Source organism: Arthrobacter sp. SRS-W-1-2016 (assembly GCF_002009585.1).
Lineage (GTDB): Bacteria > Actinomycetota > Actinomycetes > Actinomycetales > Micrococcaceae > Arthrobacter > Arthrobacter bambusae_A.
In genome coordinates, this window is record NZ_MTPV01000071.1 from 1 (window position 1) to 92,788 (window position 92,788).

The window sequence follows — 92,788 nt, forward strand, 5'->3', positions numbered from 1 at the left end:
ACGATCAGGCAGCTGGGAAGTCAACCCGCTAAGGATGTGTGAGGTCTCTTCTCCTGCAGCCACGTCCAACCTCTCTTTTGGCGCATTCATCGTCGCCTCAGGTCCGGCAGGGTAACTGCCTGTCATGAACGCGGCGTGTGCGACATATCGGTTACAACAGCCCGGTCATGTGCGCCGGGCAGGTTCTCTTGAGCTTGAGCTGCGCTATTCGCGGCGGGCGGTTGCCCTGCAGCCAAAGTCTTCAATGGCCACTGTAGCTTTGTACGAGCCGCGATGCGTAGCCGCGCGGTCGTGAAGGCGTTGTATGTCACACTCAAGCTGTTACATCGTAGGCAGTTGTAGCTGCAGCCATGGCTACAGCGCCGATCGTCGCCATGGCTTTAGCTGTGGCCGGGGCGCGGATTATGGTGGAACGCGGGACAATGGCTTGAAGCACACGCCCAAAGGGTGTTGGCTTGTAGTAATCGAAATCACTTCAAGAGGAGGAAACGTGAGCGAGGCCGACGCCGCCACATCGGTAAATGTGGCGGAAAGATTGGGTTTCAAAGATGGGGATCTAATTCAGGAACTCGGTTACGACGATGATGTCGATTTCGATTTGCGTGAAGACATTGAGGAACTCACAGGTTCCGAGCTGCTTGACGAAGACGATCACGAGGTAGTGGATGCGGTCATTTTCTGGTGGCGCGATGGTGATGGAGACCTTGTCGACGCACTGGTGGATTCACTGACCACCTTGGGTGAAGGTGGCGTGGTCTGGGTACTGACTCCCAAATCGGGCCGTGACAACTACGTCTCACCCTCGGATATCCAGGACGCAGCTCCCACTGCCGGTTTGCATTGCACCACCTCCGCAGGCGTCTCCAAGGACTGGAGCGCCACGCGGCTTGTAGCACGCAAGAAGAACAAGTGACCCACTCCAGGTTGAGCCCTCCCGGACTGCATCCGGGAGTTCCCGTTGTGGGTCAGGAGGCCCCGGATTTTGAGCTCGTGAACCAGTTTGGGGAGCCGGTTCGCTTGTCTGCTCTCCGCGGCCGCAACGTGGTGGTGGTCTTCTATCCGTTCGCTTTCTCCGGAATCTGCACCGGGGAGCTGTGTGAGATCCGTGACAATCTGGGTATTTTCGAACACGCCAACGCCACAGTCCTTGGAGTTTCGGTGGACAGCAAGTTCGCCTTGCGGGCGTACGCGGACAAGGAACGCTACGAGTTCGATCTCCTGGCGGACTTCTGGCCGCACGGACAAGTTGCCGAGAAGTATGGCGTGTTTGACGCCGCTACCGGAATGTCGTTGCGGGGCACATTCATCATTGATGCCGCGGGCATCGTCCGCTACGTTGTCGTCAATCCGCGCGGCCAGGCACGCGACTTAGCGGAATACCGCGAGGCATTGTCCGCGCTCGGCCAGGCCTAGCGTCGATGAGCGCCCCACGGCCCGGCGTCGGAATGACTGGCTTCGCCATACTTGCGCCGGCCCCCGCGGCTGAGTTGGATCCAGGCGAGATGGAGCTTCTCGGCCAGGCCGCCGGGATTCTCGGGGGCAAGCGGCTTGCTGTTTTGACGGGAGCCGGCCTGAGCACGGACTCCGGCATACCTGACTATCGCGGCCCAGGAGCCGCACCGCGGAATCCGATGACCTTCCAGGAGTTCATCGGAAGCCCTGTGAACCGGCGCCGTTACTGGGCGAGGAATCACCTTGGATGGTCCCACCTCCGGCACGCGGACCCGAACGCCGGGCATGCCGCCGTCGCGCTCCTTGAGCGGCGCAGGCTGCTTACGGGACTCATCACGCAGAATGTGGACCGTCTGCATGAGGATGCCGGCAGCATCAATGTGGTGGACCTGCATGGCCGCTACGATCGTGTGATCTGCCTCGACGAGGGGCACGTCTTCACCCGGCGGCTCGTGGCATCCATTCTTGAGGAAATCAATCCGGGCTTCCTCGAAGCCGCCCAGGCTTCCGGCGTCGTGGAAATGGCACCGGACGCCGATGCCTCGGTGGAGGATCCCGAACTCATTCGATCGTTCGTCGTCGCTGTCTGTCCCGTATGCGGTGGAACGCTCAAGCCCGACTTCGTCTACTTCGGTGAAAATGTGCCCAAAGATCGGGTGCAACGCGCCTATTCCATGGTGGACGAAGCCGGGGCGCTGCTGGTGGCGGGTTCTTCGTTGACCGTCATGAGCGGGCTGAGGTTCGTGCGGCACGCAGCCAAACTCGGCAAGCCGGTAGTGATCATCAATCGGGGTCCGACCCGCGGCGACGGTTTCGCGGATCTCAAAGTGGAAGCAGGAGTCAGCGGCGCGCTGGCCTGGCTTGCCGCTGAGCTTCCCGATCTGCTCCCGTCCAAGCGAGTCGATTAGTGTTCCGGGCGCTTGATCCGGTAGAGTACATGTTCGTTGGTTGAAGCGCCGAGGGTGCCGAAATCAGTGTTTTGGGTCTTTAGCTCAGCTGGTAGAGCGCCACGTTTACACCGTGGATGTCATCGGTTCGATCCCGGTAGGACCCACCAAGAAGAAGAGCCCCTGAACTGCGGAAACGCAGCTAAGGGGCTCTTTTCATTTGTTCCAGAGCCTTAGGGCCCCAATGGTTGTGGCCAGTCGTTTGCCGGTTCAGAATGGCAGCATGACAGCGTCCGGAGATGCATCGCGCGACAAGAGGCTGGCGAAAATCGGTACGGCGGTGTTTGCCGTCGCCCCGGCTACCGCCGCCGGTCTGTTGCCATGGATGGTGACCCGTTGGAGAGTGCAACAGCCCGTACCCGGCGGATTGCCGGCCCAGTGCGCAGGCGTTCTGTTGATCGGCGCCGGCGCGGCCGTGATCACCAATTCGTTTGCGCGATTCGCCCTTGAAGGAATAGGCACGCCGGCACCCTTTGCGCCGCCGAAGAACCTTGTGGTCACCGGTTTCTATAGGTTCGTGCGGAACCCCATCTACGTGGGCATCGGCGCCGCGATCACCGGACAGGGCCTCTTGCTGGGACAGCCAAGGCTGTTCGGGCTGGCGGCGCTAGGCGCAGTTCCCGTGGTGGCTTTCGTGAGGCTGTATGAGGAACCGACGCTTGCCCGCAAGTTCGGCGCCGAGTATGAGGACTACCGGGCCAACGTTCCGCGTTGGCTGCCACGGCTCACTCCTTGGCGGCAGCAGGACTAGCTTTGCGCCTGATCCCCTGCGGGGAATTGGAAAAGCTCTCCACCGCGACTATTGGGGGATGCCGCGGTGGAGAGCTCATAGATGAATATACAGAGAATTTCTGGATATGGAAAGGAAGCCATTCTCCGTCCGGCGAGTCTCATCCCGGCACCAAGCCACTATGATGGTGGTTGTTCAGTGGATTGAACAAGCGTGATTGCCGCGGATCGGAGTTCCGCTGCCCCCGGGTAGCGTTTCTGCTTGGCACGCGCCCACTCTGCGCCAGACGCACGATTGCGAAGGAGAATCATGGCCGATTCCCGCACCCCCCGTTCCGCCGAAGGATTGGGGAGCTCTTCGCCGGCGCCTGCCGTGACCCGCGCTGCCGCGGTCCTGGATGCCTTGGCGGAGGCGCCTTCGGGCAGGCTGACCCTCAGCGATCTTTCAAGGGAGCTGGGGATTCCGAAATCTTCCACGTCAAACCTGTTGATGGCCCTTGAGGAAGCCCGGCTGATAACCCGCGAAGGTGCCGAGTTTTCGCTCGGCCGGAAGCTGGTTGAACTTGGTGCCGCCTACCTGAGCCGGCTCGACGAAGTCCAGGAGTTCTACAAGTTCTGCGAACAGGCGCCAACACTCTCCGGCGAAACAGTGCGGATTGCGATGATCGACGGCGATCACATCATCTACTTGGCGCGCTACGAAGGGCACCCGGCCGTCCGGCTCACGTCGAACATCGGCGACAAAATGCCGCTTTCCCTGAGCGCCGTCGGCAAGGTCCTCCTGGCCCAGCTTCACGATCATGACATCGAAGCAATGTTCCCGGACGACGTGGAACTCCCTGTCATGACCCCGAAGTCCCTCCGGAGCGCCGCTGAGCTCAAGGCCCAGGTGGCTGCGATCCGCAAGCAGGGCTACGCCTTGGAGGACGAGGAATCCACTCTCGGCGTGGTTTGCCTTGCCGTGCCCGTCCCGACCCACGGGGCACACGGCCCAAGCCTTGGTCTCTCGGTGACAGCCCTGAAAGCCACCTTTTCCGAGGAGCAGGCTGCCCTCATGGTCAAGGAACTCAAGGAGCTCGCCCACTCGCTGGGCAACCCGATGGGCTAACCGATCTGGCCGCCCGGCCGGGGTCATAATTAAATCTGATTACACCACTTGAAACTTGTACAACGTACTGTACTCTGTTCAATATAGTGATTCACGCCATGGTGGCTGACACTATCTCGCCAGGCCAACGGGGGTCTGGGGTGTTCTTGAGGGAGTGCTTGTGACAACTCGTACTATGACAAAGCTTGCTGACACGGACGGCGCGGTAGTTGAGCCGGAACAGCTGCGAAGGGCAACTCTTGCCAGCTCCGTAGGATCCGCTCTGGAGTACTACGACTTCTACATTTACGGTCTGGCTTCGGCCCTGATCTTCGGGCCGCTGTTCTTCAAGCCCTTGGGAGACAGCGGCGCGTTGATCGCGTCGTTCGCCACCTACGGCGTCGGATTCGCGGCGCGCCCCTTCGGTGGCGTCCTCTTCGGATTCATCGGAGACCGCTTCGGCCGCAAGATGGTTCTCCTGATGACCATCGGCATGATGGGCCTCGCAAGCTTCGCAATCGGCTTGCTCCCGACGTTCGATCAAGCGGGCATGCTTGGCGCCGTCCTGCTCGTGGCGCTTCGTATCGTCCAGGGCCTCGGCGCCGGAGCCGAGCAGGCGGGCGCAACAACCCTGATCTCCGAAGTGGCTCCGGCCAAGCGCCGTGGTTACTTCGCTTCGCTGCCCTTCGTCGGAATCCAGCTCGGAACCCTCCTTGGCGCCGGTACCTTCGCGCTGATTGGCATGGCCAACAAAAGCGTGCTTGAAGGCTGGCTGTGGCGTGTTCCGTTCCTTGCCAGCTTCGTCCTGATCGTCGTGGCTCTCTTCATCCGTCTCAGGCTGAAGGAAACCCCGGTGTTCCAGGAGCTGGAGAAGCACAAGAATGTGGTGAAGAACCCCGTTGGCGAACTTCTGAGGCACTCCAAGAAGAACGTGTTGATCGGCATCGGCCTCCGCATGGGCGAAAACGGCAACTCGTCCATCTACGGAACGCTTCTCATCTCCTTCATTTCCGTCAAGGAAGGCGTCTTTCCGGGCGACAAGTTCATTGGCCCGGTCGGCCTGCTGATCGCAGCAGGATTCGCCGCCGTCATGGTGGTGACGTTCGGCGCCTTGTCGGACCGGATTGGGCGAGTGAAAGTGTACCGCTACGGAGCCCTGTTCCAGGCTGTCTTCGCTATTCCTGCTTTCTACCTCGTGACTCTTGGCAACGTCACCCTTGTGTGGGCCGTCATGGTCGTTGGTATCGCCCTCGGTGTGCAGTCCATGCTTGGCCCACAGTGCCCGCTGCTGCCGGAATTGTTCGGTTCGCAGTATCGCTTCACCGGCGTGGCTTTGAGCCGTGAACTGTCTGCCGTTCTGGCCGGCGGCTTGGTTCCCGTCTTCGGTGCCACCCTGCTTGCCGCGACGGGCAACTCCTGGGTGGTATTGGCGGTCTACTCGCTGGTGCTGGCCCTGATTTCATACGTCACCACGTTCTTCACCCCGGAAACTGCCGGCCGTGACCTCCTTTCCCTGGAGGACGCGAAGTAAGGATCACCGTACCTGACGTACGCAGCGGCGGTCCCCTCCGAAGTTCGGAAGGGGCCGCCGCTTTTTCGTGCACCGCCCCGCCAGCAAACCCACGACCCCGGCGAGCCCGCCACACACAGCAAAGCGGCCCCTCCGGAATACCGGAGGGGCCGCTTTGGCGCTGGGAAAGTCGGCGGTTTAGTAGAAGTGCACCGTGTCCACAAGGTGGGGGAGCTCCCCGCCGTCGAGGAACGTGCGCAAGTTGCTGGCGAAGCGCTCAGCGATGAGCCGGTTTTCCGCAGCGCTGAGCGCCGACGTGTGCGGGGAGACCATGACCTTCGGGTGGTTCCACAGCGGGCTGTCCTGGGGGAGCGGCTCGACGGCGAAGACGTCCAGGCAGGCGTAGGACACCTGGCCGTTGTCCAGGGCTTCGAGGAGCGCCTCTTCGTCAACCACGGTTCCACGCCCAACGTTGACGAAAACCGTGCCGCGCTTCATCGCCGAGAAGACGTCGTGGTTGAAGAGTTTCTCCGTGTAGGGCGTGCCGGGGAGCGTGTTGACGACGGCGTCGGCGCTGGCCAGGAGGCCCGGCAGGCCATCGTTGTCCGCGACCTCGTCGATTCCTTCGATCGCTTCGACGTTCCGCTTGGTTCCGCTCACCTTCATTCCAAGGGCGCGGGCGATGCGGGCGGTCTCGAGGCCGATTTCGCCGAGGCCCGTGATGACCAGCTTGGAGCCGTTCACAAGTTTGGTGGGGGTGCGCAGCTCGGGCCAGACCTTCGCAGCCTGGTCCTGGGCAAGTTCCCCGCTCCGCTTGAACCCGTTGAGGATGCCCAGGGCCGCGAATTCAGCCAGCGGAAGCGCGTGCACGCCTGCGGACGTGGTGACCTTGAACTTCTGCAGGGTCTCGCTGTCGAGGCCGGAAGCCTTCACGGCGCCACCGGCACCTGCGGCCATGGCGTGGATCCACTGCAGGTGCGGGTTGCTTTGCGCGATGCGTGCCAGGCCGGCCGGATTCTCGTTGGGGAAGCCGTAGAGGATCTGGGCCTTGTTCAACATCGACCAGTAGCGTTCCTCTTGTTCGGGGGTCCGCTTGAAGTCCGGATCGCCTGAGTGGTCGGCCGGGAAGCGTTCCGGAGGAAGCAGTTCGGGTTCGTAGAGCACCGTAATGCTCGGATCTACGGCGCGGATTCGCTCCACATGCTCAGCTTCGAGCGGGACAGCGATCGCGATGGTGAGTTCATCAGTCGTCATGGTGTTCATCATACTGAATTGAGGCTAGGATATTGAACAGTTTTTGAAAGATGAACCACAAAGAAGTGAGGTGCATGCGAAAGATGACCGCCAAGACCGCAGGTTTTGTGGGGCTAGGGCTCATGGGTTTCCCCATGGCCGCCAATCTGCTCGGCAACGGCTGGGAGGTCACTGCGTGGAACCGCTCCTCCGAAGCGCTCGCCGAATTGGAGACGCTCGGCGGAACGCGTTCGGAGTCGGTTGCCGGGCTCCGTGACCAACCCGTCATTATTTTCATGCTCCCGGATCTCTCCTACATCCAGGATGCCGCCGCGCCGCTCCTCGACTCCTGGCGCTCGGACGCACCGCTTCCCGGAACCACGATCGTCATCATGAGCAGCGTGTCCCCGACCGCCGTGCAGGAATTCGGCCGGACGGTCCGTAGCGCAAGTGCCGGGAACGCCGTCGTCGTCGATGCCCCGGTCAGCGGGGGCACCAAAGGCGCGCAGGACGGCACGCTCGCCATCATGGTCGGAGCCACCGAAGAAGACTTCAAGCGATCGCTGCCCCTCCTCCAATCCATGGGAACCACCGTCCGCCGGATGGGCAAGCTGGGCGCCGGTTCGCTCGCGAAGGCCTGTAACCAATTGATCGTCGGGACCACCACGGCGGCGCTCGCGGAAGCCGCTGAACTCGCCGAGCGCTCGGGCATGGATGCTTCTGCCCTCTTCGAGGTCCTGGCTGGCGGACTCGCCGGAAGCCGGGTCCTGGAGTTTGTCGGCCCGCGCCTCGCAGCCAAGGATTACGCGCCCACAGGTCCCGCGAAGTTCATGCACAAGGACCTCACGTTCGTCCTCCAAAGTGCTGAAGCGGCCGGCGCCGCCGTCCCGATGGCGACAGCCGGCGTCGAACTCTACCGCGAACTGATCGATCAGGGACTTGGCGACCAGGACCTCGCAGTTGTCCGCCAAGCCATCGCCAACCTCAGCGACTCTTCCCTAAGCCCTTCGAACTAAGTAAGGAAACAACCATGAGTGGACTCTTCGATCTCACCGGGCGCGTTGCGCTCGTTACAGGATCCAGCCGCGGCATCGGCAACGCGCTGGCCCGCGGATTGGCCGACGCCGGTGCCACCGTTGTCCTCAACGGCATCAACACGGAACGGCTCAAGGACGCGGAAGCCGCCATGGCGGCGGACTTCGGGCCCGGGCGCATCCACAGCTGTGCGTTCGACGTCACGAGCGACACCGAAGCAGCCCGGGGCATTGCCTGGGTCGAGGAGAACGTCGGCCCGCTCGATATCCTCGTCAACAATGCGGGAATCCAGCACCGCGTGCCGATGCTGGACCTGGATGTGAAGGACTGGGAGCGGGTCATCACCACCGACCTGACCAGCGCCTTCCTCGTAGGACGCGAAGCCGCCCGCCACATGATCCCGCGGGGCCGCGGCAAGATCATCAACATCTGCTCGGTGCAGACCGACCTGGCACGCCCCACGATCGCCCCCTATGTCGCTGCCAAGGGCGGCCTGCGCAACCTGACACGCGCCATGACGGCCGAGTGGGCGGCCTCCGGCCTTCAGATCAACGGCATCGCACCGGGCTACATCCACACCGAGATGACCCAGAACCTCGTGGACGATCCCGACTTCAACTCCTGGATCCTTGGCCGGACGCCGGCCCACCGATGGGGCACCGTGGCGGATCTCGCCGGGCCGGCGGTATGGCTTGCCTCGGAGGCGTCGAACTTCGTCAACGGCCAGACGATCTTCGTCGACGGCGGAATGACGGTGGTCGTCTAATGAGCGATTTCCAGCTTCCCCAGTCTTCACCCGCGGTGGTGGCCCACGCCGCCGGCGACCTTCGCATCGAGGACATAGCCCTCGTTGTTCCCACCCCTGACCAGGCCGTCGTCGAGATCGCCTACGGCGGCATCTGCGGCTCGGACCTGCACTACTGGCTCCATGGCGCCGCGGGGGAGTCAATCCTCAAGGCCCCGATGGTCCTCGGCCACGAAATCGTCGGCACAGTCGTCCAGCAGGCCGCCGATGGCAGCGGACCGGCCGCCGGAACCGCCGTCGCGGTGCACCCGGCGACTCCGGCCCCGGGTGCCGCCAAGTACCCGGAAGACCGGCCCAACCTCTCGCCGGGCTGCACCTACCTCGGAAGTGCCGCACGGTACCCGCACACGGACGGAGCCTTCAGCCGCTACGCCACCCTGCCCTCCCGCATGCTCCGGGCGCTTCCGGCCACGCTGGACTTGCGCACGGCGGCGCTTGTGGAGCCGGCCAGCGTTGCCTGGCACGCCGTCGCCCGCGCAGGGGACGTGGCCGGCAAGACAGCCTTGGTGATCGGAAGCGGTCCGATCGGCGCGCTGGCAGTTGCCGTCCTCAAACGCGCGGGTGCGACCCGGATCGTGGCCGTCGACATGCATGACAAGCCTCTTGAGATCGCGCGTGCGGTGGGCGCGGACGAGGTCCTCAAGGGCGACGATGCGGAGGCCATCGCCGCAGTGGAGGCCGACGTCGTCATCGAGTCCTCCGGCAGCCACTTCGGACTGGCCTCGGCCATCAAGGGTGCGGTACGCGGCGGGAAGGTGGTCATGGTCGGGTTGCTGCCCTCCGGACCGCAGCCGGTCTTCATTTCGCTGGCCATCACCCGCGAGCTCGAACTGCTCGGATCCTTCCGTTTCAACGACGAGATCGACGAGGTCATTGCGGCGCTCGCGGACGGTTCGCTCTATGTTGATCCGGTGGTCACCCACGAATTCACGCTGGACCGGGGCCTGGAGGCCTTCGAAGTGGCCAGGAACTCGGCCGAATCGGGGAAAGTCCTCCTGAACTTCCAGCCTGTGGCCTAGGTTCTCGGGCGGCGCGGACGTTCAGCCGTTAGCGCCGCTCGACTGGAACGAACACCCGTGGCTGGCCTTCCCAGCCCGGTGACAGGTCCGCGATGGTCTCCCGCATGATGTTGGAGGAGGCCTCGCGGGCCTTGTCGCCGTCTCCGTCCCGGATGCCCTGGGCAACATCCAGATGCCATTGCAGGGCCGCTTCCTTCGGATGTTCGGGCATGAGCCCGTGAACGGTCCGGCCGGTGAGGGTCTCGGTGACCTGGCCGATCAGGTTCGCGAACATTTCATTGCCGGAACCGGAGAGCACCAGGGCGTGAAAGCGGATGTCGAGGTCCAGGAAGGTGGGCATGTCGCCCGCGCGGCCCGCATCACGCATGGCCAGGGAAATGTCCAACAGCTCGCTGCGCAGGGACTCCGGAGCGTTTTCCGCGGCCAGTTCCGCGGCCACGGGCTCGACGGCGGAGCGGAGTTCGGCGAGGGAGCGCAACTGTGCGCCACGCCCTTCTCCGGCCAGCCGCCAGCGGATCACCAGCGGATCGAAGGGATTCCAGCGGTCCGCGGGGAGGACCCGGATGCCGACACGCTTGATGGTTTCCACCAGCCCCAAAGACTGCAATACCCTGACGGCTTCCCGCACCACCGAGCGTGACACCTTGAGCTCCTCCTCAAGGTGCTCAGCCAGCATGACGTGGCCGGTGGGGAGCTTACCGCCGACGATCCGGGTACCCAGATGCTCGACAGCGCGGTAGTGGAGACTGGTTGACATAGTCGTAAGCATAGTGGCGGCGGGCACTCCGCCAGCGGAAGCCCGGGCCCGGGGAACTCCCCACACCGCTGGCCAGCAACATAGACTCTTTTGTGACGCGGACGTTTCCAAAACGTGGGCTCAACTTTCCCAGACGTGGTCCGAATACGTATGGTTTATTCCAGCTACTGCCCTAGAAAGCGTTTCCTCGCTCCTAGCAGGACTCGATGCACAAGAATGAATTGGAGTTTTGATGTCAGCACACATCGGTGTCACCGGCCTCGCGGTGATGGGCGCCAATCTGGCCCGCAACCTGGCCCGCAACGGCTTCACCGTTGCCCTGCACAACCGCTCCGTCGAAAAGACCGACGCCCTGCTGGCCAAGCACGGCACGGACGGCGACTTCATCCGCACGGAAACCCTCCAGGAACTCGTGGACTCCCTCGAGAAGCCCCGCCGTGTCCTGATCATGGTGAAGGCCGGCAAGCCGGTTGACGCCGTCATCGACCAGCTCGTTCCCTTGCTGGAACCCGGTGACATCGTGATCGACGCCGGCAACTCGCACTACGAGGACACCCGCCGCCGCGAATCCGCGCTGGCCGAGAAGGACCTGCACTTCGTAGGCGTCGGCGTTTCCGGGGGCGAAGAGGGTGCCCTCAACGGCCCCTCCATCATGCCCGGCGGTTCCAAGGAGTCCTACGACGCCCTGGGCCCGCTCCTCGAAAAGATCTCCGCCAAGGTTGACGGCAAGCCGTGCTGCGCCTGGATCGGCACCGACGGTGCCGGACACTTCGTCAAGATGGTCCACAACGGCATCGAATACGCAGACATGCAGGTCATCGGCGAAGCCTTCGATCTCCTCCGCTCCGGCGCCGGCATCGAACCGGCCGAGCAGTCCAGGATCTTCACCGAATGGAACAAGGGCGAACTCGCTTCCTTCCTGATCGAAATCTCCGCAGAGGTCCTGGGCCACGTCGACGCCAAGACGGGCAAGCCGTTCGTCGACGTCGTCGTGGACGCTGCCGGCCAGAAGGGCACCGGCCGCTGGACGGTCATCTCCGCCCTCGAGCTCGGTTCCCCGGTTTCCGGAATCGCAGAGTCCGTCTTCGCACGAGCCCTCTCTTCCCAGGCGGAGCAGCGCAAGCTCGGCCAGGAGCTCCTCGCCGGCGAGGAAATCGCCGTCGAAATCCCGGAGAACTTCGTCGAGGACGTCCGGCAGGCGCTCTACGCCTCCAAGCTGGTTTCCTACGCCCAGGGCCTGGACATGCTGACCTCGGCCGCGAAGGAATACGGCTGGGACCTCAAGCTCGACGAAATCGCTTCGCTCTGGCGCGGCGGCTGCATCATCCGCGCTGAGCTGCTCAAGGAAATCACCAACGCCTACGCAGCCGAGGAGAAGCCCGCCAACCTGCTGTTCGCCCCGGCCTTCACCAAGGCGATCGCCGGCGCGCTCCCGGCATGGCGCCGCGTGGTGGCCACGGCCGTCCAGCTGGGCATCCCGGTTCCCGTGTTCTCCTCCTCGCTGGCCTACTACGACGGGCTTCGCCGCAAGCGCCTCGCTGCAGCGGTCATCCAGGGACAGCGCGACCTCTTCGGTGCGCACACCTACGGCCGCGTTGACGCCGAAGGCACCTTCCACACCCTGTGGGGCGAAGACAAGTCCGAGGTCTCGGCAGTCGACACCCACTAGCGATTGGGGCAGGCCCCACTCGGTTCACGGCTAAGGCCGGCACTTCCCCGATACTGTGGAGGCGCCGGCCTTTGCCGTAGCCAGGTCCGAAAGAAATCGCCACACGCCACACGAGGAGCAGTCCATGCCGCAACGCGTCGCATTTGTCACCGGTGCATCAACCGGGATCGGTTTCGAAGCCGCCATCAAGCTCAGCAAAGCAGGAATGGTCGTGTACGCGGGGGCGCGGCGGGTCGAAAAAATGGAGCCGCTGAAGGCCCACGGAATCAAGGTGTTGTCGCTCGACGTCACTGAGGATGCCTCGATGAAGGCCGCCGTGGACCTCGTCATGGCCGAGCAGGGACGGATCGACGTTCTGGTCAACAACGCCGGATACGGCTCCTACGGTTCCTTGGAAGAGGTGCCGCTGGACGAAGGCCGGCGCCAGTTCGAAGTCAACGTCTTCGGTCTCGCCCGGATGTCGCAGCTGGTGATCCCCGCGATGCGGGCTGCGGGGTCCGGCAGGATCATCAATGTCTCCTCGATCGGCGGCAAAATGTACGAACCCCTCGGCGCCTGGTACCACGGAACGAAGTTCGCCGTCGAGGGCATGAGCGACTCCCTGCGCCTGGAACTGAAACCCCATGGCATTGATGTGGCAATCATCGAGCCTGCCGGTACGGACACGGAATGGGGAACCATCGCGGGGGAGAGCCTGCTGACGGTTTCGGGACATGGACCATATCGCGAGCAGGCCCGGATCGTGGCGGCCGCTTTGGCATCGACATCGGGAACCGCGCTGTCAACGCACCCGCGTGTGGTGGCGGGCGCTATCCTTCACGCGGCAACGTCGCGCCGGCCCAGGACCCGATACCCGGTGGGCAGGGGAGCCTGGACCATCCTGGCCCTGCGCCGGGTGCTTCCCGACCGGGCCTTCGACAACGTCTTCTGGAACGCCTACAAGCGCTTTTCCGGCTAGATCCGGTACTCGATGTAGTACTCGGCGGGATCGACGGCGGGTTTGGTTTCGCTCTTCGCGTCGCGGTGCCGCCATGTTGCGGGAACGCCGGTGATGATCGACTCAGGCGGTGCGTCCTTGACCACGACGGCGTTGGCGCCAACGGCGCTGTCGGCGCCGATGGTGATGGGCCCAAGGACCTTCGCCCCGGCCCCGATCGTGACGCGGTCTCCGATGGTGGGGTGGCGCTTGACCTTGGCCAAGGAACGTCCACCCAGCGTCACACCGTGGTAGATCATGACGTCTTCGCCGATCTCGGCGGTCTCGCCGATGACCACCCCCATGCCGTGGTCAATGAAGAACCTGCGGCCGATGGTCGCGCCGGGGTGGATCTCGATGCCGGTCAGGAACCGGGCAAGCTGGGAAATAAGCCGTGCCGGGAACCGCAGCTCGGGGTTTTGCCACAATTTGTGCGTCAGGCGGTGGGCCCAGATGGCATGCAGGCCGGAGTAGGCAAAAAAGTTCTCAAAGGAACCTCGGGCCGCCGGGTCATGTGACCGGGCGGCCTCGAGGTCCTCCATAAGTCTTGCGAAGAAGCTCACAAAGACCTTTCTACAGGAAATGAAAGAAAGCGGTTGCGCGGGGTCCGCAATCAGCCGCGAATGTCGTCAAAAAGCACCGTGGAGATGTAACGTTCGCCGAAGTCGGGAACGATTGCCACGATGAGCTTGTCCTTGTTCTCCGGACGCTTCGCGAGCTCGAGCGCGCCCCACACGGCCGCACCGGCCGAGATGCCGCCCAGGATGCCTTCCTTGGTGCCGAGGGCACGCGCGGTGGCCACGGAGTCCTCGAGGGTTGCGTCGAGGACCTCATCGTAGACGTTGGTGTCCAGGATTTCCGGAATGAAGTTTGCGCCGAGGCCCTGGATCTTGTGGGGGCCGGCGGCGCCGCCGTTCAGGATGGGAGAGTCCTTGGGCTCAACGGCCACGATCTGGATTTCGGGCTTGCGCTCCTTCAGGACCTGCCCGACGCCGGTGATGGTGCCGCCCGTGCCGACGCCGCCGACGAAGATGTCCACTCCGCCTTCGGTGTCTGCCCAGATTTCCTCGGCCGTGGTGGCGCGGTGGATTGCCGGGTTTGCCTCGTTGGCGAACTGCTGGGCCCAGATGGAGTTCTCGGTGTTGGCGACGATCTCCTGGGCCTTCTCGACCGCGCCGCGCATGCCTTCGGAGCCCGGGGTCAGGACAATCTCGGCACCGTAGGCGCGCAGCATGACGCGGCGCTCGGTGGACATGGTTTCCGGCATGGTCAGGATGACTTTGTAACCGCGCGCCGCGCCGACCAGGGCCAGTGCGATGCCGGTGTTGCCCGACGTTCCTTCGACGATGGTGCCGCCCGGCTTCAGCGCACCGGATTTCTCGGCGGCGTCGACGATGGCGACGCCGATGCGGTCCTTGACGCTGTTGGCGGGGTTGTAGAACTCCAGCTTCACGGCAACCGTGGCGTCCAAGCCTTCGGTGAGCCTGTTCAAGCGGACCAGGGGGGTTCCGCCGATCAGCTGGGTGACGTCGTCGTAGATCCGTGCCATGTAATCATGCCTATTCTCTGAATTCGCTGAAATAGCTACTGCTGAGGTCAGCCTAACGAGCGGTGCTACACGCTGCTACGCGCGGAGCCACGAAGAGTAATATTTCCGGGCCTTGGCGAGCTTGGGGTTGATGATGACCTGGCAATAGCCCTGCTCGGGGAACTTGGCGTAATAGTCCTGGTGGATCGACTCGGCTTCGTAGAACTCCGGCAGCCTGCTCACCTCGGTCACAATCGGCTTGGACCACAGTTCCTGGTTCCGGAGGATGGCCTCTTCGAAGAGGATCTTTTCTTCCGTGGTGGTGTAGAACATCGAGGAACGGTACTGGGTTCCGACGTCGTATCCCTGGCGGTTGAGCGTGGTGGGATCGTGCAGGGCGAAGAACATGTCCAGGATGATGTCCGCCGGGATGATGTCCTCGTCGAAAGTCACGGCGACGACCTCCGCGTGGCCTGTCATCCCGGAGCAGACATCGTAATAGTCAGGGTTGCGGATGTGCCCGCCCGTGTAGCCGGAAACCACGGAACTGACGCCCTTGGTCTTCTGATAGACGGCGTCGAGGCACCAGAAGCAGCCTCCGCCAAGTACAAAAGTTTTCATGATCTCTTCAATGGCCGGGAGTCCTGGATGATTCCCGCACAACCTTACGGGACTGTGACGGCAGTGACCCGGCCGGTGGGAACAATCTCAAGCCGTCGGGCGGCCGCAAGCGCGACTTGGCCGCCGGATGCGCAAGAATGTAATGCATGGAAGCTGTGAACACCGCGGTTGCAGACACAGGATCCGGCGAAGAACCGGAGAACGGTGCGGCCGGGACGCCAGGTAGCCCAACACTCGGTCAGGTCCTCTTGGCAGTGGAGGAGCTTTGGCCGGAATCGCTTGCCGAGGAATGGGACGAGGTCGGACTGGTGGTCGGACGGCCAACCGCCACGGTCACCAAGGTCATGTTCGCCGTGGATCCGACCCTCGCCGCGATTGAAGAGGCCATTGAATGGGGAGCCGAGCTCCTCGTCGCGCACCACCCGTTACTGCTCAAAGGCGTCACCTCCGTAGCTGCCACGAGCGCCAAGGGCCTGGCGGTCCATCGGCTTATTGAATCGGGTACCGGTCTGCTGACCGTGCACACCAACGGGGACTCCGCCGTCGGAGGCGTTTCGGATGTCCTCGCCGACGCCTTCGGACTGGACAACGTGGTTCCGCTGGCGCCTGCTGCCCACGGCCTGCCGGAAGAGGGAATCGGCAGGGTCGGGGACCTGCCCGAACTCATGACCCTGGGAGATTTCGCCGCACGGGTGTTCGAGATCCTGCCCTCCGTGGCCGGAGGCGTGCGGGTCGCAGGGGACAAGGACGGGCTCGTGCGCCGCGTAGCCGTCTGCGGGGGTGCCGGCGACAGTCTCTTCGACGCCGTCCGCGCCAGCCAGGCGGACATCTACGTCACCGCCGATATGCGGCACCACCCGGCGTCCGAGGCCCGCGAAGCCGCCGTTGACGGCCGGCCGTACCTCATTGACGTATCGCATTTCGCGAGCGAGTGGCTCTGGCTTCCCGCCGCGGCCGAAGCGCTCGGCAACGTCCTCGCGGACCAGGGCCACGACGTCGAGATCCGTGTGGCAACCATCAACAGCGATCCGTGGGACTTCATTCTGACTCCCGGCTAAGCCGGGGGAGCACGCTAGGCGATAGAGTCGAGACAAGCAGGCCCAAGGCCTGGCTGGGGCTGAAGACCAACCCCGGCACGATCAAGCGGAGGTAAGCGTGGCCAAGGCAGCACCGGCGGAACAGTTGAAATTGCTCGAACTGCAGGGGTTGGACGCGAAGCTCAAATCCCTGGCGAACCGCCGCCGCACGTTGGAGACGGACCCGCGCATCACCGATTTGCAGGACGCCCTCAGCGTGGCCAACGGGGCGCTCGGGGCCGCGAAACTTGCCGTCCACGACGCCGAAGCCGAGCTCCGCAGGTCAGAGGCCGACGTCGAGCAAGTGGCCGGGCGCATTGAGCGGGACGAAGCCAGGTTGAACAGCGGCACCGGGCTCTCCAAGGACCTCGTCGCGCTGCAAAGCGATATCGCGTCACTGAACAAGCGCCGGTCGGACCTCGAGGATGTCGAGCTGGAAATCCTGGAACGCTTGGACGGACTCAGGGAGCGCCAAGCCGCGCAACAGCAGATCGTCGATGACATCCAGGGCTCGTTCTCCGGGATCCGTGCCGAGCTGGACGCCGCGATCGCCCAGATTGTTGCCGAAGAGGCCGACGTGCGCGCCCAGCGGTCCGACTTCGCCGAAGGGCTCGACGCCGGGATGGTGGCCATTTACGAAAAGACCCTCGCCAGGCGTGGCGTGGGGGCCGCCAGGCTCTTCCACGGGAAGTCCGAAGGCTCGGGAATGACCCTCAGCCCCGGCGACCTTGCCGAGGTCAAGGCTGCGGCCGAGGACGAGATCGTGTTCTGTCCCGATTCCGGCTGCATCCTGGTGCGCTCCGCCGAATGGAACTAACCGCCTGTTCCCCACCCAACTGACCGGCCCACCCGACTGACTCGCCGTTAATCCCGACTGACTCGCAGTTAATGTCGTTTTCAGGCGTCAAAACGACACTTGCTGCTAGCTAGTTGGGGAGGATGATGCTGAGGGTGTGCGGCTTGCGCGCCGTGCCTTCAGTCAACTCCGCCGTCCATTTTTCCGAGGCGGCCTTAAGTAACTGTCCGGGGGTCCCGGGTGCCTTGTCTCGACGGCTTAACAAGTGCCTGGCCAGTTCGCCGCGGGTGTGCTTGGCGAAGTGACTGACCACGGTGCGCTTTCCATGGGACTCGGAAAAGACGTTGACGGAGACCGTCTGCGCGGCGGGCGGGGCCCAAGCCGCGGCATAAGTGCTGGACCGGCAATCCACCAGCAGCTCGCCCTCCACGCGCGAGGCGAGGGCCTGCGTGAGCTGCGGCTTCCAGAACGACGCGAGGCGCCCGACGTCGGGCAGTGCCGTTCCCATGGACAAGCGGTAGGCGGGCACACGGTCGCCGAAGCCGATGGCACCCCACAGGGCGGACACTACGAGGATCGACTCGACCGCTTTGCGGCGCTGCGCCGGTGCCAGGGTCTTGTAGCCGAGCGCGTCGTAGAGAACCCCGGAATACACCTGGTGGGCCGGGGCCGCGGGTTCGTCGTGGAGCCGGGTATTGCGTTCGACGTCGTCCTTCAACGAGGCGCCCACCCCCAGGAGGGCGAGGGCGTCCTCATGCGCGCTGACCAGGCCCAGCGCGTCGAGCACTTTGGCCCGGTAGCTGTTGAGTTCGGGAAAGCTCAGGGACTCCCATTCGACGGCGGAGCCCTTCTCAGCGGGGGTCTTGCCTTCGGAGGGCGGCAGCAGGATCAGCACCAGTCGATATTAGCTGCATTAAGCGGGCCATCTGTCAGACGTGCAGCCCAGGAGGGCCTTCCGGAAATACGGAGCGCCCGACGCCGGTAGACTGGACGGCGGATGGGTTGACTAGGCGGCCGCGCGCCACGTGAGTGGCTCGAGGAACGTCCGGGCTCCACAGGGCAGGGTGGTGGGTAACGCCCACTCGGGGTAACCCGCAGGCCAGTGCCACAGAGAACAGACCGCCCGCGCCTGCTTGTGCCAGCACGGGCAGGCAGCAGGTAAGGGTGAAACGGTGGTGTAAGAGACCACCAGCTCCTTGGGTGACCAAGGAGGCTAGGTAAACCCCACCCGGAGCAAGGCCAGACAGGGCACGATCGAGGGCTGCTCGCCCGAGTGTCCGGGTAGGCCGCTGGAGGGCGTCGGCAACGGCGTTCGTAGATGGATGGTCGCCACTCCTTCGCCGGCAACGGCGCGGGAGGACAGAACCCGGCGTATCGGTCAACCCATCCCTCAGCCTTGTGTGAGTGATTTCACGCAGTCCGGCGGCCAAGGCCTCCGGTGCCAGACCTTAGAATGGACAGTGAACGTAGAAGTTCCACCGCCGGTTCTGCGTTCGCAGCCGGCGGTTTTTCTTTGCAGCGTTCGAGGTGTCCGGGCAGACCGAAGTCCCGCCGATGCCAGTGCCGCAGGATTACTCCGGGCGGCCGCCATCTACGTACGAGGACGTATGTAGCTGACCCTAGGAAGGTAGTTCTGTGAGCCAGTCATCAGATTCTTGTCTTGATACGTGGATGGGCCGCGAAGCGCTGGCCGAGGCCATGATTCCGGTGATCGGCCGGCTGTACCGTGAGAACAACGTGGTGACGAGCATCCACGGGCGCAGTTTGATCAACAAGTCGTCGATGAACATCCTGAAAGCCCACCGGTTTGCGCGGCGGATGAGCAAGGACGAACTTCGTCTCGAAGAAACCGCGCCTCTGCTGAACATCCTCGCCGAACTTGACCTCGGGGCTGCTGCGATCGACATCGCCCGCCTGAACGAGAAGTACAAGGCCGAGGCTGCGGGAACGCCCTTGGAGGACTTCCTCCGCGCCGAACTTGCCGAAGTTGTCGGGCGCCGCGGCGCGGACGACCGGACCAGCACCGACGTCGTGCTCTACGGTTTCGGCCGCATCGGCCGCCTGCTGGCCCGCCTCCTGATCGAAAAGGCCGGCGGCGGGCACGGCCTGCGGCTGCGCGCGATCGTGGTCCGCAAGGGCGCGGAGAACGACCTCGTCAAGCGTGCCAGCCTGCTGCGCCGCGACTCCGTGCACGGTTCCTTCGAAGGCACCATCCGCGTGGACGAGGCCGCCAACACGATTACGGCCAACGGTGTCCAGGTGCAGGTCATCTACTCGGACAACCCCTCCACTGTCGACTACACGGCTTATGGCATCAAGGATGCCCTGGTGGTCGATAACACGGGCCGTTGGCGCGACGCCGAGGGCCTGTCCCAGCACCTGCAGAGCAAGGGTGTGGCCCGGGTGCTGCTCACGGCTCCGGGCAAGGGCGATCTGAAGAACATCGTCCACGGCATCAACCACACCTCCATCGAGGACACGGACACGATCGTCACCGCGGCGTCCTGCACCACGAACGCCATCACGCCCGTGCTCAAAGCGCTCAACGACAAGTTCGGCGTCATCCACGGCCACGTGGAAACGGTGCACTCGTTCACGAACGACCAGAACCTGATCGACAACTTCCACAAGGGCGATCGCCGCGGCCGCTCCGCCGCCTTGAACATGGTCATCACCGAAACGGGTGCGGCCAAGGCAGTGGCGAAGGCCCTCCCGGAACTGCAGGGCAAGTTGACCGGCAACGCGATCCGCGTTCCCACCCCGGACGTGTCGATGGCCATCCTGAACCTGAACCTTGAAAAGGGAACCACGAAGGAGGAAGTCAACAACTACCTCCGCGAGATGTCCCTGCACTCGGAGCTGCGGAAGCAGATCGACTTCATCGACTCACCCGAGGTCGTCTCCACGGACTTTGTGGGCTCCCGCCGGGCAGGCATCGTCGACGGTCTGGCCACCATCGCCACCGACAAGCACCTCGTGGTCTACGTCTGGTACGACAACGAATTCGGCTACTCCTGCCAGGTAGTGCGCGTCATGGAAGAAATGGCCGGCGTGAACCCGCCGTCGTTCCCGGCACGCGGCGTCGCTGTTGACCTTGAGCCCAAGGCAACATTGGAGCCCGCCGGCGTCTGAACGGCCTTGGCCGGGTCAGGAAAGACACAGGGTATTCCCGGCTGATGCGCTGGCATCAGCCGGGAAACCTGACAAGAATGGACGGCATGGACAGCGAAAAGATTCTGGAACACGAAACAACCTTGGAACACGCCCTGGACGTCGCGCGCGCCAACCTCAAGGAAGCCCAGCGGCTGCTCGACGAAGCCAAGGCGGCACATGCAGCGGGTGATATCACTGAGGAACGCGTCATCCAGTTGGGGTCGCTTCTGGAGCTGGCGGCTGACGACCTGAAACGGGTCACCAAGGAGCAGTAAGCCGCGACTTGTCCTCCACATTGGGGATATCGACGCCGGTGCCTGCGCCCTGATCTAGTCTCAAGGGAAGTATTCCTCCCCGAAAGGACGCAATCCCTTGAGCACCACCTGGGCAGCGTATCGGCGCGCCCGCCGTCAGTCCCGGCAGGCCTGGGTGTTGGTGATACTCATCGTCGCCGGTGGACTGGCCGGCATCGGATGGTTCTTCACCAAGGGCCAGTTCGACGTTGGCGAGGACCCGGGCAACGGACCCACGGAAGCTCCCGTCTTCGATCCGGGTTGGATGAAGCCGGTGGAGGCTGTTCAGCCTGTACCCGTCGGTCCAGCCGTTGATGCCCTTGAGGCGCTTGCCGTGAAGGGGCGTGCCGCCAAGGACAACTACGACCGCAACGAGTTCGGCCAGGCGTGGCTCGACGTCGACCGGAACGGCTGCGATACCAGGAACGACATCCTGAGGCGAGATCTGACGGCAACGGAGTTCACGGCAGGCTCGAAATGCAGGATCGCTTCCGGGGAACTACGTGAGCCATATATCGGGCAGGACATCCAATTCCGCAGGGGCTCCGAAAGCAGCTCGTCGGTACAGATCGACCATGTGGTGGCTCTCGGGGACGCCTGGCAGAAAGGCGCCCAGCAGCTCACTGCCAAACAGCGCCAAAGCCTCGCCAATGACCCCCTGAACCTGGTTGCCGTCGATGGTCCCGCCAACGTGAAGAAAGGCGCGAGCGACGCCGCGAGCTGGCTTCCTGCCAACAAAGGCTTTCGCTGCCATTACGTAGCCCGGCAGATTTCCGTCAAAGCCGCCTACCGGCTCTGGGTCACCCAAGCGGAGAAGGACGCCATGAAGCGCGTCCTGGATTCGTGCCCCGGCCAGCGGACCATCAGGGCGATGTAGCCGCCTCAGGCCGCGTCAAACCTGGGTGCTCCGCGCTGGGGGAAGCGCCAGATGGCCGTGGCCAAGCTGCCAGACCCCGCCGTCGTCGATCCTTTCCAGCACCACCCGCTGAAGTGACGTCTCGCGGGGGAGCCGATCAAGGTTTTCCATGCCGCGCTGCCGGAAAGTGAAGTAGATAGCGTCGCCCGGGGCGTCTGAGCAGCGGTCCAGGGTGAATCGGCGGGCAAAAGCCGCGATGTTGCTGTGCGGCAGCTGATCGGCGAGATAGGGATCCAGCATCCAGGAGTCGCAGCTCGCCACGGAAACGGGCTTGTCCGGGAAGTATCGGTCGAAGAACTCCCTGGCGTGGCTGAAGCTCGCGTCCACGAGGGCAGGGGAGAGGCCTCCATCCTCGGGAATGTGCACGCCCAGCACCCATGAGCCCCCTGCGGGGGCGGAGCCTTCGGCGTCGGCGGAGCCTCCGACGTCTGGGAAATCCGCGTCGCCGCGGACAATGTGGAATTGCAAGCGGCCGATCCGGAAGATGTTTCCGGCCATGTGGAGGGTCAGCCACGCCCACGTGTCCAGGCCGAAGCGTGCGTGAACCCGTCGGTTGATACGGAGGTTCAGTCCCACATCCGCCAGGATCGCGGCGGAGGATTCCGGCGGGATGCCAAGGGAAAGATGATGCCGGTGGGCCACAGGTGCGAAGCGCAAGAGCGCCTCGATCCAGTCGGTTTCGCTGCCGCCATCCGCGGAGGCAGACGTGCTTGGGAAGGTACCCAGGCGGGAGTCAAGGCTTGCAAGGGCCCGTCGGGTGCCGTCTCCGGGAGGTGAAGCCAGCAGCGAGGCACACTCCTCGGCGTCCTCACCGTGGATGTCGAGAAGCCCGAACAATACGTCCTGCGCGATGCCGGCCATGGCTCAGTGCCCGAAGGGGTCCGGGTCGACACCCGGCATCCAGCTCAGGCCAGGCACGCCCCAGCCGTTCTTCTTTGCCTGCTTCATGGCTTTCTTGGCGTAGCGGTCAACCAGACGGTTCACGTAGAGCTTGCCATCAAGGTGGTCGAATTCGTGCTGCATGATCCTCGCGAACCAACCCGTGGCGACGAAATCCACCGGCTTGCCGTTGCCGTCGAAGCCTTGGACGCGGGCCCATTCGGCCCTCTGGAGGGGGTAATGCTCCCCAGGGAATGACAGGCAGCCTTCGACGTCTTCCTCGGGATCGGGAAGGGCGCCGGGGACCTTGGAGAGCGTGAGGACCGGGTTCACCAGAACGCCTTCGTCCGGAGCGTCGTCATCATTCGCGTATTTGAAGATGAAGATCCGTTTTCCGACCCCCACCTGGGGCGCGGCCAACCCTACGCCGTTGGCGGCTTCGTTCGTCTCGAACATGTCGGCAATCAAGGTGCGCAGTTCGTCGTCGAACACTTCCACTTCACTCGCCCGGCGGTGAAGCACGGGCTCGCCCCAGATGGTGACTGGCAGGACGGTCATGTCAGGTGTTCCTCTGGTTCTCGGGTCTGTAGTGGCCGACATCGGCCCGGACAAAGCAAAGGCCGCACTGGATAACCAGTACGGCCTTTGGCTGCGATCGATAAACTGCTACCGATCTCGTGAGGGTGAGCGACGGGGGTTGAACCCGCGACCTCCTGGACCACAACCAGGCGCTCTGCCAACTGAGCTACGCCCACCATGTGCCTTTTTATGCTTTCGGAATGACCCGTTGGCTGCGAAGGCAACGACAAAAACTATACCCCGTCTTGGGGAGTGGTTTTGCCACTTTTGGCCGTTTGGTTGAAAATTCCCGGAAACGTGCCGCAGATCACGTGCCTGCCGGTGTCTCCGGACCCGCTGCAATCTGCTTGGAGATCTTCTGGGCAGTTGCGGTGTCGGGGCCGGGAGCCGGAACGAACACAGCTTCGCGGTAGTAGCGCAGTTCCTCGATGGAGTCCCTGATGTCTCCGAGCGCGCGGTGGCCGCCATGTTTGGCAGGCGACTGGAAATATGCGCGCGGGAACCATCGGCGCGAGAGTTCCTTGATGGTGCTGACGTCGATGACCCGGTAGTGAAGGTGTTCGACGATGGTGGGCATGTCCCGCGCGAGGAACATCCGGTCAGTTCCGACCGAGTTGCCACCCAACGGCGCCTTCTTCGGATCCGGTACCCACTTCTCGATGTACTCCAGAACGATTGCTTCGGCTTCGGCCATGGTCTTGCCATGGGGGAGCTCGTCCAGGAGCTTCGAACGGGTGTGCATGTCGCGGACGAAGTCGTTCATCTGCTCAAGCGCGGCGTCCTCAGGCTTGATGACGACGTCCACGCCATCACCCAGGATGTTCAGCTCCGAATCGGTGACCAAGGCCGCGACCTCGATCAGGGCGTCGTTTTCCAGATCGAGACCGGTCATCTCACAGTCGATCCAGACGATGCGTTCATTTGTAATAGGCACTGGCCCAGCCTACCGTTCGGGCGCGCAGGAAGGGTGGCGGGGCGCTCCATTCCGAGCCTGCGGCGCAGTGCTGCTGGTAAACTGGGCCGTTGTCGAGCGGTTGTTGCCTGCATCGATGAGCTGGACCAATGTAGGTAGGGACTGGAATATCATGACGGCAGGCGGAACGGGCGTGGGCACCTCAGATAGCCGGGATGAAGCAAAGGAATCCGCGGCGCCGCCGGAGAAGGCCGTCGCCGGTCTCTATTCCCCGAACGCCGCGCACATCGGCATCGGAATCCCCGGCCACGTGAAGGCCTACGTGGCAATCTGGCAAGGATTCTTTGGATCCCTCATGATCTTCGTCGGTTCGATCGGCGCCGGCTGGATCGCCAACGGCTCGCCCATGTTCAGGCACCCGCTTGTCATCGCCCTGCGCACGGAGGGCTGGGGCGTGACGACCTCCACCATCCTGCTGACGGCGGGGGCCATGCTTTTGGTCAGGTCGTGGTTGAGGCTCGGGCAAAGACTCAAGGACTGGGGCCCCGGCTCGCTCAGATCCGTGGTTGTCGCCGTTGCGGCGTGGGCGGCGCCCCTGATGTTTGCCGTGCCCATCTACTCCCGCGACGTTTACGCCTACACCGGCCAAGGCAGGCTGGTGCTGGAAGGCCAGAACCCGTACACCGCGGGCATTTCCTCGCTCAGCAACTGGTTCTCGCTGGGAGCCGATCCGGCCTGGGCAGAAGCCAAGACGCCGTACGGGCCCTACTTCCTGTGGCTGGCTAGATGGGTGGTGGGCATCACCGACGCCCAACCCGATTTTTCCGTTTTGCTCTTTCGCGTTCTAGCAACCGTCGGAGTGGTGCTGTGCGTGATCTATGTCCCCAGGCTCGCCGAAATGCACGGAATCAATCCCGGCCGCGCGCTGTGGATCGCCGTGGCGAACCCGCTCTTTCTCATCAGCTTCGTGGCCAGCGCCCACAACGATGCCCTCATGGTGGGCCTGGCCGTGGCCGGAATGTACTTCGCAGCCACCGGACGCCATATCACCGGGCTTTTGTTGGTGACGGCTTCCATCGGCATCAAGCCGATCACGGTGCTCCTCTTGCCCTTCATAGGACTCATGTGGGCTGGCCCTGCCGCGAGTTGGGCCCGCAAGTTCCTGTTCTGGGGCACGACGGCGGGTATCAGCTTTGCGGTCCTGGCAGTGAGCGGCATTCCCTACAACCTTGGCTTTGGCTGGGTCTGGGCCATCCTCGATCCCACACCCGGTTACACGGGATATTCTCCCTCCGGCTTCCTGGGCCAGCAGGTCGAGATGATCGCAAATCTCCTGGGCCTGCCCGGGTCCACCATGGCGACGGGGCTCCGGACGCTCATGAAGTGGGTCGGAATCGGGCTGGTGGTGGTGTTGATGTTCCGCGGCGACTATTCACGGCTGGTGCGCCGCGCGGCCCTGGCGTTTGCCGCCGTCGTCATGCTTTCCCCGATCATCCAGCCGTGGTACATCCTGTGGTTCATCCCGCTGCTCGCGGTCACGGGAATCAGGGACGACTGGCAGATCAAATCCCTCTATGTCGCGGTCACGTTTTTCGTCGCGTTTGGAGCGCAGGACCAGATCTCGGTGCTGTCCTTCGTGGAGTTGAACGTCAAGGTATCCTCCCTGTCATTCCTGGTGGCCTTGGGATTCACTGTCTACCTGATGGTGTTGGACGTTCACACCCGCAGGCTGCTGATCCGTTCCACTCCTGCGCAACTGCTCCGCCGGCTCGAGCAGCGGCTCAGGCGCTCCGAATAGCAGTTCTTGCGCCGGACTTGCGGCCCAGTTCCACCGTCCGCTGCACTGACCACCAGAGCAGGACAACCAAGAGAACGTTCCGCGTGGTGAGCACCGCCGCCATCACCGGGTTGGCATGGATCAGCGGCGTGTAGAACAACGGGTAGATCACAAAAGTCGTCATGGCGATCCCCATGAGGAGCGCGGCGGGAACCCGCCAGCGATTCCAGTCGTGGTTCAGCCCTGCGATAACCACCGGCGCAAGCCAGATGATGAATTGCGGCGAACCCACCTTGTTGAACACGATGAACGCGGTGGTCATCATGAGGGCGCCTTCGAGGAACAGCTCTTCCGCTTCGGCGCCGCGCCGAAGGGCCCAGATCAAGAGGGCGGAGCCGGCGACGGCGGCAAGCACCAAGAGCGGCTGCATCATGAACGCCGCCACATTGGCACCCGGTCCGTACACCTCGGTGGAGTTGATGGCGACGTTGTCGGCGATTTTGGAACCGCCGAGGTTGAGCACGCTCAACCAGACCCAAGGGGTTGAGAACGTGGCTTCCAGTTGCATTCCGCGTTCGCCTTGGTTGGTCAAAAAGTCGAGGATGTGTGGGAGGCCGCCCGAAAGGTAGGTGCCCAGTGCGACGGCCGCGGTTACGGCGGCACCGCACGCGATGATCCGCAGCCTGCGGTGGCTCGCGATGATGATGGGTACCAGGACGGCGGCCGGCCAGACTTTGATCCACGTGGCGATGCTGAGGAGGATGCCCGCCGCGACGGGCCGCGTAGCGGCATACAACAGGGCGACCAAGACAATGGGTGCCGTGATGCCCTCGACCCGGGCGAAGCTGAGGTAGCCCATGAAAGCGGTGAAGAACAGCCACCACCACGCGGGAGCGATTCCCGTTGTCCTGCGCGGTCCGCGGATCAGGATGAACAAGCCGGCGGCATTGAGCGCAGTGATGATCAACGTCCACACCAGGAGGTATGGACCCGGGCCCGCGATGTTGGCCAGGAAGATCGGAATCTGGGCGAGCACCGGGTATACCCACGGGCTGATGGCTCCATGGAGATCGGCAGGGTTGTAGCCGGCCATCGCCCACTGGCGGTACTGCTCAGTGTCGCTGAACGTGTTTCCCGACAGGAAGAAACTAGCCATCCAGCCGAGGAAGTACACATGGATGGCGGCAAAACCCCACCAGACGCTGGAAGGGCGGCTGAACCAGGCGACGGCGGCAGGTGGCAGGGCGGCGTCGCGCACGCGGACCAGTCCGTCAAAGAAGCGAACGGAAATCTTAGGACTCCTTGGCAGCGGTGGCCGGTTCTTTGGCCGGGATCTTCTTGCCCAAAAGGTAAAGGCGGCGCACGGACCAGCAGAACAGGACCACCAGCAGGACGTTTCGTACCGTCAAAACCAAGGCCATCAAAGGGTTGTTGTGGCTGAGTGCGTCATAGAAGAGGGGGTAGATGAAGAACGTGGCCACAGCAATGGCGATGAGCATGGCCGCGGGAACGCGCCATTCCTTCCAGCTGTGGGCGAGTCCTACAGCGACAGCCGGCGCCAGCCACACCATGAACTGGGGCGACCCCACCTTGTTGAACACGACGAAAGCCGTGGCCATGGTCAGGGAGCCGGCCAACAACAGCTCCGTGCGGTCCGCCCCGCCGGTTCGCTTGCCGTTGTGGAGCGCCCAGAAGATCAGGGCGGCCACCAGGATTGCAGCCAGGACAAGAAGGGGCTGCATCAGGAATGACATAAGCGTGGTGCCGGGGCCATCGACCTGCATGGAGTTGATGTCCGTGTTCATGTACATCCTGGAACGGCCAATATGGAGGACCGAGAGCCACAACCAAGGAGTGGTGAAGGTAGCCTCCAACTGCATGCCACGATCGCCTTGTTGGGTGAGGAAGTTAAAGAGCCTGGGCAGTTGACCCACCGCAGCAGTGAGCGCGACCACCACGATGCTCGTGAGAATTCCCGCGGCAAGCACCCGTGTTCTCTGCTTGACCACCGTGAAAAGCGAGAGGACGACGGCGGCTGGCCAGACTTTCATCCAGGTCGCGATGCTCAGAAGGGTCGAGGCAATGAAAGGGTGCGACACTCCATATGCCAAGGCGATCAGCACAATGGGTGCAGTCAAGCCATCTACGCGGGCGAAGCCCAAGCAGCCCATGATCAAGAGGAAGACGAGCCACCACCACCCCGCCGGGATGGCGTCGCGACGCCGTCCCCATCCTGTGAGCTTCGCGATAGCCACGCCGTTGAGCAGGGTGATCATGAGCACCCACAAGAAGAAGAACGGTCCGGGACCGGCCACGCCTGCTATGGCCATCGGCAAGAGGGCGAGGACCGGGTAGACCCACGGGCTCGGTCCGCCATGGAGGTTCCCGTCCTGGAATCCGGCTGCGGTCCAGTTTCGATAGATCACCGTGTCGCTGTACGCCCCGCCGTGAAGCGAGACAATCAAGGAGAAGACGAGGAAGACCAAATGCACCACGCAGAAACCGGCCAGCAGCCCTTTGGGGGAGTTGAGCCAGGCTTGCGCCGGGGAGGGAAGAACACGGTGACGGAACCGTGTGAGCGCGCTGAAGAATGAGTCCGTGGAAATGGGAGGATCCTTGCTGGGTAGTCGGTGTCGCGGGGTGTCGCAAGCCGTAACGGCCGGAGCCGTTCCAGACAACATCGGCTCCTTGAATTTCACGCGGAACCAGTGTGGCTATGGGTCTTCGGCATCAAACCAGAGCCCCGTCCATCCTATCTCAGGCCCCTTTCGCGGGCAGACCTCCCGTCCCGTTGGCCCCGGGGAGCCACGGGCCACGATGCTACAGTTGCAATAATCCATGGCAGCATGCAGTACCACTTTGGCCGGACGCGGCAGGGAACCGGACAGGATTTTGTTTGATGGTGACGTCGAAGTTTCGTGAGCGTGAGGTGGGGAGTTCGGTGGCTCATCCAGAGGCGCTTGGCGATTCCAACGCCCCGGTACACGGCATTGTGATAGCCAAAGCGGCAAGGACGGCAATCGTCCAGGGATTCGTCGGGTCTTTGATGATGGTGGCAGGCTCGGTCGGAGTCGGCTGGCTGGCCAGTAGCAGTGCCCTCATCCGTACACCCCTCTTCATCGTGGCCCGGACGTCTCCGGTTGGTGTGATCGTATGCACCGTGATGCTCTGCCTCGGCGCGCTCCTGCTTCTGCGCTCTTGGCTGCGCATTGCCCAGCGGATCGGCGGATGGAACCCTTCCTCGCGTCCGGTGCTTCGGCGCGCGTTGTGGATGTGGGCCCTCCCGATGATTTTCAGCTTGCCGTTGTTCAGCAGGGACGCTTATGCCTACATCGGCCAAGGCCGGCTCATGGAGCAAGGCCTGAATCCCTATACCAACGGCATCTCGGCCCTGAGCAACTACTTTTCACTCGGGCCGGACAAGTTGTGGACGGAAGCACCTACCCCTTATGGTCCGTTGTGGCTCTGGATCGAACAGGGTGCCGTGTGGGTGAGCGCCAGCGTCCCCGAGCTTGCACTCATTCCGTTCCGCCTGGCTGCCCTCGCAGGGGTCATACTCCTCGCTGTCTACGTTCCCCGCTTGGCTGCGCTCCACGGAGTGAACCCGGAGCGGGCATTCTGGCTTGGAGTCCTCAACCCCGTTCTCCTGATCAACTTCATCGCCAGCGCGCACAACGACTCCTTGATGTTGGGACTGGTTGTTGCCGGACTGTACTTCGCCTCGGTCAAACGTCCCGTGCTTGGAATCTTGTTGATCACTGCCTCGATCGCCATCAAGCCGATCACTCTGATTGCGTTGCCTTTTGCCGGACTGCTGTGGGCAGGTTCCCGGGCCGGCTGGGGACGCAGGATGCTTTGTTGGACGGCCACGTTGGGTCTGTCCATGGGGCTCCTCGCCGCTGCAGGATTGGTGAACGGGCTGGGATTTGGCTGGCTGGGCGCCCTCCAGACTCCCGGCGCCGTCTGGAGTTGGTACGCGCCGGTGGGCTTGCTGGCACACCTGGCCGGACTCGTCGTCGGACTATTCGGTGGTCCGGGCGTTCCCGTGACGGATGTTATCCAGACCGCCGGAACAGCGGTTTCGGCGCTTGCGATCGTCTGGCTCGCGGTGCGGACGCCCGGGCGCGGAATCGGAATGCCCGCGCCGCTTGCCCAGGAATCCGAGTTCAATAAGACCGTGCTCCGCAGGATGGCGTGGGCCTTCGCCGCCGTCGTAGTCCTCGCGCCGGTAATCCAGCCTTGGTACATGGTGTGGCTGCTGGTGTTCTTTACGGTGACCGGAATCGCAGACGGCGCCCAGCTTCGCACGGTCTTCTATTTGACCGCCTTCTTCACCCTCATCGCGCTGACCGACCAATTGAGCGTCTTCCAATGGATCCCCATCGAGGTGGTGCGCGGGGTGGCGATCGCCATCGGGGTCTCCTTCATCGCCTATCTCGTGTTCTTTGACAAGAAAACCCACGTGCTGTTCCGCCCGCGCCGCGGGATTCTGAAGCTCAGGCTAAAACCGAAGTCCTGAACCGGATCAGCCGAGGTGTTTCATGGCCTCACGGAGGGACAACGGGCTCAGCCTGGTCCTTCGGGTTTCCACGCAGCCCCGCACCCGCTGGGGATCGGTCTTGGCGTACTCCCGCAAGGTCCAGCCGATCGCTTTCCTGATAAAGAACTCCGGCGTCCAGGTTGGCGTCCAGCGCCGTGGCGAGAAGATCCTGGTCCGTGGCGATCCCGGATGACGGCGATTCTTCGGGGTTCCATACCGCGACTTTAGGACAACCCGTGGGTTGCCGCGGACTCACCACCCGGTTGACTCGGACGACGGCGCCCATAGAGTGGGTGGAAAGAGTCCGTCCGGTGGCCGTTCCGGCCCCCTGTTCCTATGCTTGGAGGCCTCAGTGTCCATGGTGAAGACGCCAGAGGAGATTGCGCTCATGCGTGAAGCCGGGAGAGTGGTGGCGAACACTCTATCGGCGGTTCGTTCGCACGCCGGCGTCGGGGTGTCGCTCAAGGAACTGGATGATATGGCTGCCGCTTTCATGGCGGCCGCCGGGGCCACTCCCGCGTTCCTTGACTATCGTCCGCGGTGGGCGCCTACGCCCTTTTCGGGGGTCATTTGCACGAGCGTCAACGATGCTGTGGTGCACGGCATCCCGGACGGATATGTATTGCAGGACGGCGACCTCTTGAGCGTCGATTGCGGGGCGTTTGTGCAGGGATGGTGCGGGGACGCGGCAGTCAGTTTCATTGTTGGCACTCCGGATCCGGTGGACCAGGAGCTGATCGACGCCACGGACGCCGCCCTCGCCCGCGGGATCGAGGCTGCCCGGATGGGAAACAAAATGGGCGACCTTGCGTATGCCATTGGCGGGGAGGCCAAGCGCAGCGGCTACGGGATCCTTGCCGATCACGGCGGACACGGCATCGGCCGGACCATGCACGCCGAGCCGAGCGTGCCGAACATCGGTCGGCCGGGCCGCGGAGTGAAACTCGTTGAGGGCCTGGTGATCGCTATCGAGCCCATGCTGATTCTGGGCGGCAGCGACGACTACTACCACGACGACGACCAGTGGACCCTGCGCTCCGCCAACGGCCGCCGCGCGGCCCACAGCGAACACACGGTGGCCATCACGGCGGATGGCCCGCTTGTTTTGACACTGCCCTAGTTGGATCGGTACGCGGGGCCGTAGCCGGCTTCCGGGCGCCGCCTTGATGGACAAGCCAAGAGCGGCTCTGAACCACGTTTCCGCAGGTCAGAGCCGCTCTTTGGGTGCCCCGGGAGGGAATCGAACCCCCGACCAAGAGATTAGAAGGCTCCTGCTCTATCCTCTGAGCTACCGAGGCAGGCGGCGCACCAACAGCACGTGGCTGTGGCGCCATCAAGAGTTTACATCGCGGCGGCTGCCCTTGTTGTCAGCCCGGTTTCGGGCGTGACTCGTCCTCCACAAGCGGGCATCCGGTCAGGCTATCCACATACGCGAAGTGGATACTGCCGCGGATCTGCGCGGCCCGTGAAGCTGAGAGGGCCAGACAGGCAGCTCTACTCACGTTAGGACACAACCATGAACGACATCATCACTGTCCGGGGTTTCGTTGCGACGGAACCCAAAAGTTCGACGACGCCGGGTGGGACGGGAACTGCCTCGTTCCGACTGGGTACCACGGAGCGCAGGTTCGACCGTGCCAACGATGCCTGGGTGGATGGCAACACCAATTGGTTCAGCGTCCAGGCGTTCAGGCATCTCGCGGGAAACATTGGATGCAGCGTCAAGAAGGGCCAGCGGGTCATCGTGGTCGGGAAACTCAAGTTGAGGCAATGGGAACACGACGGCAAGATCTATCACGTTGCCGAAATCGTCGCGGAATCAGTGGGGCACGATCTCATGTGGGGTTCTGCGAACTTCATCCGGACCTCAAGTAACACCATCCCGCAGAACATGCCGGTGGCACCGGAGGTTGCGCCGGAGAACCCCTGGCCTTCGGCGGATGATGATGGTGAGGACGGCCCGCATGACGACGAGGACGGAAGTGCCGCAGCCGAGCGGGAAGTAGTTCTGTCGGCTGGAGAAGGCGATGCGTCGGTTCTCGTTGATACCCGCACCGGAGAACTTGTGGACGCGAGTGCCTGAAGTACCCCGGTCCTCACATGACGACGGCGCCTGAAATAGTAGATGCCACGGACCTCCGCGGTTGCCATGCGGCGCACCAGGTAGTGCGCCGCATGGCAGAATGGCCGGGTGATGAGCAGGGGAACGCCGCGAAAACCATCAGGACGCCGCCAACAGGCCGGAAGCCGAGGTTTGCTGCTTGCGGTGCCCTTGCTCGTGGCCGGGCTGGTAGCAGGCTGTGCTGCGCCTGCTCCTGTCGTGTCAGCAAGCGCGCCGGCTTCATCGCCGATCCCATCGCGTACAGCCGGCGCCACCCCCAAAGCCAGTCCCGCTATCACACCGGGCGCTGCGAGCCCGGGGGCATCGGCTTCGCTCAGTCCGGGCACTGCGGCCCTGAAGCAGACCGTGGAGTCCGTACTCAAAACCGTTGTCGCCGCAACGCCCAAACCGGCGCAGGATGAGCTGCGATCGCAACTCGTTTCGGCAGGCATCCCCGCCTCTGCCGTCGAGGTGTCCGCGAGCAAGACGCCAACGGGACTGGATGTCGACGCCATTGAGACCGCGGCCAAACTGGACAAGGACTGCGTGATCGGGGAGATCAGGGACGGCCAGGTTTCAGTGTCGGTCCTTCCCGTGTTGGCGAGCGGCAAATGCTTCGTCGGGGATTCCCACTAGCAGGGCCGAATGTGAGTTATGCCTTGCCACCCATTAGATTTAACGGCATGGCGGAATTCATTTATACGATGACCAAGGCTCGCAAGGCCGTTGGCGAAAAACTAATCCTGGACGATGTCAGCATGTCGTTCTTCCCTGGCGCGAAGATCGGCGTCGTCGGCCCGAACGGAGCCGGCAAATCCACGATCCTGAAGATCATGGCTGGTATCGACACACCGTCGAACGGCGAAGCCCGCCTCAGCCCCGGCTATTCCGTGGGCATCCTCCTGCAGGAGCCGCCCCTGAACGAGGAAAAGACCGTCCTGGGCAACGTCCAGGAAGGCGTGGGCGAGATCTACTCGAAGATCCAGCGCTTCAACGCGATCTCCGAGGAAATGGCCAACCCGGACGCCGACTACGACACCCTGCTGGAGGAAATGGGCCACCTCCAGGAAGCCATCGACGCTGCAGATGCGTGGGACATCGATTCCCAGCTCGAGCAGGCCATGGACGCGCTTCGCTGCCCGCCGGGCGATTCCGACGTGACTGTCCTGTCCGGTGGCGAGCGCCGCCGGGTAGCGCTCTGCAAGCTCCTGCTGCAGAAGCCTGACCTCCTGCTTCTTGACGAGCCCACAAACCACTTGGACGCCGAAAGCGTCCTGTGGCTGGAGCAGCACCTCTCTTCCTACCCCGGTGCCGTCCTCGCCATCACTCACGACCGCTACTTCCTGGACCACGTCGCCGAGTGGATCTGTGAAGTAGACCGAGGACGCCTTTACCCCTATGAAGGCAACTACTCCACGTACCTGGAGAAGAAGCGCGCCCGCCTCGAAATCCAGGGCAAGAAGGACGCCAAGCAGGCCAAGCGCCTCACGGAGGAACTTGAGTGGGTCCGCTCCAACGCCAAGGGCCGCCAGACCAAGTCTAAGGCGCGCCTGGCCCGGTACGAGGAAATGGCAGCTGAGGCTGACCGCACCAGGAAGCTCGACTTCGAGGAAATCCAGATCCCGCCGGGACCGCGTCTGGGCGGCCTGGTTCTGGAAGCGAAGAACCTGCAGAAGGGCTTTGATGACCGGACCCTGATCGACGGGCTTTCCTTCACGCTTCCCCGTAACGGCATCGTCGGTGTCATCGGTCCCAACGGTGTGGGCAAGACCACGCTGTTCAAGACCATCGTCGGGCTGGAACCGCTCGACGGCGGCGACCTCAAGATCGGTGACTCGGTCAAGATCTCCTACGCCGACCAGAGCCGTGGCGGCATCGACCCCAACAAGACCCTGTGGGAGGTCGTCTCGGACGGACTGGACTTCATCCAGGTCGGCCATGTTGAGATGCCGTCGCGCGCGTACGTCGCGGCTTTCGGCTTCAAGGGACCGGACCAGCAGAAGAAGGCCGGCGTGCTCTCCGGTGGTGAGCGCAACCGCCTCAACCTGGCGCTGACCCTGAAGCAGGGCGGAAACCTCCTGCTTCTTGACGAACCCACCAACGACCTCGACGTCGAAACCCTCAGCAGCCTTGAGAACGCCCTGCTCGAGTTTCCCGGCTGCGCCGTCGTGGTCTCGCACGACCGGTGGTTCCTCGACCGGGTTGCCACCCACATCCTCGCCTACGAGGGCGACGAGGAGAACCCGTCGAAGTGGTACTGGTTCGAGGGCAACTTCGAGTCCTACGAGGAGAACAAGGTGGAACGCCTCGGTCCGGACGCTGCCAAGCCCCACCGCGTCACGCACCGCAAGCTGACCCGCGACTAAAAGCGGATTGCACCGCAAAAGGCCGGCGCCCTGGATCTTCTTCCAGGGCGCCGGCCTTTGTGTTGCGCAGAATTATTGCTTCGCGGGATCTCGGCCGTCTTGCGGCGGCGTCGCGGGCAGCTACGACGGGATCCGGAGCATGCCTTCCTGTGCCACCGTGGCGACGTGCCGGCCATCCCGGCTGAAGATCTTGCCCGTGGCAAGTCCGCGGGCGCCTTGGGCGCTGGGGGACTCCTGCACGTAGAGAAGCCACTCGTCCACGCGGACCGGGCGATGCCACCACATGGCGTGGTCCAGGCTCGCGACGCTCATTCCAGGAGTCATCCAGCTCAATCCGTTCTTGCGGAGCACCGATTCCAGGATGGTGTAGTCGCTCGCGTACGCCAGGGCAGCCAGATGAAGGTTGGGATCGTCGGGCATCGGGCCGAAAGTCTTCATCCAGACGGCATTGCTGGCTACCCGGTCCTCGGGCGCTTCCACGTAGATCGCGGGATCCACGTGGCGGACATCGAAGGGCCGCTCGAAGGACATGTGGCGGGCAAACGGGTGGTCGTACTTCTGCAGAAGCTCCGCGGTGCTCGGCAGGGTTTCGGGATCCGGGATTCCGGCAGGCATCGAGGACTGGTGTTCCACGCCCCCGGCTTCTGTCTGGAAGGACGCGATCATCGACAGGATCGGTTGGCCTTCCTGGTAAGCGTGCACTCGGCGCGCGGAGAATGAGCGACCGTCACGCAGCCGTTCGACGCTGAACGTGATGGGCCGGTTGGCGTCTCCCGGACGAAGGAAATAGCCGTGCATCGAATGGACCGTCCGGTCCTCCTCCACGGTGCGCATGCCGGCCACGAGCGATTGGGCGAGCACCTGGCCGCCGAACACCCGGTGGCGCGGCTGTTTCTGCGACGGTCCAAGGAAGATGTCCTCGGCTGTCCTCGCGCCGTCGAAGTCGGCCAGGGACAACAGTTCGATGAGGGTGGATGTGGGGTCCTCAAGGGCAACCTGATGGTCCAGGCCGGCATGCGCGTCAGTCATGGTTCGACTCTAGACGCCACCCTGACCCCTCTCAACCGCGGACATGCCGGTAGAGTCGATGATGTGTCCGATGTATTGACCCAGTCCCTCCATTTCGTCGATCCCCGTGATCTGGCGGACCTCCGCACTTATGTCACGCGTGCCAAGAGCATCGACGATGGCGCCATCAGGCTGCAGGCGTCCGGGCGCGTCCTGGCGGCATATGTGTGCGTCTTGAGGCCGCGCCTCCTGGGCGAATCGACCCCCACCATTCTCGGGCTACGGACCATCGCCCTCGCCGATGACGCGCACGCGGACGTCACCGTGACGCTGTCCTCGGTCCTGGACCGCTTGGCGCGTTCCGGTGCCGACGACGTCGAGCTTCCGATCCCGCCGTCGACCGTTTCCGAATCGTGGGCGGGAGTCGGGGCTCCCCGCGGAGGCTGGGAGCCTCTGGGTTCTGTGCCCGACGCCGAGCTCAAGTCCGTAGCGAATGCGGGCATTGCCGAGGTGGCCGGGATTGTTCCGGAACAGCCCGGCGCATTGATCGTCAACAACGCCAGGGCCGCGGTGTGGGGACGGGAGATTCCGGGCCTCTACGGCGTGCCCGCTGGCGCGGCGTTCGCGGCCTTGGCGCTCGGCTTCCTTGGCGACGGGGAACACCGGCTCTTCCGCAACGGCCGCTGGTTCCGGCTCAGCGGGAGCCGGGGCCACATCCTGGCACGATCCGGATCAGGCCTGGGCTTCCAGGCCCGCTAGGCCCCTGAACCCGAGCCAATCCGGGCCCAGTTCCGGTCCAATCCCGAGCCGTTCCCCTGGCTACACGGCACCGTCCTACAAACTCAGGGCTGGTGGACTGACGGGCTGTTGACCATCGTGAGCGCAGCCCGCTCCATGTAGTCCCACAGGGTACCTTCGTGAAGCGGCGACAAGCCAAGCGAATCCACCGCCGCGCGCATGTGGAAGAGCCAGCGGTCCTTGGCTTCGGGTGTCACCTGGAACGGCATGTGCCGCATCCTCAAGCGGGGATGTCCGCGTTCCTCGCTGTAGGTGCCCGGACCGCCCCAATACTGCTCAAGGAACATGAGGAACCGTCGCTTAGCGGGGGCGAGGTCTTGTTCCGGGTACATGGGCCGGAGCAACGGATCTCCGGCGACGCCGTCGTAGAAGACATCGATGAGCTTCACGAATGTCTCGTGGCCACCGATGGCCTCGTAGAAGCTGTCCGTGTAGGCCGGCTGGCTGAAGGGATCGTTTTGCATCAGTTGCCGCCGTTCGGCCGGCTGCGGCGCTGTGGCTTCCGGCTGGCTGCCCACGTCACTCACCTGCTTTCTGCTCTTGAATCTTGAGGGATTCCTTCGGGGATTGAGGCGCGCCCGATGCCGCGGTTTCGGCAGGCGCTGTGCCTGGGGGTGCAGGCGGAACGTCCGGATCAGCTGGTTCCTCCGGCACGTAGTCGCCTTGTGAGCGGTTGCCCACCCTCAGGATTTCTCCGTTGCGCAGATACCAGATGGCGCCGTCTTCGGCCCGGAGCCGGGTGATCCGCAGGCCTACCGATTCGACGGTGCCGATCACTTCGGTGGTGACGATCACATCGCCGATCCCGAACTGGTCCTCGATGGTGATGAAGATGCCGGACAGGAAATCGCGGATGAGCTGTTGGGCGCCGAAGCCGATGGCGACACCCAAAATACCGACGCTCGTGAGTAGCGGCGCAATGTCCACGTTCAGGTATTTGAGGACGTAGATGATGACGATGACCACCACCACCACGCTCAGCACGCTGGTCAGCAAGGAGCCGATGGTGTGCGCGCGTTGGGCACGCCGTTCATGGTCGAGCGCCCGGAAGGCGGGCTGAACCCACCTGAAATGCGGTTTCTTGAAGAAACTGGTGCCCTCGGCCACCCTGCGGGTAATACGCAGGATGATGAACCGGGCCACAACCCAGAACACCAATCCGATGCCCAGCGTCACGAAGATTGACGCGTAATCGATTTTGGCTGCATCGGCCACGATGTTGTCGGTCGACGAGGCGACGTTCATGTGCGGGAATGCTCCTCACGGGATCCAATTGTTCGCCGGGCCCTTGATTGCCGGGCGCTGAACACTCTGTCCACGCTCAACCCTATCGCCGTAGCGTGGCCGGATCCGCATCGTGATTCCCGGCGGAACAGCATTCCCCTCGTCTGGTTAGCCCGCGGCCGCCGTCGTGCCCGGCTCATGAAGAACAGGAAAATTGACGCTCCGGGCGATGAAGCAGACCTGGTTGGCCTCATGGTGCAATTCGTCCACGAGGGAAATGTGGGCCGCGTCCGCGACCGTGACTTGCGGCTTCAAGGTGACGTTCTCGAACTGGCCGCTGCCATCGCGATTGAGCCTCATCATGCCTTCGGCATGGTCGACATAGTCGGTGACCACCACGCCGTGCTTGACGGCGACGTGCAGGAAAGACAGCATGTGGCACTGCGACAGGGCGGTGAGGAGCAGCTGTTCGGGGTTGTACCGGCTACGGTCGCCATGGAAGGTGGGGTCCGAGGATCCCTTCAGGACGGGCAGGCCGGGGATCTCGACGTCGTGGTCCCTGGTATAGCCGCGGTAGCTGGAAGTCCCTGTGCCCAGATTGCCGGTCCAGCGCACGGTCAGGGAGTAGTGGTGTTCGTCGAGGCTCATGCGGAAAGTCTAGCGGCGGCGCTTTCCCGGACGGCGCACGGAAAGGCCCCGGTTCCGTTGAAGCGGAACCGGGGCCTGTTGGTGACTTACCCGACCGCTTCTAGAGGTCTGCCGCGCGGGCCTTCAAAGCGCGGGCAACGCCGTCGCGGTTTTCCAGCATCATGCGCCGCAGGGCGCTGCTGTCTGCCGGCAGTTCAGCGAGGAACTTGTCCGTACGGTCAACCGTGGCTTGGGTGGTCAGCTGCGCTGGATAAAGCCCGACGACGATCTGCTGGGCCAGCGCGTGGGTGCGGTTGGCAACGATCTCGGGCACTGCCTCAAAGTACTCTTCGGCGTACGGCTCCAACAGGGAGGTGTCCAACACGCGCGTGAAGCCCGTGACGGCGGAGCTCTGAATGGCGTTGGAAAGCTCGCCCGTGACCACGATCTTCTTCCACGCTGCGGCCTTCGCCTCGGGAGTGGGAAGGGCCGCCGCTGCCAGGGCGGCGGCGTTCTGGCCATTGGCGGTGTGGTCGCGCTCCAGCTCGGCGTCGATCCGGTCCTGGCCTTGGCGCCCGCCCACCACCAGTGCGGTGAGAAGTTCCCAACGCAAGTCCTGGTCGACTGTCAGGCCATCGAGGACCGTGCCGCCGTCGAGGAGCGCCTGGACGTTGTCCAATTGCGGGTTGCTCGCCGCAAGCAGCGCGAAGGACTTCACGAATTGGAGCTGGGCGTCCGATCCTGCGGCCGCGGTGCTCGAGAGTTCCCAGAGCTTGTCCGCCGCAGCCACGGTCGCCGCATCCTTGTGCTCCGCTGCGACGTAGTAGGTGAGGGTGGTCGCCAGCTGGCGGAGCTGGGTCTGGATCACGGACGAATCGGTCTCGGATGCGATGTTCGCCAGGATCAGATCGGCGTAGCCACGGGCCGGGGTTTCGCCGTCGCGGGCCGCATCCCAGGCCGAGCCCCACACGAGGGTTCGCGGCAGGCTGCCCGCAAAGTCCTTCAGGTGGGTCTTCGCGGTGGCCAAGGAGGTGGGGTCGAGCCGCACTTTGGCGTAGGCGAGGTCGTCGTCGTTGAGCAGGACGAGATCCGGGCGTGCCATTCCGGAAAGGGAGGGGACCTCGGTCCGGGTGCCGTCGACGTCGAGCTCCTCCCTGTGGGTCCTCTCAAGTTTGCCCTCGGCGGAGAGGTTGTAGAACCCGACGGCGAGGCGGTGCGGCCGCAGTGTCGGCTGCTCCTCGATGGCCGTCTGCACGATCGCGAAAGACGTGATGGTGCCGTCGGCGTCGACCTCGAGCTCGGGGGAGAGGGTGTTGACTCCGGCAGTCTCGAGCCAGAGCTTGCCCCACTGGTCCAGGTCGCGGCCGCTGGCAGCTTCGAGTTCCTTCATGAGGTCCACGAGCTCGGTGTTCTGCCACGCATGCTTCCGGAAGTATTCGCGGACTCCGGCCATGAACTCTTCCGGTCCCACCCAGGCAACCAACTGCCTCAGCACGGAAGCTCCCTTGGCATAGGTGATGCCATCGAAGTTGACCTCGACGTCCTGGAGGTCGTTGATCTCGGCGAAAATCGGGTGCGTCGTGGGCAACTGGTCCTGCCGGTACGCCCAGGACTTCTCCACCGAGGCAAACGTGGTCCAGGCCCGGTCGAATTCGGTGTTTTCGACCGCGGCGAGGTGGGACATGTACTCGGCAAACGACTCGTTGAGCCAGAGGTCGTTCCACCAGCGCATCGTGACAAGGTCCCCGAACCACATGTGGGCCAGTTCATGCAGCACGGTGATGGCGCGGCGCTCGATCTGGGCACCGGTGACTTTTCCGCGGAAGACGTAGCCCTCGAGGATGGTCACGGCGCCGGCGTTTTCCATGGCGCCGGCATTGAACTCGGGAACGAAGAGCTGATCGTACTTCTCGAAGGGATACGGGAATCCGAACTGGGCCTCGAAGAACTCAAATCCCTGGCGGGTCAGTTCGAAGATGTTGTCGGCGTCCAGGTACTGCATGAGGGACTTGCGGGCGAACACGCCGAGCGGGATGACGCGGCCATCGGAGCTCGTGACCTTGCTGCGCACCGATTGGTACGGTCCCGCGATCAAGGCGGTGACGTAGGAGGAGATACGGGGAGTGGGGGTGAAGCTCCAGACGGAGCGCGCCCCGCCGTCGTTCCCGGGGGTGGTTTCCACGGGAACCGGAGTGGGCGAGTTGGAGATCAGGTCCCAGTGCGAGGGCGCAGTGACCGTGAACGTGAACTCTGCTTTCAGGTCCGGTTGCTCGAACACGGCGAACATGCGGCGCGAATCCGGCACCTCGAACTGTGTGTACAGATAGACCTCGTTGTCCACCGGGTCCACGAAGCGGTGCAGGCCTTCACCCGTGTTCATGTAGGGGGCGTCGGCGACTATCGTCAGTTCGTTTTCGGCGGCGAGCCCGGGCAGCTGGATGCGGACACCGTCGGACACCGCCGCGGGATCGAGATCCGTGCCGTTCAGGGTCACGCTGTGCACGGTGTCCGTGATCGCGTCGATAAAGCTCGATGAGCCCTCGACGGCGGAGAACTTCACCACCGTGGTGGAGCCGAAGACCGTGGCGCCCCTCGTCAAGTCGAGGGTGACGTCATACGAACTCACGGAGATCAATTCTGCGCGCTCTCCGGCTTCGGCGCGCGTCAGGTTCAGGCCTGGCAAGGGTTGCCTCCAAGAATGGTTTCGAGAAGCCGGTTGGTTTCAGCCAGCGCCGGCGCTGTGAAGTCATTCTTTCACTTGATTCCGGCTTGGCAAGGAAGCTCGATCACAGTGTCGCCCGCTCGGGGTAGCGTTGGAATATGGGAAAGATGCGCGACTCCTTGGACCTCCGGGCACTCCGCTTTGCGGTGGCATTTCCGCTGCTGCTCGCCGCCGCGTTCGCCGTGTGCGCACTCATGCTGCGCAACAACCTTCCGGATCCTGTCGCCATCGCGTGGAACGCCGACGGCGGAACCAGCTTTGCGCCGTTCCTGGCCTATGTCCTGGGCGGAGGAGGGATTCTGGTCGTGGCAGGCTGGCTCGTGTTCATCCAGGCCGTTCCCCTTTCCCGGCCCGTGATGATGCGCCGGGTCATGATGGGCATGGGCCTCATGGTGACCCTCTTCATCACCGCTGTGCTGGCCGCCGGACTCGTGGGGCAAACGGGCCTCGCCGACGCCCGCAGCTCGCACGTCGATCCGACCGTCCTCGCGTTGGGCTCGGGCGCGGCGTTGCCCCTCGGCGTCGTCATGATGATGGCATTCAAGCCTGATCCGCGCTGGACACCGGAAGACGACGCGGCCCTCGAGGCCGAAAGGATCCGGACGGAAGACCCCGGCTTGGCGGAGGATTCCATGTTGCTGTGGGTCCACGCCCGGAGTTCGGTGTTCGTGATGATCTGCGTGGCCACCTTGTTCCCCGCCATGTTGATCGCGATTGCGCTCCCGTGGTTGGGGGCATTGCTGGCCGTGGTCGCCGTCGTCGGGGCGTGTTTCCTGTTCGTCCGGGTGCGGGCGGACCGGGGCGGGGTGCAGGTCTTCGTCGCGGGCGTACTCAGGGTGCTCACGGTGCCTGCCGTGGATATCGCAGGCGCGGCCGCCCAGGAAGTCAGGGCCGCCGACTTCGGCGGGTGGGGACTCCGGCACCACGGAGGAGCCACGGCCATGCTCGTCAGCAGCGGTCCCGCCGTCGTCGTCCGCCAGGTCAGCGGCCGGAGGGTGGCGTTCAGCGCCGGGACCTCGGCCACTGCGGACCGGCTCGCGGGAATCCTGAACCGGGTCGCTGCGCGTGCCCAGCGCGGCGAGCAGCCTCCGGCCCCGTGAGGCCGAGGGTCCCCGGTTCGTCTTAAGAGGTGGGCCGGTGCCCGATCCTAGTAACCTAGGAACCGCATCCCTCACCGCCGCGCCCGGCTTTGCCGCGCGCGCCAGACTGAATGGACTTCCTGTGACCACACCCCGCGTCCACATCGCCACGGACCACGCCGGCATGGAGCTGAGCGCCCACCTCGTAAACCACTTGACGGCCAAGGGCTACGACGTCGTTGACCACGGACCCAAGGTGTACGACGCCCTCGATGACTACCCTTCGTTCTGCATCAACGCGGCCGCTGCCGTGGTCGCCGACCAAGAGGCGGGCGTTCACGCACTGGGCATCGTCCTGGGCGGATCCGGCAACGGCGAACAAATTGCCGCGAACAAGGTCAAGGGTGTCCGGGCCGCGCTCGCCTGGAACCTCTCCACGGCGAAGCTGGCCCGAGAGCACAACGACGCCAACGTCGTCGCCGTGGGCGGCCGCCAGCACACGGTCGCGGAAGCCACCGAACTAATCGAGGCCTTCCTCGAAGAACCGTTCAGCAACGACGAACGCCACGTGCGCCGCATCGGAAAGATCGCCACCTACGAGAACACCGGCGAAATCGTTGCCTAATGCCTGAAGGGCATTCCATCCATCGCCTGGCACGCCAGTTCCAGGATGTTTTTGCCGGGCAGGTTCTGGAGGTCTCCAGCCCACAAGGCCGATTCGTCGCGGGCGCAGCGCTTTTGGACCGCCACGAGCTGGTCGAAGCGACGGCGCACGGCAAGCAGCTCTTCCTCCGTTTTGGCCACGGGCTGCTTCTGCATGTCCACCTGGGCCTCTACGGTGCGTGGAGCTTCGGTGGCGATGAGACCTTCCGCGGAGCCTCGAGCATCGGGGCGCCGCGGCGGATCGGCGAACGCGAGAGTTTCTCCCAGGAAGCCGGCACGGGAAGCCTGGGAAGCAGCTACGCGGGCCCGCCTGAGCCCGTGGGTGCCGTCCGCGTGCGCCTTGTTGCGACGAACGGCTGGGCGGACCTCAGGGGCGCCACCACGTGCGCGACGATCACCGAGGCAGAGGCCGCAGCCGTCCTTGCCCGCTTGGGCCCGGACCCGCTCCACAACCGCCCGGGCGACCGCGAGGAGTTTGTCCGCCGCCTGCTGCGCCGCAAGACCGCCGTCGGGCTCCTCCTCATGGACCAGGCGGTCGTGGCTGGAATCGGCAACATCTATCGCGCGGAGGTGCTGTTCCGCCAGGGCGTCGATCCGTGGACTCCGGGCAGCTCCCTGGACCCGGAAACCGCCGGACGACTGTGGGATGACACCGTGACGGCGATGTCCGACGGCGTCCGCGACGGCCGGATTGTTACGACGCCATCGGCTTTGTGGAGCGGAGGGAACGCAGAAGCGCTCGACGGCGAGGCCCACTTTGTCTACAAGCGGCAGGGACAGGCTTGTCGGCGATGCGGCGAAGCAGTGGGGATGGCCGAGCTCGGCGCGCGCAAACTCTATTGGTGCCCCGGCTGCCAGAACTGACGTCCGGCGCTGACCGGGTGCACCGCGCTCACCCGGGTACATCCTGAAAACACGAAGGGCCCCTCCGTGAGGGGCCCTTCGTTCCATGGAGGGGACGACGGGAATCGAACCCGCGTAATCAGTTTGGAAGACTGAGGCTTTACCATTAAGCTACGTCCCCGGGCAAGACTGCATGGATCCCTATGAAGCTCACAGGGTGGTCCGTGCATCTTTCCGGTGGCTGTTGAAGCCGGATATAACTAAACCTAATTCAGGGGCCAAGTGTCAAATGTGCATTCTCCGGCGAGATGCCCGTAGACTGTCCTGTGCATTCACGGGGTGTAGCTCAGCTTGGCTAGAGCGCCTGCTTTGGGAGCAGGAAGTCGCAGGTTCAAATCCTGTCACCCCGACTCTGTGTGCCTGTCCCGGTCCGGGACGCGGCAGAACCCCATCCCACAAAACCAGGAGTACTTAGACTGTGAAGAGCGCTGTCGAGAACCTCACCGCCACGCGGGTCAAGCTCAACGTTGAGGTTCCCTTTGAGGAACTGAAGCCGAGCATCGATGCCGCTTACAAGACCGTAGCTTCGCAAATCCAGGTTCCCGGGTTCCGCAAGGGCAAGGTTCCTTCCAAGCTGGTTGACCAGCGCGTCGGACGCGGCTACGTCCTGGAGACCGCCATCAACGATGGCCTCAACGGCTGGTACCAGGCTGCCGTCCAGGAAGCCGGCCTCCGCCCGCTGAGCCGTCCCGAGGTTGAGATCACCGAGGTTCCGGACCCGTCCTCGACCGACGGCGAACTGAAGTTCCAGGTTGAGATCGACGTCCGTCCCGAGGTTGAACTCCCGGACTACGCCGGCATCAAGGTCGAGGTCGCTGCAGCGGATTCCTCCGACGCCGACGTCGACAAGGCCCTCGACGAGCTCCGCGGCCGCTTCGGCACGCTGAAGTCCGTTGACCGCCCGGCCGCCGATGGTGACTTCCTGACCATCGACATCACCGCCACGATCGACGGCGCCGAGATCGACTCCGCCACCGGCCTGTCCTACCAGGTTGGCGCCGGCACCATGCTTGAAGGCCTCGACGAGGCCGTCACCGGTCTCTCCGCCGAAGAAGAAGCAATCTTCGACACCACGCTGGTTGGCGGCGAGCACGCCGGCGAGGCAGCCCAGGTCAAGGTTGCGGTCAAGACCGTCAAGGAGCGCGAGCTCCCCGAGGCCAACGACGATTTCGCCCAGCTGGCATCCGAGTTCGACACCCTTGCCGAACTGCGCGAAGACCTTGCCAAGCAGGCCGCTGAGTCCAAGGTCGTCGGCCAGGGCGTCGAAGCCCGCGACAAGGTCTTGGACAAGCTCGTCGAGCTTATCGAGGTTCCGGTTCCGGACTCCGTGGTTGAGGAGCAGCTCGAAGCGCACTTCAACGCCGAGAACGCCCACGGTGAGGGCGAGCACGACACCGAGGAGCACCGCGCCGAGGTCAAGGCCAACACGGCCCGCGCCTTCCAGAACGAGATCATCCTTGACGCCATTGCCGACAAGGAAGAAGTGAGCGTCAGCCAGAACGAGCTGATCGACTACATCGTCACCACCGCAAGCCAGTACGGCATGGACCCGAACCAGTTCGCCCAGATCATCGATCAGAGCGGCCAGGTTCCCATGATGGTTTCCGAGGTACGCCGCCGCAAGGCCCTCGCAGTCGTCCTCGGCCAGGCCGAGGTTGTCGACTCCGAAGGCAACAAGGTCGACCTCAGCGACTTCGTGCGCCCCGCAGGCGAAGAGGCCTCCGTCGAGGAAGCCGAAGAGGCAGCCGTTGTTCCGAGCGACGACCCCGCTGCAGTGAAGTTCTAGTTTCAACTCTTGCCGCCCCCGGATCCTTGATCCGGGGGCGGCTTGGTTTAAGCCCGGTGAGCATCGAAAGCGAGCTCTTCGGCAATCGTGCGCCGTCAGCGAACAGTGCGATTCGGGAGAACAAATCGCCGTGGAAAACGGTTAGTGTCCAAGTAGTGAAGATCAGGGATGGCAAGTTCAGCAATGGCCCTGTCACCAGCGAGAGGTAAGTACTTATGTCACAGCACGCAGATGCGCCCAGGATGGCAACCGTCGATCCAGCGGCCCAGGACAACTACATCTACAACCGCCTGCTGAAAGAGCGCATCATCTGGCTCGGATCCGAAGTCCGGGATGAAAACGCCAACGCGATCTGCTCCCAGCTCCTCCTCCTCTCCGCTGAAGACCCGGAGAAGGACATCTACCTGTACATCAACTCGCCCGGCGGCTCGGTGACTGCGGGCATGGCCATCTACGACACGATGCAGTTCATTCCGAACGACGTCGTGACCGTTGCCACAGGGCTGGCGGCCTCCATGGGCCAGTTCCTCCTTTCCTCGGGCACCAAGGGCAAGCGCTACGCCACTCCGAACGCACGCATCCTGATGCACCAGCCTTCCGGCGGCATCGGTGGAACGGCGTCGGACATCAAGATCCAGGCGGAGCTGATCCTGCACATGAAGAAGGTCATGGCCGAGCTGACAGCCGAACAGACCGGACAGACCGTGGAGACCATCCTCAAGGACAACGACCGCGACAAGTGGTTCACGGCAACCGAGGCTCTCGCTTACGGCTTCTTCGACAAGATCTCTGCCCACGCGGGATCGGTCGCCGGCGGCGGCGGGACGGCGAATTCCTCGAATTCCGAGACCCCGTCGACCTCCGAGAAGTAACCGGCACCAAGAAACATTCAGATCAGGAGCAATAAAATGAACTACAACTTTGGATGGTCTGCCGGTAATCTCCCGTCCAGCCGTTACGTCCTCCCGCAGTTCGAGGAGCGCACGCCCTACGGCTTCAAGCGCCAGGACCCGTACACGAAGCTCTTCGAGGACCGCATCATCTTCCTCGGTGTCCAGGTTGACGACGCTTCGGCTGACGACATCATGGCCCAGCTGCTCGTTCTCGAGTCCACGGACCCGGACCGCGACATCACGTTGTACATCAACTCCCCGGGCGGTTCGTTCACGGCCATGACGGCTATCTACGACACCATGCAGTACATCCGTCCCGAGATCCAGACCGTTTGCCTGGGCCAGGCCGCCAGCGCCGCAGCAGTGCTGCTCGCAGCCGGCACTCCCGGTAAGCGCCTCGCTTTGCCGAACGCCCGCGTCCTGATCCACCAGCCGGCCCTGTCGGGCGGCCAGGGTGGACAGGCTTCGGACCTTGAGATCCAGGCGGCCGAAGTGATGCGCATGCGCACGTGGCTCGAGGACACGCTGGCCCACCACTCGGGCCGGACCTCGGAGCAGGTCAACAATGACATCGAGCGCGACAAGATCCTCACCGCCGCTGAGGCGATGGACTATGGATTGATCGACCAGGTGCTCGATTCCCGCAAGATCAAGCCCCAGGCGATCGCCAGGTAGCTGGCTAAAACTCGACGCCGGTGCGGTTCAGGAAATATGGGCCGCATCGGCGTTCTGTTTCAACCCAAGCAGCCCATTGTGACCTACAGTGGAAGTTGTCATGGTGGCGCCCCCGCTGCGATCTTCCGTTCTTGGCAGATAGGTACGGGGCTGCACCACCCGCATGAAACGAAGGGATTCCCACATGGCTCGGATTGGCGAGAGCACGGATCTGCTGAAGTGTTCTTTCTGCGGAAAGAGCCAGAAGCAGGTGCGGAAGCTGATTGCCGGGCCCGGCGTGTACATCTGCGACGAGTGCATCGAACTCTGCAACGAGATCATCGAAGAGGAACTCGCGGAAGTATCGGATCTTGGCAGCTTCGAGTTGCCCAAGCCGAGGGAGATCTTCGATTTCCTCCAGGAGTACGTGATCGGCCAGGAACCCGCGAAGCGCTCCCTCGCCGTCGCGGTGTACAACCACTACAAGCGCATCCAGGCGGGCCACGCGCCCAAGACCGGCCTTGGTGAAGGCGGACACCACGAAGACGTGGAGATCGCCAAATCCAACATCCTGCTGATTGGCCCCACCGGGTGCGGCAAGACCTACTTGGCGCAAACCCTGGCCCGCCGTCTTAACGTCCCCTTCGCCGTCGCCGATGCCACGGCCCTGACTGAGGCCGGATATGTCGGCGAAGACGTCGAGAACATCCTGCTGAAGCTCATCCAGGCCGCGGACTATGACGTTAAGAAGGCCGAACAGGGCATCATCTACATCGACGAGATCGACAAGATTTCGCGCAAGAGCGAGAACCCGTCCATCACGCGCGATGTCTCCGGCGAAGGCGTTCAGCAGGCGCTCCTGAAGATCCTCGAAGGCACCGTGGCTTCTGTTCCGCCGCAGGGCGGACGCAAACACCCGCATCAGGAATTCATCCAGATCGATACCACCAACGTGCTGTTCATTGTGGCCGGTGCGTTCGCCGGGCTCGAGGACATCATCGGATCCCGCTCGGGCCGCAAAGGCATTGGTTTCGGGGCCCCGCTCAACGAGGTCAAGGACAACGCGGACAGCTACGGCGAGGTGATGCCGGAGGATCTGCTCAAGTTCGGGCTCATTCCTGAATTCATCGGGCGCCTGCCCGTGATCACCACCGTGTCCAACCTCGACCGTTCCGCGCTCATCCAGATTCTCTCCAAGCCCAAGAACGCCCTGATCAAGCAGTACCAGAAGATGTTCCAGCTGGACGGCGTGGAGCTGTTGTTCGACGATGACGCCCTTGACTCGATTGCGGACCAAGCCTTGGAACGCGGCACCGGAGCCCGAGGCCTGCGCGCCATCATGGAGGAAGTGCTGCTCCCGGTCATGTTCGACCTGCCCAGTAGGGATGACATCGCGAGCGTTGTTATTACCGCCGACGCCGTGGCCAAGAAGGGCCAGCCCACCATGATCGCGCACGAGGTCGTTGCGAAGCGTCGGAATAAGTCGGCCTAGCCTGGGGTTTGCATGGTTGGTGCCGGACCCCCGTTCGTCCGGTAGCCGCGTCCCTTTCTTCCTACCCAAGGAGTTCCCTGTGCCCGAGCAGACCGCCAACAAGGTTGATTTCTGGTTCGATCCCCTGTGCCCTTTTGCCTGGGTGACCTCCCGCTGGATCGGCGAAGTCGAAGACGTCCGTGGCATCGAGACCAACTGGAACGTCATGAGTCTCTCCGTCCTCAATGAAGGCCGCGAGCTGCCTGCTGAATACACTGAGAAGATGAAGCTGGGCTGGGGACCGGTCCGCGTCATCATTGCTGCCCGCGAGCTGCACGGCGATGAGTACATCAAGCCGTTGTACGACGTGATGGGCTCACTCATCCACCACGAAGGCGTCAAGGATTTCGCCGAGGTCATCTCCAAGGCACTGGCTGAAACCGGCTTGCCCGCCGAGTTGGCCCGCTTTGCCGATTCCGAGGAATACGATGTCCAGTTGCGTGCCAGCCACGAAGCGGGAATCTCCCTGGTGGGCCAGGACGTCGGCACGCCGGTGGTCGCCGTCAACGGCACGGCCTTCTTCGGCCCGGTCCTCACCCGTATTCCTCGTGGCGAGGAAGCCGGCCTGATCTGGGACGCCACCGTCACCCTGGCCGGCTACCCGCACTTCTTCGAGTTGAAGCGGAGCCGCACGGAAAGCCCCGAATTCAACTAGCGGGAAGTCAACGCTTCTGAATTGAAGTACCCTCGGCCGTCCTTCGAGGCACAGGCTACTTCAGGAATCGCGAGGTTCTGCGGTCCGCGAGGATTTTTCCGTTCGTTTGGCAGACAGGGCAGTACTGTAAAGCCGTGTCGGCAAAGGACACCTCGCGGATCGTGGTTCCACACACTGGGCAGGGCTGCCCTGCCTTGCCGTGGACCCGCATGGTGCTGCGCTTCGTGTCCTTGAGTTCGCTGGAGGCTTTCCCCACTGCGGCGGTGACGGCCGCGCCCAGGATGCTTTCGATGGACTCATAGAGGACATGAGTTGTGTCCTTGTCCAGCGACTTGGCGATCGCGAACGGTGAAATCTTCGCGGCGTGAAGGATTTCGTCACTATAGGCATTGCCGATGCCCGCAATGAGGCTTTGGCTCCGGAGGAGCCCCTTGATCTGGTGCGGGCTTGCGGCAAGGATTCCGGCCAGTGTTTCTTCGGTGAATTCGGGGCCGAGCGGGTCCGGGCCCAGCGTCGCGATCCCGGGAACGTCCAAGGGGTCGAGGACCACGTAGATGGCCAGGCTTTTCTTCGTTCCCGCCTCCGTCAGGTCCACACCGACGGGCGTCGAGCCGTCGCTTTTGGTGAAGCCGAGCCTCGCGGCGATATTGCTGCCGCCCATCCGTAGCTGGGCTTGCGATGGCTGTTCCGTGTAGCGCAGCCACCCGGCTTTGGCGAGATGGAAGATGAAATGGATGCCTTCGGCGTCGAGACTGACGAACTTGCCGAAGCGTTCCACCCCGACGATCTTTCGACCCTCCAGGGCTGAGTATGGGGGATCGGCCGTCTTCAGCACGGCAAAGGAAGTGATCTGAATCTTCGTCAGTTCGGCACCGAGAAGATTCCTGCCCAGGAAGGCAGTCAACCCGGCCACTTCGGGAAGTTCTGGCATAGCAACACTGTGCCACAAAGCACCCATGCCCAGAACCCCGGACGCCCGCCACGAAGCCCCGAATTACATACCAGTAGTTCCTGAAGAGGGCTTGTGCTTGCTGGGGAGCAGGTCAAGAATAGAACTTACCCACTTCGAAAGAAGAGGGACACGGAAACCAGAGATTCAGTGATATGTATCTGACGCAGCCTTCGGCAAAGTTGGACGCAAGCTACCAGTGACGAGGTAGGAAGACCTGAAAGTCCGAGGATTCCGCCAGACTGCCAAGACGTCACCAGGCAGCCGAAGAGTCGAAGCCCCACCAACGGCTAAACGCTGATGGGGCTTCCCCTTTGCCCGGGAACTCCCGGGCACCTTACGGACTACGCTTGCGCGGGCTCCTCGGCAGGTGCCAGGACAACGTCGCTCACCGTGAGTTCGCCGTCCCCTGCAACCAGTGAGATCTCCTGTGCGTTGGCCGCGGCCTTCAGGTCTCCCAGTCCGGCTTCCAGTTGTGCAACGAACGACTCGGTTGCGCTGATGGTGGCGGAGAGAACCTCGGTGCGCTGCTTGACTTTGGCTTCGGACTTGGCCTTGCGGATGCCGCTCAGCGCGATGCCGACGGTGCCCAGCATCGTGGTGTCGCCGTCGACGATTTCCACGGCTGCCGGCCATGGCGCGCGGTGGACTGAACCCGCGCGCCACCAGCTCCAGACCTCTTCGGTGGCGAAGGGGAGGAACGGCGCAAAGAGGCGCAATAGCGCATCCAGCGCGGTGGCGAGGGCAGCAAGCACGGAGGCCTGCTCAGTCTCGCCGGCCGCACCGTAGGCACGGTCCTTGATGAGCTCCACGTAGTCGTCCGTGAACTGCCAGAAGAACGATTCCGTGATCTGCAGGGCGCGGGCGTAGTCGTAGTTGTCGAACGCCTTGGTGGACTGGGCCACGACGTCGGCCAGCTGCGCCAAAAGTGCGCGGTCCAGGGGGTTGCTCAGGACGGACAGGTCCGAGCCGACCACCGAGTTCTCCGTGGCGCCCAGGTTCAACACGAACTTGGAGGCGTTGAGCAACTTGATGGCCAGGCGGCGGCCGATCTTCATCTGGGCGATCTCGTACGCCGTGTCCGCACCGAGCTTGGCCGAGGCGGCCCAGTAACGGACGGCGTCCGAGCCGAATTCGTTCAGGACGTCGGTGGGAACAACCACGTTGCCCTTGGACTTGGACATCTTCTTGCGGTCCGGGTCCAGGATCCAGCCCGAGATGGCTGCGTGCTTCCAGGGAGCGCTGTCCTGCAGGGCATCTGCCCGGACAGCCGAGGAGAAGAGCCAGGTGCGGATGATGTCGTGGCCCTGGGGGCGGAGGTCAAAGGGGTAGACCTTGCTGAATAGTTCCTCATCACGGCTCCAGCCGCCCACGATCTGCGGAGTCAGCGACGACGTGGCCCAAGTGTCCAGGACATCGGCGTCGCCGATGAAGCCGTTGGGCTGCTCGCGCTGGGACTCGTCGAAGCCGGGTGCCGCGTCCGCCGCGGGGTCTACGGGCAAGGATTCGTCGGACGGCAGGATCGGGTTTTCGTAGTCCGGGTTGCCCTGCGCATCCAGCGGGTACCAGACGGGAATCGGCACACCGAAGAACCGCTGGCGCGAAACGAGCCAATCGCCGTTGAGCCCGGAGATCCAGTTCTCGTAGCGGGAACGCATGAAGGACGGGTGGAACTCGATCTCGTGTCCGCGCGCGATCAACCGTTCGCGGCGGTCCTCGTCACGCCCGCCATTGCGGATGTACCACTGGCGCGACGTGACAACCTCGAGGGGCTTGTCGCCCTTCTCGAAGAAGTTCACGGGGTGCGTGATCTTCTTGGGTTCGCCATCCAGCAGATCTGCGGCAATGAGCAGCTCTACCACTGTTTCCTTGGCGGAGAACGCGGTCTTGCCGGCAATCGCCGCGTAGGCTTCCTTGCCGGCGTCGGTGGTGATCCACTCAGGGGTTTCCGCGATGATGCGTCCGTCGCGGCCCATGATGGCACGGGTGGGCAACTGCAGCTCGCGCCACCAAGTGACGTCGGTCAGGTCGCCGAAGGTACAGACCATGGCGATGCCGGAGCCCTTGTCCGCCTTGGCGAGCGCGTGGGCTTTGACCTCGAGCTCGACGTCGAACAGGGGGGACCTGACGGTCTTGCCGAACAGCGGCTGGTAGCGCTCGTCGTCGGGGTTTGCCACCAGCGCCGCGCACGCGGCGAGCAGTTCCGGACGCGTTGTCTCGATGTAGATCTTCTCGCCGTCGGCGGTGAAGAAGGGGTAGCGGTAGTACGCGCCGGCAACGTCGCGGTCCTCCAGCTCGGCCTGGGCGACGGCGGTACGGAACGTCACGTCCCACAGGGTGGGGGCCTCGGCCATGTAGGCATCCCCGGCGTTCAGGTTGGCGATGAAGGCGCGCTGGGACACCGCACGGGAGGTGTCGTCGATCGTGCGGTACGTGAGGTCCCAGTCAACGGACAGGCCGAGGGTCTGGAACAGGTTCTCGAAGACCTTCTCGTCCTCGACGGCGAGTTCCTCGCAGAGCTCGATGAAGTTCTGGCGCGAGACGACGTCGAAATCGCGCTGGTTCTTCGCCGGCTGTGCCGGCGGGCGGTAGCCGGCGTTGTAGGGGATGGCGGGATCGCAGCGGACGCCGTAGTAGTTCTGCACGCGGCGCTCAGTGGGGAGCCCGTTGTCGTCCCAGCCCATCGGGTAGAAGACGTTCTTGCCGGTCATGCGCATGTAGCGGGCCTGGACATCCGTCTGCGTGAACGAGAACATGTGGCCCACGTGGAGCGAACCGGATGCGGTGGGCGGGGGAGTGTCGATCGAGTAGACCTGCTCCCGGGTGGTGTCCGGGTTGAACTTGTAGGTTCCTTCGTCCAGCCAGCGCCGCGTCAGGGCAGCCTCGAGGCCTTCAAGGGCCGGCTTGTCGGGAACGTTGATGGGGGCGGTGGCGGGCGTGTCTGTACCCTGCGTTGATTCAGCCATGGGCCAATTGTTTCATGGCGCCCTTTGTTCCGTGGCACGCGGACGTGCCGTAGCATGCGGGCCATGACGGAACTCAAGGATGTTTTGGCCATCAAGCGCATCTATGACGAAGCAAGCGACGACGACGGCTGCCGGGTTCTGGTGGACCGGCTCTGGCCGCGAGGGGTATCCAAAGAACGGGCCCACCTGGATCTCTGGCTCAAGGAAATAGCGCCCTCGCCGCCGCTGCGCACCGAGTTTGCTCATATGCAGGAGCGATTCGGGGACTTCCGCCGTGCATACCTCGCCGAGCTGGAACAGAATTCCGCCGTGGAGCAGTTGCTGGGGTTGGCTGCCGGGAAAAAGCGTGTGACGCTGCTCTATGGCGCCAAGGATCCCGAAGTGAACCACGCCCGCGTTCTGCTGGAGTTCCTGCTGGGTGCCGGGGCGGAGGCATGACGCCGCAGCATCCGCGGTTTGCGCGGGCCTATGCCCGGGCGGTTCCGGCGATAAACCTCCGCGGGGGCACAGAGCACCGGCGGACCTTGCTTGCCGGGCTGCGTGGCCGCGTCATCGAGGTCGGCGCCGGCGAGGGCTCGTCGTTCGGCCTGTACCCAGCCACTGTGGAAAGCGTCCTCGCGGTTGAACCTGATGACTACCTCAGGGAGCTTGCCGGAGCCAAGGCGCAGGCCGCTCCGGTGCCGGTCACGGTTGTTCCTGGAACCGCCGAAAACATTCCGGCGGACGACGGCGGGGCGGACGCCGTCGTCGTCAGTCTTGTCCTCTGCAGCGTCGCCGACTAGGCGGCGGCGTTGGCGGAAATCCGCCGGGTGCTCGGTCCCGGCGGAACCTTGGCGTTCTACGAGCACGTGCGCTCGGACAAGCGGTTTATCGCGGCAGTCGAAGACGTGCTCACTCCGGCCTGGCAGCATATGGCCGGAGGCTGCCATCCCAACCGCAACACCCTTGAGGGGATCGGCGCCGCTGGCTTCCAGGTGGTGCACATTGAGCGCTTCGGCTTCTCTGCGGGCCCGCTGTCGCCGTCGATCGCCCACATCCTGGGCCGTGCCGTTTCTCCGGGTGAACCGCGTTAGGGTGGTGCCATGACTGAGGAAGTACAGACAAAGACCGCAGTGGTGACCGGCGCGAGCACCGGAATCGGCGAGGCCACAGTGCGGGCCCTGGCCGCCGATGGATGGAAGGTATTCGCTGTCGCCCGCCGTGCGGAGCGGCTCGAGGCACTCGGCGCCGAGAGCGGCGCTGTGCCGTTCGCCGCGGACATCACCAACGACGACGACGTCGCGGACTTGCTCTCCGCCGTCACCGAGGCAGGGGGAGCGGACACGCTCATCAACATCGCGGGCGGCGCACGGGGCGCTGACACCCTGGCCAATGCGCAGACCGAAGACTGGGACTGGATGTACCAAGTCAACGTGCTCGGCACCCTGAAGTTGACCCGGGCCTTCCTCCCGATGCTGCGGGCCAACGGAGAGGGCACTGTCCTGAACCTGACGTCTACCGCGGGATTCACGGCCTACGAGGGCGGCGGCGGGTACAACGCGGCCAAGTTCGCCCAGCACGCCATGACCGGTGCCCTGCGCCTTGAAGAGGCCGAGAACAACATCCGCGTGATCGAGGTGGCACCTGGCCTGGTCCACACAGAGGAATTCGCGCTCAATCGCCTCGGCGATGCCACTGCGGCGGCGAAGGTGTACGCCGGGGTCGAGAAGCCGCTCACGCCCGAGGACGTCGCCGACGTCGTCAAGTACGCGGTCTCGGTCCCGCACCACATCAACCTCGACGAGATCATCGTCCGACCGGTGGCGCAGGCAGCTACCCACAAGTTGATCCGCAAGGGCTAAGGTCGAGGCGTCGCGCGTTTCACCCAAGTGGAGCTCGCGGCGCCGCTGCCGTTAGACTTGTGGCACAAGCTTTGACCCGGACATCACCGGTGAGCTTCCGGAAGAACACCCCCGCCACCACGGGAGCCAGTAGAACCGGACGGGTAAGCCCGTCACAGCAGCAATGAGCGGCCGACGCCGGAACGGCTCCCCTACACAGGGAGCAGGACCAGCGGCGGTAAGTGAGGTGGTACCGCGGTACCGGCGCTGTTGGAAACAACGCAGCTGGCGCCGTCCTCGCATCCTGAATGAAACTTTGTGTTCACCGGCTCAACCCAGGATGAAGAGATGACGTATTACCCCAAGGCCTCCACAACTCCGTCCGGCACCTCACGAGGGGTGTCCGCCTCCGTGAAGTTCCCGGAGATCGAAGAGCGCATCCTCAAGTACTGGGATGAAGACGGCACCTTCCAAGCCAGCATCGACAACCGCAGCGCCGATCTGCCCGGCGGGCACCCCGGCAGCAACGAGTTCGTCTTCTACGACGGTCCTCCTTTCGCCAACGGGCTGCCCCACTACGGCCACCTCCTGACCGGCTACGCCAAGGACCTGGTGGGCCGCTACCAGACCCAGCGCGGCAAGCGCGTGGAACGGCGCTTCGGTTGGGATACCCACGGCCTGCCTGCTGAACTCGAAGCAATGAAGCAACTGGGCATGACGGACAAGACCCAGATCGAAGCGATGGGCATCGACAAGTTCAACGACGCCTGCCGTGCCTCCGTCATGAAATACGCGGACGAATGGAAGAGCTACGTCACGCGGCAGGCACGCTGGGTGGACTTCGACAACGACTACAAGACCCTCAACGTCGAGTACATGGAGTCTGTCCTGTGGGCCTTCAAGCAGCTCCACGAGAAGGGCCTCACCTACAACGGGTACCGCGTCCTGCCGTACTGCTGGAAGGACGAGACGCCGCTGTCCAACCATGAGCTGCGCATGGATGACGACGTCTACAAGAACCGCCAGGACCAGACCGTCACGGTGACCTTCCCCATCAAGGCAGGGGAGACCGGGCTCTCCAAGTCCCTAGCCGGCGTGCAGGCGCTCGCGTGGACCACGACCCCCTGGACCCTGCCCACCAACCTGGCGCTCGCCGTCGGGCCGGACATCTCTTACGCGGTGGTTCCTGCCGGTCCCAACGGGATCAAGGCCGCCTCCGCGGAGGCTCCGGTGACGGGCAGCTTCCTGCTGGCCGCCGATCTGCTCGGCAGCTACGCGAAGGACCTGGGATACGACGACGGCGCCGCCGCACTTTCTGCCGTCACGGCCAGTTACACGGGCACCGAGTTGGCCGGCCTGGAATACGAGCCGCTGTGGGACTACTTCTCCGACACCGAGAAATACGGCACCCAGAACGGCTGGCGTTTCCTCGTGGCGGACTACGTCACCACCACCGACGGCACCGGCATCGTCCACCAGGCCCCGGCCTACGGTGAAGACGACCAGAAAGTTTGTGAGGACGCCGGTATCCCCGTGGTCCTTTCCGTCGACGAAGGCGCCAAGTTCCTCCACCTGTTCGCGCACGGACCCCTCGCCGAAATCTCCGGCTTGCAGGTGTTCGATGCCAACAAGCCGATCACGCAGGCACTGCGTTCCGGCGGTCGTTTGGTTCGCCAGGCCAGCTACGAGCACAGCTACCCGCACTGCTGGCGCTGCCGCAACCCCTTGATCTACCGCGCCGTGTCCTCCTGGTATGTGGAGGTCACCAAGTTCAAGGACCGGATGTCCGAACTGAACCAGGAGATCAACTGGATCCCCGGCAACGTCAAGGACGGACAGTTCGGCAAGTGGCTGGCCAACGCCCGTGACTGGTCCATCAGCCGCAACCGCTACTGGGGCTCGCCCATCCCCGTGTGGCAGTCCGATGACCCCGAGTACCCGCGCACGGACGTTTACGGCTCCCTCGCCGAGATGGAGGCCGATTTCGGCCGCCTGCCGGTGAACAACGACGGCCAGGTTGACCTGCACCGCCCGTTCATCGACGAACTGACCCGACCCAACCCTGACGACCCGCGCTCTCCTGAAGAGGGCCAGTCCACCATGCGCCGGGTGGAGGACGTCCTGGACGTCTGGTTCGACTCGGGTTCCATGCCCTACGGCCAGGTGCACTATCCGTTCCAGAACGAGGAATGGTTCGAGACCCACAACCCTGCCGACTTCATCGTCGAGTACATCGGGCAGACCCGCGGCTGGTTCTACATGCTGCACATCCTGTCCACGGCGCTCTTCGACCGGCCGGCCTTCCGCAATGTGATCAGCCACGGCATCGTCCTGGGGTCCGACGGGCAGAAGATGTCCAAGAGCCTGCGCAACTACCCGGACGTTTCCGAGGTCCTGGACCGCGACGGCTCCGACGCCATGCGCTGGTTCCTGATGTCCAGTCCCATCCTGCGTGGCGGCAACCTCGTGGTCACCGAACAGGGAATCCGCGACGGCGTCCGCCAAGTCATCCTGCCGCTGTGGAATGTCTACAGCTTCTTCACGCTGTACACGAACGCTTCCCACGCAGAGGATGGGACAGCCGGCGGCTATGACGCCAAGCTGCGCTACGACGGCTACACGGACACAATGGACCAGTACTTGCTGGCAAACACCGGCGACCTCGTCCGCAACATCACCTCCAGCCTGGACGCATACGACATTTCCGGGGCTTGCGATGAACTGCGCAGCTACTTGGACATGCTCACCAACTGGTACGTGCGCCGCAGCCGGCAGCGCTTCTTCGACGAGAGCACCGACGCCTTCGACGCCCTCTACACGGCACTCGAGGCAGTCTGCCGTGTCTCGGCATCGTTGCTTCCCCTGGTTTCCGAGGAGATCTGGCGTGGCCTGACCGGAGGGCGTTCCGTGCATCTGGCTGACTGGCCAGAGGCCTCGTTGTTCCCGGCAAACCCGGAACTCGTCGAGGCCATGGACCGGGTCCAGCAGATCTGCTCCACCGGTTCCAGCCTGCGCAAGGCCGCCAACCTTCGCGTTCGCCTGCCGCTGCAGGAACTCACGGTGGTGGCACCCGGTGCCGATGCGCTGGAAGGGTTCGCCGCCGTCGTCGCGGATGAACTGAACCTGCGGTCCGTCCGCCTCCTCGACGCGGCTACAGCGTCGCCGGAGGAATTCGGTATCGAGCAGAAACTCGTGGTCAATGCCCGCGCGGCAGGTCCGCGGCTGGGCAAGAACGTCCAGCAGGCCATCAAGGGTTCCAAGTCCGGCGACTGGTCTGTTTCCGATGCAGGAGTGGTCACGGCAGGAGGCCTCGAGCTGGAACCGCAGGAGTACACGCTCGAGACCGTCGTCGCGGAATCCGCTGACGGTTCCTCCGCGGCCGTCGCTGTCCTTCCGGGGGGTGGCTTCGTGGTCCTGAACACCGAGGTGACTCCGGAATTGGCTGCCGAAGGGCTGGCGCGCGACATGGTCCGTGCCATCCAGCAGGCTCGCAAGGACGCCGGACTCAACGTGAGCGACCGCATCCACACCACGGTCCTGGCCGTCCACGACGTCGTTGATGCCTTGCGCGCCAATGAAGAGCTGGTCAAGACCGAAACCCTGTCCCTCAAGCTCGACCCCGTCGTCTCCGGCGACGCCGCCGAGCCGCAGATCACCGTTACCAAGATCGAGGCCTAGTACATGAGCGACGAATTCTCCGTAGAAAGCGTCTACGCCGAACTCCTCGGCCGCGCCCCGGAAAACAAAATGGAGCCGCGCCTGGCGCCCCTGTACCGGGCCATGGATGTACTGGGGGAGCCCAACAAGGCGTTCCCGATCATCCACATCACGGGCACCAATGGCAAGACGTCCACCGCCCGCATGATCGAGGCGGGGCTTCGTGCCCACGGCTTGAGCACCGGCCGCTACACGAGTCCGCACCTGTCCAAGGTCACCGAGCGCATCAGCATCGACGGCGAGCCGGTTTCGGACGAGACCTTTGTCCGGATCTGGGACGAGATCCGTCCGTACCTTGAAATCGTGGACAAGGAACTCGAGGCCGACGGGCAGCCCCGGCTCACGTACTTCGAGTGCCTGACCATCCTGGGCTTCGCCATCTTCGCTGACCAGCCTGTCAACGTCGCTGTCATCGAGGTGGGCCTGGGCGGCATCACCGATGCGACGAATGTGGGCGACGGACAGGTTTCCGTGGTGACGCCGATTTCGCTCGACCACACGGATCTCCTCGGCGACACCACCGAGGACATCGCCCACGAGAAGGCCGGAATCATCAAGCCCGGCGGCTTCCTGATCAGCGCAGCCCAGCCCGTGGACGCCGCCCAGGTGCTCCTGGAGAAGGCGCGCGAGGTGGGGGTTCCGTTCCGCTTCGAAGGTGTCGAGTTCGGGGTCGAGTCCCGCAGCGTCGCCGTCGGAGGCCAAGTGCTCACCATCCAGGGGATCGCGGGCCGCTATGAGGACCTGCTGCTGCCTCTGCACGGCGCCCACCAGGCCGAGAACGCGGCAGTCGCCGTCGCGGCACTGGAGGCCTTCTTCGGCGGAGGCGAGAAGGAACTCGACGGCGACGTCCTGCGCGAGGCTTTCGGAAACGTCACCTCGCCCGGCCGTCTTGAGGTGGTGCGCACCGCTCCTACGATCATCGTGGATGCCGCCCACAACCCTGAGGGCATCCGCGTCTCAGCCGAGGCAATCGAAGAGGCCTTCAGCTTCAGCAAACTCGTGGTGGTCCTCGGGGTCCTGAAGGAAAAGGACGCGGAAGAAATCCTGCGGCAGCTCAAGGAATCCCTGGGCGGACTGGCAGAAGAGTTCTGTTTCACGCAGTCCAGCTCGCCGCGGGCGATCCCGGCCGCGCAACTGGCCGATCTCGCCGTCGACCTTGGCTTCGGAGCGGACAACGTCCACATTGCCGAGAAGCTGGATGACGCGATCGAGTGGGCCGTGGAGCGTGCCGAAGCCAATGATGATTTGGCCGGCGGCGTGCTCGTCACGGGTTCCATCACCGTAGTGGCGGAAGCGCGCATGCTCCTCGGGAAGGTAGGTTCCTGAGCATGGCCAAACTCACCAAAGCCCAGCGCGAATGGCGGCCCGGGATGCCCAAGAAGCGCCGCTCCACCAAGGTGATGTTCGCTTCGACCGTGCTGCTTTTGGAGGCCTTCGTCGCGTTCTTCGCCACTTTGGCTGTCTTCGGACTGAAGCGTGGAGAGCCGGCGCTGGTGCTGGGCTTCGGCATCACCCTGAGCGTCGTGCTGATCCTGGCCTGTGCCGTGCTCAGCAGGCCGTGGGGCATCGGCCTCGGCTGGGTAATGCAGCTGGTCTTGATTCTCTCCGGCTTCGTCGAGCCCACGATGTTCGTGGTGGGAGTCCTCTTCGCCGCCTGCTGGTGGTACGGCATCCGTGCCGGGATGAGGATCGACCGCGAGAATGCCCAGCGTGATCGTGAGCAAGCCGAATGGGACGCTTCGCACGGGGAAGACTCCGCCGGGCAATCAGCCTGAGCGAAACCCCGTAAACTGGCTGGGAAACCCACACATCCAACATTGGAGCAACCGTGAGCATTGAGCGCACCCTTGTACTGATCAAGCCCGACGGCGTCGCCCGCAACTTGAGCGGCAGCATCCTCGCCCGCGTCGAGTCCAAGGGATACTCCCTGGTCGAATTGAAGAAGGTCAACGCCACCCGCGATCTGCTGGAGCAGCACTACGAAGAGCACCTGGGCAAGCCGTTCTACGAGCCGCTGGTCGAATTCATGCTCAGCGGCCCGGTTGTCGCTGCCATCTTCGAGGGTCACCGCGTGATCGAAGGCTTCCGTTCCCTTGCGGGAACCACGGACCCGACGACGGCGGCGCCCGGCACCATCCGTGGCGACTTCGGCCGTGACTGGGGCCTGGCTGTGCAGCAGAACCTGGTCCACGGTTCCGATTCGGTGGATTCCGCCGAGCGCGAGATCAAGATCTGGTTCGGCGCGTAGTTTCCAACCGCGCCAAACAACAGAAGGGGCCCACGTTGAACGCGAACATGGGCCCCTTCTGCGGTTAAGGAGTGCTCAGTAACCCGAAGTGCCGATGAAGACATTGATGAAGGAAAAGAAAATGCTCGCGATCACGGCAACGTAGAGCAGCGCGGAAATGATCCAACCGGATTCGGCCAGGATCTTCGCCAGGCCTGCCGGCGCCGGAATGACCCCGTGCGCCACGTTCCTGATGGTCACGAAGACGAAGAGCGGGATCATGCATGCCCACACCACCATGCAGAACGGGCACAGGATGTGAATGACATACAGTGCCTGGGACCATAGCCAGACGATGAAGATGAAGCCCAGTGTGACGCCGGTCTGGAGTCCGATCCAGTACCAGCGGGCGAACTTGGCCCCCGCAAAGATTGCCATGGCCGTGGTGATGATCACAGCGAAGGCGACAATTCCGATGAACATATTGGGGAAACCGAAAACCGAACTCTGCGGTGTCTTCATGACGCTGCCGCACGATACCCACGGATTGAGGTCGCAGGCGGTTACGTGGTTCGGGTCGATGAGGACCTGCAGCTTTTCCAGCACGAGCGCCCCGGATGCAAGCCACGCGATGGCGCCGGTGGCGAGCAGTAGCCACGCAAAGGGGCGGTCGCGGACCATGCGCGGCAATGCGGAGTCCGCGGCGTTCTCCCCTTCGGGGGTTTTCGCGTTCTCCTGCCGGAGGGATCGGGCATCGTTGTTGGCCAGGTTCGGGCTGGCGGGGCTCGGCATGGTTGGCTGTCCTTTTCTGGGAGGCCCGGCGCGGAACCGGGGAGTGCTCTTGGGAGGATTCTAGCCGCGGCGGCTGGAGGACGCGTCCAGCGAGGGCGACGGCACGGAAGGTTTCAGGGCGTCCTTCCTGCCGGGAGTGCGGGCGTGTGAGAGAATGAACATGGCCGGAAGCCGATCCACATGCGGAATCCGGTCCGGTATCTTGTTCCCAAGACCGCCAGTCATTTGCAGGGCATGCCCAGGATCCAATGATCCCCGGAAGCGCCGCAGTGGCAATGGACGGCACCTGGTTGTGTTTTTAGAACAACGGGTTTGGAGCGAAGCCGGCTTTCCGTGGATGCCGCACCCCCATGCTGGTGCGAACCGGAAAGAACACTACTGACTTCTGTCAACGCCTGCGGGTTTTGACAATATTGCCCCTCTGGGCACCGGATGTGGCGGTTGCGCAAGGGCAGGAGTGTTGCCACATATGGATAACGAGCAAGTTGTAGCCGCCGCCGAAGATGCGGCGTCCGCAGAGACCACTGAAGCACCCAAGAAGGTCACCCGCACCCGCCGCAAGGCGGCACCGAAGACGGTCGCTGCGGACGCAACCCCCGACGCCGGAGCTGCCGCCACCGTTGAGCCGCTCGCTGCGGACGCAACCCCCGACGCCGGAGCTGCCGCAACCACCGTTGAGCCCCTCGCCGAGTCGGCGGACATCGTTGAGCCCAAAGCCCCTGTCCGGCGCAGCAGGTCTCGCAAGAAGGTCGAAACTCCGGAACCGTTGCCTGGTTTCGCGGAAGACGCTTCCACCGGTGGCGGCGAGGCACCGGAGGCTGCCGTCGTCGTACCTGAAGTAGCCGCAGAGGCCGAAACTGCCCCGGAAAAGCCGGCCCGCCGTCGTCGTACCACGAAAGCCAAGAGCACCGAGCCCGTTGCCGAAGAAGCAGTGGTCGAAGCTCCGGTTGCGGAGGTTGTGCCCGGGGAAGCAAATGAGGAAACCGCTGAGGAGCCGGCCGTCGAGGCGGAATCCGCAAGTCCGATCGCTTCGCTGTTCCTGGAACCTGGCTCCGTTACGTCCATGATCTTCCAGGCGCCGGACTTGAGCGCAGTTGCCCGTCCGGCCGTCGTCGAAGAAGAACCGCGGGCCGAGGCCGAGGAAGTCTCCGAGGACAACGAACTGGACGAATCCGGAAGCCGCCGTCGGCGTCGCAGCCGGGGCCGTCGTGGACGCCGGGGCACCGAGCGTGATGAAGCCGTGGGAGAAGAAACCGCCGCGGAATCCGAGGACGAGGCAGAAGCCGGTACCGACGATGTCCTCGAAGAAGGCGTGACTTCCCGCCGTCGCCGGCGCCGTCGCCGTGGCGATCAGGACCTGGAACTGACAGGTGGCGGAGACGACGATCCCCCCAACACGGTCACCCGTGTCCGCGCTCCGCGCCCGCATGTTGAGTCCACCAGCAGCTCGGACCGCGTCACGAGCGTCAAGGGCTCCACTCGCCTTGAAGCCAAGAAGCAGCGCCGCCGCGAGTCCCGCGAGACCGGCCGCCGCCGCCAGGTCATCACCGAGGCCGAATTCCTGGCCCGCCGTGAGTCCGTCGACCGCCAGATGATCGTTCGCCAGCGCGACGACAGGATCCAGATTGGTGTCCTCGAAGACGGCGTGCTCGCGGAGCACTTCGTGTCGAAGACACAACAGGACTCCCTCATCGGCAACGTTTACCTGGGCAAGGTCCAGAACGTGCTGCCGTCGATGGAAGCGGCATTCGTCGACATCGGACGCGGCCGCAACGCAGTGCTCTACGCCGGCGAAGTCAACTGGGATGCCGTCACCCTGGAAGGCAAACCGCGCCGCATTGAAAACGCGCTGAAGTCAGGCGATTCCGTGCTGGTCCAGGTGACCAAGGACCCCGTGGGCCACAAGGGCGCGCGCCTGACGAGCCAGATTTCGCTTCCCGGCCGCTACCTCGTGTACGTGCCGGGCGGGTCAATGACGGGAATTTCCCGCAAGCTGCCCGACGTCGAGCGCAACCGCCTGAAGAAGATCCTCAAAGATCGCCTCCCGGAGAACGCGGGCGTCATTGTCCGCACGGCCGCCGAGGGTGCATCCGAGGAAGAGCTGACGCACGATATCAACCGCTTGCGGGCCCAGTGGGAAGGCATCGAAAGCCAGTCCACGTCCACCAAGATCCTGGCCCCGGAGCTCCTGTACGGCGAACCGGACCTCACCATCAAGGTTGTCCGCGACGTCTTCAACGAGGACTTCTCCAAGCTGATCGTCTCCGGCGACGAAGCCTGGGACACCATCGAGGCCTATGTCACGTACGTGGCGCCGGATCTGGTGGGACGCCTTGAGAAGTGGACCTCGGACCAGGACATTTTCTCGGCATGGCGCGTGGACGAGCAGATCCACAAGGCGCTGGAACGCAAGGTCTTCCTGCCCTCCGGTGGTTCGCTCGTGATCGACCGCACCGAGGCCATGACGGTTGTGGACGTCAACACCGGGAAGTTCACCGGCAGCGGTGGCAACCTCGAGGAAACCGTCACCAAGAACAACCTTGAGGCTGCCGAGGAAGTGGTGCGCCAGCTGCGCTTGCGCGACATCGGCGGAATCATCGTCATCGACTTCATTGACATGGTCCTTGAATCCAACCGTGACCTCGTATTGCGTCGCCTCGTCGAGTGCCTCGGCCGGGACCGAACCAAGCACCAGGTCGCCGAAGTGACGTCGCTTGGCTTGGTCCAGATGACCCGCAAGCGCATGGGCACCGGCCTGCTTGAGGTCTTCGGCGAGCAGTGCGAGACGTGCGCAGGGCGCGGAATCGTCACGCACGACGAGCCTGTCGAGCACCGTCGGGCCAACGTGGTGGCAGCTGAACACCACCACCCACGCACTGAGTCACAGCCGGCCGTCCGCCCGGAGCAGCGCAAGCGCCGCCGCGGCAGGGGCGCGGGCCAGGGAACTGCCGAACTCCCGGTCACACCTCCGGTGCCGGTCCACACGGTCGAATCCACCGATCCGAACCGGCAGGCAGCCACCCGCGCCGCCCTTGCCACCATCGCGGCGGCAGCACACGCTGCCCACCTGCACGACGACGAGCTCCACCACGCGGCGGAATTGCTCGCTGACGGGCACGTAGCCGAAGCAACTCCCGCAACCCCGGCCGCCCCGGCTCCTGCCGCTGCATCGGGTGGCGAGGAACGTTCGAAGCCTGTGCTGCGGTTCGGCGGCGAGGAAGTGGCCCTGCCCTTCGTCCACCACGAGGAAGAGCCAGCGAGCGGCGCCCCTGCCATGAGCCTGGATCTGTTGGCTCAGGCGTTCGCGGGACTCGGGGAGGCGCCCGGCACCACCCCGGCAGCCGCGGAACCCCAGGGAACCCCCGCAGAGGCCCGCGCGGGCGTTGCAAGCGGTGAATCCCCGGACTCGGGTTCGCGTGGACGCCGAGGCCGCCGCAACCGCAGTGCCAGCCGTGCCCAGGGTGCCGCCAACGCCACCAACGTCGAGCACCACGAGGTCGCTGTGGCTGCCTCCGGTGGGGCCGCGCACGAGGCCAAGGCACCGGACGCTGCACCGGCCAAGTCGACGCCGGCAGCGGAGCCGATCATTCTCGGAGTCGGCGTGCCCAAGTCACAGCTCTAGGCGCAATACCTTGCAGAGGCCCCGGCCGTTCCACTCTCGTGGAAACGGCCGGGGCTTCTGCGTTTCCCGCTGTTTCACCTGGCCCCCGCACGCCCCGGTTGCATTGGGCGATTTCAGCAGGCGGGGTGTGATCCGGGTTAAACTAGGGGACCGACACGGGGTGCCGCGCACCAAGCCGGCTGAGACCAAACCCGTTGAACCTGTCCGGTTAGCACCGGCGAAGGGATGTCTCGCATGACTGTTTCGGCGCAATCGGCCGTCTACCCGCTCAAGGCTGCCCGGAACCCTATCCCCAGGGTCCTCAGCATCGCCGGCTCGGATCCCTCGGGTGGTGCCGGGATCCAAGCCGACCTGAAAAGCATTGCGGCCAACGGCGGCTACGGCATGGCCGTCATCACGGCGCTCACCGTACAAAACACGCGAGGAGTCACTGCCGTCCATGTGCCTCCCGTGGAGTTCCTGCGCCAGCAATTGGATGCCATCAGCGACGACATCACGGTCGATGCCGTCAAAATCGGCATGCTCGGGGACACCGCGGTCATCCACGAAGTCCGCCGCTGGCTCGGCGAGGCGCGTCCCGCCGTCGTCGTGCTGGATCCGGTGATGATCGCCACCAGTGGCGACCGGCTCCTCGCGGAATCCGCTGAAACCGCGCTGCGGGAGCTGCTGCCCCTCGCCGACCTGGTCACCCCCAACCTTCCCGAATTGGCCATGCTGCTTGGCGAAGCTGAGGCGACTGACTGGGCATCGGCGCTGGAGCAGGGCAAGCGACTGGCAGCTGCCTGCGGAAACACCGTCCTGGTGAAGGGCGGACACCTGCAGGGAGCGGGCTGCCCCGATGCCCTGGTCAACACCGGGGGAGTCCTGAGCCAGGACGTGGTGGAATTCGCCGGCCAACGTGTGGAGACCCGCAACAGCCACGGCACGGGATGTTCCCTGTCGTCGGCGATGGCTACGGCGAAGGCGCGGCTCGGCGATTGGGAATCTGCCCTGCGCGTGGTCAAGCCTTGGCTACAGGAGGCGCTGACCCAGTCCGAGGTGCTGGAAGTGGGGAAGGGCAACGGGCCGATCCATCATTTCCACGCACTCCAGCAAGAGCTGCAGCCAGGGGATTTCGCCGTCCGGATGTGGAACGCAGCCCAATCGGAACTTGCGGCTATTTATGGCCTGGACTTCATCCAACATTTGCAAACCGGCGCCCTCGGCGAAGCGCAGTTCAGCTACTACCTGTCCCAGGATGCCATCTATCTCAACGGCTATTCCAGGGTCCTGGCCAGGGCAAGCGCCCTTGCCCCCAGCGAAAACGAACAGCTGTTCTGGGCCCGCGGCTCGCAGATGTGCCTTGAAGTCGAGTCCGAGCTCCATCGGAATTGGCTCAGCGGACGGCAGGTAAGCGAAAAACAAGGCCCCGTCACCAAGGCCTACGTCGACCACTTGCTCGCGGCGTCGGCGTCGGGCAGCTATGCCGTGCTGTTGGCTGCCGTGCTGCCCTGCTACTGGTTGTACGCCGAGGTGGGACGGCAGCTCCACCATGGCTACCTTCAGGCCGGAGCGTCGGACGAGCACCCTTATGCGGACTGGCTGCGTACATACGCGGACGAGGCGTTCGCCGAGGCCACCCGCAAGGCGATCGACATCACGGATGCGGCCGCACGGGCCGCTTCTCCTGCCGAGCGCACGGCCATGATGGAGGCATTCTCCGAATCCTGCCGCTATGAAACTGCGTTCTTTGATGCCCCAAGGCTGCACGGCTGAACCCGTTTCCTGGTGCGGAAGGACGGGATGGCGGCGCCATTCCGTCGGACGCCGCAGCGTGTCGGCGTGAGGATCCGGGATTTTCCCGGCCGGCAGGGTAAGGTTGACGGGCACGGTACCGGATGGCGGCATAGCCAGTCTGTGGCAGCCATCACGTGGCAGCCTCCGGACCTGGCCTCATTTGCAGCCGAAGGCGAAACTAGCGTAATCTAGATCTTCGGTGCTTACGCCAACACTTGGGTTATGCCCCTAGAGACCTTTCATGTGGAATTGACATTTCACTTGGATTTGTTCGAGGGATGACTCATGGATTCCGTAACGGAGTCCACGGCGTTGAGGCACAGCGTGAACCAGGCCCGTTTTCGGATCGGGGTTCCGCACGCAAATTTAGTAATAAACGTCGAGAGAAGTGAGTGCCCAAGTGGTGTACGCGATTGTCCGCGCAGGCGGCCGCCAAGAAAAGGTTTCCGTTGGAGACTACGTAACCCTGAACCGCGTCCCCGGTGGAGCCGGCAGCACCCTTGAGCTGCCCGCACTGCTCCTGGTGGACGGTGACAAGGTCACCTCCGCTGCTGCGGATCTGGCCAAGGTCAAGGTTACGGCTGAGATCCTCGAAGACCTCCGTGGTCCGAAGATCGTCATCCAGAAGTTCAAGAACAAGACCGGCTACAAGAAGCGCCAGGGTCACCGTCAAGAACTGACCAAGATCAAGATCACCGGTATCAAGTAACCACTGGTTGCTGTTCAGGTTTTCAACAGATTCCCCAGAATTTAAAGGCAGGCATTTCAAATGGCACATAAAAAAGGCGCGAGCTCCACTCGCAACGGTCGTGACTCCAACGCCCAGTACCTCGGCGTGAAGCGCTTCGGTGGCCAGGTCGTTTCCGCAGGCGAGATCATCGTCCGCCAGCGCGGCACCCACTTCCACCCGGGCGCCGGTGTCGGCCGCGGTGGCGACGACACCCTGTTCGCCCTGCAGGCAGGTGCGGTTGAGTTCGGTACTCGCCGTGGCCGTCGCGTAGTGAACATCGTTGCTGCTGCAGCTGCAGAGTAATAACACGTTCTGAACGGGTGGAGCGGGCCGTATGGCCCGCTCCACCTGTCTTTTTAACCGCACTAGAATTTACTAGGGCGGGCGGCGGCGCATGAGCCCGCAACGCGCATTCAAGCAGTAATTTCCACAAAGAGGAGAAACACGTGGCGACCTTCGTAGACCGGGTAGTACTTCACGTATCCGGCGGAACAGGCGGCCACGGCTGTGTCTCTGTTAAGCGCGAGAAGTTCAAGCCGCTCGGCGGACCCGACGGCGGCAACGGCGGCAATGGCGGCGACGTGATCCTGCGCGTCGATGCCCAGACCACCACTTTGCTTGATTACCACCACGCTCCGCACCGCCACGCGACCAACGGCGGTCCCGGCATGGGCGACTGGCGCGGTGGCAAGAACGGTGAAACCCTTGTGCTTCCCGTCCCGGACGGCACCGTGGTCAAGACCAAGGACGGCGTCGTCCTCGCCGACCTCGTCGGTGAAGGCACCGAGTTCGTTGCCGCCGCAGGCGGCCTGGGCGGCCTCGGTAACTCGTCGTTGTCTTCCCAGAAGCGCAAGGCACCCGGTTTCGCCCTCCTCGGTATCGAAGGCGAGTCCAGCGACATCGTCCTGGAACTGAAGTCCATTGCGGACATCGCACTGGTTGGCTTCCCCTCCGCAGGCAAGTCGAGCCTTGTCGCGGCGATGTCAGCGGCTCGGCCCAAGATCGCCGACTATCCGTTCACTACCCTGATCCCCAACCTTGGCGTGGTCCAGGCCGGTGACGTCCGGTTCACCATCGCCGACGTTCCCGGGCTGATCGAAGGTGCGAGCGAGGGCAAGGGCCTCGGCCACAACTTCCTGCGCCACGTAGAGCGTTGCGCGGCGCTGGTACACGTGCTGGACTGTGGAACCTTGGAAGCGGACAGGGACCCGCTCTCCGATCTCGCGATCATCGAGCAAGAGCTGGACAAGTACGCCGTGGACATGAGCTACGCCGGCGTTGACGGCGAAGTTGTCCCTTTGAACGAGCGCCCCAAGCTTGTGGTCCTCAACAAAGTGGACCTGCCTGACGGTCGGGACATGGCCGAGTTCGTCCGTCCCGAACTGGAACAGCGCGGCTACCGCGTCTTCGAAGTCTCCGCTACGAGCCATGAAGGCTTGCGCCAATTGAGCTTCGCCATGGGCGAGATCGTCATGGCCGCCCGCAAGGCCGTTGCCATTGCGCCTCCCAAGGTCGCAGCGCCCGTTCTCCGCCCGCGTGCCGTCAATGAGTCCGGCTTCAAGATCCGCCGCGAGGAAAAGAACCTCGAGCCGCTCTTCCGGGTATTGGGGGAGAAGCCGGTCCGCTGGGTCAAGCAGACCGACTTCACCAACGAGGAAGCCATCGGCTACCTCGCCGATCGCCTGGCCAAGCTCGGCATCGAAAACGAGTTGTTCAAGATGGGTGCCGTCCCGGGCGACACCGTGGTGATCGGCGAAGAGGACGGCGTCGTCTTCGACTGGGAGCCCACCATGATGGCAGGTGCCGAACTCCTGGCGACGCCTCGAGGCACCGACATCCGTGTTGCCGACATCGGCGACCGTCCCACCCGTTCGCAGAAGCGGGACGAGCAGATCGAACGCCGCGAGGCCAAGGCTGCCGCACGGGCCGAGCTCGAAGCCGAGCGGAAGGCGGGCATCTGGACCGAGTCCGTCAGCGGACGTCGTCTGCCCAAGCCCCTGAAGGAAAGCGGCCTGGAAGCCGAAAATGACGACTAGCACGGCCCGCATCGCTGAAGCCGCTACCGGCGACGACACCGCAGAACGCCAGGCCCTGGCCGGCGCCAAGCGGATCGTCGTCAAAGTGGGTTCGTCCTCGCTGACCAGCATCAAAGGCGGCATCTCGGAGAAAGCGCTGACGGCCCTCGTCCACGCCCTCGCTGAGAAGCGCAATTCCGGGACGGAGATCATCCTGGTCTCTTCCGGTGCCATCGCGGCGGGCCTCGCGCCGCTCGGCCTCGCCAAGCGTCCCAAGGACCTCGCCACGCAGCAGGCTGCGGCCAGTGTGGGCCAAGGGCTTTTGATGGCGCGCTATTCGCAGGCGTTTGCGGCACACGGGGTCACGGTAAGCCAGGTCCTGTTGACGGCGGATGACCTGATGCGCCGCACGCAGCACAGCAACGCCTACCGGGCGCTGGACCGCTTGCTGAACCTCGGCGTCGTGCCCGTCGTGAACGAAAACGACACCGTGGCTACGCACGAAATCCGTTTTGGCGACAACGATCGCCTGGCCGCTTTGGTGGCGCACCTTGTGCGGGCTGACGCGCTGGTCCTGCTTTCCGACGTCGACGCCCTGTATGACGGTCCGCCGTCGTTGGGCGCCAAGCGGATTCCGCTCGTCACCGGTCCCGCCGACCTCGACGGCGTGACCATCGGCAAAGCCGGCAAAGCCGGCGTCGGAACCGGCGGCATGACCACCAAGGTGGAGGCTGCGTCGATCGCCGCAGGCTCCGGCATCCACGCCCTCGTCACGTCCACGGCCAATGCCGCAGCGGCACTGGCCGGCGCGGACGTGGGCACGTGGTTCGCCATCAACGGAAACCGCAAGCCGGTGCGCCTGCTGTGGCTGGCCCACCTCGCTTCGGTCCGCGGCCGTTTGGTGCTCGACGACGGCGCCGTCCGGGCCGTGCGCGATCGTCACACCTCGTTGCTGCCCGCCGGAGTATCGTCGGTGCAGGGAGACTTCGAGCCCGGTGATCCCGTGGAGATGGTTTCCGCCGAAGGCGCCGTGATTGCCCGGGGCCTGGTGAACTATTCCGCTGAAGAGCTTCCCCGCATGCTTGGCCGCTCGACCAAGGAGCTCGCCAAGGACCTTGGCCGCGGATATGACCGCGTAGTTGTTCATGTTGACGACCTCGTACTGGTTCAGCAGCCCCGCTCCACTAAACTTGGAGAATGACTGAGGCCCTTACCCCTGATTCTCCTGTGATGACTGACACCCTGGCTTCCGGCAATGCCGGCCAGGTGCCGGAAACCCCGGAGCTGGGAACCGCGCCGCTCACGCCCGAGCAGGTGGAAGCGGCCGTGCATTCCATTGCGGACCGTTCGCGTCAGGCCGCGCGGCGCATGGCCCAGGCGAACCGTGCCTGGAAGGACCGCGCGTTGCATGCCATCGGCGCAGCCCTCCGGGAACAGCAAGCGTCAATCCTCGCCGCCAACGCCAAGGATGTCGAGTCCGGCCGCAACAACGGAACCTCCGCTGCCATGCTGGACCGTTTGACGCTGACTCATGCGCGCATCGACGGACTTGTGGCGGCCCTTGAGAACCTTGCCGGCCTGCCGGATCCCGTAGGCAACGTCGTCAGGGGCCAGACCCTCCCCAACGGACTGCGCTTGCGCCAGGTCAACGTGCCGATGGGCGTGGTCGCAGCGATCTACGAGGCCCGCCCCAATGTCACTGTCGACATCGCCGGACTTGCCTTGAAGAGCGGCAATGCCGTGATCCTGCGCGGTGGATCGGCTGCCGCCCACACCAACGCAGCCCTTGTGACCATCCTCCGTGACGCGCTGGAATCCGTGGGCTTGCCGGCCGACGCCGTCCAGAGCGTGGACCAATTCGGCCGCGAAGGCGCCAATGTCCTGATGCGTGCCCGTGGCCGGGTGGACGTGCTGATTCCCCGTGGTGGGCGGGATCTGATTCAGACCGTGGTGAACAACTCTTCCGTGCCTGTCATTGAGACCGGCGAAGGCAATGTGCACATCTTCATCGACGAATCCGCCAGCGAAGAGATGGCCGTCGATATCCTGCTCAACGCCAAGACCCAGCGCCCCAGCGTGTGCAATGCCGTGGAGACGCTCCTGGTGCACTCGAAATCCACGGTGCTGACGGCCGTCGCCACAGCTTTGCGGTCTGCTGGAGTCACCCTTCATGCCGACCCCCGGATTCAAGCGGCGCTGTCCGGTTCGGTGGAAACAGTCCCCGCAGACGACGTCGATTGGGCCACGGAATACATGGACCTTGACCTCGCCGTCGCCATGGTGGACAACCTGGATGAGGCAGTCGCGCACATCCGCAAATGGTCCACGGGCCACACGGAAGCCATCCTGACGAACAACCTGGCGAACGCCGAAAAGTTCATTGCGGCCATCGACTCTGCGGCGGTCATCGTGAACGCTTCCACGCGTTTCACCGATGGAGGCGAGCTTGGCCTGGGTGCCGAGGTGGGAATCTCCACCCAGAAGCTGCACGCCCGCGGTCCCATGGGCCTCACGGAGTTGACCACCACGAAGTGGATCGTGCAGGGTGAAGGCCAGGTCCGGGGCTAGCGACGCTGTAACATAGAACAGAAGTCCTGGACGGTGGGAGGATCCGCCGTCGAAATCCTTTGAACCGCTAGGGGAGAAAATGCAGTTTCAGCAGATCGCCATTTCCATTCTCGCTCAAGGGGGCGAGAGTGAGGCCCCGGCGCCGTTGTGGGCTCCTCCTTTCGTCTTCGGCATCACCATTTTCTCCATCCTCCTGATCCTGATGTTCGTGGCGGTCTCCTACACGAACCTCGGCAACCGTCACGACGCCGTCGACGAGCACTCGGATCCGCACCGCCAGCACCCGGCCAAGCACCCAGGGCTGGGTCACTAACATTTCCGCCGCAAAACCCTTCGAGGAAACGGGGCGCCGGCATCGATTGGGCGTGATGGGTGGGACCTTCGATCCCATCCACCACGGCCACTTGGTTGCTGCCAGTGAGGTTGCTTCCAAGTTCCGCTTGGACGAGGTGGTCTTCGTGCCCACCGGAGAGCCCTGGCAGAAATCGCACAAGCAGGTCAGCGAGGCCGAGCACCGGTACTTGATGACGGTCATTGCCACGGCCTCAAACCCCAATTTCACGGTGAGCCGGGTGGATGTGGACCGACCCGGTCCCACGTTCACCATCGACACCCTGCGTGATCTCCGGAAGCAGCGGCCGGACGCAGACCTGTTCTTCATCACTGGCGCGGATGCCCTGGCGCAGATCCTGTCCTGGAAAGACGTCGACGAGCTGTGGTCATTGGCGCATTTTGTCGGCGTGACCAGGCCGGGCCATGTTCTTGATGGCATGGGCAGGGAGGACGTCAGTCTCTTGGAAGTACCCGCCATGGCGATTTCCTCGACGGATTGCCGCGCCCGCGTGGGCGCAGGCAACCCGGTGTGGTACCTCGTACCTGACGGCGTAGTGCAGTACATCGCCAAATACAAGCTGTACTCGGGCGCACCCGGCATGGGGGAGCCCCTGCATGCTATGACCGGACCAGAACACCAAGCCCGTACCGAGTGAGTTTTGAATGAGCCAGGAACAACCCCCCATCCCTAGCCGGCGCGAGCTTCGGCGAGCCCGGGACGCACGCGTGGAAACCGGCGCACGTCCCGCGGTAGCCGAAGCCGGCACCACCGACGACGCCAACCACGCGTCCGGTGGCGCTTCGGTCAATCGGGTGCGCCGGGTGGCCGATGCTCCGCTCGACGCCAAACCCGCTTCGGAACGTTCTTCCCAGGCGCGCGCACGCGACCGCGCAGCCCTCCGTGCCATCAAGGAACTCGCGGACAAGGAACAGCAGCTTTCCCGCGGCGGTCCGCCCACGCGCCGTCAGTTGCGCTTGCAGCAGCTGCAGGAAGAAGTTGCCCCGGGAACCTCAGCGATCCCCGTTGTACCGGCACCAGGGTCCGGGCCGAGGACATCCAGCATCCCGGCCCAGGCTCCAGGCAAACAGCAGCCCGGACCGGATCGCAAAGGCGCATCGCCTGGCGGCGGTGTCCGCGTCACGGCAGGCCCGCCTCCCGGCGCCCCGGAAATGACCGTGGAGCAGGCCTTGATGGCCCGTGAGCTCCTCGCCGCCCAAGCGAACAATCAGACCAACAAGCTCGAGCAGATCGCGGCAATGGAATCCGCAGTGCAGAGGGTCCCGGCCGCTGAATCCGAGGCATCCGGAACCGACGCTGAGCCGGCGGATCCGGTTGTTTTGGCTGAGCAGATCGCCCAGGCCGAACGCGAGGCGATCCTCAACAAGAGGGCAATCGCCAAGCAGAAGCTTGCCGAGCAGAACAGCCGTCCTGCCCAGGCCCGTGCTGAACCTTCCGCGGCGAGCAACCTGGCCATGGTGACGCCCCTTGAGTTCGTGAAGGTTCCGGGACTCGATCGTCCCGTCATGAAGCCTCCCGGCACCACCTTTGTTCCCCTGGTGACCTCGCCTGCGCCGAAACTGAAGCCCGGGCAGTCGGCGTCGGGCAAGCCCCGCAGCCTGCGCGGCCGGGCAGGAGTCTTGGCGCGCGCTGAGGCCGCCGCGAAAGCGGCAGGCCGACGCCCGGCGTCGGACTCCGGATCGGACGGCCAGGCATTCGCGGAAGCGGCCGAACATCCGCCCGTTTCGGCAAGTTCGGCTTACGGACTTGAACCGCTCGACGCCGCGACGGCGGGACTTGGGCGCGCCCAGCGTACCCGGCTTCTGGTCCTGGGACTCGTTGGCATCGGAGCCATCGCCCTGATTGCGGGCATCATCATGATCACCAGCGGACTTTCCCGCTGACCACAACGGCTTTTGCCACCAAACAGGTTTCGTTCATTCTCGAAGCCGCATACAAGGAGTCCCGTGACTGCACATGAACAATCCGTCCTCTTGGCCCGCCACGCCGCCCGCGCGGCAGCGGACAAGCTGGCCGAGGACATCATCGCCCTGGATGTCAGCGAACGTCTGGCCCTGACTGACGTCTTCCTGATCGCTTCGGCTCCGACCGAACGCCAGGTCAACGCCATCGTCGACGGCATCGAGGAAGAGCTGCTCAAGCAGGATCTCCGCCCGGTGCGCCGCGAAGGTCGTTCCGAGGGCCGCTGGGTCCTGTTGGATTACGCCGACATCGTGGTGCACGTCCAGCACTCCGAAGACAGGGTCTTCTACGCCCTGGAACGCCTGTGGAAAGACTGCCCGGTAGTGGACCTGGAGCTCGGCGACGATGCCTCCGCGAAGGCTCCCGCCGTCGAGGAATCCTAGGCTTTAGGCGCAAACCAACTGAATATGCCCGATTTGGAATTTTCGGAAATGCTGTTCTAAGATATTTGAGTTGCTTCGGAGGAATCCGAAAACTGGACGGGGTTTTCCGGCCAGTTCACGGTTAGTGAAGCAGCGAAAATATGGGGCTGTGGCGCAGCTGGTAGCGCACCTGCATGGCATGCAGGGGGTCAGGGGTTCGAGTCCCCTCAGCTCCACCATCGAGGCCTTGCTTGGAACTTTGGCTCAAAGTTCCGGGAAGGGCCTCTGCTATTTGAGTCGAAGGGCCACCCCACGGGGTGGCCCTCTTGTTTTCTCCGGTGTTTTCGGCGTGGATCTTCTGGGCGTGTTGGCGGATCTTGTCCGGGTCCTTGATGCCGGCAGCGATCAGGTTTTGCACGCGCTGGAGTGTGTGCAGCTCGGCGAAAGGTTTAGGTGCTGTCGCCAGCGCGGAAGCGCAGGATATGCGCGCTCGACGGCGTCCGCGTCGAGGTCGTGCTGCTGGCCCCAGTGCACGAGTGCGGCTGCCTCGAGTTGGCGCATTACCTCGAGGCTGCCTGGGATACCGCTGAGCGCCGACCCCTCCACACTGACGGTGCGATCCCATCGCTGCATGGCCAACAGGGCACCGCTGCGTGGGGTAAACCACAGCGAAAACCATCCTGCGACCGCCTCGCAAGCCTGGGCCGCTGTCTCGATGACCGGAAGCAGTTGCTGGGTGATCACGTCGAGGTATTCAGGGCTGGTTGCGTCGAGGAAGACCTCGACTCCCCGGCCACGGTAGTATTCGTCCGCCCATTGGGGTCCGGCCATGATCTCGAACCCGACTCCGAGTTGTGTGTTTGGACGCTCCGCACCAGCGACTATTCGCCTGACAATCCACGAGGTTAGTTTCCACCAACCTTTTCTGTTGGCCCACCTACAGAGACCTGCGACGAGATCGCCAGGTCGACCGGATCCGGCCTTCATCCCGGCCGTTGCGAGGAGCAGTATCGTCATGGCGGGGATCAGCAGGGCGGCTGGGCCGCTGGTCAGCCAGGCCAGAAGCAGGGCTAACCACACGAGGACGTCTAGGAGAACGGAGTAGATAATGCCGAATCTGCCCACGGAAACGACCGCGGCTGCGAGGAGGTCGTCGTCGCGGTGGATCTCGATGCCAGGGTATGTCCGCCTCAGGGCCTGGTCGTCAGTGATCGATGCCGCGCGTTCGATCCAGTGCTGTCTGCCACCGGGACCGACCAAATGGAGGGCCTTTACTGCATCAGCCAAAGGCGGAAAATGAACGTCCACGCCGTGGACTCCGGTGGATACGGCCCCCGCGCGGGTCTGCCCACGGGATCCACCCATTGTGGGTAGTGCCCAGCGGTCCACTGCCGAATTGCCCGGTGGACCGACGCTAACCGACGGCGGTCGGCCGGTGCGCTGACCGTCCAGTCTTAGGCGCAGCTCGTGGAGGAGGACGCCGGCTTCGACGTGGCAGACGCCGACCGTGGACGTTCCCCACCGCGGCCGACTGGAAGCGGAATCGGCGCTATTGGGCCGCGCGTGATGTTTGTCGGCTAAGCACCTCCGCCGTTGCCCGATACAATAATCAGTACAAAATACGCGGCGCGGGCTGGGGTGCTCATCGGGGAACTCGTGGCTGTCACCCTCGGTTGCCGCGTTCCCGTATGTGTGCCACATCCGCCAGCAAACCCGGAGGGCAGATGGCAATGGCCTCTGCCTTCTTCCTCGGGGTTGGGTAGGTGTTGGCAGGGAGCAGTCACTGGCGCCCTAGGGAATAGATCGACGAAGGCGTTGGGGGCGCTCCCTTCGGAGCTTGCCCGGAAGGATCCAGAGGTTTTGAGTCGGACTTCAACAAGGGTCACATCACTCGCGGGCAGCCAGGAGCAGGGTTCGCCACTGACGCGACGAGCTGGGCGCGTGAGCTCACGCCGAGCTTTCGGTATATCGTAGTGAGCCGCGCCTCCACGGCGCGCACGGATATGAATAGCGCTGACGCGATCTCGCGATTTCGCCGACCGGCGACAACGAGGTCGACTACCTCCTGCTCACTCTCCGACAGGCCGGCGGTCTGCGAAGCGTCGACGGGTGACGCATCGAGCGTTTCGGCCCACCAGGCGAGCCCGAGCCTGCGGAAAGTGCTCGCTGCGGAGTGTCGGGCGTGGATCGCCTCCGAGGTCATGTGCACTGCCTCGAGCCGCACCGCATACGCCGAGAGGGTTCGTGCGTACTCATAGTCTGAATCGCCGGCGCCGAATTGTGCGAGCACACGCTCGAACGCTACTACAACTTCGGAATCGTCAGCGAGGAGGGCTCTGCAGCGCGCGATAGCGAGCAGCGACCAGCGAGAGGTTGCCATTGAGGAACGTCTCTCGACGTCCTCGAGGATCGCGCGCGCCGTGGTGCGGTCGCCGGACCGAACAAGTGACTCGACTAGATCTGCATCAGACCGATACAGGTGCGGATTGGGGACGCCCGCGCAGATTACGCGGCTCCGCATGAGCAGGCGCGTGGCGCTGGCAAGGTCGCCACGATGGAGCTCTCGGGCTCCCAGGTAGGCATCCACGCGTGCAGAAATGGCTGGATTCCGTCTCCCTCGGCACGCCGCGTAGAGACGGTCGAGCGAGGCTTCAGCTGCGACGGTGTCTCCTGTTTCACATAAGTACCAGTACTCATGGAAGAGCCGGTACGGCTGATGAGTGCTCGGTGCGTCGTCGCCGCGCAAGAGGATGCGGACCGATTGAATCGCTCCGTGGATGTCGCCTGCGAGGCGGTCGTTGTCTATCGAATAGAGGCGTGTTGTCGTGACCCATAGCGGTTCGATGCCCGCAGCGGAGGAGAGGATCATCCGAAATATGTCGCGAGCCTCGTCGTAGCGTTCGGCATAGGTCAGGGCCCGGGCGCGCGTGAGGAGAGCCGTCGTTGATGTGGCGCTACCGGCCGCGTCGCTTGCGATGACCGTGGCGCAGGGAGGCTGCGCGCGTCCGGACATTGCGTCGTTGAGGATGCGCGCACTGTCGATGACTGTTCGCGCCACGTTTCCGATGGCCGCAGCAGGTTCGACGATACGATCCAGGAATTTGTCTGCCTCGGCCAGCTCCCATCGCTCCGCGCTGTAGATCGCCAGAAGCGCGATGAGGAGGGAGGCTTCATCGGGGGCCGAGTCAGCGTGCCGCTCGAGGGCGTCTTCGGCCAGCGTCGTGAGCAGGGTCTGCGAGGTCATGTATTCCATGCGGACCCGCAGGCTCGCTATCAAGAGCCGCGCGGCAGCCGAAGCGGGGTCGATTTGTTCGGCCATATCAACGTAACGCCGCGCCGCGCCTACGTGCCCGGCGTAGAAGTATGCGCTTGCAAGCTCGAGCAGTTCGCCTACGTCGCCGTCGTTTGGTGCGCGCAGTAGGAGGGAGCGTTCGGTAAACTCAAATGCTATTTCGTCGCGCCCGTCTCGGATTAGCTCTAGGGCGGCGGATCTTAGGCCGGATGCCGTCCCTGTGGTCGCAGTAACGAAGCTCTCGTGCCAAAGTTTGCTGAATGTGTCGTGGCTGTCTGAAGCTGCCTGTGCGTGGAGGTCTAGCCGTCCTCGCGCATCGATCGAGTGGTAGGCCACAGATCTGACGGCAGGATCGCTTACGCAGAGCCACTCTCCGCTACGTGCCACAAGTCGGCGCTCGATTAGTTCGACAAGGGCTGCTCCGTCGTCATGGCGAGAGGCATCGGCCACGAGTGTCCTCTGCGATGCTGCGATGAGCCGGAGTAGCTTGGTCTTCAGCGCTGAGAGGGTGCCAATCCGTTCCTGAATCGGTTTGGCGATGCTCCCGCTGAACCGTAGAGGGAGCGCGAGCGGTGCCTTCCCCGCCAGTTCGTTCGTCCCGAGTCCGTGAACGAGTTCGATGGCGCGAGCCGGAATGCCTGACGAAGCGGCTGTGATCACGTCGACGACGGCCGTGTGGACATACGAACCCGCTGCGTGGGTGACAAGAGAGTGGACGCGGGCGCGCTCAAACCTCTTGAGTTCGATCGACGGGAGACCTGCGAAGCTTCCGTCGTGAGGCAGAACGCGGACGAAGAGAACGAGACGAAGGCCCGTCCCGGCGAGTCTGCGTGTGACAAATCCGATGACCGCACGGCTCTCGGGGTCGAGGAGGTCGGCGTCATCGATCATAAGGACTAGGGGGACGTTGTCCGTCTCGGGAAGGAGTGTGACGATTCGTAGTGCGATTGCGAACGGGTCGCTCTCGGGCGCAGAACCGATGGCGAGGGTGAGCTGGCGCCATCGTGGGTCAGGGAAACCCGAGAGGACGGAGATGAGACCTGAATATGCCCGTTGTGATTCGAGCGGGTTGACGCGCACGCTGACCGTGTTTACCCACCGTCGCTCAGCTTCCGAAACTAGGGCCGACTTGCCGGAGCCCGTCTCGCCCATGACAGTGAGCGCAGTCTCGCTCGCCTCGCAGTGGGCGATAATGCCAGTCAACTCTGGCTCTCGCAAAAACACGCCTATGGTCCCCCTCCATGTGCCGACCCGAGTCTACCATCGGCCACCGACTGAAGCTGGGGTGGACTCGAGCCGGCACGTGCGGTTACGCGGCAGGAATTGACTCACGCGAGCGTACTGCAGCTATGGCAGCGTTCCGCATGAGTAGCCCGAGCATCACCGGGCCGACGCCGCCCGGTACTGGAAGCAGGTGGCCGGCGACAAATGCCACGTCGTGTGTCACTACCCCGCCGCGAAGGATGGGGCTGGCCACTCCCTCGTCGCTTGTCGTGAAGCCAATGAGCGTCGGATTGAAGTCGATGACCGTGGCACCTGGCTTAATCCAGCCCGACGTGACAACCTCGGCGCGTTCGAGGCTGACGATGAGAACGTCGGCGGCGGCGGCAAGCTTGCGGGCCTCGGGGTGATCGATTGGCACGAGAGCCAGGGGAGAGCTCGGCGGCAGCATGGCAGGCGCAGCGTACCGTGCGACCATGTTGGCGACAGGGTTGTTGCGCATGAGTGGTTCCTCCGTCAGGAGGACGATGTTGCGATTCTCCAAGGGGATCCCGTGCTCGGCGAGAATGAGCAAGACAGCTTCTCCGACGAGGGGCAGGACGGCATCGGGGTCTTGCCGGTTTGAGGAAAGTAGCGATGCTGCATGAGCAGGGTGGAGACCTTCGAGTTCCTTCTCTGCCGAGATTGCCGGGAGCACGTCACGGATGGAGATGTGTGCTGGCAGCGGCATGAGCACCATGATCCCGTGAACATCCGGATCCTCGTTGCGCTCCTCGACTACTCGGATAAGTACCGCCAGTGACGCGTCGTCGGGAAGGGTCACCTCCTCGCACTCGATACCGTACAAGGCGAGGGTGCGCAAGTGAAGCTCGCGGTTAATGGGCAGCATGGGATCTTCGCTGGCGACCGAGATCAAGCTTATGCGCGGGCGGACTCCCGCCGCGGTTGCTGCTGCGAGGGAAGGAGCGACGAGGCGCTGTTGCAGGGAGCGGCCGTTGATGATGTGTGCGGTCACGGGGTTACCTTTCAGAAGTCCGCTGATGCGGAGCGTGCGAGGTTGTCGGATGAAGGGTGGTCATGGACGGAACCATCGGGCGCCATGGAGCGCGGCAACGATTGCGGGGACGGATGCAGCGGCGCCTGCGACGAGAGCGAGCGCGGTCCTCCCCACGGTGATGCGGTCGCGCCGGTGCACTGCTCGGATGACCGAGATCGAAGCAGCGAGCAGGGCCGGTGCAGTGACGGCCCCGGGGTTGTATCGGCCCAACACGGCCGCACGAAGAAGGTGCCCGGCCCCATTCGCTGCAAGGGCGCCGGCAGTTCCGATCGCAAGGTAGCCGGCAGTGCGTGTACGAGGTGTGTCCACCGCGGTTGTTGCGCAAGCCACCACCACGGTCAGCGCGGCGGTTGCAATCGCCATGCGGTCTGCTCGGTAGTCGATGGCGGAGAGCCCAAGTCGGCTGAGCAGGCGGGGATCTGGTTGTGCTCCCAAGGTGCCGAAGGCGATTTCCTCGGCGTTGTGTGCTGTGAAGATGGCAAGAAGTGCAACCTGCCCAATCATCGGCTCACCAATGCGCCGCTGACTGCTCGACCAATGGCCTGCAGCGGTGCTGGGTCCCGGAAAATCGAGTAGTGATCGCCTGCGACGTTGACAACGTCGGCTTCTGAACCGAGGTAGCGAGCCCACTCATGCACGGAACTTGATGCGATGCCGAGACGGTCGAGAATCTCCTGCGGCTCCGGATCTGAGGCTTCGATGATCAGGACCGGGCAATCAAGGTCACGGTCGGGGGTCCATCGTTTGAGGACACCGTGATTCTCCTTCCAGATGTCGAAGAAGCGGGCAAGCTCCGTGCGGACGCTCGCTGGCCAGTCGGGCGAAACTACGTGATCGAGCACGGTTCGTGCGTCAGAGGCCGTAGCAACGTTCCCGTCGAATCGGATGCCGGGCACGAGGACTTCGAGGAGGGCCGGGAATGCGGCAAGGTACTCCCCACCGCTGCAGTCGCCCGATGTGTATGCGTGAGGCGGATGGGAGTCGATCATGACGAGTCGCTCGACCACTTCCCCTTCTCGTCGGAGCTGCAGAGCGATTTCTACGGCAAGATTCCCGCCGAATGAGTAGCCCCCGATCAGGTATGGTCCGCGGGGCTGACGTCCCACGATCGCAGCGAGATAGTTCTCAGCGAGGTCGCGCATCGTGCAACCCCGGCCGAGGTACTCGTCGGGGAAACTCAGCGCGATCAGGTTCAACGTCGGGTCGACGTGGGGAGCCAGTCCTGCGTAGATGGTGGTGGTCCCTCCTGCGGGATGGACAAGGAAGAGGTCGCGGGTTCCACGTTCGCTCACTGCAACGAGGTTGGAGGTCACCCGGGGGCCGTGCGAGGCGGGGTGGGAGCGACCTGCCTGGTCGTTCGTGTCGACAGTCGGAATGCCATCCAGCATGCGGTCGAGCAGGCTTCGGACCGTCCGGGAGCGCTCGATGTCGGTGTACGACAGATCGGCAGCGAAGCGCTCGCGCATCGCACTCAATAGATCGATGAGAGCGAGCGAGTCCGCGCCGGCGTCGACGAAGTCGTCATCGATGGTGAGGTCGGGTGCCATAAGGGTGCGTCGCGCCATGTCGAGCAGGTCTGTTTCCGAAGGAATGCCTTGGTTCTGCAGAACCCCCTCCGTCTTCGAAGGTTCGACCATGTCTGGTGACGCAGGACTCGGGGCATCGAGCCAGTACCGGACACGACTGTAGCGGCGCTTGGGTGGGGCGGCGGGGCGGCGTCCGCGATCCGGGCGCCGTCGCAATACAACGTGCACGTTCGTCCCGCCCATCCCGAAGGAGCTCACGCCCGCGGCATCCAACCAACTTGCATCGAGGCATTCCGTTGGCAGTGCGAGTGCGTCACCGAGGTTGAGGAGCGGGTTTGGCTGCTCGTATCCCGCAATAGGCGGGATCATGGCCCGCTCCAGCACCAGAGCTGCCTTGATAAGGCCGACCACCCCGGCCGCTGCGTCGAGGTGGCCGATGTTCGCCTTGACGCTTCCCAAATAGCAGGGTTCCTTCGTGGAACCTCGTGCCTGTCGCAGCGAGCGCACCTCGATAGGATCGCCGATCGGCGTGCCCGTGCCGTGCGTTTCGACATAGCGCACCCTGTCAGCCGGCAGCCCCGCCGAGGTAAGAGCTGAACCAATGACCGCCGACTGCCCTGCGATGCCAGGAGCCGCGAACCCGGGTTTTTCGGCACCGTCGTTATTCACAGCTGATCCGGATATGTGGGCGTACACGTAATCATCGGGTGCGTCATCGGACCGTGCGAGCACAATCGCCCCCGCACCGTTCGCCTTCACGGTGCCATCCGCAGACGCGTCGAACGGGCGGCAACCGCCCGTTGGACTGAAGATGCTCCCTGCTCGATACAGGTAGCCACCGAGGTGGGGCAGGGATATCGATACGCCCCCGACCACGGCGATGTCGCACTCCCCGCTTTGGAGTGACATCCGAGCAAGGTGCACGGCGAGCAGTGAGCTCGAGCATGCGGATTGAACGACCACCGACGGGCCAGTCAGACCCAGCGTGTAGCTCGTGCGCGTGCAGAGAAAGTCCTTCTCATTCGCCAGCATCGCGCTGAAGTTGATGTCGGATGTGTCCCATAAGCCGGCGTCGGAGACCGGCCCCGTAAGATACGTGCTGGAGCTCGACGATCCGAAGACCCCGACGCGCAGGCCACGAAGGTCATCATCGAAGCCCGAGTCGTCGAGCGCGGAGCGGATGGTCTCCAGGAACACCCGGTGTTGGGGATCCATAAGAGAGGCGTCACGGGAGCTGATGCCGAAAAGTTCGGCGTCGAACGTCTCGAAGTCATCGAGTGCGCTCCGTATCGGTACGAACCCATCGTTGTCGCGCTGGGCCGGTGAGTAGCCGAAGCGTGCGGAGTCCTCAGGTGTGACGGCCTCAAACGTGGTACGCCCCTCGGCGATTAGGCTCCAGAACGTGTCGATGTCTTCGGCTCCGGGTATCCTGAGCGCGATGCCGATGACAGCGATGTCGCCGGGCGGCTTGGTCTCTGTGTCGGGGTGAATGGCGGTTGATGTCGTCAAAGTTGTTGTCCTCATGTCGGTCGGAAGGTCCTGTCTCGGACTGGTCTCCCGAATGGTGTGTGTGTGGTGGTTGCGCCATTTAGGAATTGCCGCTTCGAGTGAGGACGAAGGCAGCGAGTTCGGCAGGTGTGGCGTGCTCGAAGAGGTCGATGAGTGTCACGTCGACGAGGCCCAGATCGGTGTGGAGCCGATCGTGCACCTCCATCACATGCATCGAGGTGCCTCCGACTTCCATGAATCGGTCATGGGCGCGCACGCGCCCGGCCCCGATGGTTTCCTCCCACACGAGAGCGATTCGAGACGCGAGATCGCTTGGCGCGGCCCCGCCCTCCGCCTCGTCGGCTGCCGATACGAGCGGCAATTGTGCCATGTCTGGCTTGCCGTTCTTCGTCGTGGGGATGGCATCGACGGGGACAATGACCGCGGGCACCATGTACGGGGGGAGACGGTCGGCGAGGGCGCGTCGAGCCGCTGCGATCGTGTCCGTGTCGAGTGCATCGTTGGTCGCTGGCACGATCCATGCGGCAAGGAAAGGCTGGCTGCCTTCTTTCTTGATCACTCGCACTACGGTCGCCCTCACGTGGCCGGTGGCTACGAGGGCGGATGAGATCTCGCCGAGCTCGATCCGATAGCCGCGCAACTGAACCTGGTCGTCGAGTCTGCCCACGTAGACTAGCTCGCCGTCGCGGTCACGGCGCACGCGATCGCCCGTCACATAGGCTCGCCGCACGCCGTCGGTGAGCCGCACCGAACGGAACCGCTTAGCGGTGAGGTCGGGCTGGCCCAGGTAACCCTCGGCAAGGGCCGCGCCCGTGACAAGGAGCTCTCCCGCAACCCCCGGAGGGCATGGTCGGCCAAAGGAGTCGACCACAAGGGCACCCAGGTGCGGAAGCGGCTCTCCGATAAGGCTCCTGTGTTCAAAATCAACCGCATCTTGGTTGATCTCTTTGAGGGTCACGTGCACGGTCGTCTCGGTGATGCCATACATGTTTAAGAAGCGTGTTTGCGGGGAGATGCGCGCGAACCATTCCCGGAGATCGGCCGGATATAGTGCTTCGCCGCCGAACACGATGATGCGGACACTCGGTAACCGTCCTCCTGCCCGGACGAGTGCATCGGTGAGCCGGCGGAATGCCGACGGCGTCTGGTTGAGCACTGTGATGCCCTCGCGTTCGACGAAACGGGCAAACGCCTCGGGGTTTCCGACCTGGTCCGCACGGGGAATCACGAGCGTACATCCGCTCGTGAGAGGTCCAAAAACCTCCCAGATGCTGAAGTCAAAAGCAAGAGAGTGGAACAAGCACCAAGTGTCTCCTTCCAGATACCCGACCCGTGTCTCAGCCGCGGACAGAAGCGCGGTCAGGTTGTGATGCGGGATTACAACTCCTTTGGGCTCCCCTGTGGATCCCGATGTGAAGATGATGTACGCGCGGTCTTCCATCGTTGGGCGACGGAGTAGACGGGCCGGGCGCCGCGACCGAACGAGTGCGTTGCCGTTGACTACGTTGCTGTCCGCGGATTGTGAGAGCAACCGCCCGTCAACGAGCGTGGTAGGCCGGCTCCCGTTCTCCTCTTCGACGCGGGAAAGAATGAGCGAGGTTCGGGCAGATGGGGCAGCCGGGTCGACTGGAACATAGGTCCGCCCCGATGCCATGACCGCGAGCATCGCAACCACTGCATCGATGCTGGGGGCCATCGACACCACGACGAGGCGCGTAGCCTCAATCGCGTCCAGGACCCCTGCCGCGGAGGTGTAAAGCGCCACCAGCTGGCTGTACGTCAGGGCTTCGGTTCCCATCCGCAGAGAGATTGCATTCGGTTTGTTCGCTGCGATTGCCTCGATGGCATCGATGACCGTCGGTCCTGTGGCTCGCGCGTCGTCGGCGACATTTTCGACAAAGACGCTGCCGTCGACCACTGCGGCGGTCGGCCGAGAGACGATCGCATCAAGGGCCTCGTCGAATAAGCGCTCCGGGTGCGTGTCAATCAAGTGGTCGGCTACCCCGACTTCGACGACGAACTCTGAGCCGTCGTCGGAGACGGTTGCTGAGAAGGGATACGACAGAGCGGCGCGCTGCAGCGGGACCGAAGTGGCCTCCGTCGACCCGAGAGAGAGGACCAGCCCCTGCTTGTAGAAGGTGACAGCGTTGTCGATTCCCGCGTACGTGCCTGATGTCAGCTCCGTTCCGTCAGGTCCTGCGAGATCGAGACCTTGGTTTGACTGCAGCACACGGATGCCGGACTTGACCTGTTCGCACAGCCCGCGCCAAGTCTCGGCTGAGGTGATGCGAACGGGCAAAGGCAGGGTGTTGACGAAGAAGCCCATAGCCCCTTTTGCGCGGTAGCCGGCGCGGCCCGCGAGAGGGACGCCCAGCACTACTTGCTCCTCACCCGAGAGACGCTGCAAAGTGGCCGCATACGCGGCGAAGAACACCGTGGCAGCGCCAAACGTAGCAAATTCCCCACTGCTTCGGATGCGCTCGGCAGCGGGGCCTGAAATCACCCGTCGGTGGCGCTCTCCAATAATCTTTCCTTCGATTCGACTAACCTTGAGCCCTGTATGCGTGAAGGACTCGACTCCGGTCAGCAGTTCGCGGTACCGCGAGACCGCCGCGGCAGTCGTGGGAACAGGCGCGATCGTCCCAGGGTGCTCCGACAGTTCTCCTAGAACGTCGGCCCACTCGCTTCGTGGACGTGCATACAATTCGGAGATACTGCCGACGACGCGATAAAACGAATACGCGTCTCCCACCAGATGCGAGGCAACCAGAGACATGTGATGCACGTCGGGTCCCCGGTAGAAACGAGCCGTGACCTGTTTTGGGTCCTCTGGCATGATGGGGCCGGCTTCGATTTGCTCCTGGGTCTTGCGGGCAATTGCCGCATCTCGATCGGACACGGGCGCGCCTGCGAGCGTGGGATCGAGACTGCTGACTTCTACCGATGCGGCGCTTGGTCGCACGATGGCCTCGATGCCTGACGGATTCTCCTCGAAGGTCGTCGAGATGCCGGGACATGCTGTGAAGACAGCTTGAGTTGCATCGATGAGCAAATCGAGGTCTGTCGATGCTCCAAGCCGGAAGACGAATGCGAGGTCGAATGAAGTATCCGAGGGGTGCGCTGCGTTGTGAAGAAACATTCCTCGTTGCGCGAATGTAGCGGGATACCGGTGCGGTTTGCTCATGAAGTGAATCTCTTCTTCGTTCGGATTGGCAAAATGGCGGAAAGCGGAGGACATGGGCGCATGCCCGTAATCAGTCCTAGGGTTACGAAGTTGATGGCGGCTCCGCGGTGCGGGAGCGTGACAGCTATTAGGTGGGATCGGCCGGGATCGGCGATGCGCACGAAAACAGTGCCCTCCGGGCCTGACACGGACGCGTTCCTAGGGCCAGAACCACACACCGTCAATGAAGATGGGTGGCGTGCGAGGCCGATGCCGAATCGCTTCACGTAGGCTTCCTTTGCTGCCCACGCCCGGGCAAGGAATCGGCGGCGGGCTGCAGGCGGCGTGTCTCTAAACCTGGAAAGCTCCTCGTGGGAGAGGAAGGACTCCGGACGGATGCGTTCGACGCGGTCAAGAGCGACAATGTCGATTCCGACCGGCTCGGGAGATGCAGCTGCACACACCCACTCACCGTCGTGGCTCGCGGAAAGACCGACCGGCGCGCCAACGCATTGGGGGCGTCCCGACGGGAGATAGTGGTGGCCCCGTCCCCCTCTGTCCGCGGACAGGCTGTGTAACAGGAGGTCTGCAACCCGGGAGCGCACGCGGTCGGCGAGGTGACGTTTGCGGGCGATTGTTTGGAGACGCGCGGCCGGAATGAAATCGGCATCCACATCGAGATGCGCGGGGAAATCAGGGATCTGGGCAAGCAACACAGTGGTCATTTGGTGACTATCGCGTCCGTCCTAGCTGTCGCGTCGTAGTCTTTGGCGGGGTCGATACGTGCCCGCCAAACCGTGAGGCCCGAGATCACAAAGATCACGGTGACGATGATCGCAACCGAAGCGCACACGATAGCCAAGGCGATAAAGCCCGTTCCGTAGGCTCCAACGGTGGCTTCGCGCACCGCATCTGACACGATGGCGTCGCGTATTTCAATTCCCTTTGGTGATGTCGGGGGCAGGCCCATCGATGTGAGCTGATCCATCGTGCGCTGTGCAACTACTTGTGCGTTTTGTCGCAGACGCTCAGCCGCGTCGTGAGCCGCGAGACTGCTGAGAAATGCGACACCGAGCGAGGCACCAAACTGCTGGCTCGCATTTGCCACTGCGGAAGCAAGCCCGCTCCGTTCGGCTCCAATGCCGTGCGTCGCCGATGACATGGCGGGGGCCATGATTGTGCCAAGGCCTAGTCCGACGACGAGCATCGGACCCAGAAGGGTTTCAACGTACGCGTCTTCGACGCTGAGCTGCGACATCCAGAGGAATCCAATGGCCTGGACGGCTGGACCGATCACGAAGGCTGCCAGGAGGCCGAATCGCGGAACGATCACGCGAGTGCTCAAGACGGCCGCGACCACCAGGCCGCCAACCACAGGGAGGAAGGCAATGCCGGACCGAAAGGGGTCGTAGCCGAGGCTGTTCTGAAGGTAGTAAGTGAGGTACAGAGAGCTGCCCATTTGGGCGAGTCCCACGAGCGCGATTGAGACATAAGACGTCGCGCGTCTGGCATCAAAGAGAATGGTGAGCGGCATTATCGGAGAGGGTGCCAGCCGTTCGCGGATGATGAATGAGGCCGCCAGCGCGGAGCCGGACACGAACAGCGCAAGAGTCACTGGATGACCCCACCCTAGGGCTTCAGCGCGCGAAAAGCCGAATACAATCGCGAACATCGCGGCAGTTCCCAAGACAAGGCCCAGGGAGTCCTCTAGGAGGGCCGTGCGCCGGGGAGAGGAGGTTCCGCGAAGTCCCCGGATCGCGAGGCCAGCGGTCAAGGCAATTATCGGAACATTGACGAAGAAGCACCAACGCCAGCCCAACATGTCAGTGAGTGCGCCGCCAAGGATCAGTCCTAGTGCAGCCCCTGCGCCGGCGACGGAGCCGAAAACGGCGAACGCACGCGCCCGGCCTTCTGTGCCAGGGAATGCCGTGTTCATGAGTGACAGGTTCGTGGGGGCGAGAATAGCCGCGAACAAGCCCTGAGCCGCCCGAGCCGTGACGATAAGCGCCAACGAGTCGGCCAACCCTCCGATAAGACTTGCGACCCCGAAGCCCGCGAGGCCTAAGAGGAACGCGGCTCGAGCGCCGAGGATGCTCGAGAGCCGACCGCCGAGGAGGAGAAGCGAGCCGAAAGTGAGCGTGTATGCGGTGATCGTCCACTGGCGGTCGGAGTCGTCAAAGCCCAAACTGGCCTGAGCGTCGGGCAGTGCTACAGCGATAATTGTTGTGTCCAACACCACGGTGACCTGGGCGAGGCAGGCGCAGAGAACGAGCCATCGCTGCGGCTTAGTGCGAGATGTGTCTGTCATCGTGTGTCCGTCCGATGCGGGAAATGGAGGCGAGGGATTCGTCCTATTCACGAAGCTAAGACAGCGCCAACAGCCCCGGACACTCTCAGGGAGGCACTGTGTGGTCCAAGTGTGGTTTCCCGCAAGGGCTCAGTTTCCCGGTTTCGAGCTCTCATCCTCGTGGTGCGTGAAGGACGACTTCATCGTGTGTGGGCGCTGGAAGCGAGGAGTTTCCTATCGGCCTCGTGAGGCTGATGCTGAGAACGGTGGGATGCATCGCATTTGAGGGGAATTGGCTGGAGCTCCATACATCGTTTTCTGCAGCCGCGGCGCCGAATCGCCGAGGGTTATCCTGATGCAGGGCCGAGATTCAACCGTCACGGATGAACAGTCAAGTCCCTGGACGGGGATCTCGGGCTTGGAGTGGAGAGCCTAGGCTCGCCCAAGGCGGTCACCATCCTCGTCGACGAGGGACCGATAAGTACGGCGAGGTGGCGTGGGATCCAAGAAGCCAACATGTGCGGACCTGGATTATCCGTCATCGAATGTCAGCCCTCCCGGACGGAATCCAAAACTTTCCGTAGAATCCTATTCAGGTTTTGATAAGCAGGGCGCACCATGATTGGATGGAATGCTATTGACTTAGTTGACTTTCTCGTTTTATATAGAGATTTCAATGAAAGAATATGGCGCGATCAATAGTTGGTTTATCTGGAATGAAATTCAGATTGCCGAATTGAGTAATTGTGTGTTCTAAATCAAGGCTAATATCGGCGGAAATTGCGGGAATCGTGTCGCCGACCTCGTTAGACCATCATTTTCCGCGTTCGCGAGCCGCGGCGCCATGTTGGCAGGGCGGAATTATCGCGACAACTTGGCGACCATCTCGAGCACTCAACACCCGGTGGAGTTGCATCTCTTGAATGTGTGGGACGCGTTGCCTTCGCAGGCAGAAGGGAACCACCCGGCGGTGGTTCCCTTCTTTGTGTTGCTGAGGCATCCCCTAGCCGCACCCTCGCTAAATCGTCGAGGGTATGTAACAGTGGGCTCAGCATGCCTCAACACTTTGCCAACCGATTACGGTTTACTATGAGGCATTACCGTCCGGCGGATTGCGGTCAATCGCGAGCCCACCGCCGACAAGTCACCGACAATGCAGGGGGATACTCCTTGGTAACCATGGCCGATGTGGCGCGGGCAGCAGGTGTTTCCAGGAGCACTGTGTCCTATGCGCTCAGCGGTGTCCGGCCGATTGCGCCCGAAACGCGGGAGCGCATCCTGCAAGCCATGTCCGACCTTGGCTATACGCCGAACTTGCTCGCCCAGGGGTTGGCCGGCAAGCGGACCGGCATTGTCTCCGTGATTTTCCCGGTCGGGGAGCAGGGCATGAACACCACGGAGTTCGAGTACGTCCAAGGTGCTGCCGAGCAAGCGCGGGCTGATGGATACCATCTTCTTCTGTGGCCGATGGATCCCGACGACCTCGTCGAAATGCAACGGATCGTGGCCCAAGGGCTGGTCGATGGAATCCTCCTGATGGAAGTCAGGTCATTCGACGAACGGATTCCACTACTCCTGGAAACCGGGGTTCCATTCGTCACGATCGGACGGCCGGCGGACGCCGCTGGCCTGACCTTCGTTGACGCGGATTTTGAAGCCATGGGTGAGTTGGCAGTGTCGCACCTCGTCAGCCTGGGGCACACGGAAATCGGCCTTGTGACGCATTCGCGTGAATCCCTGGACACCGGATATGGCCCGATGGTCCGGTCCTGGGACGCCGTGGCAGCTTCCGCGTCGAGGCACGGGATCACTGCCCGGCTGTTCCCAACCACGAGTTCGCTTGCCGGCGGTCGCGAGGTGTTCGCGCAGATCCTGGAAGAATCTCCGGAGACAACCGGACTCGTGATGATCAACGAAGCGGCCACCGCAGGCCTTCTGGGTGCCGCTGCGGCCCACGGTTGGCGAGTCCCCGAGTCCCTCTCCGTTGTCGCGATCAACACCAGTGCCGGCTCCGCCGAGCGCTTCATGCCCGCACTCACGACGGCGTCCGCCGAACCCGGCGTCATGGGGCGTGAGGCGGCACAATTCCTTACCCGGCGCCTCCGGAGCGACGACGCGGACGCCTTGCAGTGGCTCGCTGAACCGGTGCTGACGTTGCGCGGAAGCACCGCCGCGGTACGCGCCAGACAGCCGTAGAACCGCCTCGCGGTTCGGGTGCAATCCGCCAATTCGCGGCCTTCATGACGCGGTTCCAACACACGTGATTGTGACATTTGACACACCATTGCGCTGCCAACTACTGTCGAGCCATCGACCCGCGTCGACAAGGCGCGTCGACGAACGGCGATGAGATTCCTCCTGATACAAACATGGCGGATGGTCACCGATCAGCGTTCCCGGAAGACTAAGGAAGTAAGTCGTGCTTGGAATCATTCGGTGCCGACGCCCGGAGTTGACGATGCGGTCGACGTCACGCAAAACGGAACGGGAAATCCCCGGCTTTCGCCGCGGGTCCACAAGCAACCGCGTCCCCTTATTCCCCGACGGCGAAGGCCCCGGAATAGTGCGTGGACGGAACTTGGAGACTGCCACCCGCTTCTGAGCTCCAGGACCCGTGCGCCTGCGAGGCCAATGGTGCCCGCGCAAAGCATGTAAGCGCTTGCCCTTCCCCGATGGCTTCCCGGAAGCCTCCTCGCCGCGCGCCCCAGTGGTCCCATCCCCAAGCCACCATCCCCCCCATCATCACAACAACCTCTTGGAGGTAACCCGCATGGAAACGTTGACCAAACCGGCCCAGTCCGCGTTCGAAGGTGGCCGGAAGTGAAAGCGATTCGACGGTTCACAGTCCGAACGGTTCTGCCGGACGCAATCGCCCCCTTGGCGCGGTTAGCGAAAAACCTGCGTTGGTCCTGGCATTTGCCGACCCGTGAACTTTTCTCCGCACTGAACGCCGAGGCCTGGGAACGAAGCGAGCACGACCCCATGACCTTCCTGGGCCTTGTCAGCCGCGAGGAATTGCAGGAGCTCGCAGCGGACGGCGCCGTCGTCGAGCGTGTCCAGCATGCGGCCGCCGACTTGGACCGGTATCTGAGCGAGCCGCGCTGGTACCAGGGCCTGGGTGCGGATGCCCCGGCGTGCATCGCGTATTTCTCGCCCGAATTCGGCATCACCGAGGTGCTTCCGCAGTATTCCGGCGGCCTGGGGATCCTGGCCGGGGACCATTTGAAGGCTGCCTCGGACCTCGGCGTGCCGTTGATCGGCGTCGGGCTGCTGTACCAGGCGGGCTATTTCAAGCAGTCCCTGTCCCGCGACGCGTGGCAGCAGGAAACCTACCCGGTCCTCGACCCGGACGGCCTGCCCCTGACACTGCTGCGCGAGGAAGACGGTTCGCCGGCCCTGGTCACACTTCCATTGCCGGGCGACCGGACGCTGCGCGCGCACATCTGGCGTGCCGACGTCGGGCGGGTGCCGCTGTTGCTGCTCGATTCGAACGTTCCTGCCAACGACGACGCCGCGCGCGGGATCACGGACCGCCTCTACGGCGGCGGAGGGGACCACCGCCTGCAGCAGGAGCT

The 92,788-nt window shown here is 63.6% G+C and carries 80 protein-coding genes, 6 tRNA genes, 1 other RNA gene and 1 riboswitch; of the genes, 56 read left to right on the plus strand and 31 right to left on the minus strand.

Going from position 1 to position 92,788, the window contains the following annotated elements; all coding sequences use genetic code 11:
* Positions 1-490: 490 nt before the first annotated feature.
* The 7 genes from BMF89_RS19080 to BMF89_RS19110 all read left to right on the plus strand — a co-directional run bounded on the left by BMF89_RS19080 (position 491) and on the right by BMF89_RS19110 (position 5,746).
* A complete protein-coding gene (locus BMF89_RS19080) occupies positions 491-913 on the plus strand; it encodes a DUF3052 domain-containing protein (protein WP_078108631.1) in 423 nt (140 codons plus the stop codon).
* Positions 914-924: 11 nt separating this feature from the next.
* Positions 925-1,413 carry a peroxiredoxin gene (locus tag BMF89_RS19085; protein ID WP_139359746.1) on the plus strand — a complete coding sequence of 163 codons (489 nt, stop codon included), beginning with the start codon at positions 925-927 and terminating at the stop codon, positions 1,411-1,413.
* A gap of 5 nt (positions 1,414-1,418) precedes the next feature.
* Positions 1,419-2,360 (plus strand): Sir2 family NAD-dependent protein deacetylase, encoded by a 942-nt coding sequence (locus BMF89_RS19090; protein WP_078108633.1) that lies wholly within the window; start codon positions 1,419-1,421, stop codon positions 2,358-2,360.
* A 73-nt stretch (positions 2,361-2,433) separates the two neighbouring features.
* Positions 2,434-2,509 (plus strand) — tRNA-Val (locus BMF89_RS19095).
* A 113-nt stretch (positions 2,510-2,622) separates the two neighbouring features.
* Positions 2,623-3,150 (plus strand): isoprenylcysteine carboxylmethyltransferase family protein, encoded by a 528-nt coding sequence (locus BMF89_RS19100; RefSeq protein ID WP_078108634.1) that lies wholly within the window; start codon positions 2,623-2,625, stop codon positions 3,148-3,150.
* Between the two features lie 288 nt (positions 3,151-3,438).
* Complete coding sequence (locus BMF89_RS19105; protein ID WP_078108635.1) at positions 3,439-4,236, plus strand: IclR family transcriptional regulator; 798 nt, start codon at positions 3,439-3,441, stop codon at positions 4,234-4,236.
* A gap of 175 nt (positions 4,237-4,411) precedes the next feature.
* Positions 4,412-5,746 (plus strand): MFS transporter, encoded by a 1,335-nt coding sequence (locus BMF89_RS19110; protein ID WP_171983560.1) that lies wholly within the window; start codon positions 4,412-4,414, stop codon positions 5,744-5,746.
* Positions 5,747-5,923: 177 nt separating this feature from the next.
* Here the strand turns inward: BMF89_RS19110 and BMF89_RS19115 are convergent, their stop codons facing one another.
* Positions 5,924-6,991: a D-2-hydroxyacid dehydrogenase gene (locus BMF89_RS19115; protein WP_078108637.1), complete on the minus strand. Its 1,068-nt coding sequence runs from the start codon at positions 6,989-6,991 to the stop codon at positions 5,924-5,926.
* A 71-nt stretch (positions 6,992-7,062) separates the two neighbouring features.
* On the opposite strand from BMF89_RS19115, the gene BMF89_RS19120 reads away from it, so the two are divergent.
* Genes BMF89_RS19120 through BMF89_RS19130 form a run of 3 tightly spaced genes read left to right on the plus strand, consistent with a single transcriptional unit; the run spans position 7,063 to position 9,817 of the window.
* Positions 7,063-7,974 carry an NAD(P)-dependent oxidoreductase gene (locus tag BMF89_RS19120; RefSeq protein WP_078108699.1) on the plus strand — a complete coding sequence of 304 codons (912 nt, stop codon included), beginning with the start codon at positions 7,063-7,065 and terminating at the stop codon, positions 7,972-7,974.
* Between the two features lie 14 nt (positions 7,975-7,988).
* Complete coding sequence (locus BMF89_RS19125) at positions 7,989-8,759, plus strand: SDR family oxidoreductase (RefSeq protein WP_078108638.1); 771 nt, start codon at positions 7,989-7,991, stop codon at positions 8,757-8,759.
* Positions 8,759-9,817: an L-idonate 5-dehydrogenase gene (locus tag BMF89_RS19130; RefSeq protein WP_078108639.1), complete on the plus strand. Its 1,059-nt coding sequence runs from the start codon at positions 8,759-8,761 to the stop codon at positions 9,815-9,817. Before BMF89_RS19125 ends, BMF89_RS19130 begins: the two co-directional genes overlap by 1 nt.
* 28 nt (positions 9,818-9,845) lie before the next feature.
* Here BMF89_RS19130 and BMF89_RS19135 read toward each other — a convergent pair whose 3' ends face one another.
* On the minus strand, positions 9,846-10,574 hold the full coding sequence (locus BMF89_RS19135) for an FCD domain-containing protein (RefSeq protein ID WP_078108640.1): 729 nt from the start codon (positions 10,572-10,574) through the stop codon (positions 9,846-9,848).
* A 232-nt stretch (positions 10,575-10,806) separates the two neighbouring features.
* Here BMF89_RS19135 and gndA point away from each other — a divergent pair, with 232 nt between their 5' ends.
* The gene (gene gndA, locus BMF89_RS19140; RefSeq protein WP_078108641.1) at positions 10,807-12,243 is read left to right on the plus strand and encodes an NADP-dependent phosphogluconate dehydrogenase; all 1,437 of its coding nucleotides are present in this window, start codon (positions 10,807-10,809) and stop codon (positions 12,241-12,243) included.
* A gap of 124 nt (positions 12,244-12,367) precedes the next feature.
* Positions 12,368-13,201 (plus strand): oxidoreductase, encoded by an 834-nt coding sequence (locus tag BMF89_RS19145; protein ID WP_078108642.1) that lies wholly within the window; start codon positions 12,368-12,370, stop codon positions 13,199-13,201.
* Here BMF89_RS19145 and epsC read toward each other — a convergent pair.
* From epsC to msrA, 3 genes are all read right to left on the minus strand, one after another.
* Positions 13,198-13,782, minus strand: coding sequence for a serine O-acetyltransferase EpsC (epsC, locus tag BMF89_RS19150; protein ID WP_078108643.1), 585 nt, complete (start codon positions 13,780-13,782; stop codon positions 13,198-13,200). The genes BMF89_RS19145 and epsC overlap by 4 nt on opposite strands.
* Before the next feature lie 50 nt (positions 13,783-13,832).
* Complete coding sequence (gene cysK / locus BMF89_RS19155) at positions 13,833-14,768, minus strand: cysteine synthase A (RefSeq protein WP_078108644.1); 936 nt, start codon at positions 14,766-14,768, stop codon at positions 13,833-13,835.
* 75 nt (positions 14,769-14,843) lie between these two features.
* The gene (gene msrA, locus BMF89_RS19160; protein WP_059387765.1) at positions 14,844-15,368 is read right to left on the minus strand and encodes a peptide-methionine (S)-S-oxide reductase MsrA; all 525 of its coding nucleotides are present in this window, start codon (positions 15,366-15,368) and stop codon (positions 14,844-14,846) included.
* A 146-nt stretch (positions 15,369-15,514) separates the two neighbouring features.
* Between msrA and BMF89_RS19165 the strand changes: the two genes are divergently transcribed.
* Complete coding sequence (locus tag BMF89_RS19165; protein ID WP_078108645.1) at positions 15,515-16,426, plus strand: Nif3-like dinuclear metal center hexameric protein; 912 nt, start codon at positions 15,515-15,517, stop codon at positions 16,424-16,426.
* A gap of 97 nt (positions 16,427-16,523) precedes the next feature.
* Positions 16,524-17,261 (plus strand): C4-type zinc ribbon domain-containing protein, encoded by a 738-nt coding sequence (locus BMF89_RS19170; RefSeq protein WP_078108646.1) that lies wholly within the window; start codon positions 16,524-16,526, stop codon positions 17,259-17,261.
* Positions 17,262-17,370: 109 nt separating this feature from the next.
* Here BMF89_RS19170 and BMF89_RS19175 read toward each other — a convergent pair whose 3' ends face one another.
* Positions 17,371-18,135 carry a peroxide stress protein YaaA gene (locus BMF89_RS19175; protein ID WP_078108647.1) on the minus strand — a complete coding sequence of 255 codons (765 nt, stop codon included), beginning with the start codon at positions 18,133-18,135 and terminating at the stop codon, positions 17,371-17,373.
* A gap of 103 nt (positions 18,136-18,238) precedes the next feature.
* Between BMF89_RS19175 and rnpB the strand changes: the two genes are divergently transcribed.
* The 4 genes from rnpB (at position 18,239) to BMF89_RS19195 (ending at position 21,563) form a co-directional block, all read left to right on the plus strand.
* An RNA gene (rnpB, locus tag BMF89_RS19180) (RNase P RNA component class A) lies at positions 18,239-18,630 on the plus strand.
* 245 nt (positions 18,631-18,875) lie between these two features.
* The gene (locus tag BMF89_RS19185) at positions 18,876-20,372 is read left to right on the plus strand and encodes a glyceraldehyde-3-phosphate dehydrogenase (protein ID WP_078108648.1); all 1,497 of its coding nucleotides are present in this window, start codon (positions 18,876-18,878) and stop codon (positions 20,370-20,372) included.
* An 86-nt stretch (positions 20,373-20,458) separates the two neighbouring features.
* Positions 20,459-20,668: a hypothetical protein gene (locus BMF89_RS19190; RefSeq protein ID WP_078108700.1), complete on the plus strand. Its 210-nt coding sequence runs from the start codon at positions 20,459-20,461 to the stop codon at positions 20,666-20,668.
* Positions 20,669-20,765: 97 nt separating this feature from the next.
* A complete protein-coding gene (locus BMF89_RS19195) occupies positions 20,766-21,563 on the plus strand; it encodes an HNH endonuclease family protein (protein WP_078108649.1) in 798 nt (265 codons plus the stop codon).
* A gap of 15 nt (positions 21,564-21,578) precedes the next feature.
* Here BMF89_RS19195 and BMF89_RS19200 read toward each other — a convergent pair whose 3' ends face one another.
* The 4 genes from BMF89_RS19200 to orn form a co-directional block, all read right to left on the minus strand.
* The gene (locus tag BMF89_RS19200; RefSeq protein ID WP_078108650.1) at positions 21,579-22,463 is read right to left on the minus strand and encodes an acyltransferase domain-containing protein; all 885 of its coding nucleotides are present in this window, start codon (positions 22,461-22,463) and stop codon (positions 21,579-21,581) included.
* 3 nt (positions 22,464-22,466) lie between these two features.
* Positions 22,467-23,039: a peptide deformylase gene (gene def, locus BMF89_RS19205; RefSeq protein WP_078108651.1), complete on the minus strand. Its 573-nt coding sequence runs from the start codon at positions 23,037-23,039 to the stop codon at positions 22,467-22,469.
* A 124-nt stretch (positions 23,040-23,163) separates the two neighbouring features.
* A tRNA-His gene (locus BMF89_RS19210) sits at positions 23,164-23,236 on the minus strand.
* Between the two features lie 131 nt (positions 23,237-23,367).
* The gene (gene orn, locus BMF89_RS19215) at positions 23,368-23,994 is read right to left on the minus strand and encodes an oligoribonuclease (RefSeq protein WP_078108652.1); all 627 of its coding nucleotides are present in this window, start codon (positions 23,992-23,994) and stop codon (positions 23,368-23,370) included.
* A gap of 151 nt (positions 23,995-24,145) precedes the next feature.
* On the opposite strand from orn, the gene mptB (BMF89_RS19220) reads away from it, so the two are divergent.
* Positions 24,146-25,771, plus strand: coding sequence for a polyprenol phosphomannose-dependent alpha 1,6 mannosyltransferase MptB (gene mptB / locus BMF89_RS19220; RefSeq protein ID WP_078108653.1), 1,626 nt, complete (start codon positions 24,146-24,148; stop codon positions 25,769-25,771).
* On the opposite strand, the gene BMF89_RS19225 is transcribed toward mptB (BMF89_RS19220), so the two are convergent.
* Both BMF89_RS19225 and BMF89_RS19230 read right to left on the minus strand, forming a co-directional pair.
* Positions 25,755-27,008 (minus strand): glycosyltransferase 87 family protein, encoded by a 1,254-nt coding sequence (locus tag BMF89_RS19225; protein ID WP_253190899.1) that lies wholly within the window; start codon positions 27,006-27,008, stop codon positions 25,755-25,757. The genes mptB (BMF89_RS19220) and BMF89_RS19225 overlap by 17 nt on opposite strands.
* Positions 27,009-27,042: 34 nt before the next feature.
* Entirely contained in the window at positions 27,043-28,356 is a 1,314-nt protein-coding gene (locus BMF89_RS19230) for a glycosyltransferase family 87 protein (protein WP_253190905.1), read from the minus strand.
* A 335-nt stretch (positions 28,357-28,691) separates the two neighbouring features.
* On the opposite strand from BMF89_RS19230, the gene mptB (BMF89_RS19235) reads away from it, so the two are divergent.
* Complete coding sequence (mptB, locus tag BMF89_RS19235) at positions 28,692-30,269, plus strand: polyprenol phosphomannose-dependent alpha 1,6 mannosyltransferase MptB (RefSeq protein ID WP_253190900.1); 1,578 nt, start codon at positions 28,692-28,694, stop codon at positions 30,267-30,269.
* Between the two features lie 6 nt (positions 30,270-30,275).
* Here mptB (BMF89_RS19235) and BMF89_RS22500 read toward each other — a convergent pair whose 3' ends face one another.
* Positions 30,276-30,386 (minus strand): DNA alkylation repair protein, encoded by a 111-nt coding sequence (locus BMF89_RS22500; RefSeq protein ID WP_253190901.1) that lies wholly within the window; start codon positions 30,384-30,386, stop codon positions 30,276-30,278.
* Positions 30,387-30,642: 256 nt separating this feature from the next.
* Here BMF89_RS22500 and map point away from each other — a divergent pair, with 256 nt between their 5' ends.
* A complete protein-coding gene (gene map / locus BMF89_RS19245) occupies positions 30,643-31,410 on the plus strand; it encodes a type I methionyl aminopeptidase (RefSeq protein ID WP_078108657.1) in 768 nt (255 codons plus the stop codon).
* A gap of 105 nt (positions 31,411-31,515) precedes the next feature.
* On the opposite strand, the gene BMF89_RS19250 is transcribed toward map, so the two are convergent.
* Positions 31,516-31,588 (minus strand) — tRNA-Arg (locus tag BMF89_RS19250).
* A gap of 218 nt (positions 31,589-31,806) precedes the next feature.
* On the opposite strand from BMF89_RS19250, the gene BMF89_RS19255 reads away from it, so the two are divergent.
* The 3 genes from BMF89_RS19255 to ettA all read left to right on the plus strand — a co-directional run bounded on the left by BMF89_RS19255 (position 31,807) and on the right by ettA (position 34,757).
* Entirely contained in the window at positions 31,807-32,373 is a 567-nt protein-coding gene (locus BMF89_RS19255; protein ID WP_078108658.1) for a single-stranded DNA-binding protein, read from the plus strand.
* A 237-nt stretch (positions 32,374-32,610) separates the two neighbouring features.
* Entirely contained in the window at positions 32,611-33,027 is a 417-nt protein-coding gene (locus BMF89_RS19260) for a hypothetical protein (protein ID WP_253190902.1), read from the plus strand.
* A 47-nt stretch (positions 33,028-33,074) separates the two neighbouring features.
* Positions 33,075-34,757 carry an energy-dependent translational throttle protein EttA gene (gene ettA, locus BMF89_RS19265; RefSeq protein WP_078108659.1) on the plus strand — a complete coding sequence of 561 codons (1,683 nt, stop codon included), beginning with the start codon at positions 33,075-33,077 and terminating at the stop codon, positions 34,755-34,757.
* A gap of 120 nt (positions 34,758-34,877) precedes the next feature.
* Here ettA and tesB read toward each other — a convergent pair whose 3' ends face one another.
* Positions 34,878-35,786, minus strand: a complete 909-nt coding sequence (gene tesB / locus BMF89_RS19270) for an acyl-CoA thioesterase II (protein WP_078108660.1) — start codon at positions 35,784-35,786, stop codon at positions 34,878-34,880.
* Positions 35,787-35,849: 63 nt separating this feature from the next.
* On the opposite strand from tesB, the gene BMF89_RS19275 reads away from it, so the two are divergent.
* A complete protein-coding gene (locus BMF89_RS19275; protein WP_078108661.1) occupies positions 35,850-36,524 on the plus strand; it encodes a hypothetical protein in 675 nt (224 codons plus the stop codon).
* An 83-nt stretch (positions 36,525-36,607) separates the two neighbouring features.
* Here BMF89_RS19275 and BMF89_RS19280 read toward each other — a convergent pair whose 3' ends face one another.
* From BMF89_RS19280 to pepN, 4 genes are all read right to left on the minus strand, one after another.
* Positions 36,608-37,027 (minus strand): globin, encoded by a 420-nt coding sequence (locus tag BMF89_RS19280; protein WP_139359747.1) that lies wholly within the window; start codon positions 37,025-37,027, stop codon positions 36,608-36,610.
* Positions 37,028-37,082: 55 nt separating this feature from the next.
* Complete coding sequence (locus BMF89_RS19285) at positions 37,083-37,808, minus strand: mechanosensitive ion channel domain-containing protein (RefSeq protein WP_078108663.1); 726 nt, start codon at positions 37,806-37,808, stop codon at positions 37,083-37,085.
* A gap of 147 nt (positions 37,809-37,955) precedes the next feature.
* The gene (locus BMF89_RS19290; RefSeq protein ID WP_078108664.1) at positions 37,956-38,435 is read right to left on the minus strand and encodes an OsmC family protein; all 480 of its coding nucleotides are present in this window, start codon (positions 38,433-38,435) and stop codon (positions 37,956-37,958) included.
* A 100-nt stretch (positions 38,436-38,535) separates the two neighbouring features.
* Positions 38,536-41,097 (minus strand): aminopeptidase N, encoded by a 2,562-nt coding sequence (pepN, locus tag BMF89_RS19295; RefSeq protein WP_078108665.1) that lies wholly within the window; start codon positions 41,095-41,097, stop codon positions 38,536-38,538.
* A 137-nt stretch (positions 41,098-41,234) separates the two neighbouring features.
* On the opposite strand from pepN, the gene BMF89_RS19300 reads away from it, so the two are divergent.
* The 3 genes from BMF89_RS19300 (at position 41,235) to BMF89_RS19310 (ending at position 43,742) form a co-directional block, all read left to right on the plus strand.
* A complete protein-coding gene (locus BMF89_RS19300) occupies positions 41,235-42,236 on the plus strand; it encodes a hypothetical protein (protein WP_078108666.1) in 1,002 nt (333 codons plus the stop codon).
* A gap of 121 nt (positions 42,237-42,357) precedes the next feature.
* On the plus strand, positions 42,358-42,840 hold the full coding sequence (locus tag BMF89_RS19305) for a ribose-5-phosphate isomerase (RefSeq protein WP_078108667.1): 483 nt from the start codon (positions 42,358-42,360) through the stop codon (positions 42,838-42,840).
* The gene (locus tag BMF89_RS19310) at positions 42,840-43,742 is read left to right on the plus strand and encodes a DNA-formamidopyrimidine glycosylase family protein (protein WP_078108668.1); all 903 of its coding nucleotides are present in this window, start codon (positions 42,840-42,842) and stop codon (positions 43,740-43,742) included. Before BMF89_RS19305 ends, BMF89_RS19310 begins: the two co-directional genes overlap by 1 nt.
* Positions 43,743-43,828: 86 nt before the next feature.
* Here BMF89_RS19310 and BMF89_RS19315 read toward each other — a convergent pair.
* Positions 43,829-43,902: transfer RNA gene (locus tag BMF89_RS19315), tRNA-Gly, on the minus strand.
* 154 nt (positions 43,903-44,056) lie between these two features.
* Between BMF89_RS19315 and BMF89_RS19320 the strand changes: the two genes are divergently transcribed.
* From BMF89_RS19320 to BMF89_RS19345, 6 genes are all read left to right on the plus strand, one after another.
* Positions 44,057-44,131: transfer RNA gene (locus BMF89_RS19320), tRNA-Pro, on the plus strand.
* A 68-nt stretch (positions 44,132-44,199) separates the two neighbouring features.
* Positions 44,200-45,567, plus strand: coding sequence for a trigger factor (tig, locus tag BMF89_RS19325; protein ID WP_078108669.1), 1,368 nt, complete (start codon positions 44,200-44,202; stop codon positions 45,565-45,567).
* A 242-nt stretch (positions 45,568-45,809) separates the two neighbouring features.
* Positions 45,810-46,439 (plus strand): ATP-dependent Clp protease proteolytic subunit, encoded by a 630-nt coding sequence (locus tag BMF89_RS19330; protein WP_078108670.1) that lies wholly within the window; start codon positions 45,810-45,812, stop codon positions 46,437-46,439.
* Positions 46,440-46,475: 36 nt separating this feature from the next.
* Positions 46,476-47,135 carry an ATP-dependent Clp protease proteolytic subunit gene (locus BMF89_RS19335; protein WP_078108671.1) on the plus strand — a complete coding sequence of 220 codons (660 nt, stop codon included), beginning with the start codon at positions 46,476-46,478 and terminating at the stop codon, positions 47,133-47,135.
* A 184-nt stretch (positions 47,136-47,319) separates the two neighbouring features.
* Positions 47,320-48,606, plus strand: coding sequence for an ATP-dependent Clp protease ATP-binding subunit ClpX (gene clpX / locus BMF89_RS19340; protein WP_078108672.1), 1,287 nt, complete (start codon positions 47,320-47,322; stop codon positions 48,604-48,606).
* Between the two features lie 79 nt (positions 48,607-48,685).
* The gene (locus BMF89_RS19345; RefSeq protein WP_078108673.1) at positions 48,686-49,300 is read left to right on the plus strand and encodes a disulfide bond formation protein DsbA; all 615 of its coding nucleotides are present in this window, start codon (positions 48,686-48,688) and stop codon (positions 49,298-49,300) included.
* Between the two features lie 55 nt (positions 49,301-49,355).
* On the opposite strand, the gene BMF89_RS19350 is transcribed toward BMF89_RS19345, so the two are convergent.
* Positions 49,356-50,231 (minus strand): DNA-formamidopyrimidine glycosylase family protein, encoded by an 876-nt coding sequence (locus BMF89_RS19350; RefSeq protein WP_078108674.1) that lies wholly within the window; start codon positions 50,229-50,231, stop codon positions 49,356-49,358.
* Between the two features lie 362 nt (positions 50,232-50,593).
* Entirely contained in the window at positions 50,594-53,215 is a 2,622-nt protein-coding gene (gene valS / locus BMF89_RS19355; RefSeq protein WP_078108675.1) for a valine--tRNA ligase, read from the minus strand.
* A 63-nt stretch (positions 53,216-53,278) separates the two neighbouring features.
* On the opposite strand from valS, the gene BMF89_RS19360 reads away from it, so the two are divergent.
* The 8 genes from BMF89_RS19360 to ndk all read left to right on the plus strand — a co-directional run bounded on the left by BMF89_RS19360 (position 53,279) and on the right by ndk (position 61,000).
* Complete coding sequence (locus BMF89_RS19360; protein WP_078108676.1) at positions 53,279-53,653, plus strand: DUF488 family protein; 375 nt, start codon at positions 53,279-53,281, stop codon at positions 53,651-53,653.
* Complete coding sequence (locus BMF89_RS22505; RefSeq protein WP_253190903.1) at positions 53,650-53,997, plus strand: class I SAM-dependent methyltransferase; 348 nt, start codon at positions 53,650-53,652, stop codon at positions 53,995-53,997. The genes BMF89_RS19360 and BMF89_RS22505 overlap by 4 nt, the downstream gene beginning before the upstream one ends.
* A 9-nt stretch (positions 53,998-54,006) precedes the next feature.
* Positions 54,007-54,288: a hypothetical protein gene (locus BMF89_RS22510; protein WP_253190904.1), complete on the plus strand. Its 282-nt coding sequence runs from the start codon at positions 54,007-54,009 to the stop codon at positions 54,286-54,288.
* A 9-nt stretch (positions 54,289-54,297) separates the two neighbouring features.
* Complete coding sequence (locus BMF89_RS19370) at positions 54,298-55,056, plus strand: SDR family oxidoreductase (protein WP_078108677.1); 759 nt, start codon at positions 54,298-54,300, stop codon at positions 55,054-55,056.
* Between the two features lie 327 nt (positions 55,057-55,383).
* The gene (gene ileS / locus BMF89_RS19375; RefSeq protein WP_078108703.1) at positions 55,384-58,713 is read left to right on the plus strand and encodes an isoleucine--tRNA ligase; all 3,330 of its coding nucleotides are present in this window, start codon (positions 55,384-55,386) and stop codon (positions 58,711-58,713) included.
* Positions 58,714-58,716: 3 nt separating this feature from the next.
* Positions 58,717-60,078, plus strand: a complete 1,362-nt coding sequence (locus BMF89_RS19380) for a folylpolyglutamate synthase/dihydrofolate synthase family protein (protein WP_078108678.1) — start codon at positions 58,717-58,719, stop codon at positions 60,076-60,078.
* Positions 60,079-60,080: 2 nt separating this feature from the next.
* Complete coding sequence (locus tag BMF89_RS19385) at positions 60,081-60,527, plus strand: DUF4233 domain-containing protein (RefSeq protein ID WP_078108679.1); 447 nt, start codon at positions 60,081-60,083, stop codon at positions 60,525-60,527.
* A gap of 53 nt (positions 60,528-60,580) precedes the next feature.
* Positions 60,581-61,000 carry a nucleoside-diphosphate kinase gene (gene ndk / locus BMF89_RS19390; RefSeq protein ID WP_078108680.1) on the plus strand — a complete coding sequence of 140 codons (420 nt, stop codon included), beginning with the start codon at positions 60,581-60,583 and terminating at the stop codon, positions 60,998-61,000.
* 75 nt (positions 61,001-61,075) lie between these two features.
* Here the strand turns inward: ndk and BMF89_RS19395 are convergent, their stop codons facing one another.
* Positions 61,076-61,771 carry a vitamin K epoxide reductase family protein gene (locus BMF89_RS19395; protein WP_078108681.1) on the minus strand — a complete coding sequence of 232 codons (696 nt, stop codon included), beginning with the start codon at positions 61,769-61,771 and terminating at the stop codon, positions 61,076-61,078.
* A gap of 469 nt (positions 61,772-62,240) precedes the next feature.
* Between BMF89_RS19395 and BMF89_RS19400 the strand changes: the two genes are divergently transcribed.
* The 12 genes from BMF89_RS19400 to BMF89_RS19455 all read left to right on the plus strand — a co-directional run bounded on the left by BMF89_RS19400 (position 62,241) and on the right by BMF89_RS19455 (position 75,397).
* Entirely contained in the window at positions 62,241-65,393 is a 3,153-nt protein-coding gene (locus BMF89_RS19400) for an Rne/Rng family ribonuclease (RefSeq protein ID WP_078108682.1), read from the plus strand.
* A gap of 146 nt (positions 65,394-65,539) precedes the next feature.
* Positions 65,540-65,636, plus strand: a riboswitch (TPP riboswitch).
* Positions 65,628-67,148 carry a bifunctional hydroxymethylpyrimidine kinase/phosphomethylpyrimidine kinase gene (thiD, locus tag BMF89_RS19405; protein ID WP_078108683.1) on the plus strand — a complete coding sequence of 507 codons (1,521 nt, stop codon included), beginning with the start codon at positions 65,628-65,630 and terminating at the stop codon, positions 67,146-67,148. (Overlaps the previous riboswitch by 9 nt.)
* Positions 67,149-67,569: 421 nt before the next feature.
* Positions 67,570-67,878 carry a 50S ribosomal protein L21 gene (gene rplU, locus BMF89_RS19410; RefSeq protein ID WP_028267456.1) on the plus strand — a complete coding sequence of 103 codons (309 nt, stop codon included), beginning with the start codon at positions 67,570-67,572 and terminating at the stop codon, positions 67,876-67,878.
* Positions 67,879-67,938: 60 nt separating this feature from the next.
* The gene (gene rpmA / locus BMF89_RS19415) at positions 67,939-68,202 is read left to right on the plus strand and encodes a 50S ribosomal protein L27 (protein WP_003803426.1); all 264 of its coding nucleotides are present in this window, start codon (positions 67,939-67,941) and stop codon (positions 68,200-68,202) included.
* Between the two features lie 143 nt (positions 68,203-68,345).
* Positions 68,346-69,935 carry a GTPase ObgE gene (gene obgE, locus BMF89_RS19420; protein ID WP_078108684.1) on the plus strand — a complete coding sequence of 530 codons (1,590 nt, stop codon included), beginning with the start codon at positions 68,346-68,348 and terminating at the stop codon, positions 69,933-69,935.
* Positions 69,925-71,115, plus strand: coding sequence for a glutamate 5-kinase (proB, locus tag BMF89_RS19425; RefSeq protein WP_078108685.1), 1,191 nt, complete (start codon positions 69,925-69,927; stop codon positions 71,113-71,115). Before obgE ends, proB begins: the two co-directional genes overlap by 11 nt.
* On the plus strand, positions 71,112-72,482 hold the full coding sequence (locus BMF89_RS19430; RefSeq protein WP_078108686.1) for a glutamate-5-semialdehyde dehydrogenase: 1,371 nt from the start codon (positions 71,112-71,114) through the stop codon (positions 72,480-72,482). The genes proB and BMF89_RS19430 overlap by 4 nt, the downstream gene beginning before the upstream one ends.
* A 79-nt stretch (positions 72,483-72,561) precedes the next feature.
* Positions 72,562-72,795, plus strand: a complete 234-nt coding sequence (locus tag BMF89_RS19435; RefSeq protein ID WP_078108687.1) for a hypothetical protein — start codon at positions 72,562-72,564, stop codon at positions 72,793-72,795.
* A 46-nt stretch (positions 72,796-72,841) separates the two neighbouring features.
* The gene (gene nadD, locus BMF89_RS19440; protein ID WP_274619733.1) at positions 72,842-73,471 is read left to right on the plus strand and encodes a nicotinate-nucleotide adenylyltransferase; all 630 of its coding nucleotides are present in this window, start codon (positions 72,842-72,844) and stop codon (positions 73,469-73,471) included.
* A 7-nt stretch (positions 73,472-73,478) separates the two neighbouring features.
* Positions 73,479-74,717 carry a hypothetical protein gene (locus BMF89_RS19445; protein WP_078108689.1) on the plus strand — a complete coding sequence of 413 codons (1,239 nt, stop codon included), beginning with the start codon at positions 73,479-73,481 and terminating at the stop codon, positions 74,715-74,717.
* A 63-nt stretch (positions 74,718-74,780) separates the two neighbouring features.
* Positions 74,781-75,179, plus strand: a complete 399-nt coding sequence (gene rsfS, locus BMF89_RS19450) for a ribosome silencing factor (RefSeq protein WP_059389355.1) — start codon at positions 74,781-74,783, stop codon at positions 75,177-75,179.
* A 142-nt stretch (positions 75,180-75,321) separates the two neighbouring features.
* A tRNA-Ala gene (locus tag BMF89_RS19455) sits at positions 75,322-75,397 on the plus strand.
* A 166-nt stretch (positions 75,398-75,563) separates the two neighbouring features.
* Here the strand turns inward: BMF89_RS19455 and BMF89_RS19460 are convergent.
* The 8 genes from BMF89_RS19460 to BMF89_RS19495 all read right to left on the minus strand — a co-directional run bounded on the left by BMF89_RS19460 (position 75,564) and on the right by BMF89_RS19495 (position 89,234).
* Positions 75,564-76,445 (minus strand): hypothetical protein, encoded by an 882-nt coding sequence (locus BMF89_RS19460; protein ID WP_139359743.1) that lies wholly within the window; start codon positions 76,443-76,445, stop codon positions 75,564-75,566.
* A gap of 595 nt (positions 76,446-77,040) precedes the next feature.
* Positions 77,041-79,653: a LuxR C-terminal-related transcriptional regulator gene (locus BMF89_RS19465; RefSeq protein WP_139359744.1), complete on the minus strand. Its 2,613-nt coding sequence runs from the start codon at positions 79,651-79,653 to the stop codon at positions 77,041-77,043.
* Positions 79,654-79,759: 106 nt separating this feature from the next.
* Entirely contained in the window at positions 79,760-80,686 is a 927-nt protein-coding gene (locus BMF89_RS19470; protein ID WP_078108692.1) for a bifunctional 5,10-methylenetetrahydrofolate dehydrogenase/5,10-methenyltetrahydrofolate cyclohydrolase, read from the minus strand.
* Between the two features lie 60 nt (positions 80,687-80,746).
* On the minus strand, positions 80,747-81,232 hold the full coding sequence (locus tag BMF89_RS19475) for an HXXEE domain-containing protein (RefSeq protein WP_078108693.1): 486 nt from the start codon (positions 81,230-81,232) through the stop codon (positions 80,747-80,749).
* On the minus strand, positions 81,229-83,763 hold the full coding sequence (locus tag BMF89_RS19480) for a beta-ketoacyl synthase N-terminal-like domain-containing protein (protein ID WP_171983562.1): 2,535 nt from the start codon (positions 83,761-83,763) through the stop codon (positions 81,229-81,231). Before BMF89_RS19480 ends, BMF89_RS19475 begins: the two co-directional genes overlap by 4 nt.
* 79 nt (positions 83,764-83,842) lie before the next feature.
* A complete protein-coding gene (locus BMF89_RS19485; protein ID WP_171983563.1) occupies positions 83,843-86,902 on the minus strand; it encodes a non-ribosomal peptide synthetase in 3,060 nt (1,019 codons plus the stop codon).
* Positions 86,903-86,943: 41 nt separating this feature from the next.
* The gene (locus tag BMF89_RS22810) at positions 86,944-87,651 is read right to left on the minus strand and encodes a 4'-phosphopantetheinyl transferase superfamily protein (RefSeq protein ID WP_078108696.1); all 708 of its coding nucleotides are present in this window, start codon (positions 87,649-87,651) and stop codon (positions 86,944-86,946) included.
* Positions 87,648-89,234 carry an MFS transporter gene (locus BMF89_RS19495; RefSeq protein ID WP_078108697.1) on the minus strand — a complete coding sequence of 529 codons (1,587 nt, stop codon included), beginning with the start codon at positions 89,232-89,234 and terminating at the stop codon, positions 87,648-87,650. The genes BMF89_RS22810 and BMF89_RS19495 overlap by 4 nt, the downstream gene beginning before the upstream one ends.
* A gap of 1,158 nt (positions 89,235-90,392) precedes the next feature.
* On the opposite strand from BMF89_RS19495, the gene BMF89_RS19500 reads away from it, so the two are divergent.
* Positions 90,393-91,409 (plus strand): LacI family DNA-binding transcriptional regulator, encoded by a 1,017-nt coding sequence (locus BMF89_RS19500; RefSeq protein WP_253190907.1) that lies wholly within the window; start codon positions 90,393-90,395, stop codon positions 91,407-91,409.
* A gap of 624 nt (positions 91,410-92,033) precedes the next feature.
* A partial coding sequence (locus BMF89_RS19505; protein ID WP_139359745.1) for a DUF3417 domain-containing protein occupies positions 92,034-92,788 on the plus strand: 755 nt, incomplete at its 3' end.

Bases quoted from the DNA above. Each gene is read 5' to 3' on its own strand.
- BMF89_RS19485 (WP_171983563.1), bottom strand. From the start codon at position 86,902: ATGTTTCTTCACAACGCAGCGCACCCCTCGGATACTTCATTCGACCTC.
- ettA (WP_078108659.1), top strand. From the start codon at position 33,075: ATGGCGGAATTCATTTATACGATGACCAAGGCTCGCAAGGCCGTTGGC.
- gndA (WP_078108641.1), top strand. From the start codon at position 10,807: ATGTCAGCACACATCGGTGTCACCGGCCTCGCGGTGATGGGCGCCAAT.
- BMF89_RS19430 (WP_078108686.1), top strand. From the start codon at position 71,112: ATGACTGAGGCCCTTACCCCTGATTCTCCTGTGATGACTGACACCCTG.
- BMF89_RS19165 (WP_078108645.1), top strand. From the start codon at position 15,515: ATGGAAGCTGTGAACACCGCGGTTGCAGACACAGGATCCGGCGAAGAA.
- BMF89_RS22810 (WP_078108696.1), bottom strand. From the start codon at position 87,651: ATGACCACTGTGTTGCTTGCCCAGATCCCTGATTTCCCCGCGCATCTC.
- BMF89_RS19310 (WP_078108668.1), top strand. From the start codon at position 42,840: ATGCCTGAAGGGCATTCCATCCATCGCCTGGCACGCCAGTTCCAGGAT.
- BMF89_RS19280 (WP_139359747.1), bottom strand. From the start codon at position 37,027: ATGCAAAACGATCCCTTCAGCCAGCCGGCCTACACGGACAGCTTCTAC.
- BMF89_RS19335 (WP_078108671.1), top strand. From the start codon at position 46,476: ATGAACTACAACTTTGGATGGTCTGCCGGTAATCTCCCGTCCAGCCGT.
- cysK (WP_078108644.1), bottom strand. From the start codon at position 14,768: ATGGCACGGATCTACGACGACGTCACCCAGCTGATCGGCGGAACCCCC.
- BMF89_RS19350 (WP_078108674.1), bottom strand. From the start codon at position 50,231: ATGCCAGAACTTCCCGAAGTGGCCGGGTTGACTGCCTTCCTGGGCAGG.
- BMF89_RS19115 (WP_078108637.1), bottom strand. From the start codon at position 6,991: ATGATGAACACCATGACGACTGATGAACTCACCATCGCGATCGCTGTC.
- BMF89_RS19130 (WP_078108639.1), top strand. From the start codon at position 8,759: ATGAGCGATTTCCAGCTTCCCCAGTCTTCACCCGCGGTGGTGGCCCAC.
- ileS (WP_078108703.1), top strand. From the start codon at position 55,384: ATGACGTATTACCCCAAGGCCTCCACAACTCCGTCCGGCACCTCACGA.
- clpX (WP_078108672.1), top strand. From the start codon at position 47,320: ATGGCTCGGATTGGCGAGAGCACGGATCTGCTGAAGTGTTCTTTCTGC.
- BMF89_RS19135 (WP_078108640.1), bottom strand. From the start codon at position 10,574: ATGTCAACCAGTCTCCACTACCGCGCTGTCGAGCATCTGGGTACCCGG.
- BMF89_RS19435 (WP_078108687.1), top strand. From the start codon at position 72,562: ATGCAGTTTCAGCAGATCGCCATTTCCATTCTCGCTCAAGGGGGCGAG.
- thiD (WP_078108683.1), top strand. From the start codon at position 65,628: ATGACTGTTTCGGCGCAATCGGCCGTCTACCCGCTCAAGGCTGCCCGG.
- BMF89_RS19120 (WP_078108699.1), top strand. From the start codon at position 7,063: ATGACCGCCAAGACCGCAGGTTTTGTGGGGCTAGGGCTCATGGGTTTC.
- BMF89_RS19330 (WP_078108670.1), top strand. From the start codon at position 45,810: ATGGCAACCGTCGATCCAGCGGCCCAGGACAACTACATCTACAACCGC.
- BMF89_RS19255 (WP_078108658.1), top strand. From the start codon at position 31,807: ATGAACGACATCATCACTGTCCGGGGTTTCGTTGCGACGGAACCCAAA.
- rpmA (WP_003803426.1), top strand. From the start codon at position 67,939: ATGGCACATAAAAAAGGCGCGAGCTCCACTCGCAACGGTCGTGACTCC.
- mptB (WP_078108653.1), top strand. From the start codon at position 24,146: ATGACGGCAGGCGGAACGGGCGTGGGCACCTCAGATAGCCGGGATGAA.
- BMF89_RS19100 (WP_078108634.1), top strand. From the start codon at position 2,623: ATGACAGCGTCCGGAGATGCATCGCGCGACAAGAGGCTGGCGAAAATC.
- proB (WP_078108685.1), top strand. From the start codon at position 69,925: ATGACGACTAGCACGGCCCGCATCGCTGAAGCCGCTACCGGCGACGAC.
- BMF89_RS19380 (WP_078108678.1), top strand. From the start codon at position 58,717: ATGAGCGACGAATTCTCCGTAGAAAGCGTCTACGCCGAACTCCTCGGC.
- BMF89_RS19395 (WP_078108681.1), bottom strand. From the start codon at position 61,771: ATGCCGAGCCCCGCCAGCCCGAACCTGGCCAACAACGATGCCCGATCC.
- BMF89_RS19125 (WP_078108638.1), top strand. From the start codon at position 7,989: ATGAGTGGACTCTTCGATCTCACCGGGCGCGTTGCGCTCGTTACAGGA.
- BMF89_RS19445 (WP_078108689.1), top strand. From the start codon at position 73,479: ATGAGCCAGGAACAACCCCCCATCCCTAGCCGGCGCGAGCTTCGGCGA.
- valS (WP_078108675.1), bottom strand. From the start codon at position 53,215: ATGGCTGAATCAACGCAGGGTACAGACACGCCCGCCACCGCCCCCATC.
- BMF89_RS19145 (WP_078108642.1), top strand. From the start codon at position 12,368: ATGCCGCAACGCGTCGCATTTGTCACCGGTGCATCAACCGGGATCGGT.
- BMF89_RS19090 (WP_078108633.1), top strand. From the start codon at position 1,419: ATGAGCGCCCCACGGCCCGGCGTCGGAATGACTGGCTTCGCCATACTT.
- def (WP_078108651.1), bottom strand. From the start codon at position 23,039: ATGACCGTCCTGCCAGTCACCATCTGGGGCGAGCCCGTGCTTCACCGC.
- BMF89_RS19105 (WP_078108635.1), top strand. From the start codon at position 3,439: ATGGCCGATTCCCGCACCCCCCGTTCCGCCGAAGGATTGGGGAGCTCT.
- BMF89_RS19495 (WP_078108697.1), bottom strand. From the start codon at position 89,234: ATGACAGACACATCTCGCACTAAGCCGCAGCGATGGCTCGTTCTCTGC.
- BMF89_RS19360 (WP_078108676.1), top strand. From the start codon at position 53,279: ATGACGGAACTCAAGGATGTTTTGGCCATCAAGCGCATCTATGACGAA.
- BMF89_RS19110 (WP_171983560.1), top strand. From the start codon at position 4,412: ATGACAAAGCTTGCTGACACGGACGGCGCGGTAGTTGAGCCGGAACAG.
- BMF89_RS19400 (WP_078108682.1), top strand. From the start codon at position 62,241: ATGGATAACGAGCAAGTTGTAGCCGCCGCCGAAGATGCGGCGTCCGCA.
- BMF89_RS19290 (WP_078108664.1), bottom strand. From the start codon at position 38,435: ATGAGCCTCGACGAACACCACTACTCCCTGACCGTGCGCTGGACCGGC.
- tesB (WP_078108660.1), bottom strand. From the start codon at position 35,786: ATGACTGACGCGCATGCCGGCCTGGACCATCAGGTTGCCCTTGAGGAC.
- BMF89_RS19500 (WP_253190907.1), top strand. From the start codon at position 90,393: ATGGCCGATGTGGCGCGGGCAGCAGGTGTTTCCAGGAGCACTGTGTCC.
- BMF89_RS19200 (WP_078108650.1), bottom strand. From the start codon at position 22,463: ATGGCCGGCATCGCGCAGGACGTATTGTTCGGGCTTCTCGACATCCAC.
- BMF89_RS22505 (WP_253190903.1), top strand. From the start codon at position 53,650: ATGACGCCGCAGCATCCGCGGTTTGCGCGGGCCTATGCCCGGGCGGTT.
- BMF89_RS19475 (WP_078108693.1), bottom strand. From the start codon at position 81,232: ATGATTGGGCAGGTTGCACTTCTTGCCATCTTCACAGCACACAACGCC.
- BMF89_RS19285 (WP_078108663.1), bottom strand. From the start codon at position 37,808: ATGAACGTCGCCTCGTCGACCGACAACATCGTGGCCGATGCAGCCAAA.
- BMF89_RS19385 (WP_078108679.1), top strand. From the start codon at position 60,081: ATGGCCAAACTCACCAAAGCCCAGCGCGAATGGCGGCCCGGGATGCCC.
- BMF89_RS19190 (WP_078108700.1), top strand. From the start codon at position 20,459: ATGGACAGCGAAAAGATTCTGGAACACGAAACAACCTTGGAACACGCC.
- BMF89_RS19370 (WP_078108677.1), top strand. From the start codon at position 54,298: ATGACTGAGGAAGTACAGACAAAGACCGCAGTGGTGACCGGCGCGAGC.
- BMF89_RS19300 (WP_078108666.1), top strand. From the start codon at position 41,235: ATGGGAAAGATGCGCGACTCCTTGGACCTCCGGGCACTCCGCTTTGCG.
- msrA (WP_059387765.1), bottom strand. From the start codon at position 15,368: ATGAAAACTTTTGTACTTGGCGGAGGCTGCTTCTGGTGCCTCGACGCC.